86 protein-coding genes (1 of these 86 running past the window's edge) are annotated in these 115343 nt (G+C 43.6%); 32 read left to right on the top strand and 54 right to left on the bottom strand.

The window, feature by feature from the left end; all coding sequences use genetic code 11:
- The 12 genes from fabD to rbr all read right to left on the bottom strand — a co-directional run.
- On the bottom strand, positions 1-390 hold the 5' portion of the coding sequence (fabD, locus tag DWW52_RS00430) for an ACP S-malonyltransferase (protein ID WP_370449474.1). Its footprint begins 546 nt before the window's first position; the window shows 390 of its 936 coding nt (coding positions 1-390); it begins with the start codon at positions 388-390; its stop codon lies off the left edge, out of view.
- A 7-nt stretch (positions 391-397) separates the two neighbouring features.
- Positions 398-1036 (bottom strand): acetyltransferase, encoded by a 639-nt coding sequence (locus tag DWW52_RS00425; protein ID WP_118713510.1) that lies wholly within the window; start codon positions 1034-1036, stop codon positions 398-400.
- Positions 1037-1041: 5 nt separating this feature from the next.
- Positions 1042-2253 (bottom strand): ATP-grasp domain-containing protein, encoded by a 1212-nt coding sequence (locus tag DWW52_RS00420; RefSeq protein WP_118713509.1) that lies wholly within the window; start codon positions 2251-2253, stop codon positions 1042-1044.
- Positions 2246-3379: a DegT/DnrJ/EryC1/StrS aminotransferase family protein gene (locus DWW52_RS00415; protein ID WP_118713508.1), complete on the bottom strand. Its 1134-nt coding sequence runs from the start codon at positions 3377-3379 to the stop codon at positions 2246-2248. The genes DWW52_RS00420 and DWW52_RS00415 overlap by 8 nt, the downstream gene beginning before the upstream one ends.
- Before the next feature lie 17 nt (positions 3380-3396).
- Entirely contained in the window at positions 3397-4605 is a 1209-nt protein-coding gene (locus DWW52_RS00410; protein ID WP_118713507.1) for a polysaccharide biosynthesis protein, read from the bottom strand.
- Positions 4606-4626: 21 nt separating this feature from the next.
- The gene (locus DWW52_RS00405; RefSeq protein ID WP_158582441.1) at positions 4627-5340 is read right to left on the bottom strand and encodes a hypothetical protein; all 714 of its coding nucleotides are present in this window, start codon (positions 5338-5340) and stop codon (positions 4627-4629) included.
- A gap of 5 nt (positions 5341-5345) precedes the next feature.
- Complete coding sequence (locus DWW52_RS00400; protein ID WP_118713505.1) at positions 5346-5870, bottom strand: UpxY family transcription antiterminator; 525 nt, start codon at positions 5868-5870, stop codon at positions 5346-5348.
- Positions 5871-6413: 543 nt separating this feature from the next.
- Positions 6414-7055, bottom strand: coding sequence for a hypothetical protein (locus tag DWW52_RS00395; RefSeq protein WP_118713504.1), 642 nt, complete (start codon positions 7053-7055; stop codon positions 6414-6416).
- Positions 7056-7206: 151 nt separating this feature from the next.
- A complete protein-coding gene (locus DWW52_RS00390; RefSeq protein WP_118713503.1) occupies positions 7207-7788 on the bottom strand; it encodes an N-acetylmuramoyl-L-alanine amidase in 582 nt (193 codons plus the stop codon).
- Positions 7789-7790: 2 nt separating this feature from the next.
- Positions 7791-8174, bottom strand: a complete 384-nt coding sequence (locus DWW52_RS00385) for a 3TM-type holin (RefSeq protein WP_118714257.1) — start codon at positions 8172-8174, stop codon at positions 7791-7793.
- Positions 8175-8331: 157 nt separating this feature from the next.
- Positions 8332-9012, bottom strand: a complete 681-nt coding sequence (locus tag DWW52_RS00380; protein WP_118713502.1) for a hypothetical protein — start codon at positions 9010-9012, stop codon at positions 8332-8334.
- Between the two features lie 283 nt (positions 9013-9295).
- Positions 9296-9874 (bottom strand): rubrerythrin, encoded by a 579-nt coding sequence (gene rbr, locus DWW52_RS00375; protein WP_118713501.1) that lies wholly within the window; start codon positions 9872-9874, stop codon positions 9296-9298.
- Positions 9875-10130: 256 nt separating this feature from the next.
- Here rbr and DWW52_RS00370 point away from each other — a divergent pair, with 256 nt between their 5' ends.
- The 5 genes from DWW52_RS00370 to DWW52_RS00350 all read left to right on the top strand — a co-directional run bounded on the left by DWW52_RS00370 (position 10131) and on the right by DWW52_RS00350 (position 15399).
- Positions 10131-10823 (top strand): 4Fe-4S dicluster domain-containing protein, encoded by a 693-nt coding sequence (locus tag DWW52_RS00370; protein ID WP_118713500.1) that lies wholly within the window; start codon positions 10131-10133, stop codon positions 10821-10823.
- Between the two features lie 31 nt (positions 10824-10854).
- On the top strand, positions 10855-12057 hold the full coding sequence (locus DWW52_RS00365; protein ID WP_233556616.1) for a CoB--CoM heterodisulfide reductase iron-sulfur subunit B family protein: 1203 nt from the start codon (positions 10855-10857) through the stop codon (positions 12055-12057).
- A gap of 65 nt (positions 12058-12122) precedes the next feature.
- On the top strand, positions 12123-13145 hold the full coding sequence (locus DWW52_RS00360; RefSeq protein WP_118713499.1) for an FAD-dependent oxidoreductase: 1023 nt from the start codon (positions 12123-12125) through the stop codon (positions 13143-13145).
- Between the two features lie 115 nt (positions 13146-13260).
- Positions 13261-13611: a 4Fe-4S dicluster domain-containing protein gene (locus DWW52_RS00355; RefSeq protein ID WP_118713498.1), complete on the top strand. Its 351-nt coding sequence runs from the start codon at positions 13261-13263 to the stop codon at positions 13609-13611.
- Positions 13612-13614: 3 nt separating this feature from the next.
- Positions 13615-15399 (top strand): (Fe-S)-binding protein, encoded by a 1785-nt coding sequence (locus DWW52_RS00350; RefSeq protein WP_233556614.1) that lies wholly within the window; start codon positions 13615-13617, stop codon positions 15397-15399.
- Positions 15400-15457: 58 nt separating this feature from the next.
- Here DWW52_RS00350 and DWW52_RS00345 read toward each other — a convergent pair whose 3' ends face one another.
- The 9 genes from DWW52_RS00345 to rpsO form a co-directional block, all read right to left on the bottom strand.
- On the bottom strand, positions 15458-16555 hold the full coding sequence (locus DWW52_RS00345) for a PdxA family protein (RefSeq protein WP_118713497.1): 1098 nt from the start codon (positions 16553-16555) through the stop codon (positions 15458-15460).
- A 139-nt stretch (positions 16556-16694) separates the two neighbouring features.
- Positions 16695-17840 (bottom strand): TlpA disulfide reductase family protein, encoded by a 1146-nt coding sequence (locus DWW52_RS00340; protein WP_118713496.1) that lies wholly within the window; start codon positions 17838-17840, stop codon positions 16695-16697.
- Positions 17837-19195, bottom strand: coding sequence for a thioredoxin family protein (locus DWW52_RS00335; RefSeq protein WP_118713495.1), 1359 nt, complete (start codon positions 19193-19195; stop codon positions 17837-17839). Before DWW52_RS00335 ends, DWW52_RS00340 begins: the two co-directional genes overlap by 4 nt.
- Before the next feature lie 26 nt (positions 19196-19221).
- A complete protein-coding gene (locus DWW52_RS00330; RefSeq protein ID WP_118713494.1) occupies positions 19222-20784 on the bottom strand; it encodes a RagB/SusD family nutrient uptake outer membrane protein in 1563 nt (520 codons plus the stop codon).
- Positions 20785-20796: 12 nt separating this feature from the next.
- Entirely contained in the window at positions 20797-24162 is a 3366-nt protein-coding gene (locus DWW52_RS00325; protein WP_158582440.1) for a SusC/RagA family TonB-linked outer membrane protein, read from the bottom strand.
- A gap of 189 nt (positions 24163-24351) precedes the next feature.
- A complete protein-coding gene (locus tag DWW52_RS00320) occupies positions 24352-25545 on the bottom strand; it encodes a FecR family protein (protein ID WP_118713491.1) in 1194 nt (397 codons plus the stop codon).
- Between the two features lie 189 nt (positions 25546-25734).
- Positions 25735-26289 (bottom strand): RNA polymerase sigma factor, encoded by a 555-nt coding sequence (locus tag DWW52_RS00315; protein WP_118714254.1) that lies wholly within the window; start codon positions 26287-26289, stop codon positions 25735-25737.
- 115 nt (positions 26290-26404) lie between these two features.
- Complete coding sequence (pnp, locus tag DWW52_RS00310; RefSeq protein ID WP_118713489.1) at positions 26405-28624, bottom strand: polyribonucleotide nucleotidyltransferase; 2220 nt, start codon at positions 28622-28624, stop codon at positions 26405-26407.
- 120 nt (positions 28625-28744) lie between these two features.
- Positions 28745-29014, bottom strand: a complete 270-nt coding sequence (gene rpsO / locus DWW52_RS00305; RefSeq protein WP_027200975.1) for a 30S ribosomal protein S15 — start codon at positions 29012-29014, stop codon at positions 28745-28747.
- A 127-nt stretch (positions 29015-29141) separates the two neighbouring features.
- Here rpsO and DWW52_RS00300 point away from each other — a divergent pair, with 127 nt between their 5' ends.
- From DWW52_RS00300 to DWW52_RS00290, 3 genes are all read left to right on the top strand, one after another.
- Positions 29142-29843 carry a DUF1573 domain-containing protein gene (locus DWW52_RS00300; RefSeq protein WP_118713487.1) on the top strand — a complete coding sequence of 234 codons (702 nt, stop codon included), beginning with the start codon at positions 29142-29144 and terminating at the stop codon, positions 29841-29843.
- A 34-nt stretch (positions 29844-29877) separates the two neighbouring features.
- Positions 29878-32364: an endonuclease MutS2 gene (locus tag DWW52_RS00295; protein ID WP_118713485.1), complete on the top strand. Its 2487-nt coding sequence runs from the start codon at positions 29878-29880 to the stop codon at positions 32362-32364.
- Between the two features lie 537 nt (positions 32365-32901).
- Positions 32902-34191, top strand: coding sequence for an arginine deiminase family protein (locus tag DWW52_RS00290; RefSeq protein WP_118713483.1), 1290 nt, complete (start codon positions 32902-32904; stop codon positions 34189-34191).
- A gap of 42 nt (positions 34192-34233) precedes the next feature.
- Here DWW52_RS00290 and ubiE read toward each other — a convergent pair whose 3' ends face one another.
- The 6 genes from ubiE to DWW52_RS00260 form a co-directional block, all read right to left on the bottom strand.
- Positions 34234-34926 (bottom strand): bifunctional demethylmenaquinone methyltransferase/2-methoxy-6-polyprenyl-1,4-benzoquinol methylase UbiE, encoded by a 693-nt coding sequence (gene ubiE, locus DWW52_RS00285; RefSeq protein ID WP_118713481.1) that lies wholly within the window; start codon positions 34924-34926, stop codon positions 34234-34236.
- A 34-nt stretch (positions 34927-34960) separates the two neighbouring features.
- Positions 34961-36835, bottom strand: a complete 1875-nt coding sequence (locus DWW52_RS00280; RefSeq protein ID WP_118713479.1) for a DUF3857 domain-containing protein — start codon at positions 36833-36835, stop codon at positions 34961-34963.
- Complete coding sequence (locus DWW52_RS00275; RefSeq protein ID WP_118713477.1) at positions 36832-38772, bottom strand: DUF3857 and transglutaminase domain-containing protein; 1941 nt, start codon at positions 38770-38772, stop codon at positions 36832-36834. The genes DWW52_RS00280 and DWW52_RS00275 overlap by 4 nt, the downstream gene beginning before the upstream one ends.
- 427 nt (positions 38773-39199) lie before the next feature.
- Complete coding sequence (locus DWW52_RS00270; protein WP_118713475.1) at positions 39200-40240, bottom strand: DUF2776 family protein; 1041 nt, start codon at positions 40238-40240, stop codon at positions 39200-39202.
- A gap of 172 nt (positions 40241-40412) precedes the next feature.
- Positions 40413-41414: a GTPase ObgE gene (gene obgE / locus DWW52_RS00265; RefSeq protein WP_118713473.1), complete on the bottom strand. Its 1002-nt coding sequence runs from the start codon at positions 41412-41414 to the stop codon at positions 40413-40415.
- A gap of 80 nt (positions 41415-41494) precedes the next feature.
- A complete protein-coding gene (locus DWW52_RS00260; RefSeq protein WP_199691936.1) occupies positions 41495-42034 on the bottom strand; it encodes a phosphoribosyltransferase in 540 nt (179 codons plus the stop codon).
- 107 nt (positions 42035-42141) lie between these two features.
- On the opposite strand from DWW52_RS00260, the gene purE reads away from it, so the two are divergent.
- Both purE and DWW52_RS00250 read left to right on the top strand, forming a co-directional pair.
- The gene (gene purE / locus DWW52_RS00255; protein WP_118713471.1) at positions 42142-42648 is read left to right on the top strand and encodes a 5-(carboxyamino)imidazole ribonucleotide mutase; all 507 of its coding nucleotides are present in this window, start codon (positions 42142-42144) and stop codon (positions 42646-42648) included.
- A 299-nt stretch (positions 42649-42947) separates the two neighbouring features.
- Positions 42948-45005 (top strand): helix-hairpin-helix domain-containing protein, encoded by a 2058-nt coding sequence (locus DWW52_RS00250; RefSeq protein WP_118713469.1) that lies wholly within the window; start codon positions 42948-42950, stop codon positions 45003-45005.
- A 35-nt stretch (positions 45006-45040) separates the two neighbouring features.
- On the opposite strand, the gene DWW52_RS00245 is transcribed toward DWW52_RS00250, so the two are convergent.
- Together DWW52_RS00245 and DWW52_RS00240 are read right to left on the bottom strand one after the other, a co-directional pair.
- Complete coding sequence (locus DWW52_RS00245; protein ID WP_026207779.1) at positions 45041-45901, bottom strand: RNA polymerase sigma factor RpoD/SigA; 861 nt, start codon at positions 45899-45901, stop codon at positions 45041-45043.
- Between the two features lie 98 nt (positions 45902-45999).
- Positions 46000-47451 (bottom strand): Do family serine endopeptidase, encoded by a 1452-nt coding sequence (locus DWW52_RS00240; RefSeq protein ID WP_233556612.1) that lies wholly within the window; start codon positions 47449-47451, stop codon positions 46000-46002.
- A gap of 318 nt (positions 47452-47769) precedes the next feature.
- On the opposite strand from DWW52_RS00240, the gene DWW52_RS00235 reads away from it, so the two are divergent.
- The 4 genes from DWW52_RS00235 to DWW52_RS00220 all read left to right on the top strand — a co-directional run bounded on the left by DWW52_RS00235 (position 47770) and on the right by DWW52_RS00220 (position 54007).
- Complete coding sequence (locus tag DWW52_RS00235; protein WP_118713467.1) at positions 47770-50322, top strand: DNA translocase FtsK; 2553 nt, start codon at positions 47770-47772, stop codon at positions 50320-50322.
- A gap of 112 nt (positions 50323-50434) precedes the next feature.
- On the top strand, positions 50435-51355 hold the full coding sequence (locus tag DWW52_RS00230) for a CPBP family intramembrane glutamic endopeptidase (RefSeq protein ID WP_199691935.1): 921 nt from the start codon (positions 50435-50437) through the stop codon (positions 51353-51355).
- Between the two features lie 130 nt (positions 51356-51485).
- On the top strand, positions 51486-52691 hold the full coding sequence (locus tag DWW52_RS00225; RefSeq protein ID WP_118713465.1) for an aminopeptidase C: 1206 nt from the start codon (positions 51486-51488) through the stop codon (positions 52689-52691).
- Positions 52692-52810: 119 nt separating this feature from the next.
- Positions 52811-54007 (top strand): FprA family A-type flavoprotein, encoded by a 1197-nt coding sequence (locus DWW52_RS00220; RefSeq protein ID WP_118713463.1) that lies wholly within the window; start codon positions 52811-52813, stop codon positions 54005-54007.
- 122 nt (positions 54008-54129) lie between these two features.
- On the opposite strand, the gene DWW52_RS00215 is transcribed toward DWW52_RS00220, so the two are convergent.
- Positions 54130-56427: a bifunctional dihydroorotate dehydrogenase B NAD binding subunit/NADPH-dependent glutamate synthase gene (locus tag DWW52_RS00215; RefSeq protein WP_118713461.1), complete on the bottom strand. Its 2298-nt coding sequence runs from the start codon at positions 56425-56427 to the stop codon at positions 54130-54132.
- Between the two features lie 304 nt (positions 56428-56731).
- Here DWW52_RS00215 and DWW52_RS00210 point away from each other — a divergent pair, with 304 nt between their 5' ends.
- On the top strand, positions 56732-57070 hold the full coding sequence (locus DWW52_RS00210; protein WP_118713459.1) for a translation initiation factor: 339 nt from the start codon (positions 56732-56734) through the stop codon (positions 57068-57070).
- A gap of 77 nt (positions 57071-57147) precedes the next feature.
- Here the strand turns inward: DWW52_RS00210 and glgP are convergent, their stop codons facing one another.
- From glgP to DWW52_RS00185, 5 genes are all read right to left on the bottom strand, one after another.
- Positions 57148-61392 (bottom strand): alpha-glucan family phosphorylase, encoded by a 4245-nt coding sequence (glgP, locus tag DWW52_RS00205; protein WP_118713457.1) that lies wholly within the window; start codon positions 61390-61392, stop codon positions 57148-57150.
- Between the two features lie 9 nt (positions 61393-61401).
- A complete protein-coding gene (locus DWW52_RS00200) occupies positions 61402-62751 on the bottom strand; it encodes a glycoside hydrolase family 57 protein (protein WP_118713455.1) in 1350 nt (449 codons plus the stop codon).
- A 94-nt stretch (positions 62752-62845) separates the two neighbouring features.
- Positions 62846-64132, bottom strand: a complete 1287-nt coding sequence (locus DWW52_RS00195) for a glycosyltransferase family 4 protein (protein ID WP_370449477.1) — start codon at positions 64130-64132, stop codon at positions 62846-62848.
- A 2-nt stretch (positions 64133-64134) separates the two neighbouring features.
- Positions 64135-66099 carry an amylo-alpha-1,6-glucosidase gene (locus DWW52_RS00190; protein WP_118713451.1) on the bottom strand — a complete coding sequence of 655 codons (1965 nt, stop codon included), beginning with the start codon at positions 66097-66099 and terminating at the stop codon, positions 64135-64137.
- 108 nt (positions 66100-66207) lie between these two features.
- The gene (locus DWW52_RS00185) at positions 66208-68190 is read right to left on the bottom strand and encodes an alpha amylase C-terminal domain-containing protein (RefSeq protein WP_118713449.1); all 1983 of its coding nucleotides are present in this window, start codon (positions 68188-68190) and stop codon (positions 66208-66210) included.
- Between the two features lie 329 nt (positions 68191-68519).
- On the opposite strand from DWW52_RS00185, the gene DWW52_RS00180 reads away from it, so the two are divergent.
- Positions 68520-69137 (top strand): WbqC family protein, encoded by a 618-nt coding sequence (locus DWW52_RS00180; RefSeq protein WP_118713447.1) that lies wholly within the window; start codon positions 68520-68522, stop codon positions 69135-69137.
- 86 nt (positions 69138-69223) lie between these two features.
- Here DWW52_RS00180 and DWW52_RS00175 read toward each other — a convergent pair whose 3' ends face one another.
- Complete coding sequence (locus DWW52_RS00175; protein ID WP_118713445.1) at positions 69224-70009, bottom strand: C40 family peptidase; 786 nt, start codon at positions 70007-70009, stop codon at positions 69224-69226.
- A 90-nt stretch (positions 70010-70099) separates the two neighbouring features.
- On the opposite strand from DWW52_RS00175, the gene DWW52_RS00170 reads away from it, so the two are divergent.
- The gene (locus tag DWW52_RS00170) at positions 70100-70786 is read left to right on the top strand and encodes an NAD-dependent deacylase (RefSeq protein WP_118713443.1); all 687 of its coding nucleotides are present in this window, start codon (positions 70100-70102) and stop codon (positions 70784-70786) included.
- Positions 70787-70900: 114 nt separating this feature from the next.
- Positions 70901-72310, top strand: coding sequence for a 23S rRNA (uracil(1939)-C(5))-methyltransferase RlmD (gene rlmD / locus DWW52_RS00165; RefSeq protein ID WP_118713441.1), 1410 nt, complete (start codon positions 70901-70903; stop codon positions 72308-72310).
- An 83-nt stretch (positions 72311-72393) separates the two neighbouring features.
- On the opposite strand, the gene DWW52_RS00160 is transcribed toward rlmD, so the two are convergent.
- The 5 genes from DWW52_RS00160 to DWW52_RS00140 all read right to left on the bottom strand — a co-directional run bounded on the left by DWW52_RS00160 (position 72394) and on the right by DWW52_RS00140 (position 78856).
- Positions 72394-74427: an LruC domain-containing protein gene (locus tag DWW52_RS00160; RefSeq protein ID WP_118713439.1), complete on the bottom strand. Its 2034-nt coding sequence runs from the start codon at positions 74425-74427 to the stop codon at positions 72394-72396.
- Positions 74428-74704: 277 nt separating this feature from the next.
- A complete protein-coding gene (locus DWW52_RS00155; protein WP_118713437.1) occupies positions 74705-76282 on the bottom strand; it encodes a lytic transglycosylase domain-containing protein in 1578 nt (525 codons plus the stop codon).
- A 10-nt stretch (positions 76283-76292) separates the two neighbouring features.
- Positions 76293-77012 carry a DUF5683 domain-containing protein gene (locus DWW52_RS00150; protein WP_233556610.1) on the bottom strand — a complete coding sequence of 240 codons (720 nt, stop codon included), beginning with the start codon at positions 77010-77012 and terminating at the stop codon, positions 76293-76295.
- An 8-nt stretch (positions 77013-77020) separates the two neighbouring features.
- A complete protein-coding gene (locus DWW52_RS00145; RefSeq protein ID WP_118713435.1) occupies positions 77021-77914 on the bottom strand; it encodes a ParB/RepB/Spo0J family partition protein in 894 nt (297 codons plus the stop codon).
- 138 nt (positions 77915-78052) lie between these two features.
- Entirely contained in the window at positions 78053-78856 is an 804-nt protein-coding gene (locus tag DWW52_RS00140) for a ParA family protein (protein ID WP_118713433.1), read from the bottom strand.
- Between the two features lie 143 nt (positions 78857-78999).
- Between DWW52_RS00140 and DWW52_RS00135 the strand changes: the two genes are divergently transcribed.
- Together DWW52_RS00135 and abc-f are read left to right on the top strand one after the other, a co-directional pair.
- Positions 79000-79731 carry a DNA alkylation repair protein gene (locus DWW52_RS00135; protein WP_118713431.1) on the top strand — a complete coding sequence of 244 codons (732 nt, stop codon included), beginning with the start codon at positions 79000-79002 and terminating at the stop codon, positions 79729-79731.
- A gap of 113 nt (positions 79732-79844) precedes the next feature.
- On the top strand, positions 79845-81710 hold the full coding sequence (abc-f, locus tag DWW52_RS00130) for a ribosomal protection-like ABC-F family protein (protein WP_118713429.1): 1866 nt from the start codon (positions 79845-79847) through the stop codon (positions 81708-81710).
- A gap of 247 nt (positions 81711-81957) precedes the next feature.
- Here the strand turns inward: abc-f and DWW52_RS00125 are convergent, their stop codons facing one another.
- From DWW52_RS00125 to DWW52_RS00105, 5 genes are all read right to left on the bottom strand, one after another.
- Positions 81958-82200: a hypothetical protein gene (locus tag DWW52_RS00125; RefSeq protein ID WP_118713427.1), complete on the bottom strand. Its 243-nt coding sequence runs from the start codon at positions 82198-82200 to the stop codon at positions 81958-81960.
- Positions 82201-82266: 66 nt separating this feature from the next.
- Positions 82267-83595 (bottom strand): PAS domain-containing sensor histidine kinase, encoded by a 1329-nt coding sequence (locus DWW52_RS00120; protein WP_118713425.1) that lies wholly within the window; start codon positions 83593-83595, stop codon positions 82267-82269.
- A 9-nt stretch (positions 83596-83604) separates the two neighbouring features.
- On the bottom strand, positions 83605-84966 hold the full coding sequence (locus tag DWW52_RS00115; protein ID WP_118713423.1) for a sigma-54 dependent transcriptional regulator: 1362 nt from the start codon (positions 84964-84966) through the stop codon (positions 83605-83607).
- Positions 84967-84990: 24 nt separating this feature from the next.
- Positions 84991-86661 carry a redoxin domain-containing protein gene (locus tag DWW52_RS00110; protein ID WP_118713421.1) on the bottom strand — a complete coding sequence of 557 codons (1671 nt, stop codon included), beginning with the start codon at positions 86659-86661 and terminating at the stop codon, positions 84991-84993.
- 31 nt (positions 86662-86692) lie between these two features.
- On the bottom strand, positions 86693-87379 hold the full coding sequence (locus DWW52_RS00105) for an ABC transporter ATP-binding protein (RefSeq protein WP_118713419.1): 687 nt from the start codon (positions 87377-87379) through the stop codon (positions 86693-86695).
- 245 nt (positions 87380-87624) lie between these two features.
- Here DWW52_RS00105 and DWW52_RS00100 point away from each other — a divergent pair, with 245 nt between their 5' ends.
- From DWW52_RS00100 to DWW52_RS00075, 6 genes are all read left to right on the top strand, one after another.
- A complete protein-coding gene (locus DWW52_RS00100) occupies positions 87625-88974 on the top strand; it encodes a TolC family protein (RefSeq protein WP_158582439.1) in 1350 nt (449 codons plus the stop codon).
- Between the two features lie 210 nt (positions 88975-89184).
- Positions 89185-90435, top strand: a complete 1251-nt coding sequence (locus DWW52_RS00095; protein WP_118713415.1) for an efflux RND transporter periplasmic adaptor subunit — start codon at positions 89185-89187, stop codon at positions 90433-90435.
- 38 nt (positions 90436-90473) lie between these two features.
- A complete protein-coding gene (locus DWW52_RS00090) occupies positions 90474-92861 on the top strand; it encodes an ABC transporter permease (RefSeq protein WP_118713413.1) in 2388 nt (795 codons plus the stop codon).
- A 1-nt stretch (position 92862) separates the two neighbouring features.
- Positions 92863-95208, top strand: a complete 2346-nt coding sequence (locus tag DWW52_RS00085; RefSeq protein WP_118713411.1) for an ABC transporter permease — start codon at positions 92863-92865, stop codon at positions 95206-95208.
- A 2-nt stretch (positions 95209-95210) separates the two neighbouring features.
- Positions 95211-97613: an ABC transporter permease gene (locus tag DWW52_RS00080; RefSeq protein WP_118713409.1), complete on the top strand. Its 2403-nt coding sequence runs from the start codon at positions 95211-95213 to the stop codon at positions 97611-97613.
- Between the two features lie 2 nt (positions 97614-97615).
- Positions 97616-99946 carry an ABC transporter permease gene (locus DWW52_RS00075; protein WP_118713407.1) on the top strand — a complete coding sequence of 777 codons (2331 nt, stop codon included), beginning with the start codon at positions 97616-97618 and terminating at the stop codon, positions 99944-99946.
- 110 nt (positions 99947-100056) lie between these two features.
- Here the strand turns inward: DWW52_RS00075 and DWW52_RS00070 are convergent, their stop codons facing one another.
- Positions 100057-102189: a Tex family protein gene (locus DWW52_RS00070; protein WP_233556608.1), complete on the bottom strand. Its 2133-nt coding sequence runs from the start codon at positions 102187-102189 to the stop codon at positions 100057-100059.
- Between the two features lie 156 nt (positions 102190-102345).
- On the opposite strand from DWW52_RS00070, the gene DWW52_RS00065 reads away from it, so the two are divergent.
- From DWW52_RS00065 to DWW52_RS00050, 4 genes are all read left to right on the top strand, one after another.
- Positions 102346-102993: an ABC transporter ATP-binding protein gene (locus DWW52_RS00065; protein ID WP_118713405.1), complete on the top strand. Its 648-nt coding sequence runs from the start codon at positions 102346-102348 to the stop codon at positions 102991-102993.
- A gap of 69 nt (positions 102994-103062) precedes the next feature.
- Positions 103063-103665, top strand: coding sequence for an FKBP-type peptidyl-prolyl cis-trans isomerase (locus tag DWW52_RS00060; protein ID WP_118713403.1), 603 nt, complete (start codon positions 103063-103065; stop codon positions 103663-103665).
- 18 nt (positions 103666-103683) lie between these two features.
- Entirely contained in the window at positions 103684-104388 is a 705-nt protein-coding gene (locus DWW52_RS00055) for an FKBP-type peptidyl-prolyl cis-trans isomerase (RefSeq protein ID WP_118713401.1), read from the top strand.
- Between the two features lie 70 nt (positions 104389-104458).
- The gene (locus DWW52_RS00050; protein WP_118713399.1) at positions 104459-104836 is read left to right on the top strand and encodes a DUF3127 domain-containing protein; all 378 of its coding nucleotides are present in this window, start codon (positions 104459-104461) and stop codon (positions 104834-104836) included.
- 135 nt (positions 104837-104971) lie between these two features.
- Here the strand turns inward: DWW52_RS00050 and menA are convergent, their stop codons facing one another.
- The 5 genes from menA to mazG form a co-directional block, all read right to left on the bottom strand.
- Positions 104972-105880 (bottom strand): 1,4-dihydroxy-2-naphthoate octaprenyltransferase, encoded by a 909-nt coding sequence (menA, locus tag DWW52_RS00045; protein ID WP_118713397.1) that lies wholly within the window; start codon positions 105878-105880, stop codon positions 104972-104974.
- Positions 105881-106055: 175 nt separating this feature from the next.
- Positions 106056-106895 carry a S1 RNA-binding domain-containing protein gene (locus DWW52_RS00040; RefSeq protein WP_118713395.1) on the bottom strand — a complete coding sequence of 280 codons (840 nt, stop codon included), beginning with the start codon at positions 106893-106895 and terminating at the stop codon, positions 106056-106058.
- Positions 106896-107034: 139 nt separating this feature from the next.
- Positions 107035-110265, bottom strand: coding sequence for an FAD-dependent oxidoreductase (locus DWW52_RS00035; RefSeq protein WP_118713393.1), 3231 nt, complete (start codon positions 110263-110265; stop codon positions 107035-107037).
- A 110-nt stretch (positions 110266-110375) separates the two neighbouring features.
- Complete coding sequence (locus DWW52_RS00030) at positions 110376-110726, bottom strand: hypothetical protein (protein ID WP_118713391.1); 351 nt, start codon at positions 110724-110726, stop codon at positions 110376-110378.
- A gap of 133 nt (positions 110727-110859) precedes the next feature.
- Positions 110860-111657 carry a nucleoside triphosphate pyrophosphohydrolase gene (gene mazG, locus DWW52_RS00025; RefSeq protein WP_118713389.1) on the bottom strand — a complete coding sequence of 266 codons (798 nt, stop codon included), beginning with the start codon at positions 111655-111657 and terminating at the stop codon, positions 110860-110862.
- Positions 111658-111760: 103 nt separating this feature from the next.
- Here mazG and DWW52_RS00020 point away from each other — a divergent pair, with 103 nt between their 5' ends.
- Together DWW52_RS00020 and DWW52_RS00015 are read left to right on the top strand one after the other, a co-directional pair.
- Positions 111761-112708 (top strand): PhoH family protein, encoded by a 948-nt coding sequence (locus DWW52_RS00020; RefSeq protein WP_118714249.1) that lies wholly within the window; start codon positions 111761-111763, stop codon positions 112706-112708.
- 21 nt (positions 112709-112729) lie between these two features.
- Positions 112730-113680 (top strand): phosphoribosylaminoimidazolesuccinocarboxamide synthase, encoded by a 951-nt coding sequence (locus tag DWW52_RS00015; RefSeq protein WP_118713387.1) that lies wholly within the window; start codon positions 112730-112732, stop codon positions 113678-113680.
- A 51-nt stretch (positions 113681-113731) separates the two neighbouring features.
- On the opposite strand, the gene DWW52_RS00010 is transcribed toward DWW52_RS00015, so the two are convergent.
- Both DWW52_RS00010 and ftsY read right to left on the bottom strand, forming a co-directional pair.
- Positions 113732-114220 carry a low molecular weight protein-tyrosine-phosphatase gene (locus DWW52_RS00010; protein WP_118714248.1) on the bottom strand — a complete coding sequence of 163 codons (489 nt, stop codon included), beginning with the start codon at positions 114218-114220 and terminating at the stop codon, positions 113732-113734.
- Between the two features lie 110 nt (positions 114221-114330).
- Positions 114331-115281 carry a signal recognition particle-docking protein FtsY gene (gene ftsY / locus DWW52_RS00005; protein WP_118713385.1) on the bottom strand — a complete coding sequence of 317 codons (951 nt, stop codon included), beginning with the start codon at positions 115279-115281 and terminating at the stop codon, positions 114331-114333.
- Positions 115282-115343 lie beyond the last annotated feature (62 nt).

The following is a 115343-nucleotide window of genomic DNA, read 5'->3' as shown; positions in this document are numbered from 1 at the left end:
AGCCCCCATTGCAGAATCAAATCGATCACAAACTTCTTGTGCAATTAAGGCCCTATTTAAAACAAGATTTAACCCATCTTCAAAAGAAATAGTTTTACTAACAACCAACGCTGCAAATTCACCCAAAGAATGTCCTGCAACAACATCTGGGGAAACTTCTTTTTGAACTAAAGATAAAATAACCTCATATAAGAACACTGCAGGCTGTGTATTTTTCGTTTCCATTAATTCTGTCTCAGAACCATAAAACATAACCTCTGATATCTTCCATCCAAGAAACTCATCGGCTCTTTTAAAATATTCTCTCGCTTCTTCAAAATTATTATAAAGATCCAACCCCATTCCTGCTTTTTGACAGCCCTGTCCAGGAAACATAAATGCATTTATCATAAACAAATCACAGTTTTATCAATTTTAATGATGACGCAAAATATTTCCCTGGCAACTTTAAATTCTTCGCAATTATAGCTCCCAAAGAAATCCATACATCATCACATACCTTTATATTATTTGCTACAGAAGAGTTTACCCCAATAAAATTGCGCTTACCAATATTAACAAATCCTGCCATTGCAACACGTCCCGCAACAAAAGAATGCTCTCCTATTATAGAATCATGCCCTATTAAGGAACCAGAACCTATATAGACATCATCTTTAATTACAACATTTTTCATTACTATCACCCCTTCTGTAATCAAACACCCCTCTCCTATTTTAGCAGTAGGATGCACTATCGCCATTGGAGATATTATTTGAGCTAATGGGATATTTGCATCTTTCAAATAATTATATAATTTTTCTTTTGTATGCAAATTCAAATATCCAAGAGCTATAAATATACTATCAAATACTCCTGTCTTATACAACTCTCCAATACAATCATCTCCTCCCAATACTGGATACCCTATGATAACTTCTCCCTTACTCCGATTATTATCGATAAATCCTATTATCTGAAATTTTTTTGTAGAAAGAGCATAATCAACTACCTGTTGACTATATTCTCCACTCCCAATTATAACTAATTTCTCCACAAAAATTATCTATTATTCAATATTTGAACACACTTATTTACAATCACATTGCCTTTTTGCAAAGCTTCCATTAATTTTTCTCTACTATTTTCTTGCATTACAATTTGTCCATAACGATCTAAACTATTAGTAATCTTTACAATTTCATCCCCTTGTTTCAACTTAAATATAAAAAATTTCACATTTGAACAAGACATTATTTTACTATTCATTTCAATAGCATTAATATGCGTAATTTTCCCCTGTTTTAACAACGCAATAAAAGTAACTCCAGAAAATTTATCAAATTGATGTTTGCAATCACAAACACATATTTTATTTCCCAAAGAAATATTAATTAACAAATCTTCCATATTTACCCCTGTCGATAAAGGAACCAGCATTGAAGTTATATAATCTCCCCCCAATCTCGGACTTGTTTCTATAACAAAAATTCCTTTGTTATTAATTTTTAACTCTGTATGGGAAGCACAATTATCAAATTTCAAAACAATAGCTAATTGTTCTATTATTTTCCTAATTTTTTCTTTATCTATTGAAGAAATATCCGCTGGTTGTATGTGTCCTAACTCTACATTATATGGAAAAGGTGTTGTTCTTTTTTCCGTAAATTGAATAATTTCCGTATTGCCATTCCAATGAAGACTCTCAATACTATATTCCTTCCCCTCTATAAACTCTTCCACTAAAACAGAACTTTTTTTTGTGTACCGAATAGTTTCCTCGAATGCAGTTTTTAATGAATCAATATTATCACACAAGATAACACCTCTGCTTCCGGAATTATCTCTTGGTTTCAATATTACAGGAAAAACGAAATCATCAATCTCATCAACAGAAAATATAAGTTTTCCTTTAGCACATGGAATATTTCCTTTCCTAAAGGCCTCTTTCATTAGAAACTTATCAGTGGAAATAATAGCCGTATCCTCGGGATAAAACTTTAAATTCAATTCTTTTGCCACTCTAGCCATCATAACCAAAGGCTTATCCGTTGCCGCCGTAATTATACCTGCTACATTATATTTCCGAGCAACCGCCAAAGTTCTTTCATAATCCTGACCATCAACAACTTCGAAAGCATCTACCAGTTCCTTGCCATAAGCATCTGCACATGGATCAATCCCCACCACAAACAAACCTTTCTCTTTAGCCCTGTTTATAATAGAACATTGCAATTCCCCTACCCCAAAAACTAATATCGATTTTTTAGTCATGAATTGCTCTATCTACTATTCTAACAATAAATTCAATCTGCTCATCTGTCAATGCAGCATACATCGGTAAAGTGATTTCATTATCTGCCACGTATTCTGTTTGAGGTAACACCGCCCCATAATCTTTATAAATCGAAAATTTATGTATTGCCGGATAATGATTACTCGTTTGAATCCCAGCTTGATGAATTGCATCACGAACTCGATCTCTTTTTTCTTTTGTTGAGTCAACCAACACGATCGGCATGATGTAGTTCGATACAAATTCCGTGTTATCTGCAAACGGAACTACCACTCCTTTCACTTGAGTTAATTCATCCACATATTTATTTCTAACACGAATCCGCCTCTCCAAATCTGCCTGCAATTTCCGCATTTGCACACATCCAATCGAAGCCCGAATATCGTCCATACGAAAATTATACCCTAACTCAACAATATCATAAGCTGTTGCATGCCCTTTAGCCCGCTGGTATGACATCGTTGTCATTCCATGAGAACGCAATAATCGAGCCTTGGCTGCAATCTTATCATTATTCGTAATCAACATCCCCCCCTCTCCCGTGCTAATATTCTTATTTGAAAAGAAACTAAACGTGGCCACGTCTCCTATCGTTCCCAATTTTTTCCCTTTATACTCGGAAAGCGGACCATGACACGCATCCTCAATCACTTTCAAGTGATATTCTCTAGCTATTGTCATAATCTCATCCATCATAGCTGGAAAACCAGCCATGTGAACAACCACAATCGCTTTCGTTTTAGCAGTTATCTTTCTCTTGATATCTTCTGGATCAATATTTATATGCCCAGGTCCCACAATATCACAAAAAACAGGAGTAGCACCTACATACCGAACACAATTTACCGAAGCTGCAAAAGTTAATGAAGGACAAAGTACCTCATCTCCCGGCTGCAATCCACACGTTAAACATGCCAAATGCAAAGCATCCGTACAATTCGATACACTTACGGCATGTTTTACCTGCATCATCTCTACAAATAATTGTTCTAATTCTTCACATTTAGGTCCCGTAGAAATCCATTTAGAACGGATTGTTTCCGTCACGGCTTGAATTTCTTCTTCTCCGAAATTCAATTGAAATAAAGGAATTTGATATTCCATAAATTTATACTATTAATTTACATCTTTTGATCCAAATTCTTTCCCTTCTCCACATGTTCAAAATTCGGTATGAAACGCTTCATAACCTTAACAATCTCTTCCTTTGAAAAAACATCTTTTGCAAAAACATTTTTCAATTCAAAAAACAAATTGTCAATATCATTTATCGGACGTACCTTCACCTCCTCTATAACCCCTAATGACCCAAAACGCTCCATATTCAATTTTTCACCGGGAATATAAAATTCCTCGAAACTCTTTTCGCCAGTAGTATCACTATTAAAATAAACTACAGGATACGTTTTATCATTAACAGACATTTCTGCCGCATACCTTTTCGCGTCCTCATCATTCTCGCATCTTTTTACCTCGTACCCCAACACATGCAAAAAATCATCACAAATTTGAGCAAAACTCAACATCTGTTCTTCTCCTAACTTAGGAAAGAATATCTCTTTATTTTTACCCAAAATACAAGAGAGCATACAAATTTGCCCACTCTCATCTGGTGAAACAAAATAACGTTTTACATCCAATGGAGCCACCAATGGTTGCTTTTTCATTAAACGATCAATAAATCCTGCCAATAATGAACCATTAGAAAAAGCAACATTTGCAAAACGTGCTGTACTAATTTTAAATTTATCAGAGTAGGCAAATATCATATCTTCCATGATTTTCTTACTCGCCCCCATCACATTCACGGGATTAGCAGCCTTATCCGTTGATACACAAAAAAAATGTTTTGGAGGGATCTCGACCAACAGATCTAGCAGACGACGAGCTTTTATCACGTTATTCTCTAACAAAGCCTCTACAGAATATTGATCTTTCTCGCTTCTCACATGCTTATGAGCCGAAAAATTAGCAACAATATCAAAACCTTTTGCCTCCCTAAATATTTTCTCAAAAATCGGATCGGCGTAATTAATCGGATAAGTTCTATATTTTTCAGGTACATACATACAACTTGTTGAGCGTAAATCCCGAGTTAACTCTGTTAAACCATTTTCACTAATATCAATCACCACTAATTCTATCGGTTTAAAAGGCAATATCGCTCTTATAAACGAGGAACCTATCGTACCCGCACCTCCAATTACTAATACTTTTTTCCCTTGAATTTCCTTTAACAGTTTTTCTTTGTTTGTTTCAATATCTTGAACAAACATACTAACAGGTCTTTTTGTTATATATTCACCAATAAACCAATCTATATCAATCATAAGTAAACTGAATTTCTTAAATTACTTGCTTTCAATCACTCCTAACTTCATGTATTCGTACAAAGCAAACACATTGAAATAAAACACTTGCCTTAAAAGTGATTCATGAATTTTTTCTTTCTCCAACAACTGCAACACGTTAGCTTTAAGGCTACTTATCACATGCTTCCAATCTTCTCCCTCACCAACTATATCTACATAGAACTCCATGGAAAGTAAATATATTAACGCATTTTCATCATCTAAACTCTTATCTAAAACACAAGATTTTAATCCATTTACAATCTCTCCCGCCAACTCCGCACACCTCTCTTCTCCCGTAAAATAGTAACAGCTACACAACAACCGACACATTTCCGGAGTACGACAAGGCAACACGATCTCATCACTTCCTTCCGGTGATATGATCTCGTAAGCAGCCTCCAAGGCAATATCCAGAAAATCCATATCGGAATACATCAAATAGGTTTCCAGCAAATCGGCCACGTGGACAACTCGTTCTTCCAACGAGATCGAAGGATCGTTTACCAAATCAGCTAACTCCCCTGCTATTTCCCGGATTCGTTCATGGATATCCCATTGGGAACCATACACCTCTTCCAACCACGGGTTTACCCGTACCATCGAGAAAACCGAAATATACCCGTGCAATAAACCGGACAAGGCAGACGAGGGAAAATCCCCGATTGGAATGTCCGATATTTTCTTGTACAAATCACTAAAATTCATCGCCACAATCGCTATTTTATTTTTTCTAGGAAAGATCCCGGAATATAAGAAGTGGCAACAGAAACCACTCCTTCCAGGCGTACTATCACACGTTTGTGCCCCTTGATACGGAGCAATTCTCCCTCTAACCCGATTAAAGGGCCTTTAATTACTCGTACCCGATCACCACGTTTCAACTCTTCATTAATTACCTCAACGGTAGAATCTGAAAAATCAAGAATAAACATGAAATCACGCATTTGCTTGTCGGGAACGACCAACAAATGACGGGTTTCCAAGTCCTTCAAATAAATGATACTCAAACCATGATCATTAAGTAACGAGAAAGCGGTTGATTGATCCGTTCGGATAAAAATCAAATGAGGAATCAAGATGACACGCACGTTTTTCCTCCCTGAAGAAGTTTCACGTACTTCATCCCGCATGGCCAGATAATTCTCGATCTCCAGACCATCCAACCGCTTTTTAATCGTTAATTCCTGATTGATTTTAGTGTACGCCGCATACCAATGTAACGTTCTCGTACTCTCTAACATATATATAGTTTATAAAATCTGGAATCTTCGTGATTGATTAATAATAATTTTTGTATCACGATTCATTAGGATACGCTTCGCGCATTAACCTGCAAAATCAGGCTTTAACGTTTTGTTTTCCACTTGTTCTACGCACCATCCTTAAACAGGTACAGCCCGCAAAAACTGTCTTTGGAAGAAAATGATATTCTATCCCCATGCAAACAATCGTCATTTTGTCGTTTTTCATACCTTCATCTTAAAAAACGATCGATTATTGCGTGGCAAATATACTAATTTTTCATGTTGCGCAACTAAAAATTAAAGTTTTTCTTCTTTTTAACAGTCAAGTACTTGACATATTTTCAACAAAATTCAAATTAAACGAAACGTCCATATCATAAAATGATCGTTTTTTAATACTATAAATAATTCTTTTTCAATAGATTTCTTCTAATAACATTTACATCATCTCCTTTTTCATTTAACGTGATTTCAACTAAAAAACGGATGAGTGTCCCACGAGATCTCCCATCTATGTGTATGAAAACGAATTATAAATACTTACTTCAGACAGCAATAGCCTGAATCCGAAAAATCAAGCAAATCCATTGATCCGAAGAAATAATAAAGATGCACGGGATCAACTTCCTTCGCACTCAATTCAATAGAAGCATAACCTTCTCCCCGACAAGCATCTAGACGATCAAAAAAGGTGAAACGGAAACTGTCATCGCCATACATCAGGAACACGTACAAACGATCGGCTTCATCCCCCTGCAACTCCCCCCAACCCGTGTCCCACATAATCACGATTTCACGTCCGCTTACGGCTTCAACATAAATTCCTAAAGGTAAACGCAGGTTTCCCACGCTTATTTTCAACCGGGAATAATCAAGAATCATCCCTTCCAGTCCGAATGCAGCGTAATTCGAACGAATAAAATTATGATACCCGGTCGTTCCCTCTGCCCGGGGAGATAACCGCCAGATCTCATGCAAAAACGTGTCTTTGATCGCCCTGTACAAGGCCACGACGTAAGCAAACCGAGCCTGTCCCAGCAACTGCCGGGACGTGGAAACAACTCTTTTTTTCACGTTACTCCTGATTTTACGCACGTAACGACGACGGTTCCTACGATAAAATAGCAAGTTGTCAACTCTTCCTAAAAAGTTTTCTAACAAAACAAATCCTCTTTTCTTCATAACATTAGTTTTAAAATACTTAAACTTACATCCCTTCGTTATGTCTTCGATATACTATCGTTATACGTTCCTATATAGTAACGAAGAGATAACGAAACTATAAGCCAGAGATAACGAAGAGATGTAAGCGTTAAACAAGCCGATCACCGGATTATCCAGTCACCAAGGCATTGAATCGTTCCCACGGAAAAGCGGGTCCCGGATCAAGTTTACGGGAAGTGATATCGGAATGTCCCACGATATTCCGGATCGGGTAATTTCGTCTCAACGCCCGACAAACTTCTGCCAACACCTCGATCTGGATGGCCGGATAAGCATGCCAGTAGGACGCCCTTCCGTTTAACACGGTTGTAAACACCTCGTCAGGCATAATCTGCTTGTTAAACCAAGTAAACCACTCTGTTCCCCGCCGATGCAAGTGTCCCGCGTTATCCAGCTCGATACCAACTGAAAAATTGTTCACGTTCGACCGCCCCTCCAACGAACTATAACCCGCATGCCACGCTTTCACGTTAAAAGGAAGCAATTGAAGGATTTGTCCCGAACGGGCAATCACGAGATGAGCCGACACGGAATTATCGGCACTTGCCAACATTTGCGCCGCGGACATAGCATTCCCGCCAGCCGTGTAATGTAACACAATCGTGTCGACCACCGGGAGTAATTTCGATTTTTTATTACAGTGCATCTGTTTCACGTTAGACGCTACCAATTTGTGATCCTCGATTTTCATACTTACTTCTTTAACAGGTTCTTAATCCGTTTACCAAGTCCCAAGGATACCGTCTCGAAACTCCGGCCGACAACATACCCTCCCAAGCCAATTTCCAGTAAATCCCAGAAACGGGAACCGTCATCAGGCAAGGGAAGCGGGGTAAATATTCCCAGCAACACGACAGCCGAGAACGTGAGCATCACGAGTGGACGCCACGAGCGTTGTAACCAGTTACCCTGTGACTCCGACCGGATCACCGAGGATTGTTCTTTTTGCAGGTCCGCCTCGAATCGCGAAAGCGCTTCCGTCAGGCTTGCCCGTAACTGCATCTTCTCTTTTGAAGAAAGGGTAAGCGAATCAATAATTCCACCGATTTCGCTTACCAGGTTTGACAACATTTCCATCTTTTCATTTTTAAAGATTCTACTTTCGAATAATAATTTCATTTTCAAAAGTAGAAGCTCGAAAAGGCGAAATTTGTATCATCACGGATATAACTCACATTTACGTGATTACAAGCAAATTACACATAAAAAGTGATACACGCACGTTTTTCGGCAACTAATTACCTTTCAGGATCTCGTCTCTATATTTCTTCCGGAATTTATCAAAATGCAGCATACGATTTTTGCTCGTGAAAATACGCTCAAGAAGCAAATCAATCCGACCGGGCACTTTTCGATGTAGCAAATGAAAGACGGACTCTATAAATTGGCGCAAATCCATCTCACCCGAAACACCCACCACTTTCTGGCACGTGTAAAGTGCCTCGCAATAATGAATTAACTCGGAAATTTTACCTGTAAAAAAGTACGGAAAATTTAAAAAGCGGTCATCCTCCCCGATGAATACCAGTATCCGGGAAAGAGACTCCCATTGCACCTGCACGTAAGCCGACACGCATTTCTGTTGAGTACGGGAAAGCACAACCCGTTCACCACTCCCGGAACGGGATATCAGGTCGGAACGAGTTACCGTACCATCGTCTTCCTCATGAAAAAGTCGTTTGATCACTAAAAGTTGAGGTTCCAACATTCGCCGGTAACCACTGCTAATGACCCCGCAAGGAAAAATCCCGATCAACTCGTTCATCAATTTTAACTCCAATACTGCCAAATGATAGCCATAAACGGCGATCTCCCGGTAATTATTAAAATAACAAGCACATAACTTATCATTCGTCACCAGGATATTGCCAACTAGTAACTCTCGTTCATACTCTTCGAAAAATTTCGTTTCCATAATTTCGCAATTTTTCACGAGTTTCCCAGATTCTATAAGCTATTTCCTATCCCGTAATTTCAGTATACGGTTCATCATTCCACAAAAACATATTCTAATTTACCACCACACCTGCAAAAAATGACATTTCAACGGACTTTCAACCCCATCATGTCAAAACTTATCACAAATATACAATAAAATATATTTAAAAATAATCTTTCTAGACTTAACATTATATATCGGATAGGAAAATCGGTTTCCCTTTTTTCCTATCCTCTTTAAGAAAGAACTTATGCTATCATCAATAATTTTCTATCAATAACTCGAAAAATCCTTGCGGGTGCAAGCAAGCGGGGCAAACCTTGGGTGCAACTGTTCCTTCATGAACATACCCGCATTTACGACAATACCATTTCACGGTTTTCGGACGTTCGAACAAAATTCCGTCCTGCAGGTTCGACAAGAGTTTCCGATATCTTGTTTCATGATTTCTCTCGGCCTCGATAATCATCCGGTACATCACGGCGATATCTTTAAATCCCTCCTCTTCTGCCACTTTTGCAAATTCGGGATACAGGTGATGCCATTCATCATATTCCCCTTCAGCTGCCTCGACCAAGTTACTGGCCGTGTCCAAAATTATCCCGGCCGGATAAGCCGCCGTGATCTCCAACATCCCGCCTTCTAAACGACTGAAGAAACGTTTCGCATGCATCTCTTCCTGTAATGCCGTTTCATAAAATATACCGGCAATCTGCTCATAACCTTCCTTCTTTGCTACTTCCGAAAAAAAAGTGTAACGATTCTTTGCCTGTGACTCTCCGGCAAAAGATTTTAAAAGATTAGCCTCGGTTAAAGTACCTTTTACATTCTTGTTCATAGTTTTTCCTTTTCTTTACGAAAAGAAAAAGTTACAGGTTACAAGTTCGTGGGTTACAGGTTGAAATCTAGTTTGAATCTAAATAACCTGAAACTTGTAACTTGCTAACCTGTAACACTACCACGGGACTTGTTCCCGTGGTAGTATAAATACCCTTTCATTTTTACGCATTTCTCTCCTTTAGTTGTAAAATATTAAGATATAATTTTGTATGCAAAAGAATTATGACGAATAATTTGTTCATATAGCGTTAATTATGTCAGAGATTTTAAAGAAGTTACGAGAAGATATTCACTTTATCGAGGGGTTGAACAGTTGCATGAATTGCGGCGTGTGCACGGCAATTTGTCCGGCAGCCGAATTCTACAATTACGACCCGCGGGTAATCGTGGAAACCGTGCAACGGGGAAATGAAGAAGAACTAGAAGAGTTGTTGAAAAGCGAAACGATCTGGTATTGCGGGGAATGCATGTCTTGCAAGACCCGTTGTCCGCGTTGTAATACCCCGGGCCTCGTGATCATGGCATTAAGAAAAATTTCGCAGGAACTGGGATATTTCGTCTATTCGGAGAAAGGACGCCAACAGTACGCACTGAAACACGTGATCGGGGAATCTATTCTCAACCGGGGATATTGCGTTACCCCCGATCTGGTTAAACCGGAAATGCACCCGGAACAAGGTCCGGTATGGGAATGGATATACGAGAACCTGGATGACGTGTACGAACGGATGCACTCCAACTACCGGAAACCGGGAGCCGGAGCGTTACGGGAGGTTGATTCGGAAAGCATGGACGAGTTACGGAAGATTTTTGACGTGACCGGGGGTACGGAATTCCTGAAGAAAATCGACAGTTGCTCCCAGACCGTGGCCGACAATGAAAAAGTCGATTTGGAAGAATCGTATTTCCTGAAAACGTACATGGAGAATAGCGGGAAACACCAGTAGACAATTGAAAATTGAAAATGCAAAATTGAAAATGAATAGATTCAATAAAGATATAGATAACGGCTCACATGACGGGAAACAACCTGTAACTTGCAAACCTGTAACTTGCAACTCGCCGGAGGCGATTCTCTCCTGTAACTCGCCGGAGGCGAATCCCGGAAAACAACAGATATGGAAGGATTATCAGAAAGAGATAGCGGATGATCATTATTTTTACGCGAGAAGTTGTATCCGCCAGACGTTCTTTCCGGGATCGGAATGGGCGTACTTGGATATCATGAAGAATAAACTCGGAAAAGATGTCATTGATGATCCCCGACACACGACTTGCACCGGAATCGGTTATCACTCGGACATCGTTCCTGCCGAAACGATCATGACCGTTGTTGCCCGTCATTTCGCGTTGATGACCGAGGCGGGGTACGAGAACATGACACCCTCCTGTATTACCTCTTTCGGTATATACACCGAGATTTTAGAAACCTGGGAACATCACCCGGAAATTGAGGACAAAATCCGGGAATTCCTTTGGAAAGCGACCAAACGTGAATTTAAAAAACCCAAGAATCTAGCTCACACGTCGGACATCATCTACAAGTTCAGAAACGAAATCGCCGCTCAGGCCAAATACAAACTGGTAGATGTTCACACCGGAAGACCTCTTCGGGGAGTGGATCACATCGGTTGCCACTACTCGAAGATGTTCCCCACGAAAGGAATCGGGGGTGCCGAGTTCCCGGCTGTTCTGTCCGGGTTGATCTATGCTTGGGGAGGCGACGTGATCGATTACCCCGAAAGAAGACATTGTTGTGGTTTCGGCTTCCGTCAATATCTCGTGATGGCAAACCGGGGGTACTCCGTGGCTAATTCAAAAAAGAAATTCGAATCCATGCAACCCTACGAACCCGACTTTATCGTGGCCAACTGTCCGGGGTGCGCCATGTTCATGGATAAATGGCAATACACGATCAGCGAAATGGAAGGAACCACCTATGACAAGGACGGGTATGGAATTCCGGTATTAACTTACGAGGAACTAACCGCCCTAGTACTGGGATATGACCCGTGGGAAATCGGTCTCCAGATGCACCAGGTATCCGTGGAACCCCTGCTGGATAAAATGGGTATCCCGTATGATCCTGAAGCCAAATTCAAGAACATACGAGGCGAAAACATCGGGGCCCCCAAATGTCCTACTTACCTGAGAGTTGCAAACCTGAATATCAAACCTTGAAATTGAAAAAAGAAGCATGAACACACTCATTTTCAATTTTCAATATTCAATATTTAATTATATATATGGCTAAAGTCATCATTATCGGAGGAGGTCCGGCAGGCTGCGAGGCAGCTCACCAATTAGCAAGTCAAGGAATTGACGTGGAATTAGTTGAGAAAAACAATGAAACCGGGGGGAATTTAAACAACTGGTATCAACTGTTTCCCGATCGGAAATACGCCAAAGATCTGAATGAACAATTAAAACAACATCTGAATCACCCGAAAATTCGAATACATCTGGGTATGGAACCCCAGAAAATCGAGAAAAACAAGGAAGGTAAATTTCTCGTACCTCTCACGGATGGCAGCCTGCTCGAAGGTGATTCCCTGCTGGTATCCACGGGTTTCAAGCTCTTCGATGCTCGCAGGAAAGAGGAGTACGGTTACGGGATATACGAGAACGTGATCACCTCGGTAGAACTGGAAAACATGTTCTACAACCACCGGATAACCATGGCTAACGGCTCTACCCCGAAACGTATCGGGATCATCCATTGCGTGGGTTCCCGTGACGAAAAGGTCTGCAACTATCATTGTTCCAAACTCTGTTGCATTACTGGGGTGAAACAAGCGATCGAGCTTCGGGAATTGTTACCCGATACCGAGATTTTCTGCTTTTACATGGATATGCGTATGTTCGGACCGGGATACGAGGAGATGTACCGGGAGGCTCAAGAAAAATATAACATCAAATTCGTGCGGGGAAGATTGTCGGAGGCCGCGGAGAATATGAACAAACAACTACAAATCAAGGTTGAGGATACTCTCGTGGGTAAACCGTTACGCATGACGCTCGATATGATGATCCTGTTGATCGGGATGGAATCCTCGGAAGGGAGTCGCAAAATGGCAAACGAACTAGGTTTGAACTTGGCGCCCAACGGATTCATCAAATCACTGGATCCACACTATCGCAACAATTTCACGAACGTGGAAGGCGTTTTCGTGGCCGGATGCGGGAGTGCCCCGATGAACTTGACCGACACGTTGGCAGATGCCCGTTCGGCGGCGAGTTGCATTATAGAACAATTACAAATGAAATAATTCAGAGATTTTCGATCAATGATTAAGTGATTATTAAAACGTTAGTTTTGTGCAGATGGAATCACCTAATCGGAAATCATTAAATCACAGAATTAATAAAATTTAAAATGAAGTGATGAACTTTTGGGGATATAACATATCGGAAACACGGAGTATCAACTACGACACGAACGACAAGTCCATGACGGAATACATCGCGAGTGCCGTTCCCAGCAGCAAGCTATGCATCGGTTGTGGCGGATGCACGGCAGGGTGTACGGCAGGGAATCTCACGGATTTCAACATCCGGAAGGTTCAGATGCTCATGAAAAGAGGGGAAACCAAGGATGCAAAAGAGCAATTACAGAAATGTATGTTGTGTGGAAAATGCATGCTCGTTTGCCCGAGAGGTGTCGAGACCCGCAAGATGATTTTAGAGATGCTCAATTACATCAGGGAACAAAATAAAATTGAAAACCGGGAATAGCTTATGTACGAATACACGAACAAAATATATTACGATCACTTTGTATTACCTTTCACCATCGGGTTAGTGGTATTACTAGGATACTTATGCGTGAAATATTACAAATGGATCAAAAGTTTTCCGAGAGAAGAACGTAAAAAAATCCGCAAAGGATTATTCAGTCTGAAAACAATCCGTTCCGGTTGGGAGATTTTCCGGGAAAGTCTGTTGCATCACAATATATTCAAAACGAATCCCATGTTGGGATACATGCACATGACCTTCGCATTCGGTTGGTTCCTGTTGATCGTTGTCGGGAAAATCGAATCCATGGTTTACCACACCAACGCGTTTAACCCTCCCTATTTCGCCATATTTTTCCGTTACTTTCACCCGGCAAAAGAGACCTTCCCGTACAGCGAATTTTTCGCGTTTCTAATGGATCTTATTTTGCTGTTCCTGTTGATCGGAATCTTGTTAGCCGTTACCAAACGTTTCTGCTCTCGTTTCTTCGGGATGAAGAAAACCACTAAGCAACGGGCGTACGACTTACTGATTCTTACTGTACTCTGGTTGATTTTCCCGGTACGTTTTCTAGCGGAAAGTTTCACGAGCGGATTAAATGGAGGTGGTAGTTTTCTCACGCACAATGCCGGGAATTTCTTTGGAGGATTTCTTCCCCTAGAACACCTGTCCTACCCGGCCTGGTGGCTTTATTCTTCCCTACTCGGATTATTCTTCTTGCTGTTACCTTTCTCCCGATACATGCACATCCCGACCGAAATGGTCTATATTTTCTTGAAGAACTGGGGTGTAAAACAAGGCAAAGAATACAACGGATTCAGCGAAATACAGGTCAATTCCTGTTCCCGTTGCGGAATATGTATCAACACCTGTCAGTTGAACACATCTTGTGATATTAACGATACCCAACCCGTTTATTTCCTCCGCCGCCTGCGGAATCACGAGCAATACGCCCAACAAGCGGAAGACTGCCTGATGTGCGGACGTTGCGAGAACTCCTGTCCGGTGGGTATAAACTTGAATGCCATCCGGCAAAGCAAACGACCGGATACCATCAGGGTTACAAAAGATACTTATTCCTACGTGCCTCAACCGGAAGTAAAACCCGCTAAAATCGCCTATTTCGCGGGCTGTATGAGTCATCTTACCCCGGGAATCATAAAATCCATGCAACAGATTTTCGAGAGAGTGAAAGCAGATTACACTTTTATCGACGAAAAAGCCGGGATTTGCTGCGGTCGACCGTTAGCACTTTCCGGGAACTGGAAAGCCGCACAAGTCGTTATGGACAAAAACTTGCAAATGATTGATGCCTCACACGCAGATATCCTGGTTACCTCCTGCCCGATCTGTTACAAGACATTCAAGGAAGACTACCTGTTGAATATAAAAGTCATGCACCACACGGAATACATTGATATGCTGATCCGTGAGGGACAATTAAAAGTTAACGCTCTCGATCTGAAGACCGTGTTCCACAACCCGTGCGAACTGGGAAGAGGTTGCGATGTTGTCGAGGCTCCGGAAAACATACTGAAACAAGTGAGTCACAAGGTTTCTACCGCTTACGACGGGAAAAAATCACTCTGTTGCGGGGGAAGTTTAGCCAACACGGCCATTGACTCCACGCAAAAGACCAAAATCAGTGGGGACACCGTGAAAGCCTATGCCGCTTATCAGCCGGATGTTATCGTGACGGCTTGCCCGCTATGCAAAAAGACTCTCGGAAAAACATCACCGGAAATTCCGGTAAAAGATATTGCGGAACTGGTTGCAGAGGCATAAAAATGAAAACGGGATTTTTTACAAATCCCGTTTTCATTTTTATCCGACCGCGAATCGCTTAATCATCAATATCCTTAACTCCTTCAATTTGTTCCACGTTCAAATCGCTCTCGTTACTATTCGTGGCAATATCATAATGTGGAAGAGGATTCTTTTGTAACTCGATATTTTGTTCCCGGTGCACATACACGTCCATTGCCAAGTAAAGAGCATTACGAAGGCCTTGTTCATCACCCAAATCCTGCCCCACGAGATCATAGCGGGGATCGGTCAAGGAGGTTGAACAAATCACGGGCAGGCCGGCAACATAGCAGGCTGCACTCTCCTCATCGACGGCCTTGAAGGCCACAATCCCCTGATCGTAGTACATAGCCAACACGGCATCAAATTTCTCGTACATCCTTTCAGAGAAGAAACGTTCGGCAGGGAATGGTCCGATAGCCATAATTCCGTTCTGGCGAGCACGTTCGATTGCGGGAACAATAATATTTGCTTCTTCATCCCCATTCTGTTCACAATTCACCTGCGGGTTTAATCCCAACACGGCGATTTTCGGTTTTCGTATCGTGAAATCCTGACGCAACGTATCATCCAACAAAGTTAATTTCTTAAAGATATTTTTCTGGGTTATCTGATGCGGTACATCCCGCAGTTTAACCTGCTCGGTTACAAAACCCATTTTCATCTTCTCGCTCACCAAGATAGACATTATATCCGAAGTATTGTAACGTTTTGTCAGATACTCGACCAGCGAACCCGTTTCCTCAGAAGAGAACGTGTTCGGTCCTTGAGGAGCCAACGTCAATACATCAATTTCATCCCGATCCAGTTGATCCAAGGCATACTTCAAAGCGATCATCGCGGCCTGATCCGATTCGGGAGTCTCTTTTCCCAAGTCCACTTTCACGTTATCATCCACGCAGTTGATGATATTGGATCTTTTCCCGTTTGCCTCACCCGGTTCACGGATTGTATTCAAGCTAAAATTCTCTACATTTAATACCTTACGGTAGTAGGCGGCCACTTTGGGCGACCCGTATAGGATAGGAACACACAATTCGCAAATTCGATTCTCCGCCAACAATTTTATGATCAACTCATAAGATATTCCATTCACATCCCCGTGCGTGATTCCTACATTCAATCTGTTTTCCATAGTTTATTTCATTTCATACTATGGACAAAGATAAGAAGATTTTACAAAAAAATGGCAGAATGGAATGTAATAACATCTATAAAAGAGGGACTACCTGACTTTAATTGCCAGACAATCCCTCTATCTTCTTGTTTATTCGTTATTCTCCGAATATCTCTTTTAATTTCGCATCGACCGGCTCGGACTCTCCCACTGCACGCACGATGATTTTCCCCTCGGCATCAATCAACACTTTAGTCGGGAAAGCCGTGATGGCATACTCTCTCACCATATCGCATTTGTCCTTTCCCTCATTATTCAGAATTTGTGTCCATGTCATTCCATCTTCTTCGATTGCTTTCAACCATATTTCCCGGGCTTTAGCACCACTCTCGGAAGCAACATTAATCACGACCAAACCTTTATCTCGATATTTTGCCTCGATCTCTTTCAAGTGCGGATGTGAATCCCGACACGGACTACACCATGAACCCCAAAAATCCAGTAATACATACTTTCCCCTGTAATCCGATAATCGCACCGTATTCCCATCCTTATCCATTTTTTCAAAATTCGGGGCAATAGCACCTACCTCCGTACGCAAGGCGATATCTATTGTTTTTTGCAACTCCTTCCCCAAAGGCATCTCCCGTAATTTTTGATCGAATGAGGTAAAAGTTGCAGCATAATCCTCCAAAGTAAAATCGTTACGCATACCGCTCAAAAGGTACATTGCCGCATAACTGGACGGGTTACCTTTAATAAAAACGATCTTCTCCTCTTTTACTTTCTCTACCAAAACCATACGCCGTTCGCCTAAAGCGGCTTTCTCATTTTCAGTCACTCCCGGAGCATATAATTTGTGCAACAACGCAAACGCCTCGTACTCCAATGGTAACGTTTTGGCATACAATTTCATCAAATCATTATTCCATGCACCACCTTTCCACTGAAGTTCCGGCCAACGAGCATTATCCATGTTAATTTCCAGTTTCGTTCCCGGTTCCATAAATAACGTGATGCTAGGACCGGGCACAACTCCCATGCCCGATGGGATGACATTATGAGGATCTCGCGAAACGAGGGAGGCGACAACCGGTTCCTGTAACTTCGTTCGATAGCTGAGTTTTCCGTTTTCCACCCGAATAGTATCCAACACGAAATCGCCGTTTCTTTGATAAGCACATATCAAAACCTCTTTCGGATAAGAACTAATCGTTCCCGTAATCACAAACTCGTCTTTCTGAATGGAATCACACCCTATCAACAAGGCTATCATTCCGAGTATAAACACCATTTTCATCATTTATTATTTTTTATTTTGTCCAACTTTTCATGAATACGTGCAGAAATGGCCTCGTTACCTGCCGGCATCTTCTCCAACGCCTTCTCTATTTGCCAAAGCGCTTCTTTCTGGTACCCCATTTTGTACAACACCTCCGCCAACGTTTCATAACAGGTAAAATTACCATACAAGGTAATGGCCTCCAATGTCCACGTCATCGCCTTATTCAGCAATTCCCGATCATCTGAAAGACGAGCGACATTGGCAGCAAGATCGCGGAAACGAAATGCTAATGAAGCGGCTTCATTAATACCGGCAAAAAGAATAGAAAAAGCCAGTTGCTCCGGAGTCTGCGATGCTATCCTCGAGGGCTCCTTGATCAAATCTTGTAAGAATTGCATATACTTTTCCTGGTCACGCTCCAAACAACCTTGTTCCTCTTCAAAAAGAATATCAGCGTGTTTTTCTGCCAACGCCTCGAATCGCTCCTTGTCACCGATAGCCGCATAATATTCCGAACGACTTTTTAACTCCTCGTTCGCCACGTTCATCCCCAGTTTCTCGTTCAGGAAAGTCATCGTTTTCAGGAAACTCTCGAAACGCTCCTCGTTTTTCTCCGCCACCGCACGCCTATAGGAATACCCGCCAAGCGTGAAACTGAGAATCTCGGCCATCCTCTTATCCTCCATTCCCGTAATTTCACGAATGCGATCCCAATTTTTTACGATAAAATCCGCACATGCACCTCCCGCGTTAAGTTTGTTATCATAAGCTAACAACTCTTTCAAGAATCCGGCATCCATCAAATTTTTTTCTTTCTCGATGCTCACGTATTGATCAAAAATATCCGCATTATCCAACTTTGCCCGGTTACGCTTGGCTATATACCCTTTCAAGAAAACAGCGTTGTTTTTCTTTCGCGGGTAGAGAGCTTCCCATTCTTCAATTGTCCGTTTGTCTGCAAATTCTTCCAATGCAATTTTTCCTTCTTCAATAAATTTTTCCGCGGGCATATACGCTCCCGAACGGTAAAACAATTTACCATTTCCATCCACGAACAAATACGTGGGGAAAGACATGATCTGATAAGTTTTTGCCACTTCCACGCCATCCCCTTTCTCACAATCCAGTTTATAGCAAATGAAATTAGCATTATAGAAATCCCCCACTTCTTTTAGCGGGAAAATCTCCTTCACCATCTTCTTACAGGGACCGCACCAACTGGTATAATTATCCACGAATACCAATTTATTTTCTTTCTTGGCTATTGCAAGAATCTCTTTCCAACTACCTTCCCGAAACTCTATGCCTTGTGCCAGTAACGACATCGTGAATCCACACAGTATTACAACACTTAAAACAAATCTCTTCATCATATATTTTCTTTTAATTCTTACTTCGATTAATAATCATTCTGTTTCAGCTTATCATTTAATAATAACTCCTCGGCAGGGATCAAACATACCGTACGACGAGACGTTTTAGGATCTATCTCGTTATATTGCGCCCCTGTATAATTACTATAAGCCACGGACACCTCCTCTCGTCTCATGGTTATACCATTACGCACATAATCATAGTATGTCAAAGCCTCGAATGCCAACTCCCGACGGCGTTCTGTAAATATTTCCTCAAACAATTCATCTCCACTCAGTCCTGACAACTCCTCCAGTCCCGCACGATCTCGAATCATATTCAAGTCTTGAAGGGCTTTGGTATCCTCTCCCAATTTCACGTAAGCCTCCGCCCGGTTCAAGACGACTTCGCCCGCACGAATAAACACGGAAGGACAAATGAAAGAATAGTAATCATCAAAAACATTATCCGCACCCCCGTTATACTTCGTCGTACTGAAACGTCCCGAATGTCGCACGGATGGTTCCGTAAAATACTGCCAACGCAAATCATTTTCCTTATCCATGATTTTCTCGTAATCATGCGAAATCTCGCAACAATACACGCTAGTACTTGCCTGTGATTCATAACCGCTCCAAGAATAATATCCATGAACAGCATTACCGATACCACTCGGGAAATTGCCCGTGAAGAAAGCAAATAAAATTTCCTTGTTTGTCTTGGGATTATCATACAAATCTTTCAATTCTTCCCCATGCAACACCTCTACCACGTCGTTCTTCAAACTGAACGTAGAGTCTGCATAAGCCACTGCTAAACGATTATATTCCTCGTCGGGACTCTCCGGTAGTCCGCCCATGTAGAGGTAAATTCTGGACAACATTCCAAACGATGCCACTTTGTTGGCAAACGTGCGATCCGATCGTTCGTCCGGCAGACAAGTTGCCGCCAATTTGAAATCAGCGACCGCCTGCTCGAAACACTCCCGCACCGTACCGCGCGGTAAGAAAGTAGCCATAGCCTCTACATCTAACGGAATACCCAAGTTCTCATCCGGCTTGTCCCAGAACGGACGTCCAAACACGTTCGTCGCGTTAAAAATCATCAAGCCGCGCAAAAAGGCATTTTCTCCTTTCAATCGCACTAAATCACGTTTTTCTTCCGGGTTCACCGTCTCCTCGTACAATTTATCAATAGCAATAATATTACGCGACGCCCCTAGAATCAACTGTTGGCTTTTGGCCCACATCGCCCATGCATACGACTGAGACTTCTGGTCACTGTTCAAGAAAAAATGGGCATCCGGGGCTCGCAGATAATCCGTTGAAGGCATAAAACCATTTTTAGCGGGAAAAGCCTCGGCAAAAATGACATTATTCCCCCGGAACTCGCCCAACACGTGATAAGTACCATGATAATGATGCCCCTCCGAATAACCACCCGCCTGCCTTAGGAATTGACCGTATAATCCCGAAGTGGCGTTCACGATATTATTAAAACTACTCAGGTAACTCTCTGCCTCCGCCATATTATGCGGGCGCATCTCATCAAGCCGCCCGTTACAAGCGACCAGAAACAAAAGTCCGACAATCAAATATTTCTTTTTCATAACTTTTTACCATTAAAATGTAACATTCAGGCTGAAAATAAAACGTCTCGGAGCAGCCCAACCGCCAACATTTTCCGGGTCCATACCCGAAAAGAATTTGGATGCAAACGTATAAACATTGTCACAACTAAAACTCAATGCTGCAGACTGTACACCAACCACCTTCATCCACTGCCGCGGAAAATTATAAGTTAGCCGAATATTCGATATCCGCAAATGACTTGCATCCGTGTAGCAGAAAGAGGTTTCATCATTCAATTCTTGCACGAAAGCCGGATCGGCATTTACCATCGGAATGTCGGCTTTATCTCCCGGATTCTCCCATATTTTCAAAGAGGAAGGCACCTTATGCAGATTCGAAGATGTCCACGAAGTACCGGACGTGTATTCTGCCAGAATACTGTTATATACCTTGTAATTCAAACTATAGGTCGTATGCATATACAACTCCCAATTCCTGTAAGTAAACGTATTCGTGAAACCACCCCAATAAGGCGCACGGGACAACCCGATATTCACATAACTCAGTTCTCCATTACCAAGCACCGCCTCCGACAAAGAACCCACGATATTCGTACTACCATCTTCCTCCACCCGCACATATTGAGCTAAACCGGTCTGCGGGTCGACGCCCTTAACTTTCACCTTTTTCAACTCGTCGATATTGTCTCCTTCATAGAAAGTTTTGTAATAGGTGCGCGTCAACTTCTCCTGATCCAGTTTTGTCAATTCATTATCATTATAACTGAAAGTCAATGTCGTGAACCAATTGAAGTCCTGCCCTTTCACCGTATGCGTGTTCAAGACTAATTCCACGCCTCTATTCTCCATTTCACCCACATTCCGGTACTGCTGTCCCACACCATTCGCAGCCGGCAAAGTTGTACTCATAATCAAATCACTATTCCGTCGTTTATACCAATCCATCGACAATGAAATACGATTGTTCAGTAACCCCAAATCCACACCAAAGTTCAGATTATATGCCGTCTCCCATGACAATTGATCGTTACCCAACTGATTGATTTCCGCCCCGTAAGCCGACGGATAAAACGGATGATAGCGATAATAATCAAACGTCGTGTTGCTCGTACTGTAAAGCGTGTAGTTCAAATAATCAATCCCCGCCTCTTTGCCGGATGTTCCGTAACTCATCCTCAGTTTCAGATTTGACACGACATCCAGATGCTTCATAAATTTCTCTCGGGAAACAAGCCACGATCCGCTAAACGAATAGAACGTACCATAGCGATTATCCTTACCAAAATTGGTCGAGCCATCCGTTCGGAATGAAGCTGAGGCCATATATTTACCCGCGTAATTATAGTTCACTTCAGAAAACACGGAGAAACTACCGGACTCTCGTTCCGTACCTGTCGGAATCACACCCGGATTTGTCTTATCTCCCTGCTTCGAGAAACCTCCCACATTACGTTCCCCGGCAATAATCTGGTCATACATTTTGATTCGCGACGTGCGACTGTGCCGTTCATACCATTCCTGTCCCACGAGTCCATTCAGATTATGCTCGCCAAAACTGTGTTGCAATCGCAGAATGTTCGAGGTCAAGAATGTCCAGCTCCGCTCGTCATCCACTGTCAGTACACCATTACTCATCTCATTGGAACTATGATTACCCGTGTAAGTACGGCTGTCTAAATAATCATTGGCATTACCATTTGTCAGTGTTAATGTATTCGTGGAAGAAAAAGTTATCCACTTAAAAGGTTTCAGGGTCGCCGAAAACGAACCGAACAAGTTGTTTTTCAAACTCGTCACATCATTATATTTATTATCCTGTAACGGATTTCTCAACGGAGTGGGATCTATAACATAATTATTCCACGATTTGATATTGTATTTCAACGTCCCGTCCTCATTATAAGGAGTCATCCAAGGATGGTAACTTTCCATGGTATTCCCGTCGGAATTCGGTTTAATATTTTTTTCGAACGTACCGCTCAGGTTTACACCGAACGACAAGTATTTCATCACATCAAAATCCAACCGCAACTTGAATAAGTGACGTGTTAAATCGTAGCCAATCTGCGTTCCCTCCTCGTCGTAATAATTATATGAGAAATAATACTGGATTTTATCACCACCGCCACGAATACTCATCGCCACGTCTTTACTCAACCCGTTACGGTAAACCAGATCACGCCAATCCGTAGTTTTCGTTACATCAAAATTATCATATAACGTTTCCAATGTATTTTCTATGAAAGTCGCCTGATCAGAATATCTCGTATGCAAGCTCTCGTTCGTATTCCACCAATTACGCAAGGTCATCTTTCCATAATCCAACAACTCCTGCGAATTCATATAATCCAATTTACCAAAATTCGGTGTACTGATCCCCAATTTCATATCGAGAGCTACCGTCATCCGATCCTTCACCCCTTTCTTTGTTGTCACCACGATCACCCCCGTAGCTGCCCGCGAACCGTAAATAGCGGTAGATGCCGCATCTTTCAGCACCGTAATATCCGCGATGTCCGATGGTGCCACCACCCCGTTAATACTCGTGTAGTCGGTAATTACACCATCAATTACAATCAAGGGTGCCGAAGCTGTCGTTGATAAAGCATCCAAACTATACAATGTTCCCGTACCGCGTAACAATAAATCCCCGTCACGCCCCGGTACACCGCTACTACCCGTAATCTGCAATCCGGTCGTGTGCCCTTTCAAAGCATTCATCAAGTTACCGCCCGTAACAGATTGTGCGATATCCTTCCCCCGGAATTGCTGCACGGCGCCCGTCATCTCACTAATTTTACGAGTAGAATATCCCGTAACGATCACCTCTTCCATCTGTTCCACATCTTCCTGAAGAATCACATTCAGCACCTGCTGTCCCGTGTACTTCACCTCCTGTTGCTTCATCCCCACGAACGAGAAGACGATAATCATCTCCTCTTTTACCGGGACTTTGAATTCATACTTTCCATCAGCATTCGTGGCCGTACCCACTGACGTTCCTTTCAATATTATTGTCACTCCCGGTAATGGTTTTCCATTCGCATCCTTCACCTGTCCTTTCAAGACTTTCATATCCGGCACAACGGCTACCACTTTCGCCCGCTTCACGACTACAATATTGTCGACCACCTCATAATCATACCCATTCCCACGTAACACAGCATCAAGCACCTCTTCCACGGTCGCATCTTTTAACTTCAGCGTCACCACATCATCCATCCGGATAATTCCTTTCCGGTAAACAAAATCATACCCCGCTTTCTCTTTCAGGTAATCCAGCACTACTCCAATAGAACTGTTCGTGAAATCCACATTCAATTTTTTCCCTTGCGAGAAACCCGCCGCGCTTACCGTGTTTATCACGCAAACGAGTAAAAGCACCCTTAAACCCATAGCAAACAATTTTTGTGGCAATCTTATCCAATAGGGATTGCCCGTTCGTCGATTTTTTTTCATAACTTTGTAAAACATTTTATTAAACATTCATCTGCACCAACAGATGTTTATTTATGCCGAGGAGAATCTTGCCGGATTCCCCTCTTTTTTTATTTCCCTTCTCTCAATCTCCCGAATAACAACAATCTATTTGAATACGATCACTCTCCTTCCCTGTATATCAAATTTCACCTCATTCGTCTTTTCCAAAATATTCAATACCTCTCTCAACTCCGCATATCGCGGTACAACACCTTTAAACACAATTTTTTTCAGTTCCGCATCCCGATAGAACACCTCCATATCATACCATCTTGCAAATTTCTGCATAATCACTTCCAACGTTTGCTCTTCAAGGATAAACATTCCTTTTTTCCAGGCAACAACTTTTTCCACGTCCACCTTCTGCTTGTCAAGATGCCCGTCCCGACAGTCTAACACACTCTGTTCTCCTGGCATAAGTGCTATGTCTTCCCCGCTATCGCTCGCCACCCGTACTTTTCCCGTCACTAGAGTCGTATAAACAACCTCTTCCTCCACATACCCCGACACGTTGAATTCCGTCCCCAACACCTCCACGGTCTGACGTGATACTTCTACACGGAATGGTGCATCCGCATTCTTTGTTACGGCAAAATAAGCCTCTCCTTCCAAGAACACCCGCCGCTCTTTTCCAGTAAACTCCACCGGGTACCGCAACTTACTCGCTGCATTCAACCACACAATTGTCCCGTCTGCCAACACCAAATCGAATTCCCCACCCCTCGGAACCTGTACCTCATTATATACTAACTCCTTTTTCTTCTTGCCATCCGTCTTTCCCTTCGCCATATATGATAATCGTCGCTCATCCACTTTCACCGCCTCCAAATTTCCCACTTTTGCCCCTTGCATCAACGTGTCCAAATCCACCACCCTACCATCTTCCAACTTCAAAACAGCACGTGCACTTCCAGCTTTAATTGGCTGCTCTGTTATTGCCAATGGCATTGTATCCTGTCTGTTATCCTTCGGGAATAAATAAAAACATCCCACAATCACAGCAACAACTACCGCGGCTGCCATACCCCACTGCCACCTCCTCAACCGCCCCCGCCATTCCGCCTCTCGAATTCGCAGGTGCATCCCCTCTAACGGACGCACGACATCTATCCCCTCCAACTGTTTCACTTTCTCCAACATCTGCCGTCCATCCTTCAACTCGTGATACAACCGCTCATTATCCGGATCCTTTCCCCGCCACCATTCCAGATAGCGTTGCTCTTCGTCGGTTATCGTCCCCGTCATTTCCCGAAAGATTAATCGTGAAATCTTGAAAACCTGTTCTTTCAATTTCTCCATTATATTATACTTTACATCTTAATTTCTACTTAAATCACAGATAGAACGCAATCTCTTCCAAAAAGGGTAAAGATTTTGTAATTTTCGAGTAAAAAAAATCACACAACGGATGTAAAGATATCATAAGTCAAACTATAACAAACAGATACCTACTTAAATAATTTACTAATAAAAACAGGAATTATCCCATCAAAATGAAAAGAAGAACAAAAACAACTCCCTCGGTAACTTCTGCCGCAAAATATCCAACGCTTTCGCTTTCGTCTTTTTAACCGTACTCTCTGATACATTCAACTCCACGGCAATATCCGCATTTTTCAATCCCTCAATAAAACCCAATTCGAAAATCCGTCGTTCTCTCTCCGGCAAACTTTGGATAGCACGATACAATAATAATTGTGTTTCCTGATCAATCACACTATTCTGGAAAAACACATCTCCCTCTAACTGCAATAAATAACGCTCGCTTGCCATCTCCTTTCGATGCAAGCTGATAATTTCATTTTTGATTGAAATATAAAGAAAAGACTTCAACGCCTCCACGGACGTAAACTGCCATCGCCTTTTCCATGCATTGAACACCGCATTCTGTACACAATCCTCTGCCAAAAAACCATTTCGTTCCCCCGCATACCGCACGGTATACAATAACAAATTCGGATATAGACGCCTGTACAATAACTCCAAACGCCCTTGCTGGAACTCGTTCAACATTTGAACATCAATATCTTCTGACACATTCATATAAACAGCCGGATATATAGGCAATAAACAAAAATCAAACAAAGATAATCTTTTTTTAAAAGAAAATGCCTGATAAATAAAATCAGGCATTTTCTTTCTCTTCTATAATTTATTCTTATTCTTCTCTTCTTTCCGGTCTTGGCCCCCGGTCACGATTCGGGCGATCTCCCCGATCTTGTCTTGGTCCGCGATCCTGACGATCACCTCTCGGACGATCGTTTTGCTCCATTCCTTCCGGTTTAGGAAGCAACACTTTGCGGGAAAGTTTGAATTTTCCGGTTTTCGGATCAATATCAATCAATTTTACTCGTACCTTATCTCCTTCTTTCAATGCATCCTCTACTTTTTCCAAGCGCTTGTGATCGATCTCCGAAATATGCAACAACCCGTCTTTACCCGGTAAGAACTCAACGAAGGCTCCAAAAGTAGTAATCGTCTTAACGACACCCTCATAAATTTCTCCGACTTCAGGTTTGCTAGCAATAGCCCTGATACGAGCAACGGCTATTTCGATAGATTCTGCATTCGTGGCTGAGATATTCACGATACCCTGGTTACCCACTTCCTCGATAACAACAATGGCACCGGATTTCTCCTGAATATCCTGAATAATTTTTCCTCCGGGGCCAATGATAGCACCGATTTGGTCTTTATCCACGGTAAGAGTAACCATACGCGGAGCGTGCGGTTTCAAGTCAGAACGCGGTTCAGGCAAAGTTTCCTTGATGATATTCATGATATGCAAACGGCCTCTTCTAGCTTGATCCAGCGCTTTCTCCAGAATCTCGTAAGGAAGACCGTCAACCTTGATATCCATCTGGGTAGCGGTAATACCATCAACCGTTCCGGTTACTTTGAAGTCCATGTCTCCCAAGTGATCTTCGTCTCCCAGAATATCTGACAACACGGCGTATTTTTCGTTATCGGTAATCAATCCCATGGCAATACCCGTTACCGGCTTCTTCATCGGGATACCGGCATCCATCAGGGCCAAAGTTCCGGCACATACCGTGGCCATAGAAGATGATCCGTTAGATTCCAAAATATCGGAAACGATACGAACCGTGTAAGGATAATCATCCGGCAACATCCGCTTCAAAGCACGATGAGCCAAATTTCCGTGACCAACTTCACGACGGCCTACACCGCGGGAAGCCTTTGCTTCTCCCGTTGAGAACGGCGGGAAATTATAGTGTAATAGGAATTTCTCTTTTCCTTGCTCGGTAGCTTCATCCACAATCTTCTCATCCAACTTGGTACCCAAAGTGACCGTGGCCAAGGCTTGCGTTTCTCCGCGGGTAAAGATAGAAGAACCGTGAGGTCCGGGAAGGGGACTGACTTCACACCAGATCGGGCGGATTTGATCGGTTGTACGTCCATCCAAACGTAACCCTTCATCCAAAATCATTCTCCGTACGGCCTCTTTCTCCACGTCATGATAATAACGGGATACCAAAGTTTTCTTAGCTTCTCTCTCCTCTTCAGGAAGAGATTCCAAGTACTCATCCTTCACCTGAGTGAACAATCTCTCGCGCAAATGCTTGTCGGCATTGCACTGACGAGCCATAGCATAAGCTTTATCGTAACATTTAGCCCAAATATCTTTACGTAGTTCTTCATCATTCACTTCATGACAATAAACCCGCTTCTCTTTGTTCACGGCTTTAGCCAATTCCATCTGAACCAAACAATGCTCTTTAATAGCCTCGTGAGCAAACTTGATGGCATCCAACATCTCTTTCTCGGATACCTCGTTCATTTCACCCTCAACCATCATGATATTCTCGTAGGTTGCAGCTACCATGATATCCAAATCGGCAGTCGCCAATTGGCTCTTAGTCGGGTTGATCATTAATTCCCCGTTCACACGAGCCACACGCACCTCTGAAATCGGTCCGTGGAAAGGAATATCACTCACCGCGATAGCGGCAGAAGCAGCCAATCCGGCCAAACAATCCGGCATAGACTCGGCATCCCCGGAATATAAGGTTACCTGTACGAAAGTCTCTGCATGATAATCATCCGGAAATAAAGGTCTTAAAGCGCGGTCGATCAGACGAGATACTAAAATCTCGTAATCGGAAGCCCTACCTTCTCTACGTGTAAAACCACCAGGGAATCGTCCCATAGCAGAAAATTTCTCTTTATAATCTACCGACAAAGGCATAAAGTCCACGTCAGGACCAGCCTCTTGCGCAGAAACAACCGTTGCCAACAACATCGTGTTGCCCATCTTCAACATGACAGCACCATCGGCTTGTTTGGCCAACTTTCCGGTTTCCAATGTAATTACCCGACCATCTTTCAGGGTAATGTTTTTTTCAATAACGTTCATAGAAATAATAATACTGTTAAAATATAAAACATTTTAACGGAATTCTTTTTAGATAAAAGGAGGAGGAGGGAGGATTTAAATAGCAAAACGATCCGGACGACCCGGATCGTTTTTATGTAATTATTTACGTAAGTTCAATGCCTTCACGATAGCACGATATCTTTCGATATCTCTTTTCTTCATGTAATCAAGCAACGCTCTACGTTTTCCAACCAATTTAATCAAAGATCTTTGAGTAGCGAAATCTTTGTGGTTTTTCTTTAAATGCTCAGTCAAATGAGCAATACGGTAGGAAAATAAAGCTACTTGTGACTCAACAGAGCCGGTATCTTTATTAGACTTCCCGTACTGTGAAAAAAGTTCTTCTTTCTTTTCTGATGTCAAATACATGATGTACAGTTCTTTAATTTTAATATTAATTTTAACGCCGCAAAGATATACTTTATTCTGACATGAAACAATCTTTTCCAACCCTTTTTGTATTTTTGTATTCCAATTCATAATTAAAACAAGAAAAATGCTGACAAAGATATTTCTATATTGTATATTACTTTTTACCCCGACTCTACTGGTCGCCCAGCGAGCTAAAATCTCCTTCGAGAAAACAACGTTCGACATGGGATTCGTGTTAGAAAACGGGGGAAAAGTAACTCATCACTTCAAATTTATAAATAAAGGGAAAGCTCCCTTGTTGATCAAATACATCGAAACCACCTGTGGTTGTACGACACCCAAATGGAACAAACGCCCGATCCTCCCCAGGGATAGTGGCATTATTTCCGTCACGTTCAACCCGAAGGATCGACCGGGAGTATTCTCGAAAAAAATCATCGTCTACACGAATGCCACTCCCCCGAACACCGTGCTGAGACTGGAAGGAGAAGTCATCGCCAAACCGACTGACATCCCGAAAGAATATCCCTTCACGGCAGGAGATTTACGCATCAACACGGACACTATACATCTGAAACAAGTGGAAACGAAGCAACAGATCATAAACCTGATCAACACGGGGAAAAAAAATATCTCTATCGTGTCTATTTTAAAACCCGATTACCTGGAAATTAACTGTACCCCCCTCTCCCTCGAAAAAGAGATGATGGGCAACCTGATCATCCGGTATCTCCCGCAACACGCCGACAAAATCAAACCCGGAGATCACGTTTTAATTAACACGAGTCAAGGCTCAAGTTACAAATTCACAATTTCCCCAAATTAATTTTGCATTTTCAATTTTCAATTTTTAATTGCACATGATTTACCCCGAAAATTTTGAAACTAAAATAAAATTCGACAAGATTCGACAACTCATTAGTAACAACTGCCTGAGTGACATGGGACGTGAGTTAGTCAACGACATAAAATTCTCGTTTGACGCCGAATGGATTCGTACCTCTTTAGCCGAAACATCCGAATTCATGCAGATATGCCAGGAAGAAGACAGCTTCCCGGTATCCTATTATCATGACGTTCGTCCATTTTTACTGCGTGTAAGAGTGGAAGGATTATTTCTAGAAGTAAACGAACTGGTCATTCTAAAAAATTCTTTGGAATCATTAAACGCTATCATGCGTTTTTTCAACAACAACCAGGAACGTTATCCTCATCTAATCGCTCGCGCCGGAGACGTACGGGTATTTCCCTACATCCTCCAACGACTGGATTCAATCGTCTCTAAATTCGGGACGATCAAGGATTCTGCCTCTCCTGCTTTGGGAAACATCCGTCACAGCATCACCAAAAAGCAATCCGGAATCTCCCGCCGCATGCAAGCCTTGTTGCAAAAAGCACAGGAAGAAGGATGGGCCGACAAGGACACGAATATCTCGATCCGGGACGGAAGAATGGTTATCCCCGTACCCGCAGCGTTCAAGCGGAAGTTAAACGGGATAGTGCATGATGAATCCGTCACCGGGAAAACCTCATATATCGAACCGGCCGAAATTATCGAGACCAATAACGAGATCCGGGAGTTACAACTCGAAGAAAAACGAGAAATCACCCGTATACTCCGACAATTTGCCGACGATCTGCGTCCTTATATATATGACTTGATCCCGGCCTACGACTTCATGGCATTCGTGGACTTCGTGCGGGCAAAAGCATTATTCGCCATCCGGGTAAACGGTATCGTCCCACTTTTCGAGGATGCTCCTTCCATGTTATGGTACAGAGCAAAGCATCCCCTACTCTACTTAAGCCTGAAAGCCAATGGCAAAGAAGTCGTTCCGTTGAATATAGAAATTGACGAGGACCAACGTATCGTCTTGATTTCCGGTCCGAACGCGGGAGGTAAATCCGTTTGCCTACAAACAGCCGGATTATTACAATACATGTTTCAATGTGGTATACCCGTACCCGTGGAAGAATCCAGTAAATTCGGTATCTTTCACAAAATCCTCATCGACATGGGCGACGAGCAATCTATCGAAAATGATTTGAGTACCTACAGTTCGCACCTGTTAAACATGAAAAACTTCGTGCGATACGCTTCGCGGGATACACTCATATTAATAGACGAGTTCGGAACGGGAACCGAACCCATGTTGGGAGGAGCTATAGCCGAAGCCATATTGAACGCCTTAAACAACAATCAAGTGAAAGGTGTTATCACTACCCACTACACGAACCTGAAACACTTTGCCTCCTCCGCTCCCGGAATCGTGAACGGGGCGATGCTCTACGATAGTCACCAGATGCTCCCGCTCTTCCAACTGGAAATCGGGAAACCGGGTTCCTCTTTCGCCTTCGAGATCGCCAAGAAAATCGGTCTACCCAAGGAGATTTTGGATGATGCGGCCAGCAAAATCGGAGAAGACCGGGTGAATTTCGACAAACACCTGAAAGAAATTCTCCGGGACAAACGCTACTGGGAAGAGAAACGGAAACGCATCCACGACAACGAAAAACGTCTCGAAGAAGTGTTGGAACGTTATAAAAAAGAACTGGATGACGCTTCCAAGCTCCGAAAAACAATCATTCAGGAAGCCCAGGAAAAAGCCAAAGAAATTATCTCCGGAGCCAACAAGACCATCGAGAACACGATTCGCCAGATCAAAGAAAGTCAAGCAGAGAAAGAACAAACCCGTCAAGCCCGCCAAGCCTTTGAAAACGAGAAACAACGTTTATTGGCAAACGAGGAGGAAGAAGAAGAGAGACTAAAACTGAAAATCGAAAAACTGAAAAACCGGGAGAAAAGACAGAAAGAAAAAGGGAAACACCCACGGAATGAGATCCCTGAAACCACGAATGTACAAAAACAAACACCGACTCTTGGTAAAGGCGATCTCGTGCAAGTGGACAACAAAGCTGTCGGGGAAATCATCGAGATCAATGAAAAAAATGCCGTCGTCGCACTTGGTGGCCTGATGACCATGGTGAAAATCGAACGCCTCACGAAAGTATCCAACAGCGCGGCCAAGAAAATCACGCAAAACAAACCCCAACGCAGTGTTTCCAACTATATGGAGAACCTCAGCCAAAAACGCATGGATTTCAAACCGGAAATAGACGTTCGGGGGCTACGGGGTGACGAGGCTCTCATGAAAGTATCGGAATTCATTGACAATGCCGTCATGCTGAACATGAAAGACCTTCGTATCCTTCACGGCACCGGCACCGGGGCTCTTCGACAAATCATTCGTGATTACCTGAAAACCAACCCTGTCGTGGGGCATTGCGGGGATGAACACGTGCAAATGGGAGGTGCGGGAATAACGGTGGTAAAACTGGATATATAAAATGTAGTTAGAATGGAAGTAAAACATAGAATACAGTTTGGTAGCGCAACCGACGAAAAAGTAACAAACTCGAATTATCATATTCAAAATCATTACTACATACGAAATCTTCCAAATCACACGAGACACAAGAAACGGACCTGATTGCATGATTCAATTTTTTGGGGAAACAAATATAAAAAACGACATTCTGCCACGGGTGATAATTATGTTGAACTTTATTTGTTAATTTCAATTTTATATTATAATTTTGCAACAAATACCGGAATAGGTATGTTCACAACAGAAAACATTGTATACAGTTTGTTTTGAAAGTGATGGAAAAATTCGAAATGTATACTCAAAATATTTAAGATGCAACCAGCTCGGAGAGGCCGGACAACTCTTCGAGATATTGAAAGGGATATGTAATGTATCCCTTTCTCCTTCAAAAAAGGTGCATAATTATTTTCGGTTTTTGCATAATTATAGTGGTGGTTTATAAGGTTTATCATCCATTATATCGTATTTTTGTGGAGTAATCAAAAAAAAACATATATGTCTAAGATTGTAGAGGTAAATGTTCAATCCGAAATCGGAAAACTGAATGGGGTAATACTCCATACACCAGGCGAGGAGGTAGAAAACATGACTCCCGAAAACGCTGAGAGGGCGCTCTATAGCGATATTTTAAATTTATCAATCGCACGAAAAGAATACAAGCAACTCAGCGAGGTTTTAGGTAAAATCACGAAAACTTACCAAGTAAAAGACCTCCTGACAAACATTTTAAAAGACGACGCGACCAAGCTGGAAGTTTTGAATCGCATCGAAAAAATAGAGCCTTTTATCGTAGAACAGACTCCCAAGGGATCAATCAAAGATCAACTAATGGATGAAGATGCAGAAGATCTGGCTCGCCTACTCATCGAAGGTGTGGAAATGAAACGCGACACGTTAACCAAATTCTTGAATAAAGATTGGTATGATTTGCGTCCGTTGCATAATTTCTTCTTCACCCGCGATGCTTCCATGAGTATGTACAACGAAGTACTTATCGGTAGAATGGCAAATGCCGTACGAGATCGCGAGGCTATCATCATGCAATCCATCTTTGACTTTACCCCCGAATTCAAGACCAAGACCTTAAACGTGGTGACGACACCCGATCCTCTCCGCAAATTAACAATCGAGGGAGGTGACGTGCAAATCGCACGGGATGATATCTTGGTTATCGGTAACGGGATGCGTACATCCACCCGTGCCATCGACGCCTTGATGTATAACTTTATCAGCCGGAACGAGGACAAAGTACAGCACATTCTCGTGCAAGAATTACCCCACTCCCCGGAATCCTTTATCCACTTGGATATGGTGTTCACCTTCTTGGATAAAGACAAATGTATGGTATACGAACCGTTAATCATGAGTCCGGGTAATTACCAGACTGTTCACATCAAGATTCAGCACGGGAAATTGATCAGCATCCGTCGGGAAAAAACCTTGTTGCATGCCCTGAAAAAATTGGGAATGGATCTCGAACCCGTGTATTGCGGTGGCGAAGACGAAACTTGGAACATGGAAAGAGAACAATGGCATAGTGGTGCCAATTTCTTCTGCGTGGCCCCGGGTAAAGTGTTGGGATATGCCCGCAACAACTACACGGTTGAAGCCATGAATAACGCCGGTTTCGAAATCATCCGGGCCAACGACGTGATCAACAATAAAGTTGATTTAGACAAATACGAAAAATACATGATCACGATCGAGGGATCGGAACTTCCTCGCGGTGGTGGTGGTGCAAGATGCATGACCATGCCGATCAATCGTGACGACGTGATCTGGTAAAGAATTAAAAAAGCCTCTTAAAGAGGCTTTTTTAATATCATTTCATTTTTTCCCGATATACAAACTAGCAATTCCAAAACTCAAACGGCGTTGCGAAACATTCGAAAAGCCAGCGTTCCGCATGATATTCAAAAACTCCTCTCCCTGCGGAAAAGCAAACACGGATGCCGGCAAATACTCGTAAGCCTTCCGGTCCCCGGAGATCAGCCCACCGACAAAAGGTAATATATTTTTGAAATAAAAATTGTACAGTTGTTTCATCGGGAAATGCTCCGGCGTGGAAAATTCCAAAATCACCACTTTCCCCCCGGGGTTCAACACCCTGCACATTTCAGTCAGCCCCAATTCAAGATGTTCGAAATTACGCACCCCGAAAGCGACGGTAACCGCATCAAAAGTATCCGTTTCAAATGAAAGATTCTCGCTATCTCCATACTGGAAATCAAGCCGATCGGCTAAACCTCGTTTTTTCGCTTTCTCCCTGGCCACGGCAAGCATATTTTCGGAAATATCCGCCCCGATCACTCGCTTCACACCATGTTTCAGCGCCTCGATAGAAAAATCTCCCGTCCCGCAAGCGATATCCAGCACCAATTCTTTCGGCCCTGCCCCAACAACTTTCATCGCCTTTTTTCGCCAACTCTTGTCAATACCCATAGATAACAAGTGATTCAACAAATCATACTTGGGAGCGATCCCGTTGAACATCTCTTGTACCTTCTCTTTTTTAGCCATTACTCTTTCATTTATTTTTCAACGGCGAAAATAATCAATTTTTGACTAATACTAACCGACTGCGGTCAGCGAGTTGAACTTTCGTGATAAAATCCTTGAACTTATCGTAATCCGTTTTCGGGAATGTACCGGCCTTCAAGCAAAAAGACCTTTTAATTCTTAATTTTCCACCCTCCTCGCTCACTTTCATATTGTAAGACCCGTAAGGCGTGGTCAGCGAAACGGGAAAAATCCGTCCCTCCACCCGATACCCTTCAGGCATGGAGATTAAGATAGAGTCCTCCTGCGTGTACGGATACCGTACGACAATCGGGGACATCCGTTCCTTGGCGGTCAACTTGATATCAAAAATATTAGAGAAACGACAGGGAGTCAAAAACAACCTTCCGGTTGAGGTCGAAGCAAATCCTCGTAAAAGGCCCCTAACGTCATACCCCGTTCGGGGCACCTCGTCTCCCGATAAAGGTTGAATCGTGTAACCCGCCAATTCCAAATTCCCGCAATCAGCGTGATCCTGTATCCATTTTCTCTTATCACTCTCCGATTGCCTCAACAAATTCAGAAAACCATAGTTCTCAATTTCCACCCCCGTAAAAACACGTTTCAATTCCAAATCGGCATCCCCGGAGGCATGTAAACGCACGTCCACCTCGGTCTTTTGCAGGTTATCCGCTTCCCCGTACTTACGGGTACGCATCAATCTACCCCCGTTTTCCCCGATCAACAAACAATTTCTGTCGGAAGTAAAGGTTCCCATATATCCCATCGGGGAAGTCTGGGAAGTACACTCCAACCAAATCGTATCCCGTTCCACGGGCACGGTAACAATCACGTGGTTAAAACGAGCCGTGGGAAAATCTTCCGGGATTTCATCCACGTGACTTCCCGCCCGGATTAAAGTATAAAAAGAAGGGACCCCGACAGCTTTCAATAAAGCACAAGTATAAAAAGCCAAAGCCTTACAATCTCCGAACTTATTCTGATGCACGTGAGAAGCGGCAAAAGGTTGCCATCCCCCGATTCCCAGTTGCACGCTCACGTAACGGGTATTTCTCTGCACGTAATGGTAAACCGCCCTCACCTTATCCCGCACAGAAGGCAACGCATCACATTCTTTCTTAATCTCGGCCAGTTGCTCCGGTTTCAGGTCGTCCCTCCCGGAACAAAGCTGGTAAATCCACTTCCCGTAATTCTCCCAACTCTCCATGTTCCCTTTATACCCACCCATCTCGAAGTTGACAGGCGCAAGGTACACCACGGGCAACACGTCCTCCAGTTTCCCGGCGAAAGGCTCCGAGACAACAGGTCGCACGTCATGCACTTCCCACGTGTAGCGGGAACCCGTTCCTTCCGGTTCCTTTTTAGGTTCTGCCACGTTCCCGTTCCGATAGCGAAAACCCACGTTCTGGGGGTCCGAAACGATAAAAGTCGAAGACTTGATCCCCTGTTTTTCGTCCCCAACGGGAGCCCAAGTAGGATAAAACATGGAACCTTTATCGTCCACCCGGTACTCCACGTTCAATATATACGGGTAATGACTCTGCACGATATCCAGATACTTCACCCGGCTTTCCGATGCTACCGCACTCCAATCCTCGGTCATATCCCGACAATCCTTCAAAGAATAACGTTTGATCACTTTCCCGTCCATCCCGCTCACAGAAACCTTCAAGGAAACAATCTTCGAAAATTTACTGTAATAAAGGACAATTTTGTTCAAATCTTCTGCATATTCATTCAGAATCATCGCCTGATATTTCCGCTCCATCCGGGATTCCTTGGCATTCAATATCGTGAAATGCCTGACATCACTGATCACGTATTCATTCAATCCCTCGAACTCGATCTTTTGGGCTGCTGAGAAATGCCAGCAACACGTGAATAATATCCCTATCAACCAGTATTTCATACCTTTTTCTTTAAAACCACAACCATCTTGGACAACTCTGCAAAACGATCAAAGAAATCCTTCAACTCCGGGTATTCCTGTGGTGTATAGGTTAATTTTTTCATGGTAAAAGTAACCAACAAAGTAATCCCCCCGTTTCCTTCCAATGCTTTAAAAGTAAACAAAGCTCCTTTATTAGACAACAAATAAGCCACATCCTCCGGCAATTGCTCGACTTCATACCCCTCGGGTATCTCTATCGCGGTCGAAATATTTTGTTGAGAACCATAAGGAAAATCGACAATCGCCACGCGGGAATCCCGCTTGAAAAGAGGTTCTGAAGCTAACCCGTACAAAAACGGTTGTATATAAATCATATCCGTCCCGTCACAATTTTTTCTCAATTTAAAATTTTGTCTTATACCATTTCTTTCGGGCTTAAAATTGAAATCTGAAAACTCCCAATCCACGTATCTGGCTTGCAATGCCTCCTGAAACTTGTCTGCCCCCTTTTTCACGTAGTTATCCAACACGCGCAACGCGGAATATTCCTTATCCATCAAAGCGATGTCAACCTCTAGTTTTCCATCGACAATACGCATGGTCGTTACCGCAGTTGAAACATCTGCCCCCATTCCTTTCAACGGAAGCATCATTCCCCCGTTATCTGAAATCATCCACCCGCTACCATTCAAACAACGAGGAGGTAAAAGCCCCAACGGCACGTTAGCCGTGGCGTCACACAAATAATGTTCTTTCCCGATTTTCACCACGGAAACCACGTAATTAAAATCATTAAAATTCGGGTAAATCGGATGCAATATTCCATTTCCGCGAGTACTCAAAATTACCGGGTAAGCCTCCAACCCGTTCTCACGAAACAAGGCATTCAAGGCTAGATTAATATCTCCCACGCTACCGGACTTGCTACGCAAAGCCTCCCGCAATCCTTTGGAAGGAGATATTCCATACATCCCGTCCCACGCGATCGCACCTTTTATCCATTCAAAAAGATAATTCGCTTTTTCCAAATCATTCATCCCCACCACGGCACCGGAAATCTCTTTCGGAAAATTACCCCTTGTCGCCACTCTCCAGAAATCCGTCTCCACGATTTTCTTGTTAAGTTGCGCGTATGTACCCGCAATATGCCAGATCGGCTGTCCCGGAAGATCCACCGTCACCAGTTGAAATTCCACTCGCAGGGGTAAATCACAAGCGTTGCTCACGAAAGGTTCCTCCTCTACCGGGGGGAGATTCTTCACTTTCATGCTTGTTCGTTTGCTGCGAAAGTTTAGTTCCCCTACAATATCGCTCACCCACTTTTCCTCCCGTTGCACGCTATACATATTTCCCATCATACGCGATTGAAAATTAAAATATTCAGGAATAGTATACGTTAATTCGTTGTGGCAAGTCGGGAGATCACTCTGAAACGCCCAAGGCTCCAAGTTCTCGAAATAAGACGATTCTTTCATGTAACTGTATTCAATCACTGATCCCTTTTTCACGTTAGGCAACACGAAACTCATCTCAACCCAATATTTATTCAACCGATTCGTATAGATATTTGATTTTTCCAATTTTGTCTTCTCGATAGTCCCGTTCTCCAAATTATAAGTCCAACCACTCAGATACGTGATCTTCTCCCGTTCGCCGGACACATTATTATCAGGTGAATACAACCGGACTTTCACGTTACCCGCATCCTTCATCTGATCGTCGAGAATTTTAATCCGAACACCCTCGCTATAACGATACACCAAGCCTTTTGTTGTCGCGAGATCAAAATCTATTTCACCTTTTTTTTCCAAAATCACAGCTTTTGCCTCCGGATAAAAATCACATTTGTCAACATTTAACTCTTTCTTAGTGATGGCTTTAAACTTGATTTTTTCCGCTCGCAACCCGGGAATAGTTACAAGCACGAACAATAATAAGAATACAAGATTTTTCATAAAGTAGTATTTTAGTTCCAGGATTGATGTAAATATATTAAATTTATTTTAATTTTCAAATATTCGCTATAGCTAATTTACTTTTTCCTGACAATATGGGCAGTATTTAGAAGGAAATAAGGCACGACAAGGCATTCAGGGATCTGCCAAAAACGAAACAAAGACAGTTGCCAAACGGCCGTAAAACGGCTGTGAAACGTCTGTCATTCCCTTGTGGTGCCTTATTTCTCCCTAAACACCCCCTAAACACTATCGGACTTCTTTATAAACCGGGACAAATATAGCCAATTCAATTTGTAGAACGATGGCGGTAAAAGTATGCCAATCCCGGACAAACTCGGACAAAATAAAAAAGTCGCGAAAACCCTTCACAAAGAGTTCCCGCGACACGGAAATATAAACTCAAATCAAAACCTCCGAAAGAATATTACTTGCTTGAAGTCCCGCTTTCCAAGATACTAACAATAGAGAAAAGTGAGAAACAAATTCCTCCCAATCCGATCAATACCCTGGAGGGAACAAAAAAAGCGTTGTCAACAGACGCTTCTTCAAAAAGAAACGCTCCCAGGAAAAGAGCAAACAAAGCTGTCATCACGGGTATCAACGGGATACGATTCGCCAACTTGCATTCTTGACGCCAAACCTTGGCGAGCAATAAAACCTTGCTGGATATACTGAAACAAACCAATCCCAACCCGATCAGAATAAAACCGGTTGTATTCACGGGGACAGGTGCAGCCAATAACTCTACAATTCCTCCCACGATGCAGACAGTCCCCATGAAAAACACCAGTCTAGGCCAATATTTTCGATCTTTTTCACCATAATCATTCCTGATCTGGCGAGAAATACTTGCAACCAACCCGATCAGACTCGTACAGATACAAGCCAACCCGGTCATAACGCTCCCAGCAACCAAATGATCTGCCCCGGAACCGGATAACAATACAATAGCCCAAACCCAAGCTACCACGGAAAATAAAATCGCCAACCCGATTAACACGGTTTCCGTCTTTGCAGAAAAACCGCTCGGATTGATCTTGTCACTTGTCCCATGCGAATTCACCGGAATAAGTGTAAATTTCGTGGATGAAGTCGCCGCTGTCGAAATACAAGCCGCAATCAAAGCTACCCCGCAAATCACGTGACCGGGAACAAACATATTCTGAGGTTCGGGGGAACTAAACAAGTAGATACCCCAAATCATCGTTCCCAACGCGAACAAATATCCCATTCCTGGTAATAAATATTTCGCGACAGGATTATACGTGTGAATCAATTGCCGGATGATCGTTGCCGCCGTGGCAAACAACGCTATACAAAGTACACCCAATGAAAATACGACCGGCCCCGCTACCCACCGTGCTTCATCATTCCCGTAACCAAAAATATACCCTCCAAAGAAAAAGCAAATCAACGCCATCAACAAGGGAATAAATCGAAACAATACACTAATTCCGTAATTCATAAGTCATTTATTTAAATTCCTATGAATATACGGCAATTAACATCTTCGGTTACCCCGTTAACTTGAAAAAAACATAAAAAAGATTGCCTGCGGCAAGTTTCAGGTTACAGGTTAGCAAGTTACAGGTTATTGTCTTCTCCACAAACCAACCTTTCAAACTCGCAAGCTTCCCTTAACCATGAAGTTCCTCGTTCAGAACCCGCCACAACATATCTTTCAATTCCATGATCCCGCTTCCCGTCACTGACGAAATAAACACATAAGGGATATCGGGTAAATCTTTTTCGATTTCCTCCATCAACTCCTTATCAATAAAGTCTGATTTACTGATAGCCAGAAGTCGTTTTTTATCCAATAATTCGGGATTATACTGTTTCAACTCGTTCAACAATATCTTGTACTCCGCATGTATATCCTCACTATCTGAAGGAACCATGAATAACAACACGGAATTTCGTTCGATATGCCGTAAAAAACGAAGGCCCAACCCTTTGCCCAAATGAGCGCCCTCGATTATACCGGGGATATCAGCCATAACGAAAGAACGATTATCCCGGTAATTCACGATACCCAGATTCGGCACTAAAGTCGTGAATGGATAATTAGCGATCTCCGGTTTGGCGGCAGAAACAACCGACAATAACGTGGATTTCCCCGCGTTCGGGAACCCAACCAACCCGACATCGGCAAGAACCTTTAATTCCAAAATCACGTTCCGTTCCACCCGCGGCTCTCCCGGTTGAGCATAACGAGGTGTCTGATTCGTGGCTGAACGGAAATTCCAGTTTCCCAAACCACCTCGACCACCCCGGACGGCAATACACGTCTCTTCATCTTTCGTGATCTCGCAAATCGTCTCCCCGGTATCGGCATCCTTGGCCACCGTACCCAAGGGAACATCTATAATGACATCATTCCCGTCGGCACCCGTACACAGGTTCCCGCTTCCACTCTCCCCGTCCCCACCATACACGTGACGTTGAAACTTCAAGTGTATCAAAGTCCAGTAATTCCGGTTTCCTCTCAAAATCACGTGTCCCCCACGTCCGCCGTTACCCCCGTCAGGTCCCCCCTTGGCAGTACGCTTGTCCCGATGAAGATGCATTGATCCCGGTCCCCCGGCTCCACTACGACAGAATATTTTCACATAATCGACAAAGTTCGTTGATGCCATCTCAATAATTTTAAATTTATAGATTTTAAATTTTAAACTGAAAATGACATCATGTGTTTGTCATTTTCAATTTTCAATTTTCAATTTTCAATTGTATAAAGGTCCGGATAGTTACGTCCCACTCCATCATAATCCAACCCGCGTCCTACCACGAAATCATTCTCCAAAGCGATACACTTGTAGTCTATCGTCAAATCATACTTCAAAGCATTCGGTTTATAAAACATGGTTGCCACCTTCACCTGCTTCGGATGCCTCTCCGCCAGCATCTTCTTCAAATGCATGATCGACTCGCCCGAATCAATCATATCTTCCACGATTACCACGGTACGCCCCTCGATATTTTCCCGCAACCCGATGACATCCTGCACGTTTCCAGTTGAAGACACCCCAACGTAAGAAGCGATTTTCACGAAACTAACCTCAGTTCCCTCGATCGTGATACATTTCAATAAATCGGAAACAAACATAAAAGCCCCGTTCAACACCCCTAAAAACAGGGGCCGTTCTCCCTCCAGTTCCCGGTTTATCTGCGCGGCAACTTTCTCGATCTCTCGATCGATCACCTTAGCTTCAAGCGCCAGTCGAAAATCCCGATCATGCAATTTGATTTTTTTCATCTTGTGCATATTTCTCTCTTGAATGATAGACCTATCGTCCCTCTAATCCATTTTTTTATTTAACTTTGCGCAAAAGTACAACTTTGAATTTAAAATCCGGTAAAAATATGGATCCAAAAGTAAGTATTATCATGGGTAGCACCTCAGACCTACCCGTAATGGAAAAGGCGGCAAAAGTATTGAACGATTTTTGCATTCCCTTTGAAATCAATGCCCTCTCCGCACACCGCACGCCGGCAGAAGTGGAAGCATTTGCCAAAAATGCCCAGAAACGAGGAATTGAAGTTATCATCGCCGGAGCTGGAATGGCCGCACACCTGCCGGGTGTTATCGCCGCCATGACACCAATCCCCGTGATCGGAGTTCCTATCAATGCTTCGCTCGACGGGATGGATGCTCTTCTAGCCATCGCCCAAATGCCTCCGGGCATCCCCGTTGCCACCACGGCAATAAATGGTGCCATGAACGCGGGAATACTTGCCGCACAAATCCTGGCAGTCGGCGACACCGGGCTAAAAGCCAAAATTGTCGACTTCAAAGAATCATTGAAAAAGAAAATCGTAGATGCCAACAACGAACTGGCAAAAGTAAAATACGATTACAAGACGAATTGATACTCCTCAAAAGGACTTCAAATAAATGGGTTGCCGGTTGTTTTTCGGCAACCCATTTTAAATAAATGCAATTCTAGTTACCGATCCAATTACGAACAAACTTTCAATACACGTTTCTTTCATAAATCATACTTTATAAATTGGATTGATTCGCTCATTTTATAAATTATACTTTATAAAACAATCAAAAACATTTCATACCTTTGAATATTCGGCTATTTACGTGTGTATATTCACATGACTAACATCCCACGAAGGAGAAAGGTACGTGCAAATTTATTAACCGGAATATTTACCACATGCGACAAATCATATATGTCGTCATTCTATTTATCCTCCCGTACCCCGTGTATTCACAGGGATTACCGGATATTGAAAAACTCCTCGAAGCCAATGATATAGAATCGTCGGAATCCTATTACGAAGATATGGTCAACACGCTTGTCCGACTTACCGGTCAACCGATAAATATCAACACGGCCGGATTCGACAGTCTAAAGACGCTATTCTTCCTATCCGACGCACAAATCGATAATTTATTGGAATTCCGTAAAAAACAGGGAGCCTTCACCCATCCCAATGAACTCCTTCTCGTTGTCGGTATCAGTCAACAAGATTTATCCAACATCAAACCTTTTATCCATGTCGGACCTTATACACCCACGAAAACCACCGGACACCATCTATCACAAGAAATCCTAGCCCGTCTGAAAACAAATCGTCCCAAGCAAGCCGGATACAAGAAATATAGCCGGAAAGCATTCCTGTACGAAAAAGATTATCTTGCCAAACAACGTACTCGGTTTGAAGGCCCGCCCGTAGGAACATTATTCAAATACAAGCTAACAAACATGCAGCACTGGCAAGGAGGTCTGACATTGGAAAACGATGCGGGAGAAAATTACTTCACCCAAAAACAGAATACAGGTTTTGACTTTCTCTCCGCCCACCTTAGCTTCACTCCCCGAAAAATTATAAATCAAGTTATTGTAGGGGATTACAAATTACAATGGGGACAAGGACTAATCGCGTGGAGCGGTTACTCCTCCGGTAAATCAACCTCCACGCTAAGCAACGAGAAATCGGGTAACGGCATAGCCCCCTATACCTCCACGGACGAGAACCGATTTTTAAGAGGAATCGCCTTAAACATTCACCCCGCACGAATGCTCACCACCGAAGTTTTCGTCTCTTACAAAAAAACTGACGGAAACCTGCTTGATCTCGACACCCTCGCCCCGGAAATCTTACAAACAGCCACGCTTTATGAAACAGGGTATCACCGGAACACGGCAGAATGCGAGAAAAAACACAACTTAAAAGAACTCACCACGGGACTATCCGTCCGTCTCAACCATAAATACTTCCGAATCGGCATGCAATTCCTGTATTACAACTTCTCCCCCGCTTTATCCATAGGCAAGGCATCCTACCAACAATACAACGAAACAGGAGTTCACCGCACACTTGCAAGCATCGACTATAAAACCGGAGGTTACCACTTCTATCTATTCGGAGAGACCGCCAGAAGCGATAACGGGACATGGGCCACTGTAAATGGACTACGTTACAGCGGTATCCCCCGTTTAGCCCTATGCGCCCTCTACCGCCATTACGACAAAGGGTATCGCTCTCATTATAACAATGGCTTCTCCGAATACTCCAACACAACCAACGAGGAAGGGTATTACCTCGGACTCGAAAGCTCCCCGTTTGCCAATATAAGAATCAACGCCTATTACGATCGTTTCCGATTCTTCTCACCCCGTTACCAGGCAACCATCCCCGGAACCGGACAAGAAACTGTCGGCGAAATCACGCTTACCATTCATGCGTGGGAATATTCCTTTCGCTTCAAGCATGAGGACAAACCGGAAGACTACAAAATAGGAAACACCCTACAATCCGTATCTCGCATAAAACAAGAATACAGGCTCCAACTAACCTGTCCTGTTTGTCTACAACTACAAGCCCGCATCCGGGCCAGCTATACCCGTTACCTGAAAAAAGAAAAACATGAAACCGGTTACCTACTCTACCAGGATTTCATGTACACTTCTATCCAAGAAAAGCTAAAAGCTCAATTCCGCCTGGCTTACTTCGATACGGACAGTTATAACGCCAGAATATATGCCTATGAAAATAATGTACTTTATGGTTATTCATTTCCCGCTTACTACAACCGGGGCTTTCGCTCGTACCTGAATCTAAACTGGAAACCTTATCCTCTCATCACCTTCTATCTGAAAGCCGGTATCACCTACTATCCCGATAAATCCACCCTCAGCTCTTCATTAACTCAGGTCAATGACAACAAACTCTTCGATCTCACTCTCCAGATCCGTATAAAATTATAAAGGGCTGAATTCTATAAAAATTCAGCCCCTTTCATTTATCCTAGATAAGTTTTTAATAGCTTACTTCTGGAAGAGTGTCTCAGGCGACGAATGGCCTTTTCCTTGATCTGGCGGACACGTTCACGGGTTAACCCGAACTTCTCACCAATTTCTTCCAATGTCATCTCCTGACAGTTGATACCGAAGAACAAACGGATGATATCGCGTTCTCTCTCTGTTAATGTAGCCAAAGCTCTTTCCACCTCGGTCGACAAAGACTCGTTAATTAAAGTCTTGTCTGCAACAGGAGAGTCATCGTTCACCAACACGTCAAGCAAACTGTTGTCCTCACCTTCCACGAAAGGAGCGTCTACCGAGATATGACGACCGGATACTCTTAACGTATCAGCCACTTTCTCTGCCGGTAAATCCAACGTCTCGGCCAACTCTTCCGGTGACGGACGACGTTCGTGTTCCTGCTCAAAACGAGAAAAGGCCTTGTTGATTTTATTCAATGATCCCACTTGATTCAACGGCAAACGCACGATACGCGATTGCTCTGCCAATGCTTGCAAAATAGACTGACGAATCCACCACACGGCGTAGGAAATAAATTTAAATCCTCTCGTCTCGTCAAATTTCTCCGCGGCTTTAATCAAACCCAAGTTTCCCTCGTTGATAAGGTCCGGAAGGCTCAACCCCTGATTCTGGTACTGTTTTGCAACCGATACCACGAAACGTAAGTTTGCACGGGTTAATTTCTCCAATGCTCTCTGATCACCTTTCCGGATGCGTTGGGCAAGCTCAACCTCTTCCTCTACTGTAATCAGATCCTCCTTACCGATCTCCTGCAAATACTTATCGAGAGAAGCACTCTCCCGATTCGTTATAGATTTTGTTATCTTTAGCTGTCTCATAGTCGTTCTTATATCTCCCCCAAATATGACGCAAAGGTAGAACAATTTATCCACAAACCAATGTGTTAAAATCGCCGCCTTTCCATTATTAACTTTTTTTAATTCTGCAATGACAAAGCGTAATACTCTACACGTCCTCTCGGCGAAACAGTTGTTATAAGAACTCCCTCATTCTCCGCAGCTTTCAGTGCTTTCAATAAATCTTCTTTATCATAAATAACCATATCATTTATTTTCACAATAATATACCCCTTAGACAAACCGATCGCTTTAAAAGGTCCGTTCTTGATATCCGTGATTTTCACCCCTTTATCTAAACGATAACGGAGCATATCCTCCCGGTTCAAGGGTTCGACTTTAGCCCCCAATATCTCAGATGCCTCGCCGACAATCAAAGAAGTATTTTCCAGTAACACGTCAAATTCCTTTAACTTGCCGTTCCTGTTCACGGTAACCTTGATCGTGGAACCCGGACGATATTTACCTAATTGTCCCTGGAATGCGGGGCGGGTACTTACCTCCATACCGTTGATTAACTTAATCACGTCACCTTGTTTGATTCCCGCTTTAGCTGCCGGTCCCCCGGATAAAGCCTCGGCAACATAAATACCACCCAAATCCTCGATGCCTAACTTCTTGGCAACAGCCGGGGTCAACTCAATCATGGATATCCCGATCACGGCACGTTGCACATTCCCAAACTCTTTCAAATCACCCACTACCTTGCGGGCGATATTAGCCGGAACCGCGAACGAGTAACCGGAATAAGTCCCCGTGGGCGATTCAATTGCCGTGTTAATACCTATCAACTCACCCTTGGCATTCACCAAAGCTCCCCCGCTATTTCCCGGGTTCACCGCGGCGTCTGTTTGCAAAAAAGATTCCAGACTCATCTCGTTCGGATTAATTCCCAACTCTCGCGCCTTGGCACTAATAATCCCGGCCGTCACGGTAGAAGTCAGATTATACGGGTTACCAACCGCCAACACCCATTCGCCCAGTTCAACATCATCAGAATCGGCATACTCTAAATAAGGTAATCCCTTTTCCTCGATTTTAATCAAGGCTATATCCGTGTTCGGGTCCGTACCGATCACCTTTGCCTCGTACTCCTTACGGTCATTTAGCACAACAGTGATCTTATCACTATTATCAATCACGTGATTATTCGTGATAATGTATCCATCATCCGAAACAATCACCCCCGAACCGAATCCCATTCTTTGCGGGGCTTCCCTAGTACGGGGTGCATTTCCATAGAAGAAATCCAAAAACGGATTACCTATATATTCCCGGCCCATTTGTACCGTTTTGACATGAACGACAGCCGGAACTGTCTTTTTGGCAGCTTCCCTCAAATCCACACTTCCCGGACCTCCTGCCGGAAGTGCCGCATTCGATGAGAGAGAAACAGGACGGACTGCCGCGGGAGATGCTATTTCCAGCCGTGAAGCCGGAGCGGCGTCGCTCCCCCTAAAAGCATCTATCGCCACGAAAGCAAGGCATCCGCCAACAACTCCCAGTCCTACATTCAAAAATGATTTTCTCATTGTCATATCTTTATCTCCTTTATCGGTTAAACGTAAACTATCTATGATTTGTTTGTCTACCACAATATTAGCAATATCCTTGCCAACTGAATATTAAGAAATTCTTAATTAATACTATTTTAGATTTTTGATGTCAAATTTTAAATCCGATCAGTATTGATATTGTGATTTCATGATTTCCGATTAGGTGATTCCATCCGCACAAGGCTAACGTTTTTAATAATCACTTAATCATAGAATCGGAAATCACGGAATTGTTTCATTCTAAATTTTACATTTCGTATATTTGTACCTGCGATTTCGATAATTTCAATTTACATGATAACACGTATAAATAATAAAAAGAACGAGAAACCACGTAGTTCGTATTCATTTGGTTTTCTGAAAGATCCCCGGACTCGTGTGGTTGTAGGGTTGATTTTCATGCTATTTTCAATCTATTTGCTAGTCTCCCTGGCGGGATTCTTTTTCACCGGAGGTATGGACCAGAGCCTAATCGACAAGGAAGCCCGTGAACTGGTTACCAACCCGAATATCGAGGTTGGGAATCCGGGACGGAAACTGGGAGCCTTTCTTTCCGACCTCCTTATCAACCGGTGGTTCGGTGTTTCATCTTTTATCTTTTGTTATCTATTATTCATCATCGGATTGCGTATTGCCGGACGTAACATTAAAAAATTCGGAAAAAAGATCATCATTAGTTTCGTATTGATCATCTGGATTTCTTTATTATTAGGATATATTTTCAATTTCCTACCCTCTGGGTACGTGTTCCCGGGAGGTGCTCACGGTTATTTCGTGTGTTTCTGGCTGAACTCGTTCATCGGGGAGATCGGATCCTTCTTTCTGCTCGTGGTTTCATTTGCAGCAATTCTCTTCTTCGGGTTCGAAAACGCCTTCAACAGATGTGCTACCCTGGTAAAAAACTACTTTGCACGCCGGGCACAACGTAAAGAAGAGAGAGCATTGGCCCGTGAAGCAGCACTCGCCCGTCGCCAAGAGGACATGGCAAAAGCCAAAGAAAACGAAGAACAGCAACAGGAAGAGAAACAACCAGAAGAAGAGGATGAAAAAGAAGAACTGAACGTGATCCTGGCAGAATCACCTACCGAAGAGGAATTCTATTCCCAGAAATTGGATGAAACGGACACCGGGGAACCGGAAGAACCGGAAATCCACAAACCGGAACTGGACTTCACCACAGAACGCCATTTCGATTTGTCTACCGAGGAAAATCACGACAAACGACAGGAACGGGATGAAAATACTACCCCATTAGCCAACGAAGACATCGAATTAACGGTAATGGCCGACAAACTGGAAGAACAATTAACTAAAAACCTGATGCCGGATACGGAATACGATCCGACGCTGGATTTATCCAACTATCAGTATCCCTCTCTAGAACTACTAGAAGAACACTCTTCCGGTTCTCCAAAAGTAACTGCCGACGAGTTGGAAGAGAATAAAAATACGATCATCGAAACTTTACGGCATTACAAAATAGAGATTACCAAAATCAAAGCCACGATTGGCCCCACGGTTACCCTCTACGAGATCGTTCCGGCACCCGGTATCAAAATCTCGAAAATCAAAAATCTGGAAGACGACATAGCGTTAAGCCTGTCAGCTTTGGGAATACGTATCATCGCACCGATCCCCGGAGCCGGAACCATTGGTATCGAGGTTCCGAACCAGAATCCGGAAGTCGTTTCTATGCGAGGGATCATCGCTTCGAAGAAATTCCAAGAATCCAAATATGCTCTCCCCGTGGCCTTAGGACGTACCATTTCGAACGAACCTTACACGTTCGACCTGGCCAAGATGCCTCACTTGCTGGTAGCGGGAGCCACAGGACAAGGAAAATCAGTAGGATTGAATGCCATCATTACCTCGCTTTTGTACAAAAAACACCCGTCACAACTGAAATTCGTGATGGTTGACCCTAAAAAGGTAGAATTAAGCATCTACTCGGTCATTGAAAAACATTTCTTGGCCAAGTTGCCTGATTCGGAGGAAGCGATCATCACCGAGAACGAGAAAGTCGTCGCTACATTGAATTCACTCTGTATTGAAATGGATAGCCGTTACGATTTATTGAAAATGGCTCACGTCAGAAATATCAAAGAATACAACGAGAAGTTCGTGAAACGGCAACTCAACCCGAACAACGGTCATCGTTACTTACCTTATATAGTAGTTGTTGTTGACGAGTTTGCCGATCTGATCATGACTGCCGGAAAAGAGGTGGAACAACCTATTGCCCGGATCGCCCAATTAGCCCGTGCCGTGGGTATCCACATGATTATCGCCACGCAACGTCCCTCGACCAATATCATTACCGGAATCATTAAAGCCAACTTCCCGGCGCGAATCGCCTTCAAAGTGGCCTCCATGATTGACTCGCGTACGATCCTAGACTCCCCGGGAGCCAACCAGTTGATCGGCCGCGGGGATATGTTAATCTCGAAAGACAGCGAAATGGTTCGCGTGCAATGCGCATTTGTAGATACCCCGGAAGTAGACGCAATCACGAAATTCATCGCAGATCAACAAGGTTATCCGGAAGCCTACGCCCTACCCGAATACGTTTCCGACACGGAAAACGGGGTTAGTGGAGATATGGACCTCGGAATGAAAGACCCGTTGTTCGAGGAAGCCGCCCGGCTGGTGGTTAACACCCAGCAAGGCTCCACCTCCTCCATCCAGCGACGTTTCTCGATCGGCTATAACCGTGCCGGAAGAATCATCGACCAACTGGAAGCCGCCGGAATCGTGGGGCCTTTTGAAGGTAGCAAAGCCCGTCAGGTTCTCATCCCCGACGAGTACAGCTTGGAACATATACTTAAAAGCGTGGAAGAACGGTTTTAAGAGCTAAAAGTTAAAAGATAAAAACTAAATAGAGTACAAAATTAAAACCAAGTATAACCAATTGAAAATTCAAAAACAAAAAGCTCATTTTCAATTATCAATTATCAAAACCATGTTTTTAGAAAAAGCGTACAGAGGTAACAATAAGTGGTATTTATACATACTCACGCTAGTCATCGTATTTGCGGCAGTACAGGCAGCATCTATTCCGTTAGCCGTATACGGAATCATTATGAATCCGGAAATATTAAGCGGGCAATCCGCCAACATTTTGGCAGTCACGAACACGAACCTGGGACTGGCACTCATGTTGTTCACCTTCGCAGGCGGGGTTTTCGCTCTCCTTGGATGCGTGAAATGGCTTCATCATAAACAGCCGCTCGACATTCTCTCCGGCAGGAACCGCTTTGACGTGAAACGCACGCTCTTCGGAGCCGCCGTATGGGGACTTTTAACGATTATACTACTCGGAGCACAATATGGTTTTAGTGACACGTCCACTCTCGTATTCCAATTCGAACCGTTTAACTTCATCATGATGTGTGTCGTGATTCTGATCTTTATCCCGTTCCAAGTGGCGTTCGAGGAATTCATTTTCCGGGGATACCTCATGCAGGGTAGCATCTTGCTTTTCAAATACAGATGGGTAGCCCTGTTACTCACGGGATTCGCTTTCGGTTTACTTCACGGTTCCAATCCCGAAGTGGATCGCTTCGGTTTCTGGGTTGCCATGCCGCAATACATTCTCATGGGATTACTCCTCGGATTAATCGCTATCTTGGATGACGGCCTTGAACTGGCACTCGGTTTACACCTCGCCAACAACGTGATCTCATCTATCGTGGTCACCCATGACGCTTCTGCACTACAAACTCATGCATTATTCAAGGATATGGCCCCGCAGGCCTCTCACATGGATACAGTGGTGATGCTTGTGTGCGGGATCATCTTCATCTGGGTTTGTAACCGGAAATACAAATTCTTCTCCAAAATAAACTTGTGGGGAAAAGTAGAACGGGAAGTTGTCGAGTAGAGAAGTTCTTAAAATTTTCTTAATACTCACAACAAGTTAACCACGTGACCAATAAAATTGTATCTTTGGCTGCGATCAAAAAAACGTGCAATAACAATTATATTAATCTATAAATCGAAGTTTCAATAAAATGAAAAAAATCACATCTTTAATGTTCGCTTTCATCTTCGGGTTATCATTCTTGGGTAACGCACAAGATGTAAAAGTAAATCAACCGAAAGGATATCAATTCACCGATATCAAAAGATTACCGGCAACATCCGTAAAAGATCAAGCTCGTGCAGGTACCTGCTGGTCATGGTCAGGAATCTCATTCTTCGAATCGGAAATGATTCGTAACGGCAAAGAACCCATTGATCTTTCTGCCATGTACATCGTAAGACATGCTTATAGCGACAAGGCAACCAAATTCGTTCGCCTGCATGGAAACATGAACTTCGCTGTCGGTGGGGCATTCTGCGACGTGATGCACGTGATCAAAAATTATGGAATTGTTCCGATGGACGTGTATATGGGATTGAACTATGGAGAGCCGAACCACGCTTTCGGAGAAATCGATGACGTGTTAGCTGGTTACGTTAACGCTGTTATCAAAAATTCAAACAAGAAATTAAGCTCCGCATGGAAAAAAGGATTCGACGGAATTCTGGATGCTTATCTTGGAGAAGAACCCGAGAAATTTGAATACAAAGGTAAAGAATACACCCCGAGAACCTTCGCAGACGAGGTTGTAGGATTAAACATGGATGACTATGTAAGCTTGACTTCATTCACCCACCACCCGTTCTACACTCAATTCGCTATCGAAGTTCCGGATAACTGGTTATGGGGAATGTCTTACAACTTGCCGATAGACGAACTGGCAAAAGTTATGAGCAGCGCTATCGACAACGGTTACACTTTCGCTTGGGCTTCTGACGTGAGCGAGAAAGGATTCCAAACTTCTCAACCGGGAGTTGCTGTTGTTCCGACAACCGACACCAAAGAAATGAGCGGTGCTGAGATCGCTAAATGGGAATCCATGCCTAAAGGCAACCAAACTCCGGACGCTTTCAGACAAGGCCCGGCTCCTGAAAAAGAGATTACTCAAGAAATGAGACAACAAGAGTTCGACAACTACCTAACAACCGATGACCACGGTATGCACGTGATCGGTAAAGCAAAGGATCAGAACGGTACGGTTTACTATATCGTGAAAAACTCTTGGAACAAATACAACAAATTCGGTGGGTACTTCTACGCTTCCGAACCATTCATGAAATACAAAACGATGAACATCATCGTTCACAAGAATGCTATCCCGAAGGATATTCGCAAAAAACTTGGTATCAAATAAATCCACTCTATCTGAGGTTAGAGAAAAACTATAAAAAAAAGGCCGTCATTCTTCGCGTTTGACGGCCTTTTTTCATAATTTCGCGAGAAGGATAAGAAATACATAAAAAATTAGATAATATGAACTTAGCGAGAGAAATTAAGAAAGACATTTACTGGATTGGAGTCAATGACAGAAGAACGCATATCTTCGAAAACTACTGGCCTATTCCAAAAGGTGTTGCTTATAATTCTTATATCATCGTGGACGAAAAAGTGGTAGTTATCGACACGATCGAAAGAAGCAAAATGGATGACTACGTGGAGAACATCGAGAAATTACTGAACGGACGACACGTGGATTATCTCGTGATAAACCACATGGAACCGGACCACACCGGGGCCATCAAAGCCCTGTTGTGCCATTACCCGGACGTGAAAATCATCGGTAACGCCAAAACATTCCCCATGCTGAAAAACTTCTACGGGGTTTGCGAAAACCTGATCGAAGTGAAAGAAGGCGATTCTCTCGACCTTGGGAAACATAAATTGAATTTCTACATGGCTCCGATGCTCCACTGGCCGGAGACCATGGTTACTTTCGAATCCACCGAGGGTATCCTGTTCAGCGGAGATATCTTCGGAGCTTTCGGGACACTTGACGGGGGTATTTTTGATGACGAACTGGATCTGGACTACCTGGAAGAAGAAATCAGTCGTTACTACTCTAACATCGTCGGAAAATACGGACAACCCGCACAGACTGCATTGAAAAAACTAGGTGGTCTACCGATCAAGATGATTTGCGCCACCCACGGCCCGATCCGTCGTTCACATATCGCCGAAATCGTGGCAAAATACGACAAATGGAGTAAGTACGACACGGACAAAGGCGTTGTCATCGTGTTCAGTTCCATGTACGGAAATACCGAGAAAATGGCGGACATCATCGCACGTTTCCTGGCAGAAAGAGGGATCAAGAAAATACGTATCCACGATGCTTCCAAGACTCACCCCTCGTACATCATCAATGACATTTTCCGCTATAAAGGAGTTATCCTCGGAAGCTGCGCTTACAACGGTAACGCCTTCCCGACCATGGAAACCCTGTTGTTCGAGTTGGAACACATGGGCGTGAAAAACCACGTTGTCGCATTCTTTGGCGGAAAAGCTTGGGCAGGAGGCGCTATGCCCCGCTTCAACCAATTCGCAGAAAAAATCAAATGGGAAGTGGTTGCCCCCGCTTGCGAAGCCTGTGGCTGCCCGAAAGATGCAGATTTTGAGACTTGCCGCAACATCGCCTATGCTATGGCTGACAAACTGGATGAAATTTGCTAATCTTGCAATAAATATTCAAAAACGAGGGAGAGTTTTGTTGAACTCTCCCTCGTTTTTTATAAAGAAGGAACTACCCAATTATTCTTGAATAGTTCCTCCACACATAACAAATATTCTATATCTTAAGCTTTAAACATCTCATCGATATGTTTTGCAGCCCGACGACCGTCACCCATTGCCAGAATCACGGTTGCCCCGCCTCTCACGATATCTCCCCCGGCAAACAAATCCGACAAATTCGACTGCATGGTCTCCTCGTTCACCACGATCGTACCCTTGCGTGAAACTTCCAATCCGGCTACCGAATTCGGGATAATCGGGTTAGGTGACACCCCGACAGCCACGACTACCACGTCTGCATCAATCGTGTACTCGGAACCTTCCATCGGTACCGGGCTACGACGTCCGCTAGCATCCGGCTCGCCCAATTCCATCTTCTGAACCCGTACCTGTTTCACTCTTCCTTTCTCGTCTGCAATATACTCTATCGGGTTGGTCAGCGTGATAAACTCGCATCCCTCCTCCTTGGCATGTTTCACCTCTTCCAAACGAGCTGGCATCTCCTCCTCGCTCCGGCGATAAACGATCATCGCACGTTCCGCACCCAAACGTTTTGCCGTACGCACGGAGTCCATGGCCGTATTTCCACCACCCACGACAACCACGTTCTTTCCGCGATAAACCGGGGTATCCGAATCCTCGCTATCTGCCCCCATCAAGTTCACGCGAGTCAAGTACTCGTTGGAAGAAAGAATACCGTTATAATTCTCTCCCGGAATATTCATAAACCGGGGAAGTCCGGCACCCGATGCCACGTAGAACGCTTTGAACCCATCGGCTTTCAAACTGGCCACGGTATCCGTCAATCCCACGATAAAGTTCGTGACAAATTTCACTCCTATCTTTTTCAAATTCTCGATCTCCACGTCCACCACGCTATTGGGCAAACGGAATTCGGGAATTCCATATTTCAACACACCACCGATCTCGTGCAATGCCTCGAATACCGTTACGTCGTATCCCATTTTTGCCAGATCGCCCGCACAGGACAACCCGGAAGGACCGGAACCGATTACGGCAACTTTAATTCCATTGGCAGGTGCAACTTCCGGTATAGAAATATGTCCGGATTCCCTCTCGTAATCCGAAGCAAATCTTTCCAAGTAACCGATAGCCACAGACGGTTTCTTCAATTTCTGCAAATAAAAACACTTGGATTCGCACTGTTTTTCCTGGGGACAAACACGCCCACAAACAGCTGGTAAAGCGCTAGTACGTTTCAACACGGCAGCAGCCTGCAAGAACTCTCCCCGCTCGATATTCTTCACGAATCCTGGAATATCAATTCCCACGGGACATCCCTCCATACAAGTCGGGGTCACGCAATCCATACAACGGGTTGCCTCCCTCATGGCCATTTCAGCCGTCAATCCTTGATTCACCTCAATACGTTGGCTCTTGATCCGCTCTTCCGGAGAAGTCTCGGGCATAACCACTCGCTCGATCGCCATACGCTCTTTTCCAGCCACCTTCTGGCGCAATTCCTGTCTCCACGCTTCATTCCGATCGCTCACGCCATGAACCGGCTCCACGTGATCATGTTTCTCTTCCGCCTCATGCAACTTAGCCACCTCGGCATCTTTAAAACCTCCCAAACGAGAAAGAATTTCATCAAAATCAATTTGATGAGCGTCGAACTCCGGACCGTCAACACAGGTAAAACGAGTCTTACCTCCCACGGTCACCCGGCAAGCACCACACATTCCGGTTCCATCGACCATAAGCGCATTCAAACTTGCCACGGTCGGGATATCATATTTACGAGTTAATTTCTCGCAGAATTTCATCATGATCGCCGGACCAATCGTCACGGCCAAATCTACTTTCTCCCGTTTAATCACCTCTTCCATTCCTTCCGTGATCAAACCTTTCTTCCCGTAGCTTCCATCATCTGTCATGATGATCACCTCATCCGAAGAAGCCCGTATTTCATCTTCCAGAATAACCAAATCTTTATTACGTCCGGCTATCACCGAAATCACCTTGTTTCCGGCTTCTTTAAAAGCCTTCACGATAGGTAATAACGGAGCCACCCCGACACCGCCACCACAAGCCAGCACGGTTCCTACTTTCTCGATATGAGTCGGTTTTCCAAGAGGCCCGACCATATCCGTGATATAGTCCCCGACTTCCAACGCACACAATTTCCGGGAAGATACTCCCATGACTTGCACCACTAATGTAATACTTCCTCTTTCCAAGTTAGCATCAGCAATCGTCAACGGCATCCGTTCGCCTTTTTCACCCACGCGTACAATCACGAAATTACCCGGTTTACGGGATTTTGCAATCAAAGGAGCCTCCACTTCCAGCTTCACTACTTTCTCTGAAAAATAAGTCTTACTTAAAATTTTATTCATAGTCTACACGTTAATCTATTGAACTAATTTCAACCCCGCTATCGTTTTCGATTTCAAGCCGCAAAGATAACGAACCCCTTTTAAAAAACAATTTTTATTTCAAAATATGAAATCCCCTTCTTCACATTATCAAAAAAATAGCCCGCAAAATGCGGGCTACCATTAACATCATTCCGGTTGAACGATGACACTATCCGATGCTTTCCGTTTTTATATGATATGTCATTCTGTGACACCCAATGACAAAATCCTTTATAACGAAAAAATTATTATTTTTGTCTCCTAAACAAATAATATGGTAACTATGGGCAACAAAAACGATAAAAAAGAACGGGTTAACGTGGTCTACTCCACGAATCCGAATTTCCAATATGAGTACAATCAAGAGGAAGAACAGGAAACTCTAGCCCCTGAAAAACAAAACTTAAGGGTAGCCCTTGATTCCAAGCAACGTAAGGGTAAAACCGTCACCCTTGTGCAAGGTTTCGTGGGCACGGAAGATGACCTGAAAGAACTAGCAAAACTATTGAAAAACAAATGCGGTGTCGGCGGTTCCGTCAAAGACGGCGAAATCATCATCCAAGGAGAACTAAAAGAAAAAGTGCTGGCAATTCTCCGGGACAATAAATATCGGGCAAAATAATTCAGAGGGCAGGTGATAATCACCTGCCCTCTGAATTCAAAAACTAAATATTCTGTTATAAACTCTCCATCACGATCCTATACCCATTTCACCAAAGCAAAATCCTGCCGGTGAGGGAGTAATATATTCTTCGGGAATATTCTCAAGCCTAACATGAAAATTCCGGGATCGTCGGGAGTTACCTCGATAGAATACATGGCCTTGCCGTTCTCAAAAGAGACGGGGACAAATTCCTGCGTGAAACAAACCTCCAACTTCTCGTCCTTTTTCATCATCGCCACCAGTTCAATTCCGATGTCATCAATAGATAATTCTCCAAGATCAAGAACGACTTTCCCTTGATAAGATTTACCCAACGAGATAATTTGTTTGGACTTATCCGGGAGGATTAAAGCATCCACCTGCACGGACTCCCACTCTTGACTGACCTTCCTCTTCCATTCGGCAATCTGAGTAGCCAAAGCGTAATTGTTCTCGTTCAGACGTTGGAAACGACGAGCCATCGGGTGATAGAACTTATCCTCGTAATCCGTCAACATACGGTTACTGGTAAAATTGGATGCCACTTTCGCGATCGTGTTCTTAATATACCCGGCCCACGTTGCGGAAATTCCATTCTCGCCACGATCATAGAATGCGGGAGCGATCTCCGACTCGATAATATTGTAAATAAGTTCCGCATCCAGCTCGTTCTGGAACTCCTGGTTCTCGTAAGTCCGTTCCATGGGTAATGCCCAACCGGCATCCTTCTGGTAACCTTCCACCCACCAGCCGTCCAGCACGCTGAAATGCATCACACCATTCATAGCCGCCTTCTCACCACTTGTACCGGAAGCTTCCTGCGGGCGTGTCGGGGTATTCATCCACACGTCCACTCCCTGCACCATACGACGAGCAACATCCATATCGTAATTCGGAAGGAACAAGATTTTACCCAAGAACTGTGGGTACTTGGAAATCTCCACGATTCGCTTGATCAAATCCTGTCCGGCCTGATCCGCCGGATGTGCTTTCCCGGCAAAAATAAATTGTACAGGCCGATCCGGGTTATTCACGATCTCGTTCAGACGATCCAGATTACTGAACAGCAAATGTGCCCGCTTGTAAGTGGCAAAACGACGAGCGAAACCGATCGTCAGGATGTCATCCCGTAAGGTATCTTGAATCTCCACGATCTGTCGCGGGGTAAAATAAGCCGTGTTCTTCTCATCAGCCAAACGATGTTTGATATGGCGAATCAAACGCTGCCGCAAAGTTGTCCTCACCTCGTGAATCACGTGATCCGGTACTTGGTAAATACCTTCAAAGCAAGCTTTGTCATAATGGTGTGTCTTGAATTTCTCGCCGAACACGCTCATCTGAATCTTTTTCCATTCGGGAGCCGCCCACGTCGGGTAGTGTACCCCGTTGGTCACGTAACTGATATGCAGTTCCTCGGGCATGTATCCCGGCCACAAATTTTTAAATATATCCCGACTGACCTTACCATGCAACCAGCTAACACCATTCACTTCCTGCGACAAATTGGCCGCCAAGAAACTCATGGAGAACTTTTCGTTCGGATCGTTCGCATTAACACGTCCCAATGCCAGCATCTGTTCCCAGGTGATTTTCAACCGATCGGGGACAAACCAGAAGTAAGTTTTCAACAAATTCTCGGTAAACGAATCATGTCCCGCCGGAACCGGAGTATGTGTCGTGAACAGGGAAGACGACCGAACGACTTCCATCGCCTCGGCGAATGAAAGCTGCTTCTCTGAAATATATTCCCGCAATCTTTCCAACCCGGTAAAGGCGGCATGTCCCTCGTTGCAATGATAAACCTCCGCATCAATATTCAATTTCCGTAAAGCCCGGATACCACCGATACCCAACAATATCTCTTGTTTCAACCGATTCTCCCAATCCCCGCCGTAAAGATAATGGGTAATGCTACGATCGCCCTCCTGGTTATCCTCAAAATCCGTATCCAACAGATATAATTCAACTCGACCGACACAGACCTTCCAAATTCGGGCAAAAACCTCTCGTCCCGGGAAAGACAAACTAACTGTCAACCAATTCCCGTCTGCATCCCGAACAGGTGACACCGGAATTTTGGTAAAATCTTGCGCCTCGTATTCGGCCTCCTGATTCCCGGCCGCAGAGAATTTCTGCGTGAAATATCCGTAACGATATAACAAACCGACACCCGTAATCTTCGTTTTCTTATCACTCGCCTCTTTCAAGTAGTCCCCGGCCAAAACGCCAAGACCTCCCGAATAAATTTTCAAGGAAGAGTGTAAACCATACTCCATGCTGAAATAAGCCACGGCAGGATCATTCATCTGCTTTTTCCCTTCCATATACTCAGAGAATTTCGCGTACACCGCCGTTAGACGGGCCACAAATTCCTCGTCATTCTCCAACTCCTTGTAGCGATTCAAAGAAATCTTATCCAGAAGGGCTATCGGGTTATGACGGGTAAGCATCCATTGTAAAGGGTCTATACTCTTGAACAGATCGACAGCTTCCTCATTCCAACACCACCACAAGTTATTCGCCAACTCCTCCAAGGCGCTCAATTTAGCCGGGATAGACCGATGTATGATCACGCTGATCCAGTTCGGCACGTTTGTCGCTGCCTTTTTCTCAACAAATGACCATTGTTGTTCTTCCACCACCGGGATCTCGGCTATCCGCTTGTTGACCTTCTCCAAGGCAATCTTGTAAGCTTCTTTATAATAGGATACCAAGTTTTCCCAAAGAGCAATTTTCGATACTTCTTTGGCATTCTTGGCCACTGCCTGATACTCTTTCTTATTCAAGGCAGCAATCGTTTTTATCTTATCGGCAATTTTCTCAACGACCTCGTCATTGTTTCGGTCATCCCGTTCAATCACCTCGATTCCCGGATGCGCTTTCTTATAATATGATTCTACCCACAAGCCGAAACCTGCCAGCGTGGTCGTGATCGTGGGAACCTTAAAGGCCAAACTCTCCAACGGGGTGTATCCCCAAGGTTCGTAGTATGAAGGAAATACAGTCAAATCCATCCCCACAAGCAAATCGTAATACGGCATGTTGAACACGCCATCATTGCCATTCAGGTAACTCGGGGAGAAGAATACTTTCACCCGATCATCCGAACGATTCAATAATTGTTGTTCCCCGAATTTAAGTAACGCGGGATCATGCTGCGGATCGGATAACTCATGAGTCACATAAGGAGACGTGATCTCCACGGCCTGATAAGGCTTTTCCAAGTTATTCAGCAACTCCCGGTTCGGCCCCTTGTGTCCGGCCGGCACCAAGATAAATGCCAGTATATCCCGCTTATTTTCAGCATTCCGGTTCAAACGTCCCAGAGCCTCGATAAACACGTCAATTCCTTTATTCTTGAACTCGTAGCGTCCACTAATTCCAACGATTAAAGCATCTTCCGATACCGCTCTTCCCAATAACGCCTGGGCTACTTTCAACAACTTCTCCCGTCCCTGCTGACGTTTTTCCAGATAATCCTCCTCGCTGGGTGTGAAACTATTCTCGAAACCGTTCGGAGTGACAATATCCACCGGTTTACCCAAAAAATGCTTACACTCTCTCGCCGTGATATCACTCACCGTCGTGAAACAATCCGCCCATTCCGCCGCTTTGCTTTCCAAAGATTGCTTGGCAACCACGCCGAAACGGCGAGCCGTTTCCATCGGGTCGTAATCTTCCATCGGATCATAAAGGGGCAAGCCGTTCCCGGCAATACTGCGCCCCAGTACGGTAGCATGGGTCGTGAACACGCATCCCACCTGTGGCAGGGCGTTCTTCAGATACAGCATACCGCTTCCCGTCATCCACTCGTGGAACTGGGCTATAATACGCTGACGGGAAAATATATGATAACGTACGAAACTCTCGATCACTTTTCCAGCGGTGAAACCAAACAACACGGGCTCGATATAGTCCCATTGCCCGGTCAACGAATCGACTTGAAACTTCTCCCAAAAAGAGGTCAATATCTGATCTTTTTGTGGAATAAAAGTAGTGAAATCAACAAGAATCACCACGGGGTTCCCCGCCACGTTCCATCGTCCCACCTTGATTCGCAATCCCTCCTGTGCCGCTTTCACCCGCCAGGATTTAAACAAATGGGCATCCTCCGTGAACTCCGGGTTCGGCTCATCATATCTCCACACGTCGGGTCCGATTAATATATGGTTGTTCTTGAACTCCCCGGCCATACTCAACACCTTTGTCGAGATCACCGTGTGGATTCCGCCGACCTTATTACACACTTCCCAGCTTACCTCAAACAAATAGGCGGGATCTTTCAATTCCAAATTACTCATATCTAACTTTTAATGTTTTGACTTAACTTTTTTCTCCTTCGTACTCACCTTTCCTGTTGTCTTCGCAGCACTCTCCGCACTTTTCGCACGAGAACCCCGAACCGCTTTCTTCGGTTTCTCGGGACTCTCCGTTTCTTTGGTGATTTTATCCTCTGCAATATTACGCATTTTTTCCATATCTTCCACACGCGCAATAAAATCACTCAACACATTCATATAATTTATGAATGCTTCATACGGGGTTTCATAGGGAGAAACATAACGATGATAGTCATTATCGGAGAACAGTTTCGTCCGCATATAATAGAAATGATCGCTTGCTTGCAGACGGGAATAATCCTCGTTCAACGCCGGATCATTTAATGCTTTTACCTTCGGTTGTATCTTGAATAATTCCTCAAAAGCCTCGTTCTGTAATTCATTACCTAACCATCCGGTAATATCTTTCTCTTCATCCGCCCAGGAAATCGGGTAAGGAACATGCAACGGGGCTACCGGCTGATGCTTCTTGACCGCCTCGCTCGGGGTCAGAAATTCAAAATCGGTAGTCGAGAAAATAAATTCCGGTAACGAGCGCATGAACTCGAAAATTCCCGTTTCGGCCGGTTGATTCTCCCCGAATGTCTCGTAATTCATAAACAGGTTCACGATCTCGCTATCCTTGGCACTATCTTTCAACCAACGGGCATATTTATCCGCCGTGATCGGCCATTCATGCCAGCCATGATCGGAGAAACGTAAAGTCAGATCATCACTCAATCGGGAATTTTTCAACAACAATTTTAGCCGGGGATTTATCGCATTCGTGTAAACGAAATTCGGACTCTTCCATCCCAGCACGTGTTTCGCTCCATCGGTCAGCATGGATTCGAATCCCATGGCAGCCACCCGCTCTCCGATCTGATCGGAATAGATCAACGAACTATTCCGCAAAGTCACGGGCTTCTGCCCGAATAACTCCTCGATACGAACGGCATGTCTTCTTACCTGTGTTTCAAATTCATCTGTATTGGACAAGGAGGCCAGCGAATGAGCATAGGTTTCTGCCAAAAATTCCACGCTCCCCGTTTTAGCCAACTCCTTGAAACTATCGATTACTTCCGGGGCATGAAGTGCAAATTGCTCCAAAGCGGAACCGGAAATTGAAAAACTCACTTTAAAATTCGTCCCGTAACGTTTGATCATTTCCATAACCAAACGATTCATCGGCAAGTAACACTTTTCCGCTACCCGTCGAATGGTCGAACGATTCACATACTCGTCAAAATAATCATGACGTTTGCCGATATCAAAGAAACGATACCTTCTTAATCTCACGGGTTGATGTATCTGGAAATAAAAACATAATGTCTTTTTCATAGCCTGTATTTTTAATTGAAAATTGAAAACTGAAAATTGAAAGTGACTTCCCGATTTTCGATCTCAACCTCATGTTCATTTTAAATTTTAAATTCTAAATTATTCCTAGTGCATCTTTGTAAACGTCCTCGACCTTCAATGCGGCATTTTCCCATTTCAACTGGTTCACCTCTTCCAAACCTTCTTCTCCGGCCATTTTACCCAGTCCCGGATAAGATAATAAACCGTAGATCGCATCCGCCAACGCATCGACATCCCAATAATCGACCTTGATGGAATGTTTCAAGACTTCAGCCACCCCGGATTGCTTGGAAATAATCGTGGGAACACCCGCCCGCATCGCCTCCAACGGCGAAATCCCGAAAGGTTCAGACACGGAAGGCATCACGTACACGTCACTGTACAAGAACATTTTTTGTACATCATCCCCCCGCAGGAAACCTGTAAAGTGGAATTTCGTGGCAATCTTTAATTGCGCCACCCGACGAATGGAACGATTAAATAAATCCCCGCTCCCGGCCATGACAAACCGTACATTCGGATAACGTTTCAACACTTTGTTTGCCGCCTCAATAAAATATTCAGGCCCTTTCTGGAAAGTGATTCTTCCTAGGAATGTAACCACTTTTTCTTTTACCCCCCTTTCAACTTCTACATCTTCCCGGGTCTGGAAATCAACGGCATTATGAACCGTCACCACCTTGTCCGGATTAATCCCGTAACGATTGATCACGATGTTGCGCGTCAAGTTACTCACTGTGATCACCCGATCGGCAGCCTCCATCCCACGACGTTCTATATCATACACCTGCTGGTTGACATGCTCCCCGCTTCGGTCAAATTCCGTGGCATGTACATGGATGACCAACGGTTTTCCAGAAACTTTCTTTGCCACGATCCCGGCCGAATAAGTCAACCAGTCATGTGCATGGATAATATCAAAATCCTGTTGCGCCGCTATCGTACCAGCCACCATGGCATAACGAGCAACTTCCTCCATTAGGTTTGTTCCGTATTTACCGGAAAACTGGAACTTGTTACGGAAAGCGATATGCTCGGTATGCTCCCCCGTCTTGATCGTCTCGGTCACAGTTCTTTCGAAGGTTTCCGGGTCAAGATAGGGAACCAGATTCGAACCGATTTCCATAAAGTTTACATTCTGCCAGTACTCGTCCAAAGTAGAGTACTCGCTCATCATTTCAACATCACTCGCATTAATGATCTTCACTACGCTCTGATCTTCATCCCCCCCGGCCTTGGGCATGACAAACATCACCTTGACACCATGTTTCGCCAAGCCTTTCGTCAGACCGTAACTGGCCGTTCCCAAACCTCCTGCAATATGTGGTGGGAATTCCCACCCAAACATCAATACTTTTATGCTCATAATATACTATTTGATGTGGTCTCACATTTTCGTATTAGCTCCATGCTTCTCAACACCTCCCCGACACTCCAGGCTTGTGATATACATCCGTTCGGGTTATATGGAGGGTCGCCGTCGTACACTTCGGCAATCGAACACAAACCGTAAAGGGTCATATCTTCCTCGTATCCGGCCAGTAATTCTTTAGCTTCCGGCAAGAACTGCTTCCCGTAAAGCTTCAGGTTAGCCTCGATATAAGCCCCAATTAACCAAGGCCATACCGTTCCCTGATGATAGGCTTCATCCCGTCGATCCTGATTACCTTCATATTGCCCATGATAATTCGGATTCTTGGGAGACAACGTACGTAATCCCTTCGGGGTCAATAATTCCTTGGTAATTACTTTCAACACCTGTTCTTTCATGTCATCCGTGATCGGCGAATAAGTCAATGAACAAGCAAAAACCTGATTCGGTTTCACACAAAAATTCGGTCCTTCTTCATTCACGTAATCAGCTAGATAACCTTTTTCCTTACTCCAGAATGTATCAACAAATGATTTCCGTATGATTTCCGGCATATCTTTCCATTCCTTAATAAAAGCCTTGTCTTCTGCCTCTTCAGCCAGCTTCAACATATAACAAACCGCATTATACCAAAGCGCATTAATCTCCACGGCATACCCGGCTCTCGGTGTCACGGGAACTCCTCTTACGACAGCATCCATCCAGGTCAAAGCCTTGCCGGGTTGCTCGGCCCAAATCAAACCGTTCGGATCCATTCGCAACCCCGGATTCACCCCGTCCCGGAAAGCCATCAAGATTGATTTCATTTTATTACCGTAAGCCTTCCATATCGCTCCCGGTTCTCCTAACGCCTTGTCATACTCTTGCACGGCCCAGAAGAACCACATCGGAGCATCAATCGAGTTGTAAGCCGCCTTATCCCCTTTACCAATATTCGGGAATAAACCATTATGCAGTTGACGAGCCATCGTGTCAAGCACTTCTTTACAAGCCTTCAGGTCAAAACAAGCAGCTAGCGTCAAGCCCGGTAACGCAATAAACGTGTCTCGTCCCCACCGCCCGAACCAAGGATATCCGGCTACCACTTCCGTATCCTTGCCGTCATGCACGATAAACTGAGAGGCCGAATAAATCAGACAACTCTTGAAATCCTCCCGACTCATCCGTTTATCCCTCATCTGTTGGAATTTTCGTTTCAACGTGGAAGTCTTCACTTCCTCGGTAGAAGCCGAGAATATAATGCTCTCACCTTTCTTGATCGGAACCTCGAAATAACCGGGTACAAATAAATCTTCTTTATAATCATATCCCCGGTTTTTCTCTTCCAGATACTCTATATTATAATACCAATCAGGCACGGGAACAAACTCGTTAGCCTTACTTAATTGCATATTCAACGCCGGGAACCCAACATACATTTTGGAACGAATACCATTCTCCACGTGCTCATATTTCGTGTTGGCCATCATGTTTGCCTTACTTAAAGCATGCACGTTACGATATGCTAAAAACGGTTTCAAACGCAGATAGGTCTCCGAGTGCGCATCCTCCAAAGTATAACGAATCATCAACTGAGCCTCGTTATGTACCATCAGTATCTCCTTCTTTAACACAACCCCGCCAACCCGATAAGTCAGTGTGAACAACGGATCATACTCCAGATCCACTATATATTTATGCCCCCGGGGCTCGTAGATCCCCGGGTATTTATGAATCCCCAAATTAAATGATTGACCGTGTTGAACAATGGTCTCATCCAAGGAGGAAAGTAACACATGATTCTCTCCCCCGAACTCATTTATAGGTAATACAAGTAACCCGTGGTATTTCCTCGTGTTACAACAAACTATCGTTGTCGAAGAATATCCCCCGGCCCTGTTGGTCGATAGAACTTCTCTCTTCAAAGAATATTCCAGATTTACCAATTCTTCTTTGTTGAAATTCAAATAGCTCATAGATTAATTTTAGATTTAAGATTTTAGATTTAAGATTTCTATCTTACGATTATGATCTGGTTCCTACACACTATTCATAAATCGTAAATCATAAATCGTAAATCATTATTAAGAACGCTGTAATACAAATCCCGTCCTCGCGGGTATATACAAACTTAACTGCCCTCGACCCGGTGAAATATATCGGGTAAAATGCTCTATCTTTTCGTCAATTCGCCCCAAGCCATCAAAACTCTTGTTATCCGTGTCCAACACACTCGTGTATTTCCCGGAAGGAGCGTCAAAAGCATAATCAGGGAATGATTTCTCCGGATTGAAATTGAACACGAACAAATAATCACCACGTGTGAATATCAATACCTGACGTTCATTGTCTCGCACGAGAGGTTCCGGACGCCAGTGAAAAACACGGGTATCTGTCACCATTTGGATCATGGCTTTATCGAACACGTTCAAGAAACGGAAACGCAAACTTTCATCATCCAGCAAACTCCACAATCGTCGGGCATGCTCGTAACTCCAACCGTTACCTTCTCTTGGGAAATCAATCCATTCCGGGTGTCCCCATTCATTTCCCATGAAATTCAAGTAACCGTCAGCCGCCGTACCTATCGTGACCAAACGAATCATCTTGTGAAGCGCTATCCCCCGATCAATAATCACATTCTTGTCAAACACGCTCATCGACGTGTAGATTGCCTTATCCACCAAGCGGAAAAATATGGTTTTATCACCCACTAACGCTTGATCGTGACTCTCCGCGTAACTGATCGTGTGTTCCTCCTCCCGCTTGTTCGTCAGCTCGTAGAACAGATCACCCACATGCCACTCTTCATCCCGTTTATCTTTCAACAACTTGATCCAGTAATCCGGAGTTCCCATGTTCATCCGGTAGTCGAAACCTATCCCCCCGTCTTCGATAGGAGAAGCCACTCCGGGCATCCCGCTCACATCCTCAGCAATCGTGATCGCTTCCGGATCAACCTGATGAATCACCCGGTTAGCCAGCGATAAATAAGTAATCGCATTTTCGTCTTGATTTCCGTCGTAATACAAGCTGTATTCCGTGAAATCCTTGTTAATCCCGTGATCCCAGTACAACATACTCGTGATCCCGTCAAAACGATAACCGTCAAAACGAAATTCCTCTAACCAATACTTACAATTGGACAACAAAAAGTTCAACACTTCATGTTTCCCGTAATCAAAACACCGAGAATCCCACAAAGAATGATACCCTCTCTCCCCGGGATAAAAATACTGGTCATAACAACCATCAAAACGGCTTAATCCCTCTTCCTCGTTATTTACCGAATGAGAATGAACAATATCCATAATCACCCGAATCCCCATGCCGTGAGCCGCATCGATCAACGCTTTCAATTCCTCGGGAGTCCCGAACCGGGAACTCACGGCAAAGAAATTAGCTACCTGATAACCAAAGGAACCATAATACGGGTGTTCCTGCACGGCCATCAGTTGTATCGTATTATACCCCAGATCCACGATCCGAGGCAACACGAACAACCGGAATTCGGTAAAAGTCGATACTCTCCGATGCTCCGTGGCCATTCCGATATGAGCCTCGTAAATCAATGGATTCTCGGCCCGTTTCGGACGATCATGTCGCATCTGGTAAGGATTTTGCGGATCCCATACCTGCGCACTATATATTTTCGTGTATTCATCCTGTATAACCCGTCGCACGTGAGAAGGCAAACGCTCGCCGCTTCCCCCGTCCCATTCCACGAGCAAACGGTAAAGCATCTCGTGGACCAACACCTCTCGGGGTAACTTGATCTCCCAATTACCATCTCCCGCTTTCGTTAACGCGTAATCGGGATGCTTCCGCCAGTCATTAAATTCTCCTAATAAATAAATAGCCGTGGCATTCGGAGCCCATTCCCGAAAAATCCATCCGTCAATCGTTCGATGCAACCCATAATATAAATAAGAATTACACGAATCGGCCAAACGAGTCGCCCGATAGGTAAATTCCCGCTCCATCGCCAACATTTGCCGGTGCCTTCTTTCGATAATCCCCGCGAATGGCTTTAATAATTTATCTTCTTCTACGAGTTTTAGCATCATATATTAATTTTATTTCATTTGTTTTGTAATAATATAATTTTCCTTCAAATGAACAGTTTTTTTATTACGTTCCGGTTATAATACTATTACTAATCAGTTACGTAGAATCACGGCTTTTGTTCTATTTACAGGTCTAAAAATCTTCTCCTTTCTTGAAACGACCCGTGTAGTTTTAGTCGTATATGACTACATTATATTGATCTACAATATACAACTTTCGAACCACAATCCATACTTTTTCACCATAAATTTGTTAAACACATGAAAATAAAACAGATTTTCATTTATTTGAAAAATTCTTACCTTTGCCAACCTAAAATAAACGGATCATGAGCAAGATATTAGTCAACACGGCATATTTTCCCCCGGTTCAATACTTTTCCAAAATAAAGGAATGTTCGGAAATACTCATTGAACAATATGAAAGCTATGGAAAACAGAGTTATCGAAACCGTTGCGACATCATGACAGCCAATGGTATCATGACGTTATCCGTCCCCGTCGTCAAAGGTGCCTCCATAAAAATATTAACTAAGGACGTACAAATCGACTATTCCACGAATTGGCAAAAACTTCATTTCAAGGGAATCGAGTCTGCCTATAAAAATTCACCTTATTACGATTATTATATAGACAATTTTATCCGGTTCTTCGAGCGCAAAGAAAAATTTCTATTAGATTTTAATACCAAAATACTGAAAGAACTGATGGATAACCTACAACTCCAACATCCCGTTAAACTCACAGAAGACTACTACCCGGTTTACGATACTCACACTGACCTGAGAGATGTCATCCACCCGAAACCTTCCCGCCGACGCATGGAAGACACGTTCATTGCGAAACCCTATCATCAAACCTTTGCCGAAAGATTTCCTTTCGCCCCGAATCTCAGCATCCTCGATCTCCTCTTCAACACGGGCCCGGAAAGCCAAAACTATTTATAATTTTAATTTTAGATTGAGCTATTTACTTTGAGAATTAGTGTATGGTGCAAACTTGCTAACCTGTAACTTTTAATTCGCTTTGCGAATTAAAAAAACTGTTTCAGCACTTTCAACGTGTGAGTATATCGTTTCATTTCTTCATTGAATATACCGTGATGATCTATTTTATCCACCCGTACTTTCCCCGAAGCATGAATAATACGTCCCTGCTCCCACAAGATTCCCACGTGCGTGATTGCTCCCGAATTATCCCCGAAGAAAGCCAAGTCTCCGGATTGAGCCTCTTCCAAAAAGGATAAAGTTTGTCCCTCGGCAACCTGTTGCTCGATGTACCTCGGTAATGCCATTCCCGCCAAACGATATACCATTTGTACCAGAGCGGCACTATCCACCCCATTCGGCGTTCGTCCTCCCCAACGGTAAGGTGCATTATAAAACATCAAAGCGTATTGTATCAATAATTCCCGCAAGCTTTCAATCCCGACTTCCCGCAAGAAACCTCTCACAACATATTCCTCTTCCCCGATCATCAACTTTTTCGCGTAAGCGTCATAAAAAGGTAACACGCTACCCGCCACGATCATTTTATTTTCCCAATCTCCCTTTTTGACAACCAAATTAAATACCTCACTCATAATCAACTGGTCGGAAGCCCGATATCTCTCAACAAACTCCGTCCCCACCTCTTTGTACGATTTCCGGTCTATCCACCCACAACTACCATCGTGTAACAATCGGATATTAAGCCACTTATCCTCAAACTCCAACACCTCGTATACCTCCCCGAACAACAACTGAGAAACCATTTCGCTCCGCCCCGATTTTTCCCGTCGCATGGGGATAATACTTGAATCCGCTATACCAAAAGTCATACAATACAAAATTGAAAATTGAAAGTTACGAAAATAGACTTTTTTTATCTAACTTGCAATCGAATCCAATGATTAAAATTTAATCTGATTATGAAGAAGTTAGTCGTTTTAACAGGAGCAGGTATGAGTGCCGAAAGCGGAATTCGTACTTTCAGGGACAGTGATGGCCTGTGGGAAGAATACAACGTGATGGATGTTTGCACCCCGGAAGCGTGGCAACGTGACCCGGAACTGGTGAACCGTTTTTACAACGAACGCAGAAAGCAACTCTACGATGCAAAACCCAATGCCGGACACGACGGACTTGCCGACCTCGAAAAAGATTTTGATGTCCGGATTATCACGCAAAACATTGACGATCTGCACGAACGCGCCGGAAGCACGAAAGTCTTACACTTGCACGGAGAACTAAAAAAAGTGAGAAGCAGCAAGAATCCGAACCTGATATATGATCTCGACGGCTGGGAATTGAAATTAGGAACCAAAGCAGGAGACGGTTCCATCCTACGCCCCCATATCGTGTGGTTCGGAGAATCCGTTCCCAATATCGAACCGGCCATTGAACTCGTTCAACAAGCCGATATCCTTGTTATCATCGGAACTTCTTTAGCCGTGTATCCTGCAGCCAGCTTGCTTCACTACGCTCCTGCCAGTTGCCGCATCCTGTTAATCGATCCGAAAATACCGGAAAGCGTCAAGAACAGCAAAATCGAATTCATTGAAAAAGGAGCCTCCGAAGGCGTCAAAATCCTAAAAGAAAAACTGAAAAATAAATAAATTCAGTGATTTCCGATTAAACGATTCTGTGATTCTAAATCTCCTAATCGGAAATCATGAAATCACTTAACAGATCAGATCTAAAATCATAAATCTAAAATCTAAAATTAATTTATGTCTCGTGGTAAAAAGCCCTTGTTAGAAAACATTGAAATCAAAAAAATAGCAGCCGAAGGAAAATCGATCGCTTACGTGGACGAAAAGGTTCTATTCGTACCCAACACCGTCCCCGGTGACATTGTCGATGTGCAAGTCACCCGAAAACGTAAAAGCTTCTTGGAAGGTTTTATCGTCAACGTACGTAAGTATTCTGATATCCGAACAGAACCCTTCTGTACCCATTTCGGAGTGTGCGGCGGATGCAAATGGCAAAACCTGCCCTATCAACTGCAAACTGAATTCAAGCAACAGGAAGTCGTCGACAACCTGCAAAGAATCGGGAAAGTAGAACTACAAAACGTTGCCCCGATCATCGGTTCTCCCAAGACTACCTATTACAGGAATAAACTCGAATATACCTTCTGTAACAAACGCTTTCTTACCCGGGAAGAGATTGCGGAAGGACAAGACATAAACAGAACACCCGCCGTGGGATTCCATGTTCCGGGACTATTCGACAAAGTCATTGACATCGAGAAATGTTACTTGCAGGCAGAACCCTCCAATGCCGTTCGCAATTTTATCCGGGATTACGCGATCGTCCATGAATTAAGCTTTTACGATATCCGGGAACAAGCCGGATTCTTACGCACCCTGATCATTCGCACCTCTTCCACAGGAGAAGTCATGGTTATCGTCACGTTCGGCGAGGAAAACCGGGAAGCAAGAGAAGGACTATTACATGCCCTCGTGCAACGCTTCCCAGAAATCACCTCTCTGATGTATGTTATCAACGAAAAAATGAACGACACCATCACCGATCAGGAAGTCATCTGCTTTCACGGAAACGATCACATTTTCGAGCAAATGGAAGATTTAAAATTCAAGATCGGACCTAAATCTTTCTACCAGACCAACTCCGAACAAGCCTATAACTTGTATTCTAAAACGAGAGAACTGGCTGGACTCACGGGGAAAGAGATCGTGTATGATCTCTACACGGGAACGGGAACCATCGCAAATTTCGTGGCTCGCAACGCTCAAAAAGTCATCGGTATCGAATACGTGCCGGAAGCGATCGAAGATGCCAAAGTCAATTCCGCCCTGAACGGGATCGACAACACGTTATTTTATGCCGGAGACATGAAAGACGTCCTGAACGAAGAATTCATCCGACATCACGGCCACCCGGATGTAATCATCACCGATCCCCCACGTGCCGGAATGCATAAAGATGTCGTTGACACCATCCTAAAAGCCGCTCCCAACCGCATTGTGTACGTAAGTTGCAACTCCGCTACTCAGGCCCGGGACTTGAGCATCATGGACACCGACTACCAAGTCATGGCTGTTCAAGCCGTAGATATGTTCCCTCACACGCATCACGTGGAAAACATCGTCCTGTTGCAACACAGAAAAAAATAGAAATTCCTGACATAAAAAAACGAGATCCCAGAGGGTCTCGTTTTTTTATTCGTTAAAAATATCTATCCGTGAAATAACTTCACTTATTTCCGAGGATGCAAATACCAATCCGAATCTTCTTTACCATTCGTCTTCACCCAATTCAAAAAAGAGGGATAAAAAATATCGATACGTTTACTCTCCCTCAGAGGATCACAGAATGGTACTATAAAAGTATTCATAACTTCATCACTTTCAAAGACAAGGTTTATAGCGAACGGCATTTGTTGTCCATCCTCATCGTACGTGATATAATAAAGATTCTTATTCGGATCTGATTTATCATGTCCGTGTCCCAGATTCCCGTGATCCAACCTTTCAGTCGGACGCATATTCGTCAAATGCACCTCTTTATCATCAGAGGTCGTCGTGATAAAAGGATTATAGGGAGGTAACGTAAAGTCATCTTTAGCAATTCTACGTCCTGTATATTTAGTCGTAACCGTAAAAGACCCCTTCTCTTCTTGATTTGCATAGTCCAGCACTTTATTAGCCAACCGGATAGTAGCCTTATCCAATGTCTGATCAACAAAAGCTCCTCCATCCCCACCTAAAGAAGATGAAAACGTTACATTGACTTCACTTCGCATGGCATCCAATTGATAGGCAAAACTATTATTATAAGCAGCCCCCGACCACAAGATCGTATAGACATCCTCTGTCTGAATCACCTCATTCTTCTGATTATACCCAACGGTTGACACGTATTTTACAACCACATCATTCATATCAAAATCTCCCCGATACGGCCAAATATCCTCAAAAGTCAATATTCCCCGATAAGTCACCTTAGCCACAACCTCCGAATCATCCGGTTCTTCCGGTTTTACATCAGGAATATCCGGAGTAATCGCATCTATCGGATTCGACTTAATATAAAATACAACATCATTATAATCATAATCCCCATTCCAATCTTCAAAACCAAATAATACTTTATCCCCACTTCTAAACAACGCCACGTGTTCTCTTTTATCACCATTCAGCACTTTATCCGAATAAAAATGTTTTTTCTGAGTATTTATTCCACCACTTCCATTCACACAAGATTCATAACCATTATTATATATTACCCAACCAATAGATGTACCCTCAGGAAACTCTTCACCCATATCCATTCCATCTTTCCAATAATGTAACCGAACGCCTTCCCCTCTCTGTAAAGCGCCATTATTTCCTTTAGGATAACGCCCATGATTTTTCAATACTTTAGAATTCGGGAATGCTATTATAATATCTTTTATATCCGCCACGCTCTTTGGAGAATTGCCCGTCTCGTAACAATAATAAGCCAAAGTATTATTAGCAGAAGTATTTTCATCAATCAGAAAAAGATCTATATTCGCTTTTTTAGTTACATGAATATTACCATTCTTTATTAAATTCGGTTTAACACCTCCTCCTTCCGGTACAGCTTGATTAATCAAATTCAATATATCTTTCGAAACCTTGATATTGTCCCCAATTTTCACATAATCCGGACGCCCGTAAAGATCGTAAATTACCCCATTTAGAGCATACTCCCCTTTCGTATTTTTCCAATATCCCAAACGTTGTAATCCCCCCGTTTCATTATACACAGCATCTTTATAATCCTCATTCCCCGCACGGGCAAGTAAAGACCTTGCCCCGGAAACTTCATCGGGATACATCGTTTCGGACAAAACCCCATCACGAATCTCGGCAACCAATACACGGGGAACTCCAGCATAAGGACTATAAATGTATAAATACTGTGCTGTTGCAGGTACCACAATCTTATGACTATAACTTCCTTTCTCATCCGTAAACCCCACATCCACGGGATTCAAATCTCTTTTTACCACTTGTCCGTCTGCATCCAACAGTTCCGGATCTTGCGTGTATACCTCAAAATACACCTTATATCCCTCCGGGACATCATAATTTACATTCAACGTGTAGGACTCCCTTGTCGAGAAGTCAAACACGGGACCATCATTCACAGGCCCCTCCGGACTATAAACATCCTTCTTCGAGCAACCTGTCATCGCCAGTAAAATTATTGCCCAAGCAACACTCCCCAGCATTTTCAGCTTTTTACATACACCTGTATTCATAACAATTCAAATTTCACGCCAATATTTATACAAAGGTATGACATAAATTTCAAAAGTCATGCTACATAGATGCATTTTATCAAAACAAATATAAATTTAGATAAAACCATATAGATACCATTGGAATAATTATTCCAACACTTAACATACCGCCTTACCAAACATATCCACAATCTAGGGGCATATTTACGAAACCGATACTCATTAGAACATTTTATCGTCCAAAATTCGCAGAAGTTCCATATTAAAAAAGTGAGAATTAATCTCACTTTTCCACTTAAATCTTGATTTTCAGTTTCTGCCCCGGCTTCAAATTCTTTGCCGTCCGATCCGTCAATCCATTCCATTTCATGATATCACGATTAGACACTCCCGGGTATTTCTTAGCAATCGTCCAAAGATTCTCTCCACTTCTGATCGTGTGATACTGGAATTCGCCTTCGGCAAGAGGTTCAGTCTCCACCTCTGCATTAGCCGCAACACCAGCATATTTGGCATTTACCCTGGACTGATAGTAATCTACCTTATTTTGCGGCACGTAAACCGTGATCTTCTGACCTATATTAATACGATCCTTGGTCATCCCATTCCAATATTTCAAATCCGACAGGCGCACGTTAAACTTTTCCGCAATTTTCCCGATCACATCCCCACTCTTCACCGTGTAAACCAACTTGGCTTTATTACTCGGAGCTGCGTGGGCATGAGCGTATTTCTTGAAACGAGTCTTCGGGTCGGCCGTACGATCACTGTCATTAAAATAATAATTCCGATTATAAGCAAAAATAGTATCCTGCTTATCAATAAACTCGCCCACGTGATTGTAAGGCATTTGCAGGGCATAACACTTCCCAAAACCGGCAGGCACGATATCCGAGCGATATTGCGGGTTCAAATCCCGGATTTGTTCCACGGAAATATCCATCAATTTGGCGATCTGCTCGAAATGCAACGCATCCGAAATCATAATCGTATCGCACATCGTCGGCAACTCATTTTCCAACGGATAAATATTATGCTCCTTGTGATAATTAAACGTATACATGGCCGCAATAAAAGCCGGAACATAACCGCGGGTTTCCTTGGGTAAATGGAAATAAATATCCCAGTAATTCTTCTTGCTTCCGGAACGCCGGATAGCCTTATTCACGTTACCCGGCCCACAATTATAAGCCGCAATAACCAAAATCCAATCCTCGTATATCTTATACAAATCTTTCAGAAAACAAACGGCAGCCTCAGTGGATTTCACCGGATCACGACGTTCGTCGATAAAAGAATTAATCTCCAACTTGTACATCTTTCCTGTCCCGTACATAAATTGCCAAAGACCGCAAGCCCCCGCACGAGAAAATGCACGGGGATTCAAGGCACTCTCGATCACGGGCAGGAATTTCAACTCCTGCGGCAAACCTTCCCGATCCAGAATCGCTTCAAATATGGGGAAATAATAAGTACTCAACCCCAACATTGTCCCTACCTGAGCACGTCGTCTCACGGTGTATAGTTCGATATAATTCCGTACGATATCATTATACGAAAGCTTGATAGCCGAATTCAGGGTATCCAAACGATTTAAATAAACAGAGTCAGGCACAGCCGGTCCGGTAACCATTTCGGTAAGATACACGGAATCCACGTAATTCCCAGTTTCCAGCTTCGTCACGTACCATTTATTATACAACTCATCCAACCGTTCGATAAACGCTCCAGGGATAGAATCAGTCAACAACACCGGGGCTCCTAAATTTAAACGAGGATCACCAATTCTCACTTTCAAAGAATCACGATCACTCTCCCCATATACCATGTTAGAACATAAAATCACACATAACCATAAAAACACAAAACGCATGCTTCTTCCTTTAAAAATTAAAAGTTAATGTCAAACCCACGGTTCCGCCACTCACGGGCGTAAATCCGGTTGAAGGACGAAGATTAAGTGACAAATCTTCGTTAATCTCGAAATCGTAGAAGTGGGCAAATACCGTGGCGTCAATAATCTGAATCACGTATATAGCACCCGAAACAATATACAACAAGTCACGATTTCGTTTATAATTATCTTTTTTAGTCTTTAACTGTTCCTGTAAACGCTTCCGCATTTCCGGCTGAAAATTCTCTGCTGTCTTACCGGGCAACATCAATTTATCCCAACTTGCATTCGACGGATAAGGAGTGTCCGGATTAGCCTCCAGATCATTCAAGTAACCCGTGTAATCCACGAAAGCTGTTCGGTATTTCTTATAATATTTCATATTCCATGACAAACCGTAAACCGTGGCCCCGACCCCTCCATACAAAATTGGCAATTTCCACCACTGTCCGTTATAAATCTGTCCTGATCCCGGCAGGATCATGGCCATAATCGTTGCCCGATGCGGTGAATGAGGTTTTTTATTCTTTTTCCTCAACACCGATTTGGCTAACGCTTCTTCCTTTCCCGTGAATGTCAAAGAATCCGTCGCAATCAGCGTATCTCGTATAATTGTAGGGAAATCTGAACGATATTCCGATGCCGTCACTCCCGTACAAAACAATAAAACCGGGATAATCAAAACTATTTTCTCTAAAATCCTGCTCACTATAAAGTTTATTTCTTATCCATCTTATCCAGCAATTCCACAATACGTTCCAGCTCGCTATCTGATTTAAATGCAATCACGATCTTTCCCCGCCCTTTCTCGTTACGCTTCAAGTCAACCTTCGTGTCAAAATAACGGGACAGATGAGTCTGTAATTCCATGTAATCTCCAATAGGTTGCCGTTTTCGCTCGGCCTTCTTTACTTTCATCTCCTCGGGTTTCATCAACTCGCGAACAATCTCCTCTACTTTCCGCACCGAGAAATCGTATTTCATGATCTGTTCGAAAACCATGTACTGAGTTTCCTGATCTTCTATATTAATAATAGCACGGGCATGTCCCATACTGATTTTCCGTTCCTTGATCGCTAACTGAATTGGTGCTGGCAAGCGCAACAATCGCAAATAATTGGAAATAGTCGTCCGTTTCTTACCCACTCGTTCGCTCAGCGCATCCTGCGTGAGGTTACACTCATCAATCAACCGCTCGTACGAAATAGCAATCTCAATAGCATTCAAGTCCTCCCGCTGGATGTTTTCAATCAATGCCAATTCCAGCACAGACTCTTCTTCCACCTTACGAATATAAGCGGGTATCGTTTCCAATCCGGCCAACTTCGAAGCCCGGAACCGACGCTCCCCGGCAACAATCTCGTACTTCCCGTCCTCCACTTCTCTTACGGTGATCGGTTGCACGATACCGATAGCCTTGATAGAAGACGCTAACTCCTGTAATGCCTCTTCGTCAAAAACAGTCCTCGGCTGGTTTGGATTGGGACGAATATCACTCAACTTCAACTCTTCCTGCAATGCCGACGAAGCCCCGCCTCTCGGTTTCGCTTCCTCTGCCGCATCCGACAACAAAGCCCCCAAGCCCTTACCTAATGCACTCTTTTTCGCCATAAAACCCTTTCAATTTTAGATTTTAAATTTTAAATTTTAAATTGAAGAATCCGGAGATTTCAGATTTAGTGATTTCCGATTAGGCGATTCCCCCCGCCTCTCTCTTCCTTTATAATCACAGAATCGTTGAATCGGCAATCATAGAATCTTCGAATCTCTTTTCTCATTTTCAATTGTTTTGCGGTTTTTCTCTAGCAATTCGTTTGCCAGACTCAAATAATTCACGGAACCGCGACACTCGGCATCGTAAAGGATCACCGGTTGGCCATAACTTGGTGCCTCTGCCAACTTCACATTCTGTTGAATCAACGTGTCAAAAACCATTTCTTCAAAATGCTTTCTCACCTCGGCCACCACTTGATTAGACAGACGAACACGCCCATCGTACATGGTCAACACGAATCCTTCGATTTCCAAAGCCGTGTTCAGACGTTTCTGAATAATCTTGATCGTGTTCAACAACTTACCTAACCCTTCCAATGCAAAGTACTGACACTGTACCGGAATCATCACCGAATTAGCCGCAGCTAAAGAATTCACTGTCAACAGACCCAACGAAGGCGAGCAATCGATCAATATATAATCATATTCATCTTTCACTTTCGCCAACATTTTTGCCATCACGCTTTCCTTCTCCTCGAAATTCAACATCTCCAGCTCGGCACCCACCAAATCTATATTGGAAGGTAATAAAAACATATTTTCGATGTCGGTTTTCAAGATGGCTTCCTTCGGTTCCAACCCGTCCACCAAACATTCGTATATAGTCGCTTTTAACTCTTTCAAATCATATCCCACTCCCGTTGTCGCATTTCCCTGAGGATCTGCATCGACCAACAAAACCTTCTGTTCCAGAACAGCCAAGCTAGCAGCCAGATTCACAGACGTAGTCGTCTTGCCCACTCCTCCTTTTTGGTTCGCGATAGCTATTATTTTTGACATAAATCCACATTTTACGATTATGTGGTAAAAATACAATTAAAAAAGATACGTCCCCCATTTTTATTGAATTTTTTAATAACAACGGGTACTTTTTTACTAACAATAATTACCTTTACACCGGGAACTAATGAACAGGGGGAAAGATGAAAAAGAGCACGAAAGAAATTATAAATGAAATCAATACATTCCGGGATGAGGAGAAGGCCGTTTTTCTGCCTCGCTTTTTCAAAACAGGAAAAGGTGAATACGGAGAAGGCGACCAATTTATAGGAGTTGTTATTCCCAACCTGCGAATCGTCGCCAAGAAATATGCGGATTCGGATTTCGACACATTTCGGGAACTACTAGCCTCACCCGTGCACGAATATCGCATGACGGCACTTCTGGCTCTGACCTATTACTATGCCAAACACAAGGACAACACCTCCAGAGAGATTTGCGTAAATTTTTACCTAAGTCAAGTAGACGCTATCAACAACTGGGATCTGGTCGATCTAAGCTGTTACAAGATACTGGGACATTGGCTTTTCAATAAAGATAAACAAATTCTTTACGACTGGGCTCGGGAAAATCACCTTTGGAAACAACGTATCGCCATGATATCCTGCATGCATTTCGTTAAACAGGGAGAATTTAAGGATGCTCTTGCAATAGCCGACATTCTTCAACACCATCCCCACGATCTGATCCATAAGGCCGTAGGTTGGATTTTACGGGAGATCGGAAAAGAAGACGAACAAGTCCTGACCGACTATCTCATCCCCCGCTATAAACAAATGCCCCGTACCATGTTACGATACGCCATTGAACGTTTCGAGGAAGAAAAACGAAAAGCCTTTTTAAATTCAATGATTGCCGATTCAACGATTCTGTGATTATGAAAAAAAGGGTGAGGTGTGTGAGAGAATCTCCTAATCGGAAATCACTAAATTTGAAATTTCTGGCTTCTTCAATTTAAAATTTAAAATCTAAAATCATAAATTACTCCATGATCAGTTTTTTACAAGTCGATAATCTAAGCAAACGTTTCGGAGAACAACTCTTGTTCGAAAATATCACTTTTGGAATAGGAAAAAACCAAAAAGTTGCCTTGATCGCAAAAAACGGTATGGGAAAATCCACCCTATTGCGAATCATTGCCGGAAAAGATTCAGCGGACACGGGTAGCGTTATTTTCAGAAACGACATATCTATCGGTATCCTGGAACAAGACCCGGAACTCGACCCAGAAAATTACGTGTTTGAAGAAGTTTTCAACTCGGAAAACCCCATTCTGAAACTAATCAAAACATACGAACGAGCCGTGAAAGACAACGACTCCACGGCCCTCGAAGTACTTATCCCCCAAATGGATGCGATGGAAGCTTGGGATTACGACACGCAAGTGAAACAAATCCTGTCGGAACTCAAAGTAGATAAATACAGTCAACGTATCAAGGAACTTTCCGGGGGACAACGCAAGCGAGTTGGGTTGGCAAAAATCCTGATTAGCAACCCCGATTTCCTGATCCTCGACGAGCCGACCAACCACTTAGACGTGGAAATGACCGAATGGCTGGAAGAGTATCTCGACAAGACGAAAGCCACGTTACTCATGGTCACTCACGATCGCTATTTTTTAGACCGGGTGTGCGATAAGATTATCGAGATTGACGATTTCGGTTTATTCGCTTACGACGGCAACTACTCCTATTACCTCGAAAAAAGAGACGAACGGATAGAAGCCCGCAACGCCTCGATCGACAAGGCCAAAAACCTATTACGCACCGAACAGGAATGGATGCGCCGCATGCCTCAAGCCCGAGGTCATAAAGCCAAATACCGTATCGATAATTTTTACAAAATCAAAGAAGTCGCATCACAAAATACAACCGAGCAACAACTGGAACTTGATATCAAGGGACAACGTCTTGGAAAAAAGATTCTCGAACTGGAACACGTGAACAAGAGTTACGGAGATCTTTGCGTGTTGCGAGATTTCTCGTACAAATTCGTCCGGGGTGAAAAGATCGGGATCATCGGGAAAAACGGTGTGGGTAAATCCACGTTCCTGAACATCATCACCCGTCAGATCGAACCGGATAGCGGGACGATCGAAATTGGAGAAACTGTAGTTTACGGCTATTACAAGCAAGATGGAATTACATTCAAGGAAGACGACCGCCCGATTGATATAGTAAAGAATATTTCCGAAAAAATAGACCTCGGTAATGGCCGGATCATGTCGGCCTCGCAATTCTTGGAATACTTCCTTTTCTCGGATAAACTGCAATATTCTCTCGTGGCAAAACTCAGCGGGGGCGAACGACGACGGCTATACCTGTTGACCGTGCTCATGAGTAATCCCAATTTTCTAATTCTCGACGAACCAACCAACGATCTGGACATCATGACGCTAAATGTGTTGGAAGACTACCTTAAATCTTTCCAGGGATGCCTCATCACCGTGTCACATGACCGTTTTTTCACGGATAAAGTCGTCGATCGAGTATTCGCATTCGAAGGTGATGGCATCGTCAAAGATTTTCCGGGTAACTATACTCAATACAAAAACAAGAAAGAGGAAGAAGAACTTTTTCGTAAACAAGAGGAGAAAAAGCTCCCCGTTGCCCCTAAACCCGTAAGGGAAAAAGAGAAAGTCCGCAAACTCACGTTCAAAGAGAGACAGGAAATGCAACAACTGGAAACCGAAATGGAACAACTGAACACGGAAAAGACAGAACTGGAAACTGCCTTAAATTCCGGCACGTTGGGAACAGATGAACTCGTGAAATCATCACAACGTATAGCGGAAATTATCAACCTGTTAGACGAGAAAGAGATGCGCTGGCTGGAACTAAGTGAAATCGAGTAATTCCCGATGTTCAACACAAATATCTAAATATGAGAAAATATTCCTAAAAAGATCATTGAGAATTAAGTGCATTATGTATCTTCATACATATAGACACAAACGTTCAAAAATAATCCTACAAGTTCGAAATGACCTCAAAATCTTCATCTAGTTTCTATCCTAATAGAAGATAGATAGAAACTAGATGAAATAAAGATAGAAGCTAGAGTAAATAAAATATCTGCATTTTTCTTCCTTTCTATTGTTATTAATCTTTCTTGAAAGAGGCATTTTCATTTGCTTCTCTACCTAAAGCTTCCGACTCTTCTTTTATCTCATCCATGTAATTTGCCAGATTATCCCGGGCATCATCGTCATTGTTCTCTAAAATATCACCCAGGGCATTCGTGTAAGCACCTTGCAATTCCGCATCTTCTTCCGGGGTCAAATGCTTTTTCACGTCAACATTCTCCTTTTTCGACGGGTTCTGTTTTTGTTCCTTTTCTTTCATGGCAATTCAATTTCTAATTATACCGGATGAAACGAAGCTGACAAGAAAAAGTTTTGCGACCGTCAATTAAATAACCACGGTAAAGGTCGTTTCTTTCCCCTCGATAGAAGAAACTTTCAAATTACCGCCATGCATCCGCATGATTTGACGGGACACGCTCAAACCGATACCGGAACCTTCTTCTTTGGTCGTAAAAAAAGGTACGAAGATTTCGTTCATGATTTCCGGGGATATACCGGGACCGTTATCATTCACTTTGATCATCACTTTCCCATTTGGGGCATGTTCCACCGAAAGCATGATCCGGGCATTTGATCGTCCTCGCAAGGCGTAGAACGCATTTTTCATCAAGTTTAGCATCACCTGTCCCAACAGGTTTGGGTCGGCAAACACTTTCAGATCCTCGGGTTCTATATGAACTTCCACCTTGACTTCCGGGAAATTGGGTTCCATGCTACTGAGGATAATCATGCGTTGAATGAATTCGTTCAAATTTATCAATTCCCGTTCGGGGTGAGGAATTCGGGTGAATTTCCGGTACGATTCCACGAAAGAAATCAGCCCTTTCCCGGTTTCGCTGATGACTTTCAACCCGTTTTCCGTGTTGCGTTTTAATTCCTCGCGGGAATTCCCCCGATCGGCATGCATGGCTAATAAGGTATCACTCAACGAAGTTACCGGGGCTATCGAGTTCATGATCTCATGCGACAATACCCGGATCAAACGAATCCACGAATCAATCTCTTTTTCATCCAGTTCGTTCTCGATATCGTTCATCACAAGCAGAGTTATCGGTCTATCCCGTAACAGGATACGGGATGCACTAACCAACAACTGCACGGTTTCCCGTTCATTCGTGAATGTCACTCTCCGACTCTCTCCGGGGCTGATCTCCGCCACCAATTGTTTCAATACCGGTGATACCCGTTCCAGTTGATTGACATGAGTGAAAACTTCCAAACCGAGTAATTTCAAGGCAACCTGATTATTTTGCGTCACGAATCCTCGATCGTCCAACGCCACGATACCCGAACTCACGCTATTAATGATCAATTCATAGAAGCGTTCCCGTTGCTGGATTTCCAGACGGGTATTCTGCAATATCTCCTTGATCCGGTTCAGCATACTATTCAGAAAACGTTCCGAATGGCTACCATCCTGTTCTGGAAAACGAATAGAATAATCATCATTTTCCAGAGCTTGGAAGAAGTAAGCCAATTTCCGATTCACGGAACGGATGCTCCACACGATCCCGATACAACACCACACGCCAAGAACTGACGTGATAATCCCCAACATCCATTCCTCCTCCGACACCAACCAACAGGTGCCTGCGACAGAAGCGATCAAGAGAATCAAATACGCCAAAACTCGCAAAGTGATATTCCGAATCATATAGCTATCTTACAGATTAAATTTTTTCATTTTGTTATAAAGGGTTTGTCGGGTGATGCCTAACTGGGCTGCCACTGCAGACAAATTACCCTTGTGTCTTTCCAGCGCCTGACGGATCATTTCTCTTTCCATGTCTTCCAAGGTTTCTCCCACGGAAACTTGTTCCGGTATATTTTTAAACAAAAAATCTTCGGGACGCAATTCCTGTCGGTCACACATAATCACCGCTTTCTCGATCGTGTGTTGCAATTCCCTCACGTTCCCCGGCCAGGAATAGGTCAACAACCGTTCCCGGGTTTCTCTCGAAAAGGACAAATCCGGCTTGCGATACTTCCGGCCGTAGACCTGCAAAAAAGAATCGGCCAACAACAGAACATCCTTCCCTCTCTCCCGCAACGGGGGTATCTCGATATGTATCGTGTTAATCCGGTACAACAGATCTTCCCGAAAAGTTCCTTCCCGCACCATTCTGGGCAAGTCGCTGTTCGTGGCACAAACCAGACGGATATCAACGTTTATCAGCTTGTTTGACCCGACCCGGATGATTTTACGACTTTGAATCGCGACTAGCAATTTGGATTGCAAGCCGTAAGACAGGTTCCCGATTTCATCCAGAAACAAAGTTCCTTTGTTTGCCGCCTCGAATTTCCCGATCCGGTCTTCCCGGGCATCGGTAAACGCACCTTTCACATGACCGAACAATTCACTCTCGAACAATGTTTCCGTGACGGCTCCCATATCCACGGAGATCATCACCTCGCTATTCCGTTTGGACAGAGCATGAATTTCACGGGCCACGATCTCTTTTCCCGTACCGTTCTCCCCGGTAATCAACACGTTTGCATCGGTCACTGCCACTTTTTCAATCAGTCGATATACCCGACGCATGGCCTCAGATTCACCCCACACGACCTCCCGTTCCGGGGCAAGTTGTCCTTTCAAAACTTCTTCCCTTTCTTTCAACTGTTTTACCTCCCGACGGGATTCATTCAAACGATAAGCCGCCAGCAGAGTGGCAATCAACTTCGCATTATCCCACGGTTTCACGACAAAATCAGTCGCTCCCTCTTTCACGGCCCGCACGGCCAAATCGATATCCGCATATGCCGTGAAGAGAACCACGGGAATCCCTTTGGCAATTCCCTTAATCCTTGACAACCAGTAAAGCCCCTCATTCCCGGAATTGATCCCGGCAGAGAAATTCATATCCAACAACACCACATCCACCTTACCGGATTCCAAAGCTCCCTCAATCTGATTCGGGTTCCGAATCGTGATCACCTCCCGGAAAACACCCGACAACAGCATCTCCAGAGCGTTCAACACGCCCTTGTTATCATCCACCACGAGAATGGTTCCCTGTTTTACCATGCTTACAACGTTTATCTTTACAAATTACTCTAACATTTTTTTCAATATATCCTCGACTTCTTCGGTAGTAGGGCTAATAGCCAATATTTTCCCGTCCCGATCCACAAGGAATGTTCCTCCTCCTGAATTCCCGACACCATACATCGACCATATATTTCCGGCATCCCCGATCTCGACCAGAATTTTCCAAGGATAACCGTCCTGTGCTGCCGCTGCCACAGCCGTTTGCATCGCTTTTTCCCGAGCTATCCCGACCACGGTAAATCCTTTGGACTTATATTTTTCATACACGGGGATCATGCTTTTAGCCGCCCGACGACAAGGCCCACACCAAGAAGCCCACAAATCGATCAACGCTACTTTACCATCAATTTGTTCAGATAATCTAACCGGATTACCTTGTAAATCCGGTGCAGTGAAATCAATATAGTTTCCACCAACTTTAATCCGGTCCAAAGACTGCAACATCAACGCTATAGAGGACGTGTACGGATGCTCTGGAAACATGGGTTTGTAAATCGTAATATACAAATGCTCCAACTGTTGAAGATCGACAAAAGAAAAACGCTTTGCCTCCTCTGGCAAGGCATGTACCAAATAATCCGAAACATTTTTTATCTCTTTCATGAGCATAAAATAGGAAACTAACGAGGGAGAAGTAGCTATATAATTCATATCGTATTTCCGTATTTCTGTTGTAGTCAATTCCCATTTCGCAAGCAAAGCATTTGCCTCGGGGGTCAATTCCTCTTTGTTTTCCCGCAATTGATCATAATACAGGTATAAACTGTCTCTTTTCTGGCGATTGTTTTTCGCCCGCTCCATCAATGCTTGTAATTCCATGGCCCGAGGTGAAAAATAACGCTTTTCATCCCTCAGTTCACGAGATTGACGATAGATATCATCTAAAGCAAATTTCTTATCTCTTTCTTGACAATGATTCCAGTATTGTTCATTCAAGATGCCTCCCCGAACGATAGGATTCTCATCCGAATCGTATGAATAAGCTGTTATCTTAATTTCTCCCGGTTCGACAAAAAACTCGATCGGCCTCCAAGCTAATTTTGCCATTTCGTCTGTAAACACCAATTCATACACTTTATTTTTTTCCAAATTACAAGTGTATTCAAATTTACCATTTCGCACGGGGATAATGGCATATGGTTCATGAATTCGGAAATCATCTTTATACCCGATCAAAGCCAGACGATGACTATACGGACGATCGATCACCTCCCCTTTTATCACGCACTCCTGCATTTCGGCCTTCTGTTCCTGTTCCTCACTCAACCGTATCCCCCGAATCAGCCAATCATCTTCATGATTTCCTTCCACATAATCCACATTTTTTTCACTGTCATCCAAAGATTCAAAATAAAGCTGGAAAGTCATCCGACCGGATTCCGGTAAAAACATCTTTTCGTTCAGCGTAATGCCTTCCGCTTTTAACAGTTTATACTCTTTGCCGTTCTCTCCTCTTAAAACAGTACGACCCACGACCCGGAACCAATGATCCGGAAAATAATCCACTTGCCCTGTAAGGATCGTCGCATCCTCTGTCAACTCGATTTTTATAATATCAAACATTTCAGTGTTCGTACTTTCATACCAGGGTACCTCTACAACCCGCTGTCCCCAACTCAAAAAAGAACAGAGACACAAACAGAATCCGAAGAACAAGCTTTTATATTTCATATCTTATGTTTTTGGTATTTGTTATATCAGTTCACAACACGACTTGATTCTCCAACTCGGTCACGATCTGACCGTCAAACAGGTGAATCACCCGGTGAGCGTACGAGGCATCATGTTGGGAGTGGGTTACCATGACGATCGTGGTTCCCTCCTGGTTCAATTCGGTCAACAGGTTCATGACTTCCGCCCCGTTTTTCGAGTCAAGATTACCGGTAGGCTCGTCGGCAAGGATCAATTTGGGTGCAGCCACCACAGCACGAGCTATTGCCACGCGTTGCTGTTGTCCCCCGGAAAGTTGTTGGGGAAAATGTTTTACCCGGTGACTGATATTCATACGATCGAGGATAGAAGAAACTAACGCTTTCTTCTCCGAAGCCTTTTTCTTCAAGTAAATCAAGGGTAATTCCACGTTCTCATAAACATTCAACTCGTCGATCAGGTTAAAACTCTGGAATACGAATCCGATATTTCCCTTACGTACTTGTGTCCGTTGCTTTTCTTTTAAATGCCCGACCTCCTCACCGTTGAAATAATAGTTGCCCGAAGTGGGATTGTCCAACAAACCGATGATATTCAACAAGGTCGACTTTCCACAACCGGAAGGTCCCATAATTGCCACGAATTCACCTTGTTTTACGTGAAGCGACACGTCGTTCAATGCCGTGGTTTCAACTTCTTCGGTACGAAATACCTTACTTAAATGCTCAATTTTTATCATGTTTCAATCTATTTACAAGTAAAACTTACCGTTGAATTTACCATTATCATGCCAAAACAGATTTCATACTAACTATCAACAGATTAACAAAAACAAGCCGTACCCCATTGTCAAATAATTAGACAATCGTGTCTTATTTTTTGACACTCCCACCACATCTATTTTTCACTATATTGCTGATAACAAACACGTTCCTCTTTTGGCACAACATTCGTACCACCGTATGCAAGATAAAATAAAAAATGATGATTCTAAAACAATATTTCATACTATTGAGTATTTTAACATCCGGACTATACGTTCACGGGCAAAACCGGAAATGGACTCTCCAGGAATGCATCGACTACGGCGTGGAGAAAAGTCTTTCCATGCAACAACGAGCGTTACAAAATAAAAATGACAAACTGGAAGTCCGGGATGCCACGCTTTCCCTATTCCCCAGTCTGAGCGGGATTTCTCCCGGTGTCAGTTACAGTTTCGGACGAGGGATTGACCCGGAAACCAACACGTACACGAATACCCGGTACATGTCGGTCGGTGGGTTTGGGATTGGAAGTAGTCTTACTGTGTTCGCAGGATTCAACAATATCAACCGCTTGCGAGCTGCAAAATTAAGCCAGCTTATGGGGTGGAAAGAAACAGAAAATCAAGCCAACCAGATCGCCATTCAAGTGATGAATGCCTTCTTCACCTTATTATACGCCGAAGAAGAAGTACGTATCACGCAAGAACAAGTGGAAAACTCCAGCCTACGCCTCAAAAAGATTGAACGGGAATACGAGTTGGGTAAAAAACCGAAAAGCGATCTATTCGAAATGCAGGCGCAACAAGCCTCAGTGGAATTCCGACTGATCTCAGCCCAGAACAATTGCCTCAACGCACGGGCAAATCTCAAATATCTCATGAATTATAACGCAGAAGAGGAGTTAACGATCGACGCCTTGTCGGTCAGCAAAGTACTCCCGGAATTTCACCAACTGGAAACCAATGAAGTTTTCACGCAAGCGATTCAATCTTTGCCGGAGATTCAACTGGCCACTTATCAGATCCGATCGGCCCAACTCAACCTGTACACGGCAAAAGCGGGATTATTCCCGTCAATCAGCATTAGCGGCAGTATTTCGTTCGGCAATTATAGCGATCAACGATCAGGAGATTTTTTCTCCCAGATCACCGACCGCAACCAGATCGGCAAAGGCTTCAGCATCGGCATGAGTATCCCGTTTTACTCCGGTCTGAGTCGCCGTTCAAGCCTGCAAAGGGCAAAAAACAATTATCAATCTTCCCGGATACAGTACCAACGAACCGAAAGAGCTTTGTACAACGAGATACAACAAGCCTTACAGGACTTGAAATCCTGCACGCAACGTTACCGGATTGCCCTGCAACGAGAGAATTTCAGCACCCTCTCCTACAATGCCGCCCGCAAACGCTACGAACAGGGCCTGATCACGATCATCGACCTCAACACGACATCCAACAGTCTCCTCGAAGCCAAATATGACGTCCTGCGGGCCCGTCTGGATTACGTGATGCAAAAAAGGATGATTGATTTTTACATGGGAAAACCGTTACAATTGAAAATGAAAAATTGAAAATTGAAAATGAAAAAAGAGATTCGAAGATTCTATGATTGCCGATTCAACGATTCTGTGATTATAAAGGAAGAGAGAGGCGGGGGAATCATTTAATCGTAAATCATTAAATCACAGAATAGGCAGGATCACTTAATCCGAAATCACTAAATCACTAAATTAATCCGTTTTTCAATTTAAAGTCTAAAATTTAAAATCTAAAATTAAATCATGGATCGACCAATAACACAAAAACGAGGTATCAAGAAAAAACATATTCCGTACCTGATCGGGGGTGCATTCGGACTCTGGTTTATCGGGTGGGCTGTATTCGGGAATCACGAATCAGCGCTACGGGTTGACAAGGAGAAAATCACGATAGAAGAGGTACGGCAAGGGACATTTCACGATTATATCCGGATCATGGGAAACGTGGAGCCGTTGACTTTCTCGCAACTGACGGCTCAAGAAGGTGGAAGCGTGAAGGAGATTCTCGTGGAGGAAGGCGAAATGGTGAAAGCGGGAGAAGTGATTATCCGGTTAGAAAGTAAAAACTTGGAAACCGAGATACAGAACAGCAAGGATCACTTTGCCGAAGAAGAGAATTCCGTTCAGAACAGCCTGTTGGATCTGGAACGGGAAGAGTTGAACCTGCAACAAGAACGGTTAACCCTTGAACTCGATGTGGAACGAAAAAAACGAAAATACTTGCAGAATAAACAACTCTTCGAAGAGGACTTGATCGCCAAAGAAGAGTATCTTGTGGCCAAAGAAGATTACGATTATGCCATTCATAACCGGGAGTTGATTTCGGAAAAACAAATGAAAGACTCCATTCGCCGCCACTCGCAAGTGTTTATGCTTAAACAAAAACTGGAGAATGCCCGCCGAAACTTGCAGTTAACACGGGAACGGCAGGATCGGCTTGACGTGCGAGCCCCTATCGACGGACAGTTGAGCGATCTGAATGCCGAGATCGGCCAGATCATCGGTTCCGGTAGTCAGATCGGAAAGATCAACGTGCTGAACGACTACAAGGTAATGACCCAAATAGACGAGCATTATATCGACCGGGTGCGCAAAAAACTGACCGCCACACTGGAACGGCAGGGTAAAGACTACCAAATGGAAGTTTCTAAGGTCTACCCGGACGTGAAAAACGGTCAATTCAAAACCGACCTTGAATTCACGACAACCGTACCGCCCAATATCCGGACGGGACAAACGTATCATATCAACCTGCAACTCGGGGCCGCCGATGAATCGGTACTCATACCGAGAGGTACATTCTATCAAAGTACCGGGGGGCAATGGATCTACGTTCTATCACCGGACGGGACGGAGGCTTTCCGCCGAAAGATAAAAATCGGGAAACAGAATCCCCGCCATTATCAAGTGACGGAGGGACTTCAACCGGGCGAGAAGATCATCACGTCGGGCTATGAAATGTTTGGCGATAACGAACGACTTATTTTCAAGTGATTTTTTGTACTTTGCAACACGGCTAAAAACAATTCGATATGTATCATCTAAAACTGGTATGGCGTCAGATTCTCAGACAAAAGAGCTACCTCGTGATCAACACGATCGGGCTGGCCATTGCTCTCGCAGCTTCAATTCTGATCTACACCTACCTGATGAAAGAATGGCAAACAGATGCTTTTCACGAGAAAAGAGATCATATTTACCGGATCACGACACAATCAACGGGATATTCCTACTGGGATTCCGAGGTTTGCAGCCCATTGGGAGAACTGGCCAAAGCCGAGATTCCCGATGTCCTCGACTATACCCGGATCATCACGGCAAGAGAACTCAAACTCCGGTGGGAAGATTCGGATCATTACCAAGGCGGTATCACCTGTGGTTACGCCGATCGCCAACTGTTCAGCATGTTCACGTTTCCCCTGATATCGGGAGAATTAAGAGAGTCCATGCAACCCGGTTGGGCCGTTATTTCAGAAACCGTTGCCAGACGTTATTTCAAAGACGAAAATCCAGTAGGAAAACTTCTATACCTCGAAAATCTATACACGAGCGGCAAAGAATCATCCTTTTACATTGCTGGGATTATGAAGGATTTCCCCGTCCGTTCGTCCATCCAAGCCGACGTGATTCTGGACTTTTCCGTGATTGAAGAAATGTTCCGATACAGCGCAGGAAATACCATACGGACATTTTTACTATTGACAGACCATGCCGATATTCATAAAACAGAAGAACAATTACAAGAAATCGAATACCGGGAAGCCGAATATGTCCGGGAACGCGGAAAAGAGTTCCGGTTACAGCCCTTGCGGGAAATGTACCTTCACTCGGATCACATTCAGAATTACGATATCCCGTTCGCACAAGGTTCCGGAACATTCAACCTGATCCTGAGCGGTATCGTCCTACTTATCTTAATCCTCGCATTTTGTAACTACCTCATTATGAAACTGGCACAAGCACATAAAAATGCAGAACGTTTTGCCATACAGAAATATTTCGGAATCAGCAATCGAAGCATGCTTTCCCAGATATTATTAGAAATAGGGATATACTTACTAGGGGCTCTTATCCTGACAATCGTATTGGTCGTCATTCTTTACCCTTATTTCATACAGATCATTTCCCCGTTACGTCCGTTTCCCTTTTACCTGACCTTCCCGGAAATCATGGGTTTCCTTGCCATTTTCCTTGTATTTATCGGGAGTGTCGGGGGTGTCACCTACGGTTACGTTACCCGCAAGATGAATATCTCCGGCATAAAAAGCACGATGACCTCCTCCCGTTCTTTCTGGGAATTCAAACATATTTTATTGATCGCACAATTAACGATCTTCTGTGCCTTGCTATTTTTCTCGATCGTATTCGTCAAACAAATCAGTTTTCTTCAGGATAAACCCCTGGGATACAATAACCACAACACGATCACTTTCGGCTGGCCCAATCCATTAGAAGTTATCTCCTTAAAAGAAGAATTATCCGGTTACCCGGACATCCTCAGCACGAGCAACGGGGCTTTACTCCCGATCGGTAACTGGGCGCATTGGGATATACATTTGGCGGATCAACCGGAAAAAGTGATACAAACTTTTTCCCTCCTATGTGACGAAAATTACCTTGACACCTACCAGATAAAACTCGTGGAAGGTCGGGATGCCAAAAGTAAAGTTACCACCACGGAAATATATTCCGTCAAACCCGTTGATGTCGTAGAGATCGTTGTCAATCAAGCCTTCGTGCGCAAGCTGGGCTTATCACACCCCATCGGGACACTGCTGGAAAACAATCACTCGAAATTACAGATTGTCGGGGTCGTGCAGGATTTTCATTTCCGTTCGCTCCACGAACCGATACAACCCGCCATGTTAGGCAGCGACCTGCCCGGAGTTCTATTCTCGGTTATCGTTCGTTACCGGGAGGGAAAACGAAACGAGGTGATTGAACACCTCAAACAAATCCACGAAGCCCGTCACCCGGAAAAAGTCTTTTATTACAGGGATTTTCCTTATTCCGAACTGTATGAAAAAGAAATCACTCTCGGCCAACTCATATATATATTCACGGGTATCGCACTCCTCATCGGGGGTATGGGTGTACTGGCATTCTCCATATTCATCACGGAGAGTAAAACAAAAGAAATCGCCCTACGCAAGGTAAACGGGGCTTCCGAAAAGCAAATTATGATCTGCCTGAACCGCATTTTCGTGAAACAAGTAGCGATCGCCTGCCTGATCGGCATTCCCTGCTCCTATCTCCTTTGCCGGATATGGTTACAAGATTTTGCCTATAAAATAAAAGTGGACAGCTGGATCACGGTTAGCGTGGTTTGTCTATCATTACTATTCATTACACTGATCACGATCTGGCAAGTACGCCGGGCATCACGTAAAAACCCGATTGACGCTATAAAAACAGAATAACATGCGAACATTTCAATATAAAATCCTATTCCGTAACTGGGCCAAGAAGAAAATATATCCCTGCATTTCAATTTTCAGCTTGATTGTCGGACTTACTTGCAGCACCTTGCTCATCGGGTTCGCCATGAATGAAGACTACACGGCACATTCCACTCCCGACGAAGGACAAGTATATGCCATTCAGAAAAAGGATGCTTTCTACCACGACAGTGATTTGAAAACTTACTCTACCCCTCAAAAGATTGCCCGTGAACTGCATGACAAATACCCGGAAGTGACGGACTACTGTACCTTTCGCAAAGAATATGTCTCGATGTACCGGGAAGGCAGAGAATTGGATATCAAGCATTCATATAAAGTCACCCCGGGGATAGAGCGGATTTTTCACCCGCGAATGATCGCCGGTAACCTACAGCAAACCTTGTCGCATCCCACGGAAGTTGCCATTACCCGAAGTTTCGCACTCCGGACGTTCGGCAAAGAAAATCCTTCGGGCGAAACACTTACCCTCAGAACATATAAAGATATATGGCTCCAAAAATACGGAGTACGTCAAGAAGAGGTAAAACAGGATTACACGATTACCTCTGTTATCGACGACCGACAGCCGGGTATTTTGAATTACGAATTATTCATCGGGTTCACCCCCGAAGAGATGAATCCCCCGTCGGAATTCTGCACCTCATGGTTTTACAGTTTGATAAAACTTCAAAACGGGAGTGATATCTCTTCATTAAACGAGAAGATAAACGGGGACGAAACTCTGGCCCGTCTTTCATTCCTACCCGTGCGACAGGTGTATTACACGAAAGATTATTCGGAAACTGAACTTTTCAGATACCGGGATCACAATCAACTGCAAACAAGCTTGTGGATTGCCTTGCTGATTCTCGCTATAGCATGTTTTAATCACGTGAATATCAACCTGACCCGGTCATTCCAACGATTGCTTTATTCCGGTCAGCAATTGATTCACGGGGCTTCGAAAAACGAAATCCGTATGCAAGTTATTCAAGAAACCGCCCTACAAGTCATCTTCGCTTTCGGAATTTCGCTTGCCGTCATTTACATGCTATTACCAACATTCAACACGTTCATGGAATCCCGGCTGACTTTTCAGGAACTGTTTCGAGGAGAAACGTCATGGATTATTTTCTATACCCTTGCAGCCGTTATACTACTCCCGTCTATCTACATCCTGTACAAAATTGAAAGAATCTCGTTATCCGATATTTTAAGGAAAAATCACACGCATCGCTCCTCGCTCATTGCAGGAATTATCGTAGTTCAATTCACGATTTCCATTATTTTGCTGGTGCTATTCATAACGATAAAATACCAAACCGAGTATATCACGCATATCCGCCCGGACAGCGAGTCGATCGTTGCCATACAATATAATAAGTCACCGGATGAACACGCATGGAAAACATTCAAAGAGAAGGTGATCACGCTACCGGAAGTTATTGATTACACGTCAACCTTTCCCCTGAATAACGGGGCCATCGCGAACCGGGAGTTTAACGCCAACACGCTGAAAATGGATCAACGTTTTTTCCGTTTTTATCAGGCAGAACTTATCGCAGGAGATTCTTTGCTGAATCATTCAAACAATTCTGGCAATAAAGTCATTGTTAACGAAGCTCTTGTCAGGAAGAAACAGATCGAAAACCCGATAGGAGGTACTTTCGATTTCGACGGGACGGAATATATAATCGGAGGGGTTATCAAAGATTACGTTATCGACCATGTATCCAATGAAATACAACCGCTATTGATTATTCAGGATAGTGACGATTGGGTGAATGCCCAAGGCACGGTGATTAAAACCCGGACAGGGGAAACGAAAGCCACGATCAATAAATTACAACATTTGTGGCAGGATATCGCACCGACCGAATCCCCGCTGATTTTTACAACTTTGGCTGATTTTTATAGACAACTCCATAACGAGGAATTCCGTACGGCACGTATCGTTTCCGTGTTTACCTGGATCAGTATGCTCCTATCCTGCCTCGGATTGTTCGGCCTGGCCTGGTATTCAGTGGAGTGCCGCTCCCAAGAAATCTGCCTGCGCAAAGTTAACGGGGCCACGGAAAGGCAAATCGTGTTGCTCGTGTGTGGACGCTTTATTAAATGGATGTTATTTTCTTCTATATTAGGGATTCCCGTGGCAGGATATCTCGCCCAAGAATGGCTATCCCAGTTTATATACCGGACACCCTTGTCCCCATGGATTTTTATCACGAGCATCCTGCTCATGATCGCTATCGGGATTCTTACCGTGATCCGGCAATCCTGGTATGCTGCAACCCTAAACCCTATTGATACACTTAAAACAGAATAATCATGTTCAAGCAATATTTCAAAATTATCCTCCGTAACTGGAAAAGAAACAAGGTATACACCGTTATCAATATCGTAGGTCTAGCCATAGCCTTCACCGCCACGTTATTGATCTCAAATCACGTGATCACGGAATGGACTATGGATAAATTTCATTCCAATGCGGGAAGCATCTACCGGGTAACCGAACAAGACCTGGAATCCAAAGAGTGGGAAAGTCTCACCGCCTACCTGATCGGTCCTTATGCCAAACAGGAAATCCCCGGTATTGTCAATTACACTAGAGTCGTACCCTTCAACTCTTATGGAATAAGAAACAACGAGGAGGAGGAGTATATCCCTATTCCCAAAAGCCTTTTCATAGATGAAAATTTCTTCCAAATATTTGATTTTCCGATTATACAAGGAGAAATCGACAGTACGGTATTAAATTGGGGCGTCGTTACCCGAAGATACGTCCAACAGCACTTCTGCAATCAAAACCCTATCGGCAAAACAGTATTCATCAAAGACTTAAATTCCGAGAACGATCACGGATGTGCGGTCCGAATTGTAGCCCTGATCGAGAACCTTCCGGCAAATTCTTCTATCCAATCCGACATTTTTATTGACAGTCGAGCCATTTCAATAGACATGCTCTATTGGGGATTCCTTTCCTCATACAACTACCTTCAACTGACATCAACAGCCGATATCCCCGTTATCGAGCGAATGATACCCGAAATGATCGAAAAAAACAATTCTTACCTGAAGGCCGATGAGCACAGGTGCCAACTACAACCCCTAACGGACATCTATTTTCATTCAAATCACCTTCCCTCCGATTCCATTTTACGGGGACAAATATCCCTATCCCTCCTTCTCTACGGAATTACTTTACTAGTTCTATTCCTAGCGCTAGGTAACTACATGATGATCAAAACTGCCCAGATAAATAAAGATATTACCCGCATGGCCATACAAAAATGTTTCGGTGCAGACAATCGGACAATACGACACCAGTTATCGCTGGAAATCGGCATTCACACGCTATGCGCCTTACTTCTGTCTCTCATACTGGCCTACGTGTTACACCCATACATCATAGAAATTCTCTCTCCGGAACACCCGTATGCTTTCCACCTATCCTTTCAAAAATTAGCAGGATTCCTCCTACTTGTTTTCTCCACCATGTTCTTAACCGGACTCGTGTTGCACTTATACCCCCATAGAAGATTAAACCGCAACGGACTCAAACAGGCCATCCAACCCGTTCCCCGGTACAAGGATATCAAAAAAATACTTACCGTTGTACAAATTACGATTTTCAGCGCCCTACTTTTCTGTGCCATCGTGGTGTCAAGACAAATGAACTATATGGAACACATGGATTTGGGATTCAACCAAGAAAACATCCTATATTTCTACTGGCCGGATAAAGAATTTCGATACGAAACTCTAAAACAAGAACTCTTACATCACCCGGCCATTCTCAACGCCAGCAATGGAATCCCTCTCCCATGTTATGAGGATGCCGACCCTGTCTCGTTGGCCAGTCAACCGGAGAAAACCATCAAAGCTCGCATTATTCTTGGCGATGCAGACTATATCGACACTTACCAAATCCATCTCCGGGAAGGCCGAAGCCTGATAAAGCACAATTACCCCTCCGACCCGAAAGAATTTGCGAGATTACGTCCCAATTATATCCGAGAAGCTATCATTAATCAGTCTCTTGTGAAAGCACTTCAACTGGATCATCCGTTGGAAACCATTCTCAATTTATGGGATCGTGAATACCCCCTCAAAATCGTGGGAGTAGTTGACGATTTTCAATATTTCCCGCTATATAAATACTCGGAACCGGCCATACTCATGTACGAATATCCCCAGATATCCTCTACAATGATCGTCCATTACCAGACCGGAGAATACCAAAACGTATACCGCTACATCCGGGAAATGTTCCAAGAGAAATTCCCCAATACCGCCTTTAAATGTGAAGAATACAACTTTACCGAATTATACGGCAAAGATATCGCCGTCGTCAAACTCATCATCCTGTTTGCCCTCACGGCCATCCTCATCGGTGGCATGGGCATATTCGCCTTCTCCATCTTCATGGCTGAAAGCAAGACCCGGGAGGTCGCTCTTCGCAAAGTAAACGGCGCTACCGAATGGCAAATCATGCAACTCTTCAACCGCCAATTCCTCGCCAGAGTCCTTCTCGCCTGTTTCATTGGTCTACCCGTTGCCTACTACGCCTCCAGAGAATGGCTAAAAGGCTATGCTTATAAAATAGAAATACACGCCGGATTATTCATATTCGTTTTTCTTACCTCCATCCTCGTCGTCCTCGCCATCACAATCTGGCAAACCCGAAAGGCCGCCCGTCAAAACCCAATTGATACACTTAAAACCGAATAGCCATGCAAAACGTCCAATTTAAAATCATATTCCGAGGCTGGATCAAAAATAAAACCTATACCCTGATCTCTCTTATCAGTCTAATCGTGGGACTCACGTGCTGCACGCTATTGATTACATTCGTGCTACATGAATATCGAATTGCCCACTCTATCTTGAACAAGAAAAACTGTTACCTTGTTCAAGTACAAAGAGAACACAGCATCGTTAACAGTGATGCCCTTGTCTCCGGGGAAGTCGGGGTTCAATTGAAAAATACCTACCCGGAGGTGATAGCACATTGTGCTTTCCGAAATGAACACCTTCTTTTCTCAGAAGAAGACGAAGAATCGGAATACTATGATGCCTATTCCATTACCCCTAATTTTTCGGACTTTTTCAAACTTCCTCTATTATCGGGAGATTTACGCAAAACTCTCTCATCTCCGAATGAAATTGCCGTTACCCGATCTTTCGCCCGCCAACATTTCGGAATTGCTAATCCCGTCGGACAATCGCTCACGTTAGGACGATATATCGTTCATTTCGACGGAGAGAAAAACATCTACCAAACGTTATTCGAACCCTACACGATCACCACCGTTATTGATGATTCACAAAAAAACTTTCTCCATTTCGGGATTCTACGAGGATTACCCGACGAGGAAGTATCACGACAAACCGGGTTCTCTTTTTACTCATTTATAGAACTTGCCCCCGAAGTCTCCCCCACCGAATTTCTGAATAAAATAAAGGATTGGAGTAAAGAACAATTTAAAGACGAAACCATTCATCTAAAACCCGTTGAACAACTTTATTTTGCAAAGGCAACACATTTGTATGAAGACGGCTTAATCTTCAAACGTGATCCTTCCTTTGTTTATCTCGGACTGGGAGTTGCCATACTCATATTCATTATTGCCTGTTTCAACCATATCAATATTTGCCTGACCCGTATCATTCAACAGCTAAAAACAACCGGAATTCAACTCATATCGGGCGAATCGAAACAAGGTATACAGAAACAATTGATCCTGGAAACCGCATTACTCGTGTTGTTCTCCTTTATCATATCCATTGGTATCATCCAGATACTTATTCCCCATTTCAACACATTCGTTACCTCCAACCTAAGCCTGTCAGACCTGTATTCCGGATATACCCCGCTAGTGCTATTTCTTGTACTCGGCACAATTATCATTATACCGCCCCTGTACGTGATCCTAAAAATCAGCAGGAATTCACTATCCGAAATCCTAAAGAACGAGAATAAACAAAAAACAATCCTCGTTCGAAATATCGTGATCGCCCAGTTCACCATTTCCATCATCCTGACGACGACCGTGATAAACATTCACCACCAAATGAACTTCACCGCACATTGCCGTCCACATGCCGACGAAATACTAATATTAGGACTTTACACTTTAGAAAACGCAACCATTAAAACTTTCTGGGATCAACTTGTTTCTATTCCGGAAATCACGCATCGTACAATGGCCAGTATCACCCAGAATTGCACTTACAGATTAGAAGATTTGGAGGTAGATTGCGTGGATGCTGATCCTTCATTTTTTGATTTCTATGATATACAACTTCTGTCTGGAAGGTTATTTTCACCGGGGAAAAAAGGATTACATGAAGTTATCGTGAACGAGACTTTTTGTAAGAAAAAAGGGATAACAGAACCTTTAGGTAAATCTTTCCAAGTATGGGAAGATACCTACACGATTATCGGGGTAGTAGCCGATTACCCAAGAGATAAGCTCACACGACAAGTATCCCCCATGTTTATCCGTTCAGATGCCGCCGGGTCCGATCGTAACATCATCCGAATTCAACCCGGTACTCGAAAAATCGTGGAAGAAAAAATAGCCACCCTATGGCAACAAATCACCCCGGAATCACCCGCAATAAAGACATGTAGCATGGCCGAACGATTCATGGAATTCCATCAGGAAGAACTACGAATCATGAGAATTCTTTCGATATTCTCTTACATCAGCATCCTACTTGCCGGATTAGGACTATTCGGACTGGCCTGGTTCTCGGTAGAAAACAGACGCAAAGAAATCAGCCTTCGCAAAATAAACGGGGCGACAGAAAAGCAAATTGTCATCCTTCTTTGCACCCGATTCATCAAGTGGATTCTGATCGCCTTTTGCATCGGGGCCCCTATTGCCTACTATTGTTCAGAACAATGGCTCTCCCAGTTTGTCTACAAAATTGATCTATCTTTGAGTTCTTTTCTCCTGATCGGAGTCGGAGCTACCCTTGTCGGCATTCTCACGGTCATCTGGCAATCCTTCAAAGTTTCCCGAACCAATCCAATAGAAACCCTCAAAAAAGAATAACCCGATTAATTCTGTGATTGAATGATTGACGATTCTGTGATTACCTCCACACAAGAAGCAACACTTTCTCAACATCACTCAATCACAGAATCTCCCAATCATAAAATTGTTTAAGCTTGCTTTATCGAAAGCCCTATCCGTTTCCGGGCCTTGTCAACCTGCACGACTTTCACCGTGACATGCTGATTCAACGAAAGCACCTCAGCCGGATTCGATATATATTTATCAGCAATCTCGGATATATGCACCAACCCGTCCTGCTTCACACCGATATCCACGAAAGCACCGAAATTAGTCAGGTTAGTCACGATTCCCGGAACGACCATTCCAAGTTCCAGATCATCAATCGTGTGAATATTCTCGGCAAAACTAAACACTTTCGCCACGGAACGGGGATCACGTCCCGGTTTCTTCAACTCATCCACGATATCTTTCAAAGTTGGCAAACCGATCCGGTCATTCACGTAACGGGATAATTCGATTTTGTTGCAAGCCTCCTCGTTACCAATCAACGATTTCAACGGAATACCCAAATCTTTTGCCATTCGTTCAGCCACGGCATACGATTCCGGATGCACGGATGAATTATCCAAAGGATTCTCTGCCCCCTCGATCCGTAAGAATCCGGCACATTGCTCGAACGCTTTCTCTCCCATTCGCTTCACCTTTTTCAATTCATTGCGACTGCGAAAAGCCCCGTTCTCCTTGATATAATTAACCACATTCTCTGCCAAAGTAGGCCCTAAACCGGAAACATACGTCAACAAATATTTGCTCGCAGTGTTCACGTTCACCCCAACCCGGTTCACGCAGGACTCAACCACCCGATCCAAACTCTCTTTCAATTTAGCCTGATCAACATCATGTTGATACTGCCCGACCCCGATAGATTTCGGATCAATTTTCACCAATTCAGCCAATGGATCCATCAAGCGCCGCCCGATAGATACCGCCCCGCGAACCGTCACGTCATATTGAGGAAATTCATCCCGGGCGATCTTGGAAGCCGAATAAATCGAAGCCCCACTTTCGCTCACAACAAATACCTGTATATCCCTGTCATAACGCAAACTTTGAATAAAACGCTCCGTTTCACGTCCCGCTGTCCCGTTTCCGATAGCAATCGCCTCGATCCGGTACGAGTTGACCAAATTCGTAATTTTATTGGCCGCTTGCTTCACCTCGTTCTGTGGCGGATGCGGATAAATGGTTTCATTATGCACCAAATTCCCTGTCTCATCCAGACAAACAACCTTACATCCCGTACGGAAACCCGGATCTATGCCTAAAACCCGTTTATTACCCAACGGTGGGGCCAGAAGCAACTGGCGCAGATTCTCGGCAAACACTTTAATCGCCTCCTCGTCGGCTTTCTGTTTCCCCGTCTGAAGGTATTCCGTCTCTATGGATGAAACCAACAAACGCTTGTACCCGTCTTTCACGGCAATGGCCACCTGTTCCGCACTATCGTTACGCCCCTTTACAAATATCTTTTCCAACGACTCGATTGTTTCCTCTTCGGGAATCTCGATCGAGACTTTCAGTATGCCTTCCGCTTCTCCCCGACGGATAGCCAACATCCGATGAGAAGGAATTCTTCGCAGAGGTTCCGAATAATCAAAGTAATCGGTAAACTTTTCACCTTCTTCTTCTTTGCCTTTCATCAATTTAGCCTTCACGATGGCAACCCGGTCAAAAGAACGACGCACCGTGTTCCGAGCCCGCTCATTCTCGCTCACCCATTCGGCAATAATATCCCGCGCCCCCTGCAAAGCCTCTTCCTCACTCTCCACATCATCTTTCACGAAACGGGCCGCCTTGTCCCACACGTCCCCGTTATCCTGCTTCATCAACAGGGCAGCCAAAGGTTCCAGACCTTTAGCTTTCGCCTTGGATGCCCGAGTCTGCTTCTTCGGCTTATAAGGCAAATAAATATCTTCCAATTCTCGCAAATCGGTACAACGCTCGATTTGCTTCTTTAATTCCGGTGTCAGTTTTTCCTGTTGTTCGATACTCTCCAATACGGTCTTTTTCCGCTTCTCCAGTTCCTTGAACTGCTCGTAAATTTCCCGGACCTGCCCTACCTGCACCTCGTCCATGCTCCCCGTCACCTCTTTACGGTAACGGGAAATAAAAGGAATCGTGGCCCCTTCATCCAACAAGCCCAATAAATTTTTAATATATCTACTCTCAAAACCACTCTTTTGCGTCACGAAAGAAATCGGATCTATATAATATTCCATACGTATTTATTTTAGATTGCTAATATACACACTCTTTATTTTAATCATTATCTTTACAGTCAAAATAATTGAATAAACTTTTGATTTACGTTCCAAAGCACAAAACTCGCGCAGTTGGAATCCTAAATCTAAAATTTAAAATCTAAAATTAGCAAGGTGATTGAAATCAAAAATATAGTAAAGAGTTACGGGGACCTGAAAGTGTTAAAAGGCATAGACCTCACGATCGCGGAAAAAGAAATTGTAACGATTGTCGGAGCCAGCGGAGCCGGGAAAAGTACCTTATTACATATCTTGGGAACCTTAGATTCCCCGGATGAAGGTGAAATATACTATGACTCGATCAATGTAGCCCAATTAAACCCGAATAAATTATCCGTATTCCGTAATAGCAACATCGGTTTCGTATTCCAGTTTCATCACTTACTACCGGAATTCTCGGCTCTTGAAAACGTCTGTATTCCCGCGTGGATCAAAGGTACCGGGAAAAAAGAAGCGGAAAAAAGAGCTCTTGAATTACTAACCATGCTCGGCTTAAAAGACCGAATTACCCACAAACCGAATCAACTTTCGGGAGGAGAGCAACAACGAGTTTCTGTTGCACGGGCACTAGTTAATCATCCTCGTGTAGTATTGGCCGACGAACCTTCGGGGAACCTGGATACCCGTACCAAAAACGAACTGCATCAATTATTTTTCACGCTACGCGAAGAACTCGGACAAACATTCGTCATCGTCACCCATGACAATGAATTAGCCCGGATGTCCGACAGACAGATAAAATTAAATGACGGTATGATTTGAGATTTCGCACAATGTTCTTACATTTGCGTCTTAATGAACAAAATATTTATTTATTAATTAAACCTTTCAATGAAATATACAGAAGAGTTAGACAAAGTGAGTTATTGTTTCGGACTAAGTATTGCAAGTAACCTCCTTTCCTCGGGTGTAAACACCATTAATACAGAAGCTTTTGTTGACGCTATAAGAACAGTTTATGCGGGTCAGATGCCGGAAATCCAACCGGAAGAAGCAAACCAGATTCTGCAGGATTATTTCAACAAATTGCAAAATGAAAGAGGCAAAGCTGCCAAGGAAGCCGGAGAAAAATTCTTAAACGAGAACAAAAGCAAAGAAGGCGTGATCACCCTTAATAGCGGATTACAATACAAGGTCATTTCTACCGGAAACGGTGCTATCCCTAAAGCTAGTGACACCGTAAAATGTCACTATGAAGGTCGTTTGATCAACGGAGCCGTGTTCGACTCTTCAATCCGCCGCGGAGAACCTGCCGAATTCCCGGTAAACGGGGTAATTCCCGGTTGGGTTGAGGCTCTTCAATTAATGCCAGTGGGTTCCAAATGGCAACTATTCATTCCTTCCGACCTGGCTTACGGCCCTCACGGAGCGGGACAAGCTATCGGACCGAACGAAACTTTAGTTTTTGATATAGAATTATTAGATATAGTATAATTAAATTTACGAAAAACTATGAACGCAAAAAATCTAATTTTAGGCTTATCCGTAGCTGCTATCGGTTTATCCAGTTGTTGTAATAACACAACTCAAACCAGTGTATCTTTAAAGAACGATGTTGATACAGCTAGTTTTTATATCGGTTATATGTACGGTTCTAATATCAACCAAAACGGATTGGAAGATATTAACATGAACGCCATCATCGCCGGTATGAATAGTGCATTGCAGAAGAAAGAAGCTCCTGCCGACATGATGAAAATGAACATGTTCTTACAACAATATACTCAAAAAGCGATGATGGCGAAAGCTGACAAAGCTTTAAAGGCTGGAGAAGAATTTTTGGCTGCTAACGCTAAAAAAGATGGTATAAAAACAACCGAAAGCGGACTTCAATACAAGATCGAAAAAGAAGGTACGGGTGCCATGCCGGCTGATACCAGCGTTGTAAGAGTTCACTACAAAGGAACTTTGATCGACGGAACTGAATTCGACTCTTCATACAAGAGAGGCGAGCCTACCGAATTCCCTGTAAACCGGGTAATCAAAGGTTGGACGGAAGCATTACAATTAATGCCTGTTGGTTCTAAATGGACACTTTACATCCCGTCAAACTTGGCTTACGGACCTCAAGGTGCCAGAGGTGCTATCGGACCGAACGAAACTTTGATTTTCGAAGTTGAATTAATCGATATTGTTGACCCGAACGCTAAAAAATAATTTTATCTATTGATATTTAAACAGCTAACAAGCCCAAGAATTCTTGGGCTTGTTTCTAATCAGAAAAACAATGAATTACGAAGTTACCGGAAAATTAATTTTTAAAGAAGCTACACAAAAAATCAGCGATCGTTTCCAAAAGAGAGAATTCGTGATAGAAGTTGAAAACGAGAAGAATCCACAATGGAACGACTTCGTAAAAGTTCAATTGATCCAAGACCGGTGTGATCTATTGGAAACAATCCAATTGAACGAAAATATCAAAGTATATTTCAATTTGCGTGGCCGTAAATGGGAGAACAACGGACAAGTATCTTACTTCACCAACCTGGAAGGATGGAGAATAGAGAAAGTTCAGGCCGAAGCTCCGATGATGGGAGCCCCGACCCCGGAATACAAGGTTGAAGATATTCCCCCGATGCCGGAAGCCGATGATCTTCCATTCTAAAATAGAAATATCTAAAAACTTAAATGCCCCTCAAAAGTCAAACTAAAACTTTTGAGGGGCATTTAACTTGCAAGTCGAAGACGGAATCTACAACCGGTTTACAATTTCACAACAATCACGTTTACAAACACATTCCTATTGCAAACCGATAATCTGACCTATTCCCAATAACAATGAAATCATCAACGTGGTAAGAGAAAGAATTTTCAATTGGGAGTCCAAAGCCCTCCCCTCGCCCCGGTAGACCTTGTTTAAATGTAGGCATAATAGAGGCAGGGCCAATAAAAAAAGATATCCCGTCCATCCCCCCGGATGTATAACCGAATACACACATAGGCATATCAAAGCCAATATCGTAATTATGAAATGATATATTTTCGCTCCCCGTACTCCCAGAATCACCGGGATCGTACGTTTACCACAAACAGAATCATTCTCGATATCCCGGATATTATTCATATTCAACACCCCGGAAGATAGAAAACCGATCGCTGCCGCCGGTAATATACATATCCAGGACAACTTTCCGGCCATAGCAAAATAACTCCCCATCACGCTAACCAACCCGAAAAATATAAACACGAAAAGATCTCCCAATCCCCGGTACCCGTAGGCACTTTTTCCTACCGTGTATTTCACGGCAGCCACGATAGAAGCTCCTCCCGCCACGAACAAGACAATACTTTTCCAGTTCAACAAATCCCGAAAAGCTTCGTATATCAATAAACTACCCGTGATGACAGCAATTCCGCCCACCACGATCATAGCCCGAATCATCTCACCTCCACTCAAAGCCCCACTTTGAGCGCTTCGAATCGGCCCCAGCCGATGTTCATTATCCGTCCCTTTATCCAAATCCCCCACTTCATTAGCCAAATTGGACAATATTTGTAAAGCTGCCGTCGTCAACATCGCCCATACGAAAGTTATCGTCTTAAAATACCCGTCACTTGCAGCAAGCATCGAACCTAATAAAACGCCCGACAATGACAATGGTAGTGTTCTCAATCGAAAACTAACCATATACGCCCGAACTTTTGACATAACAAACTTACAAATTTTAAATTTAATGATTTCAAATTTTAAATTGAAGAATTCTATTAATTTTAAGATCCCCAATTTAATAACCCCGCAGCATAAACTGCCATAAACAAAGCGCCCCGCAGGGGGCCACTGACTTTACGAACTTTATGAACCTTATAAACTTTATAACCTCTTTTCAATTTTTCAGCTTCAACTCCTTCTCCCCGATGATCACTTTATGTTGCTTGAACAATCCTCCAACAGCTTTTTTATAATTTTTCTTGCTACAACCGAAAAGCCGATAGATTTCTTCGGGATCACTCTTATCCGACACGGCTAGACTTCCCCCATTCTCCGCCAGTTTCGCTAAAATCAAGGCAGCTAAACGATCAATCTGTTCATGACCGTCGTTCTTTTGCAGGATGCAATCAATCTTACCGTCTTCCCGAATCGTCTTTATATAGCCAATCAAATGCTGACCGATAGATAAAGGTTGAAATATCTCATTCCGATAAATAACAGCCTCGTGACTATTATTTACAATCACGTTATATCCCAAATCTGTCCGACGTGCAACAATCAACTCCACTTCCTGCCCCGGTTCATAATCTGCCGGATTTTTATCTAAAAAGCGATTTAATCTCGTAGAGGCCACGATACGATCGGTTGTTTTATCCACGTAAACATACACCAGGTACTCACGTCCTACCACCATTTCATCTCGTTGTTCACGGAAAGGTACCAATAGATCCTTACGCAAACCCCAATCCAAAAATGCACCCACTTTACTCGTCCCTACAACTTTCATTAAGGCAAATTCACCCACGACAGCCTTGGGAGTTGACATCGTGGCAATAACCCGGTCTTCCGAATCAAAATAAATGAATACCTTTAATTCATCACCCTCTTTACACTCTGCCGGAGCGGTCTCTTTGGGCAACAAAATTTCACCCCAGTAATCACCTCCATCCAAATAAACGCCAAAATCAACTATTTTAACGACTTTCAATATATTATACTCACCTAACTTTATCATATTCTGTTATTTTGCGACAAAGATAAAGAAATTAAGTGATTTATGATTTATGATCGAGTGATTAAATCATTCCCACCACACTCCATTCTGAAAGGAAGTGGGTGGGAATCACTAAATCATGGAATCGTAAATCACCGAATTATTTAAAGGCTTTTTCCGATAATCCCGGTCCGTTCAATTTCAACTTGTCGAAATACTCCGGTACAGGACGGCCCATCAATTTATCCACGTACATTTTTGCCAGATATTGAGACAACATGAAACCATGTCCCCGCATCCCGACAAACAAACCAAGTTCCGGATCAATAATATACCGGGGTTCCGTGTAATATCCCGACCAAGTAGCCTGAATACCGACACCGGCCAATTCGGGCATCCAATCCACGAAGAATTCACTGATAATCTCCATAAACTCTTTCGTGTTCAAAATCAAATTTTTATCTGTCCGCAAAGCATCTACCCGCGGGGATGCACAACCGATAATTTGTCCCGTATGTGCCAACTGTTGACCGTAAACAGCAGAGAACCCCTTGTACTCCTGACGATCGATCAACATATCCAAACTATCGCCATTCTTACCCAACATCGGCAAACGACGCGTGATAAACGCCTGGTGACGCACGGGATACAATCCGGCATGAATACCCAGTCCCTCGCATATCTTTCCGGCTCCGGCACCTAAGGCATTCACGAAAATCTCCGTACGGAATTCCACGTACTTCTTATCATGGGTCAACACCAGAATACTATATGTCGCTCCCTCTTTCATTACCTCAAGCACCTTGCAATCTTCAACACACCGTCCCCCGGCAGATATACCCATATTGCGAATTAAATCAACAACCTTACCGGGAGTTGCCTGCCAACAATCATTCGTAATCAACGCTCCCAAATAACGTTTCGATTTTGTGCTGAAATAAGGAGATATCTCTTTCTGGAAATCTTTGGGAGCCACCATATAAGCATCCGACCACGCCCGACTGGCATCCAACGCATTAAAAGTAGCTTCATCATGTGCCAAGTTTATATAACGGGTCGCCTTATAATCTATATTCGACAACTTTTGTAACTCTTTAAATATCGTATGATTATGTTCCGCTATCTCAGCCAACTCCGGCAACGAGAAAGCCGTACGTCCACCACCGATATTTCTCCAGGAAGACCCCCGGTCTGCATTCACCAACACCGGATTCAAACCCGATTCCGCCATGTAACGGAATAGCGCACTTCCGGCAATCCCACCTCCGGCAATCAAAGCCCCGACCTCGATTTTCTTGAAATCACTCCGGTTAGCCACCCGATGTTCGTCACCCCGTTTCGGTGGATACAACTCACCCAAATTCAATTGGTTAGACAGAGGTGCTCTCGGCGTTGCATCTCCCATGATCTCAATACCTTTAGCCCTCAAAGCCGTCTTCAAACGTGGGATACAACGCTTCCCACGACAAGGTCCCATACCTAAACGAGTCGTATGCTTAATCTCATCAATAGAAATAAAAGTACGATCCCCCACGATTTTTAGCACATCGTCTAAAGTCACGTCATCACAATGACAAATAAACGTGGCTCCCGGTTGATCTTTTAACAAAGGTTCCAAGGCCAAAGGCTTCGGGTAACGCTCTTTTACCACGAAACCTCTCACCTTCACGAGCTCTTCCCCGTGAATATCAAGCGCCTTCACCCGCGCTATATTCGTCTTATTCGGTTTATGCAAAACTTTCTCCACAACACCTTCGCCCAATCTCTCCCCGTAATTATTCACCAGATAAACCACCTCTTTCTCCTTTACCTCATACTCTATCGGCAGGAACAAACTATCCTTGCGCAGATCATACCCGAAGATAGCCAATCCCGGACACTGGTAAACACACTCCATACACCCGATGCACTTGTCATAATCCACGTGAGGAACCGTCGAAGTTGAACTCTTGGTAATCGCCCCGTGAGGACAAGCGAAAGAACAGGGATTACATGCAAAACCATACAAACAATCCATCTGCACGAACCCTCTTTTTTTCATACGTTCGGAATCAGGCAAGCGAGGAGCTTCCAGTATTCGAACCGGATGTTGTTGCGAATCAATATACTCCTTAGAAACAACCAAATAATCGTCATAACTCAACCGGGTTCCCAAATCCATCATGATCTCCGTGGCAGTCTGCTTGCCTCGCAACACGGCACTCGTACCTTCCCCGATACGCACAGCATCCCCCGCCGCGTAACAATGCTCTCCGAACACGGCCCGCCCTTTCGTCAACAACTGGTTGTCGGGAATCAATCCCGTACATATATTAATAACATCAATTCCTTCCATGATTCTCTCCGTACCCGGTATCGACTTGAAATTCTCACATTCGGCGATCACGGCTCCCGTGATACCCGTGTGATCGGCATTCGGGATCGCCTTCAACAGCACGTGAGAAGTCATAATCGGTATAGCCAAACGACGTACCCGATTCGCCTGAACGGGGAATCCCCCTTCCTTGGGCATACCTTCTATAATAGCTTTCACGTTAGCTCCCGCCTGCATTAACTGGTAGGATGTCAGGTAACCGATATTTCCAGCTCCCACGGTCAGGACATTCTTTCCCAACAACGTGAGTTCATTATTCATCATCTTCTGAACCACCGCCGCGGTATAAACCCCGGGTAGGTCATCATTCTCAAAAGCCGGCATAAACGGCACGGCGCCTGTCGCTACCACCAGGTAATCAGCGTCCACGAAGAACACGGTATCCGTCTCCAGATTTTTCACGGCCACCCGTTTCCCTTCCAGAATATCCCAAACCGTCGAGTTCAGGTATATTCCCTCCATATTTTCGCCTGCCAACGTTTTAGCAATATCAAATCCACGCATTCCACCAAAACGCTTCTCTTTTTCAAAAAAGAAAAACTGGTGTGTTTGCATATTAAACTGACCGCCAATCTTATCATTATTATCAATAACGATATTATCCACGCCATATTTCTCAAATTCTTCCCGAACAGCTAACCCGGCAGGACCTGCCCCCACGATGACAACCGTGGTTCGAAGCACTTTTCGAGTATCAATCCGGTGTTCGGAATGCTCTTCGGCCATTTCTCCTTGCGCGAACTCCCGTACCTCCTTCACGCCATCCACCTTCGTCACGCAAATACGCCGAACCTTACCATCAACCATCATTTCACAAGCACCACATTTTCCAATGCCACAAGCCAGAGAACGTCCCCGCCCATCCAAGCTATGACTATGCACGGGATACCCCGCCTGATGCAATGCGGCCGCGATGGTAAAACCTTTCTCTCCTTCTATTTTCTTTCCATTAAAAGTGAAAACCACTTTATCTCGTTTCGGAACATCCAGAATCGGATGCGAATTAATCTTCGACATAAGTTACAGATTTATTAGTTAGGTTATTAGATTCTTCTGCAATGTAAACGATCCGAGACAAAAAAAAGCTGACTTTTGTCAGCTTTCCCATTTTATTGTTTTTTTAACACTTAATTTTTCTCTCTCGTGAAAGTAAACTTTCCTTCAATCCCCTGCCCGTCTTTGCTCACTCCCACAATCGTGTCATCATCTACCAACACCCCGAACCAACTATCCAATTCATATTGTACCTCGTGATCGGAATGGATGACATCAAACTCCTCGGCATCCAACTTTACCTTATGTTCTTCAAGAGTTCCCACCAAAAACTCCTGCAACATATACCCTTCCTCTCCTTCGAGCTGATCGGTAAAAATAATTCTTCCTGACAAATTATTTCCCTCCTGCTTCAAGAACAATTCACCCTCGGCTACCCCGTAACCATAATCCTCTTTATATTTCCACTTACCTGTTAAATCCACCTTGCAAATTTTAGATTTTAAATTTATGACTTACCCGCTCAAAGCCCCCCGATTTCATGATTTATGATTTCCACACACAACTCTCACGTTCCCCTTCATAATCACAGAATCTTCAAATCCTTTTTCTTCATTTTTAATTTTCAATTGTCTCATTTCGTTTCGCCTCATTCCAGTACTCGTCCATCTCCTCCAAAGTCATTTCTGATAACCTTCTCTCGTTCTCGTTTGCTTTTTCCTCCACGTAAGAGAAGCGACGAATAAACTTCTTGTTCGTTTTTTCCAATGCATTCTCCGGGTTGATCCCGTACAATCGAGCAGCATTAATCATGGCAAACATGAAATCCCCAAACTCCTCTTCCATACGTTCTTGGTCATTCCGAGCAATCTCGACCTCCAATTCTCCCAACTCCTCTCTTACTTTTTGCCACACATCCTCTTTCTGCTTCCAGTCAAACCCGATACCTCTCACTTTATCCTGAATTCGATAGGCTTTCACCAAAGCCGGAAGCGCATCGGGCACACCTTCCAACACCTTATGATGACGTCCCTTCTCCTTCAACTTCAATTGCTCCCAGTTTCGCAACACGTCATTTTCATCCTCCACCTTCACCTCGCCGTAAATATGCGGGTGTCGGTAACGCAGTTTAGCACATATCTCCTCCAAAACATCCGTGATATCAAACTGGCGTTGCTCCTCTCCGATCACGGCATAAAACACGATATGCATAATCAAATCGCCCAACTCCTTCTTCACTTCCTGCATATCGTTTTTCAACACGGCATCCCCCAATTCATAAACTTCCTCCACGGACAACGTCCGTAAAGACTCCATTGTTTGCTTGTGATCCCAGGGACACTTTTCTCTCAGAGTCTCCATTATATCTAGCAACTCGGCAAAAGCCTCTTTTTGTCTTGTAAAATCTTTCTCCATAACAAACACTCCGCTAATGAAAAATTTTCAATTTCCAACTTTCAATTTCCAATTGTTTTCCCTACTTTGCACCTGCAAAAATAAGTTATTTATTTTAAGTTTCATGATAGAGAGAAGAATAAGTATTGGAAACATTGATCCTATTGACTTTTACGGCATTAACAACGCAAAATTCATCACGTTAAAAGAATTTTTCCCAAAGTTAAAAATCACCGCCAGAGGGGATGAAATCATTATTCAGGGAGAAGAACGTGACATTGACGTGCTTGTCGCCAAAATCAACGCCCTTTTGGAACATTACAATAAATACAATATGCTCACGATCGCCAATCTAAAAAGGATCATTTTGGAAGACGAGGTCGTGGAAGACCCGGAAGATCCCGCTTCCATCATCGTTTTTGGCAACAACGGAAAAATGATTCGGGCAAGAACAGCCAATCAACGTAAACTCGTCGATCTGGCAAGGACAAACGATCTGCTTTTTGCCACGGGTCCTGCCGGTTCCGGTAAGACATACACCGCAATCGCTCTTGCGGTAAAAGCATTACGCAACAAAGAGGTAAAACGCATTATTCTCAGCCGCCCCGCTGTCGAAGCCGGTGAAAGTCTGGGATTCCTTCCCGGAGACATGAAGGAGAAAGTAGACCCTTACTTGCAACCTCTGTACGACGCACTTTCAGACATGATTCCCCCGAAAAAACTAACGGAATATCTTGAAACTGAAATCATACAGATTGCCCCCCTGGCTTACATGAGAGGGCGCACGCTAAATGATGCTTTCGTAATTCTTGACGAGGCACAAAACACGACAAAGAATCAATTAAAAATGTTCCTGACCCGTATGGGGATCAACGCTAAATTCGTGATCACCGGTGATATGAGTCAGATAGACTTACCTCGACACACGGATTCGGGGCTGATTCATGCCTTTAAACTATTACACCAAATTAAAGGCATCGCATTTGTCGAATTTGACAACAATGACATCGTTCGCCATAGACTGGTGAAAGATATTGTCAACGCTTACAACAATGAAGAAAAAACTAAATAACGGATCTTTAAAGCAAATAACATGGAAGCGATTGTAAAAACAAATTTCAAATTTCCGAAACAGAAGGATGAATACGTTGGTAAAGTACGCGACGTATACAACATCAATGACGAATACCTCGTTATGTTGGTATCCGACAGGATTTCCGCTTTCGACGTGGTACTCCCGAAAGGAATACCTTACAAAGGACAAATATTAAATCAAATTGCTGCTAAATTCCTGGATGCAACCTCAGACATCGTGCCCAACTGGAAAATAGCAACTCCCGATCCGATGGTGACCGTGGGGCACAGATGCGAACCCTTCAAAGTGGAAATGGTTATTCGTGGTTATCTGGCAGGAAGCGCATGGAGAGAATACAAAGCCGGGAACAGAACTCTTTGCGGTTTACCTTTACCGGAAGGAATGGTTGAAAACCAGAAATTCCCTACCCCGCTCGTAACCCCGACCACAAAAGCAATGGAAGGACATGATGAAAATATCTCTAAAGAAGAAATCATCTCTTCCGGACTAGTCAGCAAAGAAGACTACGAGGCTATCGAAAAATACACCCTCGCACTTTTCCAAAGAGGAACTGAAATTGCCGCTAAAATGGGATTGATACTCGTGGATACGAAATACGAATTCGGTAAGAAAGACGGTAAAATCTACCTGATTGATGAAATTCACACGCCGGATTCCTCTCGTTATTTCTACGCCGAAGGATACGAAGAACGCCTAGCTAAAGGAGAAAAACAACGTCAACTTTCCAAAGAATTCGTTCGCGAATGGTTAATGGAAAACGGATTCCAAGGTAAAGAAGGACAAAGAGTTCCGGAAATGACTCCCGAAGTTGTAAACAACATTACAGATCGTTATATCGAGTTATACGAACACATCACCGGAAGTAAATTCGTTAAAGCTGAAAACACGAATGTTCTCGCCCGTATCGAGAAGAACGTGAATGACTTCCTGAACACGTTACTGAAATAGTATAAAAACAATAAACCCAAAGAGGCGGTGCAAAATCCGCCTCTTTTTTATTTATACCCCAATACTATTTGTTTGTAAATGTTCCAATAACCCTTCAACTGCATCTTCCAGCAAATCCAGCACTAATTCGAACCCGGCATCTCCACCGTAATAAGGATCAGGAACACTGTCTCGATAAGAAAAACGCTGACAAAAATCCGTCATTTTATAAATTTTATTTCTCTCCTCTCCAGAAGTAGCCATTCGCTGCAAATCCCGAATATTCTGATCATCCATCCCGATAATCATATCGAAATTCTCAAAATCCGCATCCGGGTAAAACTTTCGGGACAAACTAGTCAAATCATACCCTCTTCTTATAGCATGACTTTGCATCCGTTTATCAGCCGGATCACCCGAATGATACCCACTAATCCCTGCCGAATCAATATAAAATTGATCTTCTTGTCCCCGTTCTTTCACGTAATGCTTCATAATCGCCTCGGCACTCGGAGAACGACATATATTTCCCAAACAAATAAATAAAATTCTTTTCTTCATACACGATAACTCCATCTATATAAAATTTAAGGTTCATAAAGTTTATAAGAAAACAGATTCCGACAGGATCCCGCCTTATAAACTTTATAAACCTTACAGATTTTAAGAATTCAATTGAATAAAGAATCTACGAACTCTTCTCTATTGAATACTTGCAAATCATCTATCTTTTCTCCTATACCAATATATTTTACAGGAATCTTAAATTGATCGGAAATACCAATGACAACCCCGCCTTTTGCCGTACCGTCCAGCTTTGTAATTGCCAAAGCATTCACCTCAGTAGCTAACGTAAACTGTTTCGCTTGCTCGTAAGCATTTTGCCCGGTCGAACCGTCAAGTACTAATAATATCTCATGAGGAGCATCAGGAATCACTTTTTGCATGACCTTCTTGATCTTCGTCAACTCATTCATCAGATTTATTTTATTATGCAAACGTCCTGCCGTATCGATAAGCACAACATCAGCATTTTCTGCCTTAGCCTTACTTAACGTGTCAAAAGCGACCGAAGCCGGATCCGCCCCCATGCTCTGTTTTACAATCGGTACCCCAACCCGTTCTGCCCAGATAACTAACTGATCCACGGCAGCAGCTCTAAATGTATCGGCAGCACCTAAAACCACAGATTTACCCGTTTCTTTAAACTTATGGGCCAACTTTCCAATCGTTGTAGTTTTACCTACCCCGTTCACGCCAACAACCATGATAACATAAGGCTTGTGTCCCTCGGGTAAAGTCAGAGAGTCATAATCTGTTGAATTATGTTCTTTCAACAAATCTACAATCTCCTCTTTCAGTACCCGGTTTAACTCCTCCGTCCCCACGTATTTATCCCGTTGTACACGTTCCTCTATTCTCTCAATAATACGAAGTGTAGTATCAACTCCGACATCCGAAGAGATCAACACTTCTTCCAAATTATCTAAAACCTCGTCATCAACCTTAGATTTTCCAATAATTGCCCGGGAGAGTTTTTTAAATACACTTTCTTTCGTCTTCTCTAGCCCTTTATCAAGGCTTTCCTTTTTCTTCTTATTAAATAAACCGAATAATGCCATTTCCACATAAATTGATTTAGTGCACTAAGGTAGACAAAACAATTGAAAATTGAAAGTTGAAA

This window comes from Odoribacter sp. AF15-53 (assembly GCF_003479425.1).
In the GTDB taxonomy this organism is placed as follows: Bacteria; Bacteroidota; Bacteroidia; order Bacteroidales; family Marinifilaceae; genus Butyricimonas.
Note: the sequence above shows the minus strand (reverse complement) of the source record. Positions and strands in the feature narration are given on the sequence as shown.

Excerpts from the sequence above, each read along its gene's own strand:
- ubiE (WP_118713481.1), bottom strand. The coding sequence starts at position 34,926 with ATGGCTAAAAAAGAGAAGGTACAAGAGATGTTCAACGGGATCGCTCCC.
- DWW52_RS00380 (WP_118713502.1), bottom strand. The coding sequence starts at position 9,012 with ATGGAAACGAAATTTTTCGAAGAGTATGAACGAGAGTTACTAGTTGGC.
- DWW52_RS00075 (WP_118713407.1), top strand. The coding sequence starts at position 97,616 with ATGCAAAACGTCCAATTTAAAATCATATTCCGAGGCTGGATCAAAAAT.
- rlmD (WP_118713441.1), top strand. The coding sequence starts at position 70,901 with ATGTCTCGTGGTAAAAAGCCCTTGTTAGAAAACATTGAAATCAAAAAA.
- DWW52_RS00250 (WP_118713469.1), top strand. The coding sequence starts at position 42,948 with ATGCGACAAATCATATATGTCGTCATTCTATTTATCCTCCCGTACCCC.
- DWW52_RS00085 (WP_118713411.1), top strand. The coding sequence starts at position 92,863 with ATGCGAACATTTCAATATAAAATCCTATTCCGTAACTGGGCCAAGAAG.
- DWW52_RS00055 (WP_118713401.1), top strand. The coding sequence starts at position 103,684 with ATGAACGCAAAAAATCTAATTTTAGGCTTATCCGTAGCTGCTATCGGT.
- DWW52_RS00040 (WP_118713395.1), bottom strand. The coding sequence starts at position 106,895 with ATGATAAAGTTAGGTGAGTATAATATATTGAAAGTCGTTAAAATAGTT.
- DWW52_RS00110 (WP_118713421.1), bottom strand. The coding sequence starts at position 86,661 with ATGAAATATAAAAGCTTGTTCTTCGGATTCTGTTTGTGTCTCTGTTCT.
- DWW52_RS00175 (WP_118713445.1), bottom strand. The coding sequence starts at position 70,009 with ATGACTTTTGGTATAGCGGATTCAAGTATTATCCCCATGCGACGGGAA.
- DWW52_RS00210 (WP_118713459.1), top strand. The coding sequence starts at position 56,732 with ATGGGCAACAAAAACGATAAAAAAGAACGGGTTAACGTGGTCTACTCC.
- DWW52_RS00010 (WP_118714248.1), bottom strand. The coding sequence starts at position 114,220 with ATGAAGAAAAGAATTTTATTTATTTGTTTGGGAAATATATGTCGTTCT.
- DWW52_RS00260 (WP_199691936.1), bottom strand. The coding sequence starts at position 42,034 with ATGAAAAAAATCAAATTGCATGATCGGGATTTTCGACTGGCGCTTGAA.
- DWW52_RS00090 (WP_118713413.1), top strand. The coding sequence starts at position 90,474 with ATGTATCATCTAAAACTGGTATGGCGTCAGATTCTCAGACAAAAGAGC.
- DWW52_RS00415 (WP_118713508.1), bottom strand. The coding sequence starts at position 3,379 with ATGGAATATCAAATTCCTTTATTTCAATTGAATTTCGGAGAAGAAGAA.
- DWW52_RS00290 (WP_118713483.1), top strand. The coding sequence starts at position 32,902 with ATGTCTAAGATTGTAGAGGTAAATGTTCAATCCGAAATCGGAAAACTG.
- DWW52_RS00365 (WP_233556616.1), top strand. The coding sequence starts at position 10,855 with ATGAATAGATTCAATAAAGATATAGATAACGGCTCACATGACGGGAAA.
- DWW52_RS00095 (WP_118713415.1), top strand. The coding sequence starts at position 89,185 with ATGGATCGACCAATAACACAAAAACGAGGTATCAAGAAAAAACATATT.
- rpsO (WP_027200975.1), bottom strand. The coding sequence starts at position 29,014 with ATGTATTTGACATCAGAAAAGAAAGAAGAACTTTTTTCACAGTACGGG.
- DWW52_RS00410 (WP_118713507.1), bottom strand. The coding sequence starts at position 4,605 with ATGATTGATATAGATTGGTTTATTGGTGAATATATAACAAAAAGACCT.
- DWW52_RS00225 (WP_118713465.1), top strand. The coding sequence starts at position 51,486 with ATGAAAAAAATCACATCTTTAATGTTCGCTTTCATCTTCGGGTTATCA.
- mazG (WP_118713389.1), bottom strand. The coding sequence starts at position 111,657 with ATGGAGAAAGATTTTACAAGACAAAAAGAGGCTTTTGCCGAGTTGCTA.
- DWW52_RS00345 (WP_118713497.1), bottom strand. The coding sequence starts at position 16,555 with ATGGAAAACAGATTGAATGTAGGAATCACGCACGGGGATGTGAATGGA.
- DWW52_RS00280 (WP_118713479.1), bottom strand. The coding sequence starts at position 36,835 with ATGAAATACTGGTTGATAGGGATATTATTCACGTGTTGCTGGCATTTC.
- DWW52_RS00275 (WP_118713477.1), bottom strand. The coding sequence starts at position 38,772 with ATGAAAAATCTTGTATTCTTATTATTGTTCGTGCTTGTAACTATTCCC.
- DWW52_RS00245 (WP_026207779.1), bottom strand. The coding sequence starts at position 45,901 with ATGAGACAGCTAAAGATAACAAAATCTATAACGAATCGGGAGAGTGCT.
- DWW52_RS00335 (WP_118713495.1), bottom strand. The coding sequence starts at position 19,195 with ATGATGAAGAGATTTGTTTTAAGTGTTGTAATACTGTGTGGATTCACG.
- DWW52_RS00390 (WP_118713503.1), bottom strand. The coding sequence starts at position 7,788 with ATGAAAATCGAGGATCACAAATTGGTAGCGTCTAACGTGAAACAGATG.
- DWW52_RS00340 (WP_118713496.1), bottom strand. The coding sequence starts at position 17,840 with ATGATGAAAATGGTGTTTATACTCGGAATGATAGCCTTGTTGATAGGG.
- DWW52_RS00015 (WP_118713387.1), top strand. The coding sequence starts at position 112,730 with ATGGAAGCGATTGTAAAAACAAATTTCAAATTTCCGAAACAGAAGGAT.
- DWW52_RS00200 (WP_118713455.1), bottom strand. The coding sequence starts at position 62,751 with ATGAAAAAGACATTATGTTTTTATTTCCAGATACATCAACCCGTGAGA.
- DWW52_RS00125 (WP_118713427.1), bottom strand. The coding sequence starts at position 82,200 with ATGAAAGAAAAGGAACAAAAACAGAACCCGTCGAAAAAGGAGAATGTT.
- DWW52_RS00295 (WP_118713485.1), top strand. The coding sequence starts at position 29,878 with ATGATTTACCCCGAAAATTTTGAAACTAAAATAAAATTCGACAAGATT.
- DWW52_RS00160 (WP_118713439.1), bottom strand. The coding sequence starts at position 74,427 with ATGAATACAGGTGTATGTAAAAAGCTGAAAATGCTGGGGAGTGTTGCT.
- DWW52_RS00350 (WP_233556614.1), top strand. The coding sequence starts at position 13,615 with ATGTACGAATACACGAACAAAATATATTACGATCACTTTGTATTACCT.
- DWW52_RS00190 (WP_118713451.1), bottom strand. The coding sequence starts at position 66,099 with ATGAGCTATTTGAATTTCAACAAAGAAGAATTGGTAAATCTGGAATAT.
- DWW52_RS00300 (WP_118713487.1), top strand. The coding sequence starts at position 29,142 with ATGCTGACAAAGATATTTCTATATTGTATATTACTTTTTACCCCGACT.
- DWW52_RS00385 (WP_118714257.1), bottom strand. The coding sequence starts at position 8,174 with ATGGAAATGTTGTCAAACCTGGTAAGCGAAATCGGTGGAATTATTGAT.
- DWW52_RS00330 (WP_118713494.1), bottom strand. The coding sequence starts at position 20,784 with ATGAAAAAGAAATATTTGATTGTCGGACTTTTGTTTCTGGTCGCTTGT.
- rbr (WP_118713501.1), bottom strand. The coding sequence starts at position 9,874 with ATGAACAAGAATGTAAAAGGTACTTTAACCGAGGCTAATCTTTTAAAA.
- DWW52_RS00170 (WP_118713443.1), top strand. The coding sequence starts at position 70,100 with ATGAAGAAGTTAGTCGTTTTAACAGGAGCAGGTATGAGTGCCGAAAGC.
- DWW52_RS00185 (WP_118713449.1), bottom strand. The coding sequence starts at position 68,190 with ATGATGCTAAAACTCGTAGAAGAAGATAAATTATTAAAGCCATTCGCG.
- DWW52_RS00100 (WP_158582439.1), top strand. The coding sequence starts at position 87,625 with ATGATTCTAAAACAATATTTCATACTATTGAGTATTTTAACATCCGGA.
- DWW52_RS00145 (WP_118713435.1), bottom strand. The coding sequence starts at position 77,914 with ATGGCGAAAAAGAGTGCATTAGGTAAGGGCTTGGGGGCTTTGTTGTCG.
- DWW52_RS00070 (WP_233556608.1), bottom strand. The coding sequence starts at position 102,189 with ATGGAATATTATATAGATCCGATTTCTTTCGTGACGCAAAAGAGTGGT.
- DWW52_RS00240 (WP_233556612.1), bottom strand. The coding sequence starts at position 47,451 with ATGAGAAAATCATTTTTGAATGTAGGACTGGGAGTTGTTGGCGGATGC.
- DWW52_RS00400 (WP_118713505.1), bottom strand. The coding sequence starts at position 5,870 with ATGTTAGAGAGTACGAGAACGTTACATTGGTATGCGGCGTACACTAAA.
- pnp (WP_118713489.1), bottom strand. The coding sequence starts at position 28,624 with ATGAACGTTATTGAAAAAAACATTACCCTGAAAGATGGTCGGGTAATT.
- DWW52_RS00270 (WP_118713475.1), bottom strand. The coding sequence starts at position 40,240 with ATGAATTACGGAATTAGTGTATTGTTTCGATTTATTCCCTTGTTGATG.
- DWW52_RS00355 (WP_118713498.1), top strand. The coding sequence starts at position 13,261 with ATGAACTTTTGGGGATATAACATATCGGAAACACGGAGTATCAACTAC.
- DWW52_RS00360 (WP_118713499.1), top strand. The coding sequence starts at position 12,123 with ATGGCTAAAGTCATCATTATCGGAGGAGGTCCGGCAGGCTGCGAGGCA.
- glgP (WP_118713457.1), bottom strand. The coding sequence starts at position 61,392 with ATGAGTAATTTGGAATTGAAAGATCCCGCCTATTTGTTTGAGGTAAGC.
- DWW52_RS00180 (WP_118713447.1), top strand. The coding sequence starts at position 68,520 with ATGAGCAAGATATTAGTCAACACGGCATATTTTCCCCCGGTTCAATAC.
- DWW52_RS00320 (WP_118713491.1), bottom strand. The coding sequence starts at position 25,545 with ATGGAGAAATTGAAAGAACAGGTTTTCAAGATTTCACGATTAATCTTT.
- DWW52_RS00135 (WP_118713431.1), top strand. The coding sequence starts at position 79,000 with ATGAAAAAGAGCACGAAAGAAATTATAAATGAAATCAATACATTCCGG.
- DWW52_RS00220 (WP_118713463.1), top strand. The coding sequence starts at position 52,811 with ATGAACTTAGCGAGAGAAATTAAGAAAGACATTTACTGGATTGGAGTC.
- DWW52_RS00035 (WP_118713393.1), bottom strand. The coding sequence starts at position 110,265 with ATGTCGAAGATTAATTCGCATCCGATTCTGGATGTTCCGAAACGAGAT.
- DWW52_RS00235 (WP_118713467.1), top strand. The coding sequence starts at position 47,770 with ATGATAACACGTATAAATAATAAAAAGAACGAGAAACCACGTAGTTCG.
- abc-f (WP_118713429.1), top strand. The coding sequence starts at position 79,845 with ATGATCAGTTTTTTACAAGTCGATAATCTAAGCAAACGTTTCGGAGAA.
- DWW52_RS00115 (WP_118713423.1), bottom strand. The coding sequence starts at position 84,966 with ATGGTAAAACAGGGAACCATTCTCGTGGTGGATGATAACAAGGGCGTG.
- DWW52_RS00215 (WP_118713461.1), bottom strand. The coding sequence starts at position 56,427 with ATGAATAAAATTTTAAGTAAGACTTATTTTTCAGAGAAAGTAGTGAAG.
- DWW52_RS00020 (WP_118714249.1), top strand. The coding sequence starts at position 111,761 with ATGATAGAGAGAAGAATAAGTATTGGAAACATTGATCCTATTGACTTT.
- DWW52_RS00395 (WP_118713504.1), bottom strand. The coding sequence starts at position 7,055 with ATGAAGAAAAGAGGATTTGTTTTGTTAGAAAACTTTTTAGGAAGAGTT.
- DWW52_RS00120 (WP_118713425.1), bottom strand. The coding sequence starts at position 83,595 with ATGATTCGGAATATCACTTTGCGAGTTTTGGCGTATTTGATTCTCTTG.
- obgE (WP_118713473.1), bottom strand. The coding sequence starts at position 41,414 with ATGGCATCAACGAACTTTGTCGATTATGTGAAAATATTCTGTCGTAGT.
- DWW52_RS00060 (WP_118713403.1), top strand. The coding sequence starts at position 103,063 with ATGAAATATACAGAAGAGTTAGACAAAGTGAGTTATTGTTTCGGACTA.
- DWW52_RS00325 (WP_158582440.1), bottom strand. The coding sequence starts at position 24,162 with ATGGGTTTAAGGGTGCTTTTACTCGTTTGCGTGATAAACACGGTAAGC.
- DWW52_RS00105 (WP_118713419.1), bottom strand. The coding sequence starts at position 87,379 with ATGATAAAAATTGAGCATTTAAGTAAGGTATTTCGTACCGAAGAAGTT.
- DWW52_RS00230 (WP_199691935.1), top strand. The coding sequence starts at position 50,435 with ATGTTTTTAGAAAAAGCGTACAGAGGTAACAATAAGTGGTATTTATAC.
- ftsY (WP_118713385.1), bottom strand. The coding sequence starts at position 115,281 with ATGGCATTATTCGGTTTATTTAATAAGAAGAAAAAGGAAAGCCTTGAT.
- menA (WP_118713397.1), bottom strand. The coding sequence starts at position 105,880 with ATGTCAAAAGTTCGGGCGTATATGGTTAGTTTTCGATTGAGAACACTA.
- DWW52_RS00080 (WP_118713409.1), top strand. The coding sequence starts at position 95,211 with ATGTTCAAGCAATATTTCAAAATTATCCTCCGTAACTGGAAAAGAAAC.
- DWW52_RS00370 (WP_118713500.1), top strand. The coding sequence starts at position 10,131 with ATGTCAGAGATTTTAAAGAAGTTACGAGAAGATATTCACTTTATCGAG.
- DWW52_RS00140 (WP_118713433.1), bottom strand. The coding sequence starts at position 78,856 with ATGTCAAAAATAATAGCTATCGCGAACCAAAAAGGAGGAGTGGGCAAG.
- DWW52_RS00315 (WP_118714254.1), bottom strand. The coding sequence starts at position 26,289 with ATGAATGTGTCAGAAGATATTGATGTTCAAATGTTGAACGAGTTCCAG.
- purE (WP_118713471.1), top strand. The coding sequence starts at position 42,142 with ATGGATCCAAAAGTAAGTATTATCATGGGTAGCACCTCAGACCTACCC.
- DWW52_RS00050 (WP_118713399.1), top strand. The coding sequence starts at position 104,459 with ATGAATTACGAAGTTACCGGAAAATTAATTTTTAAAGAAGCTACACAA.
- DWW52_RS00420 (WP_118713509.1), bottom strand. The coding sequence starts at position 2,253 with ATGACTAAAAAATCGATATTAGTTTTTGGGGTAGGGGAATTGCAATGT.
- DWW52_RS00155 (WP_118713437.1), bottom strand. The coding sequence starts at position 76,282 with ATGCGTTTTGTGTTTTTATGGTTATGTGTGATTTTATGTTCTAACATG.